The 115343-nt window shown below is 33.3% G+C and carries 91 protein-coding genes and 2 tRNA genes (2 of these 93 cut by a window edge); 35 read left to right on the forward strand and 58 right to left on the reverse strand.

The annotated features are described in order from the left end of the window. Window positions 1-688, forward strand: the 3' end of a protein-coding gene (locus HYN56_RS24240) for a GAF domain-containing protein (protein WP_109194556.1). 1682 nt of this gene lie to the left of the window's left edge; only the last 688 of its 2370 coding nucleotides appear in the window; the start codon falls outside the window, past its left edge; it ends in the stop codon at window positions 686-688. A gap of 245 nt (window positions 689-933) precedes the next feature. On the opposite strand, the gene HYN56_RS24245 is transcribed toward HYN56_RS24240, so the two are convergent. Then, entirely contained in the window at window positions 934-2112 is a 1179-nt protein-coding gene (locus tag HYN56_RS24245) for a Pycsar system effector family protein (RefSeq protein ID WP_109194557.1), read from the reverse strand. Between the two features lie 26 nt (window positions 2113-2138). Here HYN56_RS24245 and HYN56_RS24250 point away from each other — a divergent pair, with 26 nt between their 5' ends. Further along, window positions 2139-5870 (forward strand): metallophosphoesterase, encoded by a 3732-nt coding sequence (locus HYN56_RS24250; protein WP_109194558.1) that lies wholly within the window; start codon window positions 2139-2141, stop codon window positions 5868-5870. 152 nt (window positions 5871-6022) lie between these two features. Here HYN56_RS24250 and HYN56_RS24255 read toward each other — a convergent pair whose 3' ends face one another. Beyond that, window positions 6023-6880 carry an SdiA-regulated domain-containing protein gene (locus tag HYN56_RS24255; protein WP_109194559.1) on the reverse strand — a complete coding sequence of 286 codons (858 nt, stop codon included), beginning with the start codon at window positions 6878-6880 and terminating at the stop codon, window positions 6023-6025. Between the two features lie 97 nt (window positions 6881-6977). Further along, window positions 6978-8030, reverse strand: a complete 1053-nt coding sequence (locus HYN56_RS24260) for a hypothetical protein (RefSeq protein WP_109194560.1) — start codon at window positions 8028-8030, stop codon at window positions 6978-6980. A 106-nt stretch (window positions 8031-8136) separates the two neighbouring features. On the opposite strand from HYN56_RS24260, the gene HYN56_RS24265 reads away from it, so the two are divergent. The 4 genes from HYN56_RS24265 (at window position 8137) to HYN56_RS24280 (ending at window position 16928) form a co-directional block, all read left to right on the forward strand. Continuing rightward, the gene (locus tag HYN56_RS24265; RefSeq protein ID WP_109194561.1) at window positions 8137-9045 is read left to right on the forward strand and encodes an ABC transporter ATP-binding protein; all 909 of its coding nucleotides are present in this window, start codon (window positions 8137-8139) and stop codon (window positions 9043-9045) included. 7 nt (window positions 9046-9052) lie between these two features. Further along, the gene (locus HYN56_RS24270; RefSeq protein ID WP_109194562.1) at window positions 9053-9889 is read left to right on the forward strand and encodes an ABC transporter permease; all 837 of its coding nucleotides are present in this window, start codon (window positions 9053-9055) and stop codon (window positions 9887-9889) included. Window positions 9890-9904: 15 nt separating this feature from the next. Beyond that, on the forward strand, window positions 9905-12244 hold the full coding sequence (locus HYN56_RS24275) for a T9SS type B sorting domain-containing protein (protein WP_109194563.1): 2340 nt from the start codon (window positions 9905-9907) through the stop codon (window positions 12242-12244). A gap of 280 nt (window positions 12245-12524) precedes the next feature. Further along, window positions 12525-16928: a T9SS type B sorting domain-containing protein gene (locus tag HYN56_RS24280; protein WP_240622628.1), complete on the forward strand. Its 4404-nt coding sequence runs from the start codon at window positions 12525-12527 to the stop codon at window positions 16926-16928. 113 nt (window positions 16929-17041) lie between these two features. On the opposite strand, the gene typA is transcribed toward HYN56_RS24280, so the two are convergent. Then, window positions 17042-18838 (reverse strand): translational GTPase TypA, encoded by a 1797-nt coding sequence (gene typA / locus HYN56_RS24285; RefSeq protein ID WP_091492101.1) that lies wholly within the window; start codon window positions 18836-18838, stop codon window positions 17042-17044. A 168-nt stretch (window positions 18839-19006) separates the two neighbouring features. Here typA and HYN56_RS24290 point away from each other — a divergent pair, with 168 nt between their 5' ends. Both HYN56_RS24290 and HYN56_RS24295 read left to right on the forward strand, forming a co-directional pair. Next, a complete protein-coding gene (locus HYN56_RS24290) occupies window positions 19007-20716 on the forward strand; it encodes a PAS domain-containing sensor histidine kinase (protein ID WP_109194565.1) in 1710 nt (569 codons plus the stop codon). 5 nt (window positions 20717-20721) lie between these two features. Continuing rightward, entirely contained in the window at window positions 20722-21129 is a 408-nt protein-coding gene (locus HYN56_RS24295) for a response regulator (protein WP_109194566.1), read from the forward strand. A 216-nt stretch (window positions 21130-21345) separates the two neighbouring features. On the opposite strand, the gene rpsT is transcribed toward HYN56_RS24295, so the two are convergent. The 4 genes from rpsT to proS form a co-directional block, all read right to left on the reverse strand. Next, window positions 21346-21597, reverse strand: coding sequence for a 30S ribosomal protein S20 (gene rpsT / locus HYN56_RS24300; RefSeq protein ID WP_091492106.1), 252 nt, complete (start codon window positions 21595-21597; stop codon window positions 21346-21348). Window positions 21598-21750: 153 nt separating this feature from the next. Continuing rightward, window positions 21751-21822 (reverse strand) — tRNA-Glu (locus HYN56_RS24305). 45 nt (window positions 21823-21867) lie between these two features. After that, window positions 21868-21939, reverse strand: a tRNA-Glu gene (locus HYN56_RS24310). A gap of 78 nt (window positions 21940-22017) precedes the next feature. Next, complete coding sequence (gene proS, locus HYN56_RS24315) at window positions 22018-23496, reverse strand: proline--tRNA ligase (RefSeq protein ID WP_109194567.1); 1479 nt, start codon at window positions 23494-23496, stop codon at window positions 22018-22020. A 102-nt stretch (window positions 23497-23598) separates the two neighbouring features. Between proS and HYN56_RS24320 the strand changes: the two genes are divergently transcribed. The 5 genes from HYN56_RS24320 (at window position 23599) to HYN56_RS24340 (ending at window position 29265) form a co-directional block, all read left to right on the forward strand. Beyond that, entirely contained in the window at window positions 23599-24633 is a 1035-nt protein-coding gene (locus HYN56_RS24320; protein ID WP_109194568.1) for a hypothetical protein, read from the forward strand. A gap of 40 nt (window positions 24634-24673) precedes the next feature. Next, window positions 24674-26248, forward strand: coding sequence for an OmpP1/FadL family transporter (locus tag HYN56_RS24325; protein ID WP_109194569.1), 1575 nt, complete (start codon window positions 24674-24676; stop codon window positions 26246-26248). A gap of 177 nt (window positions 26249-26425) precedes the next feature. Then, a complete protein-coding gene (rimO, locus tag HYN56_RS24330; protein ID WP_109194570.1) occupies window positions 26426-27739 on the forward strand; it encodes a 30S ribosomal protein S12 methylthiotransferase RimO in 1314 nt (437 codons plus the stop codon). A gap of 42 nt (window positions 27740-27781) precedes the next feature. Continuing rightward, on the forward strand, window positions 27782-28336 hold the full coding sequence (locus tag HYN56_RS24335; RefSeq protein ID WP_109194571.1) for a hypothetical protein: 555 nt from the start codon (window positions 27782-27784) through the stop codon (window positions 28334-28336). Window positions 28337-28362: 26 nt separating this feature from the next. Then, complete coding sequence (locus tag HYN56_RS24340) at window positions 28363-29265, forward strand: N-acetylmuramoyl-L-alanine amidase (protein ID WP_109194572.1); 903 nt, start codon at window positions 28363-28365, stop codon at window positions 29263-29265. Window positions 29266-29610: 345 nt separating this feature from the next. Here HYN56_RS24340 and HYN56_RS24345 read toward each other — a convergent pair whose 3' ends face one another. The 8 genes from HYN56_RS24345 to HYN56_RS24380 all read right to left on the reverse strand — a co-directional run bounded on the left by HYN56_RS24345 (window position 29611) and on the right by HYN56_RS24380 (window position 42023). Beyond that, on the reverse strand, window positions 29611-30699 hold the full coding sequence (locus HYN56_RS24345) for an outer membrane beta-barrel protein (protein ID WP_109194573.1): 1089 nt from the start codon (window positions 30697-30699) through the stop codon (window positions 29611-29613). 619 nt (window positions 30700-31318) lie between these two features. Beyond that, on the reverse strand, window positions 31319-32332 hold the full coding sequence (locus HYN56_RS24350; protein ID WP_109194574.1) for a glycoside hydrolase family 5 protein: 1014 nt from the start codon (window positions 32330-32332) through the stop codon (window positions 31319-31321). A gap of 14 nt (window positions 32333-32346) precedes the next feature. Next, window positions 32347-33579, reverse strand: a complete 1233-nt coding sequence (locus tag HYN56_RS24355; RefSeq protein WP_109194575.1) for a glycoside hydrolase family 27 protein — start codon at window positions 33577-33579, stop codon at window positions 32347-32349. An 88-nt stretch (window positions 33580-33667) separates the two neighbouring features. After that, on the reverse strand, window positions 33668-34927 hold the full coding sequence (locus HYN56_RS25175) for a fasciclin domain-containing protein (protein WP_205727642.1): 1260 nt from the start codon (window positions 34925-34927) through the stop codon (window positions 33668-33670). A gap of 67 nt (window positions 34928-34994) precedes the next feature. Further along, window positions 34995-36065: an IPT/TIG domain-containing protein gene (locus tag HYN56_RS24365; protein ID WP_109194576.1), complete on the reverse strand. Its 1071-nt coding sequence runs from the start codon at window positions 36063-36065 to the stop codon at window positions 34995-34997. 20 nt (window positions 36066-36085) lie between these two features. After that, window positions 36086-37648: a RagB/SusD family nutrient uptake outer membrane protein gene (locus HYN56_RS24370; RefSeq protein WP_109194577.1), complete on the reverse strand. Its 1563-nt coding sequence runs from the start codon at window positions 37646-37648 to the stop codon at window positions 36086-36088. An 11-nt stretch (window positions 37649-37659) separates the two neighbouring features. After that, a complete protein-coding gene (locus HYN56_RS24375; RefSeq protein WP_109194578.1) occupies window positions 37660-40827 on the reverse strand; it encodes a SusC/RagA family TonB-linked outer membrane protein in 3168 nt (1055 codons plus the stop codon). Window positions 40828-41144: 317 nt separating this feature from the next. Then, on the reverse strand, window positions 41145-42023 hold the full coding sequence (locus HYN56_RS24380) for an AraC family transcriptional regulator (RefSeq protein WP_091492127.1): 879 nt from the start codon (window positions 42021-42023) through the stop codon (window positions 41145-41147). Window positions 42024-42330: 307 nt separating this feature from the next. On the opposite strand from HYN56_RS24380, the gene HYN56_RS24385 reads away from it, so the two are divergent. The 8 genes from HYN56_RS24385 to HYN56_RS24420 all read left to right on the forward strand — a co-directional run bounded on the left by HYN56_RS24385 (window position 42331) and on the right by HYN56_RS24420 (window position 52692). Then, window positions 42331-43467 carry a glycoside hydrolase family 26 protein gene (locus HYN56_RS24385; protein ID WP_240622629.1) on the forward strand — a complete coding sequence of 379 codons (1137 nt, stop codon included), beginning with the start codon at window positions 42331-42333 and terminating at the stop codon, window positions 43465-43467. A gap of 38 nt (window positions 43468-43505) precedes the next feature. Next, window positions 43506-44894 carry an MFS transporter gene (locus HYN56_RS24390; RefSeq protein ID WP_109194579.1) on the forward strand — a complete coding sequence of 463 codons (1389 nt, stop codon included), beginning with the start codon at window positions 43506-43508 and terminating at the stop codon, window positions 44892-44894. Between the two features lie 29 nt (window positions 44895-44923). Next, a complete protein-coding gene (locus HYN56_RS24395) occupies window positions 44924-46114 on the forward strand; it encodes a glycoside hydrolase family 130 protein (RefSeq protein ID WP_109194580.1) in 1191 nt (396 codons plus the stop codon). Between the two features lie 5 nt (window positions 46115-46119). Beyond that, on the forward strand, window positions 46120-47310 hold the full coding sequence (locus HYN56_RS24400; RefSeq protein WP_109194581.1) for an AGE family epimerase/isomerase: 1191 nt from the start codon (window positions 46120-46122) through the stop codon (window positions 47308-47310). A gap of 33 nt (window positions 47311-47343) precedes the next feature. Continuing rightward, window positions 47344-47892, forward strand: coding sequence for a carbohydrate binding domain-containing protein (locus HYN56_RS24405; RefSeq protein ID WP_109194582.1), 549 nt, complete (start codon window positions 47344-47346; stop codon window positions 47890-47892). Between the two features lie 8 nt (window positions 47893-47900). Beyond that, window positions 47901-49130, forward strand: a complete 1230-nt coding sequence (locus HYN56_RS24410; RefSeq protein ID WP_109194583.1) for a glycoside hydrolase family 26 protein — start codon at window positions 47901-47903, stop codon at window positions 49128-49130. A 166-nt stretch (window positions 49131-49296) separates the two neighbouring features. Next, the gene (locus HYN56_RS24415) at window positions 49297-50583 is read left to right on the forward strand and encodes a glycoside hydrolase 5 family protein (RefSeq protein ID WP_109194584.1); all 1287 of its coding nucleotides are present in this window, start codon (window positions 49297-49299) and stop codon (window positions 50581-50583) included. Between the two features lie 129 nt (window positions 50584-50712). Continuing rightward, complete coding sequence (locus HYN56_RS24420; protein WP_109194585.1) at window positions 50713-52692, forward strand: glycoside hydrolase family 97 protein; 1980 nt, start codon at window positions 50713-50715, stop codon at window positions 52690-52692. A 58-nt stretch (window positions 52693-52750) separates the two neighbouring features. Here HYN56_RS24420 and HYN56_RS24425 read toward each other — a convergent pair whose 3' ends face one another. The 4 genes from HYN56_RS24425 to HYN56_RS24440 all read right to left on the reverse strand — a co-directional run bounded on the left by HYN56_RS24425 (window position 52751) and on the right by HYN56_RS24440 (window position 59119). Continuing rightward, window positions 52751-53707: an aldo/keto reductase gene (locus HYN56_RS24425; RefSeq protein ID WP_109194586.1), complete on the reverse strand. Its 957-nt coding sequence runs from the start codon at window positions 53705-53707 to the stop codon at window positions 52751-52753. Window positions 53708-54055: 348 nt separating this feature from the next. Then, window positions 54056-56353, reverse strand: a complete 2298-nt coding sequence (gene bglX / locus HYN56_RS24430) for a beta-glucosidase BglX (RefSeq protein ID WP_109194587.1) — start codon at window positions 56351-56353, stop codon at window positions 54056-54058. A 293-nt stretch (window positions 56354-56646) separates the two neighbouring features. Continuing rightward, window positions 56647-58029, reverse strand: coding sequence for a sialate O-acetylesterase (locus HYN56_RS24435; RefSeq protein ID WP_109194588.1), 1383 nt, complete (start codon window positions 58027-58029; stop codon window positions 56647-56649). After that, window positions 58019-59119: an SGNH/GDSL hydrolase family protein gene (locus tag HYN56_RS24440; RefSeq protein ID WP_109194589.1), complete on the reverse strand. Its 1101-nt coding sequence runs from the start codon at window positions 59117-59119 to the stop codon at window positions 58019-58021. Before HYN56_RS24440 ends, HYN56_RS24435 begins: the two co-directional genes overlap by 11 nt. A gap of 215 nt (window positions 59120-59334) precedes the next feature. On the opposite strand from HYN56_RS24440, the gene HYN56_RS24445 reads away from it, so the two are divergent. Next, a complete protein-coding gene (locus tag HYN56_RS24445; protein WP_109194590.1) occupies window positions 59335-59844 on the forward strand; it encodes a C40 family peptidase in 510 nt (169 codons plus the stop codon). A gap of 112 nt (window positions 59845-59956) precedes the next feature. Here HYN56_RS24445 and HYN56_RS24450 read toward each other — a convergent pair whose 3' ends face one another. After that, window positions 59957-61534, reverse strand: coding sequence for a L,D-transpeptidase family protein (locus tag HYN56_RS24450; RefSeq protein WP_109194591.1), 1578 nt, complete (start codon window positions 61532-61534; stop codon window positions 59957-59959). Between the two features lie 124 nt (window positions 61535-61658). After that, a complete protein-coding gene (locus HYN56_RS24455; protein WP_109194592.1) occupies window positions 61659-62075 on the reverse strand; it encodes a DUF1573 domain-containing protein in 417 nt (138 codons plus the stop codon). A 164-nt stretch (window positions 62076-62239) separates the two neighbouring features. Here HYN56_RS24455 and HYN56_RS24460 point away from each other — a divergent pair, with 164 nt between their 5' ends. Together HYN56_RS24460 and HYN56_RS24465 are read left to right on the forward strand one after the other, a co-directional pair. After that, window positions 62240-63505: a sensor histidine kinase gene (locus HYN56_RS24460; protein WP_109194593.1), complete on the forward strand. Its 1266-nt coding sequence runs from the start codon at window positions 62240-62242 to the stop codon at window positions 63503-63505. Then, window positions 63502-64188, forward strand: coding sequence for a response regulator transcription factor (locus tag HYN56_RS24465; RefSeq protein ID WP_109194594.1), 687 nt, complete (start codon window positions 63502-63504; stop codon window positions 64186-64188). Before HYN56_RS24460 ends, HYN56_RS24465 begins: the two co-directional genes overlap by 4 nt. Window positions 64189-64519: 331 nt before the next feature. On the opposite strand, the gene HYN56_RS24470 is transcribed toward HYN56_RS24465, so the two are convergent. Continuing rightward, window positions 64520-64807 (reverse strand): GIY-YIG nuclease family protein, encoded by a 288-nt coding sequence (locus HYN56_RS24470; protein WP_109194595.1) that lies wholly within the window; start codon window positions 64805-64807, stop codon window positions 64520-64522. Window positions 64808-64902: 95 nt separating this feature from the next. Between HYN56_RS24470 and HYN56_RS24475 the strand changes: the two genes are divergently transcribed. Beyond that, complete coding sequence (locus tag HYN56_RS24475; protein WP_109194596.1) at window positions 64903-65667, forward strand: MBL fold metallo-hydrolase; 765 nt, start codon at window positions 64903-64905, stop codon at window positions 65665-65667. Here HYN56_RS24475 and HYN56_RS24480 read toward each other — a convergent pair whose 3' ends face one another. Beyond that, a complete protein-coding gene (locus tag HYN56_RS24480) occupies window positions 65668-67878 on the reverse strand; it encodes a B12-binding domain-containing radical SAM protein (RefSeq protein ID WP_109194597.1) in 2211 nt (736 codons plus the stop codon). Between the two features lie 113 nt (window positions 67879-67991). Between HYN56_RS24480 and HYN56_RS24485 the strand changes: the two genes are divergently transcribed. Together HYN56_RS24485 and HYN56_RS24490 are read left to right on the forward strand one after the other, a co-directional pair. Continuing rightward, window positions 67992-73289: an Ig-like domain-containing protein gene (locus HYN56_RS24485; RefSeq protein ID WP_109194598.1), complete on the forward strand. Its 5298-nt coding sequence runs from the start codon at window positions 67992-67994 to the stop codon at window positions 73287-73289. Between the two features lie 111 nt (window positions 73290-73400). Beyond that, entirely contained in the window at window positions 73401-73844 is a 444-nt protein-coding gene (locus tag HYN56_RS24490; protein ID WP_167398348.1) for a T9SS type B sorting domain-containing protein, read from the forward strand. 65 nt (window positions 73845-73909) lie between these two features. Here the strand turns inward: HYN56_RS24490 and HYN56_RS24495 are convergent, their stop codons facing one another. The 4 genes from HYN56_RS24495 to HYN56_RS24510 all read right to left on the reverse strand — a co-directional run bounded on the left by HYN56_RS24495 (window position 73910) and on the right by HYN56_RS24510 (window position 77602). Beyond that, window positions 73910-75283 carry an alpha/beta hydrolase family protein gene (locus HYN56_RS24495; RefSeq protein WP_109194600.1) on the reverse strand — a complete coding sequence of 458 codons (1374 nt, stop codon included), beginning with the start codon at window positions 75281-75283 and terminating at the stop codon, window positions 73910-73912. A gap of 20 nt (window positions 75284-75303) precedes the next feature. Then, window positions 75304-75966, reverse strand: a complete 663-nt coding sequence (locus HYN56_RS24500; protein ID WP_109194601.1) for an SdpI family protein — start codon at window positions 75964-75966, stop codon at window positions 75304-75306. Between the two features lie 3 nt (window positions 75967-75969). Beyond that, complete coding sequence (locus HYN56_RS24505) at window positions 75970-76224, reverse strand: autorepressor SdpR family transcription factor (RefSeq protein WP_109194602.1); 255 nt, start codon at window positions 76222-76224, stop codon at window positions 75970-75972. A gap of 100 nt (window positions 76225-76324) precedes the next feature. Then, window positions 76325-77602 carry an MFS transporter gene (locus HYN56_RS24510; RefSeq protein ID WP_109194603.1) on the reverse strand — a complete coding sequence of 426 codons (1278 nt, stop codon included), beginning with the start codon at window positions 77600-77602 and terminating at the stop codon, window positions 76325-76327. Between the two features lie 273 nt (window positions 77603-77875). Between HYN56_RS24510 and bshC the strand changes: the two genes are divergently transcribed. The 3 genes from bshC (at window position 77876) to HYN56_RS24525 (ending at window position 81501) form a co-directional block, all read left to right on the forward strand. Further along, window positions 77876-79465, forward strand: a complete 1590-nt coding sequence (bshC, locus tag HYN56_RS24515; protein ID WP_109194604.1) for a bacillithiol biosynthesis cysteine-adding enzyme BshC — start codon at window positions 77876-77878, stop codon at window positions 79463-79465. 123 nt (window positions 79466-79588) lie between these two features. After that, entirely contained in the window at window positions 79589-80860 is a 1272-nt protein-coding gene (locus tag HYN56_RS24520; protein ID WP_109194605.1) for an acyltransferase family protein, read from the forward strand. A gap of 221 nt (window positions 80861-81081) precedes the next feature. Continuing rightward, a complete protein-coding gene (locus HYN56_RS24525; protein WP_012026941.1) occupies window positions 81082-81501 on the forward strand; it encodes a nucleoside-diphosphate kinase in 420 nt (139 codons plus the stop codon). 114 nt (window positions 81502-81615) lie between these two features. Here the strand turns inward: HYN56_RS24525 and HYN56_RS24530 are convergent, their stop codons facing one another. Beyond that, on the reverse strand, window positions 81616-81912 hold the full coding sequence (locus HYN56_RS24530; protein ID WP_109194606.1) for a DUF721 domain-containing protein: 297 nt from the start codon (window positions 81910-81912) through the stop codon (window positions 81616-81618). Next, a complete protein-coding gene (locus tag HYN56_RS24535) occupies window positions 81893-82333 on the reverse strand; it encodes a lipocalin family protein (protein WP_109194607.1) in 441 nt (146 codons plus the stop codon). The genes HYN56_RS24530 and HYN56_RS24535 overlap by 20 nt, the downstream gene beginning before the upstream one ends. A 232-nt stretch (window positions 82334-82565) precedes the next feature. Between HYN56_RS24535 and HYN56_RS24540 the strand changes: the two genes are divergently transcribed. Continuing rightward, on the forward strand, window positions 82566-83630 hold the full coding sequence (locus tag HYN56_RS24540; protein ID WP_109194608.1) for a serine hydrolase domain-containing protein: 1065 nt from the start codon (window positions 82566-82568) through the stop codon (window positions 83628-83630). Window positions 83631-83708: 78 nt separating this feature from the next. On the opposite strand, the gene HYN56_RS25140 is transcribed toward HYN56_RS24540, so the two are convergent. The 12 genes from HYN56_RS25140 to HYN56_RS24595 form a co-directional block, all read right to left on the reverse strand. Further along, window positions 83709-83873, reverse strand: coding sequence for a hypothetical protein (locus HYN56_RS25140; RefSeq protein ID WP_167398349.1), 165 nt, complete (start codon window positions 83871-83873; stop codon window positions 83709-83711). A 6-nt stretch (window positions 83874-83879) separates the two neighbouring features. Continuing rightward, complete coding sequence (gene ftsY, locus HYN56_RS24545; protein WP_109194609.1) at window positions 83880-84833, reverse strand: signal recognition particle-docking protein FtsY; 954 nt, start codon at window positions 84831-84833, stop codon at window positions 83880-83882. Window positions 84834-85021: 188 nt separating this feature from the next. Continuing rightward, window positions 85022-85174 carry a DUF4295 domain-containing protein gene (locus tag HYN56_RS24550; protein WP_008468081.1) on the reverse strand — a complete coding sequence of 51 codons (153 nt, stop codon included), beginning with the start codon at window positions 85172-85174 and terminating at the stop codon, window positions 85022-85024. Between the two features lie 73 nt (window positions 85175-85247). Beyond that, window positions 85248-85430, reverse strand: a complete 183-nt coding sequence (rpmG, locus tag HYN56_RS24555; protein ID WP_008253902.1) for a 50S ribosomal protein L33 — start codon at window positions 85428-85430, stop codon at window positions 85248-85250. A gap of 27 nt (window positions 85431-85457) precedes the next feature. Next, the gene (gene rpmB / locus HYN56_RS24560; RefSeq protein WP_008468080.1) at window positions 85458-85694 is read right to left on the reverse strand and encodes a 50S ribosomal protein L28; all 237 of its coding nucleotides are present in this window, start codon (window positions 85692-85694) and stop codon (window positions 85458-85460) included. A gap of 71 nt (window positions 85695-85765) precedes the next feature. Beyond that, entirely contained in the window at window positions 85766-87019 is a 1254-nt protein-coding gene (locus HYN56_RS24565; protein ID WP_109194610.1) for a CinA family nicotinamide mononucleotide deamidase-related protein, read from the reverse strand. Between the two features lie 155 nt (window positions 87020-87174). Beyond that, window positions 87175-87519, reverse strand: a complete 345-nt coding sequence (locus HYN56_RS24570) for an Hpt domain-containing protein (protein ID WP_008468078.1) — start codon at window positions 87517-87519, stop codon at window positions 87175-87177. Then, entirely contained in the window at window positions 87519-88130 is a 612-nt protein-coding gene (locus HYN56_RS24575) for a fumarylacetoacetate hydrolase family protein (protein ID WP_109194611.1), read from the reverse strand. The genes HYN56_RS24570 and HYN56_RS24575 overlap by 1 nt, the downstream gene beginning before the upstream one ends. Window positions 88131-88220: 90 nt before the next feature. Beyond that, the gene (locus tag HYN56_RS24580; protein ID WP_091492174.1) at window positions 88221-88991 is read right to left on the reverse strand and encodes a 3'-5' exonuclease; all 771 of its coding nucleotides are present in this window, start codon (window positions 88989-88991) and stop codon (window positions 88221-88223) included. 221 nt (window positions 88992-89212) lie between these two features. Beyond that, the gene (locus HYN56_RS24585; protein ID WP_109194612.1) at window positions 89213-90565 is read right to left on the reverse strand and encodes a dihydrolipoamide acetyltransferase family protein; all 1353 of its coding nucleotides are present in this window, start codon (window positions 90563-90565) and stop codon (window positions 89213-89215) included. Between the two features lie 84 nt (window positions 90566-90649). After that, on the reverse strand, window positions 90650-91813 hold the full coding sequence (locus HYN56_RS24590) for a glycosyltransferase family 2 protein (RefSeq protein ID WP_109194613.1): 1164 nt from the start codon (window positions 91811-91813) through the stop codon (window positions 90650-90652). A gap of 32 nt (window positions 91814-91845) precedes the next feature. Further along, a complete protein-coding gene (locus tag HYN56_RS24595) occupies window positions 91846-93030 on the reverse strand; it encodes a BamA/TamA family outer membrane protein (RefSeq protein ID WP_240622630.1) in 1185 nt (394 codons plus the stop codon). A gap of 146 nt (window positions 93031-93176) precedes the next feature. Here HYN56_RS24595 and HYN56_RS24600 point away from each other — a divergent pair, with 146 nt between their 5' ends. Then, the gene (locus HYN56_RS24600) at window positions 93177-93728 is read left to right on the forward strand and encodes a hypothetical protein (protein ID WP_109194614.1); all 552 of its coding nucleotides are present in this window, start codon (window positions 93177-93179) and stop codon (window positions 93726-93728) included. A 194-nt stretch (window positions 93729-93922) separates the two neighbouring features. Here HYN56_RS24600 and HYN56_RS24605 read toward each other — a convergent pair whose 3' ends face one another. Beyond that, complete coding sequence (locus HYN56_RS24605) at window positions 93923-95113, reverse strand: DUF5009 domain-containing protein (RefSeq protein WP_109194615.1); 1191 nt, start codon at window positions 95111-95113, stop codon at window positions 93923-93925. A 112-nt stretch (window positions 95114-95225) separates the two neighbouring features. Between HYN56_RS24605 and HYN56_RS24610 the strand changes: the two genes are divergently transcribed. Next, on the forward strand, window positions 95226-95963 hold the full coding sequence (locus HYN56_RS24610) for a tyrosine-protein phosphatase (RefSeq protein ID WP_109194616.1): 738 nt from the start codon (window positions 95226-95228) through the stop codon (window positions 95961-95963). 10 nt (window positions 95964-95973) lie between these two features. Here HYN56_RS24610 and HYN56_RS24615 read toward each other — a convergent pair whose 3' ends face one another. The 15 genes from HYN56_RS24615 to HYN56_RS24685 all read right to left on the reverse strand — a co-directional run bounded on the left by HYN56_RS24615 (window position 95974) and on the right by HYN56_RS24685 (window position 113173). Further along, the gene (locus HYN56_RS24615; RefSeq protein ID WP_109194927.1) at window positions 95974-97392 is read right to left on the reverse strand and encodes an undecaprenyl-phosphate glucose phosphotransferase; all 1419 of its coding nucleotides are present in this window, start codon (window positions 97390-97392) and stop codon (window positions 95974-95976) included. A 187-nt stretch (window positions 97393-97579) separates the two neighbouring features. Continuing rightward, the gene (locus HYN56_RS24620; RefSeq protein ID WP_109194617.1) at window positions 97580-99949 is read right to left on the reverse strand and encodes a GumC family protein; all 2370 of its coding nucleotides are present in this window, start codon (window positions 99947-99949) and stop codon (window positions 97580-97582) included. 19 nt (window positions 99950-99968) lie between these two features. Further along, complete coding sequence (locus tag HYN56_RS24625) at window positions 99969-100757, reverse strand: polysaccharide biosynthesis/export family protein (protein ID WP_109194618.1); 789 nt, start codon at window positions 100755-100757, stop codon at window positions 99969-99971. Between the two features lie 78 nt (window positions 100758-100835). Beyond that, on the reverse strand, window positions 100836-102245 hold the full coding sequence (locus HYN56_RS24630) for an undecaprenyl-phosphate glucose phosphotransferase (protein WP_109194619.1): 1410 nt from the start codon (window positions 102243-102245) through the stop codon (window positions 100836-100838). 12 nt (window positions 102246-102257) lie between these two features. After that, on the reverse strand, window positions 102258-103355 hold the full coding sequence (locus HYN56_RS24635) for a DUF1972 domain-containing protein (protein WP_109194620.1): 1098 nt from the start codon (window positions 103353-103355) through the stop codon (window positions 102258-102260). A 10-nt stretch (window positions 103356-103365) separates the two neighbouring features. After that, a complete protein-coding gene (locus HYN56_RS24640; protein WP_205727643.1) occupies window positions 103366-104304 on the reverse strand; it encodes a glycosyltransferase family 2 protein in 939 nt (312 codons plus the stop codon). Between the two features lie 13 nt (window positions 104305-104317). Then, window positions 104318-105010, reverse strand: coding sequence for an acyltransferase (locus HYN56_RS24645; RefSeq protein WP_109194621.1), 693 nt, complete (start codon window positions 105008-105010; stop codon window positions 104318-104320). A 25-nt stretch (window positions 105011-105035) separates the two neighbouring features. Beyond that, window positions 105036-105953 carry a glycosyltransferase family 2 protein gene (locus HYN56_RS24650; protein ID WP_109194622.1) on the reverse strand — a complete coding sequence of 306 codons (918 nt, stop codon included), beginning with the start codon at window positions 105951-105953 and terminating at the stop codon, window positions 105036-105038. Between the two features lie 8 nt (window positions 105954-105961). Next, the gene (locus HYN56_RS24655) at window positions 105962-107005 is read right to left on the reverse strand and encodes a glycosyltransferase family 92 protein (RefSeq protein WP_109194623.1); all 1044 of its coding nucleotides are present in this window, start codon (window positions 107003-107005) and stop codon (window positions 105962-105964) included. A 13-nt stretch (window positions 107006-107018) separates the two neighbouring features. Then, complete coding sequence (locus tag HYN56_RS24660) at window positions 107019-108173, reverse strand: glycosyltransferase (protein ID WP_109194624.1); 1155 nt, start codon at window positions 108171-108173, stop codon at window positions 107019-107021. Window positions 108174-108185: 12 nt separating this feature from the next. Then, complete coding sequence (locus HYN56_RS24665) at window positions 108186-109382, reverse strand: O-antigen ligase family protein (RefSeq protein ID WP_109194625.1); 1197 nt, start codon at window positions 109380-109382, stop codon at window positions 108186-108188. 39 nt (window positions 109383-109421) lie between these two features. Continuing rightward, complete coding sequence (locus HYN56_RS24670) at window positions 109422-110228, reverse strand: acyltransferase (RefSeq protein WP_167398350.1); 807 nt, start codon at window positions 110226-110228, stop codon at window positions 109422-109424. 68 nt (window positions 110229-110296) lie between these two features. Further along, window positions 110297-111760: a lipopolysaccharide biosynthesis protein gene (locus HYN56_RS24675; RefSeq protein WP_146194637.1), complete on the reverse strand. Its 1464-nt coding sequence runs from the start codon at window positions 111758-111760 to the stop codon at window positions 110297-110299. Between the two features lie 225 nt (window positions 111761-111985). Continuing rightward, complete coding sequence (locus HYN56_RS24680; RefSeq protein WP_109194628.1) at window positions 111986-112729, reverse strand: SGNH/GDSL hydrolase family protein; 744 nt, start codon at window positions 112727-112729, stop codon at window positions 111986-111988. An 18-nt stretch (window positions 112730-112747) separates the two neighbouring features. Continuing rightward, window positions 112748-113173, reverse strand: a complete 426-nt coding sequence (locus tag HYN56_RS24685) for an adenylyltransferase/cytidyltransferase family protein (protein ID WP_109194629.1) — start codon at window positions 113171-113173, stop codon at window positions 112748-112750. Between the two features lie 277 nt (window positions 113174-113450). Here HYN56_RS24685 and HYN56_RS24690 point away from each other — a divergent pair, with 277 nt between their 5' ends. Both HYN56_RS24690 and HYN56_RS24695 read left to right on the forward strand, forming a co-directional pair. Further along, a complete protein-coding gene (locus HYN56_RS24690; protein WP_109194630.1) occupies window positions 113451-114416 on the forward strand; it encodes a hypothetical protein in 966 nt (321 codons plus the stop codon). Window positions 114417-114465: 49 nt separating this feature from the next. After that, on the forward strand, window positions 114466-115343 hold the beginning of the coding sequence (locus HYN56_RS24695) for an ABC-F family ATP-binding cassette domain-containing protein (RefSeq protein ID WP_109194631.1). It continues 985 nt past the right edge of the window; 878 of the gene's 1863 nt are visible here — the first part of the coding sequence; its start codon is at window positions 114466-114468; its stop codon lies off the right edge, out of view.

Genomic DNA, 115343 nt, shown 5'->3' on the forward strand with positions numbered 1-115343 from the left:
GTTTTATCAGGAAAGAAAGAAATTTGACAATGCCATGTCAATTATTAATAAAAGGCTGGCAACGGTTTTAGATAAAAAACAAGTTGAAGCACAGCAGATTTATCCGCATTATTACGAGCGTTTTAAAACAGATGGTGTAGAACATAATTTGTATATAGGAGCTTCAATTTCTCCAACAAAACCATTTGATATCATGTATCTGCACAATCTGCGTTTGTGGCAATTGCAGACTTTATGCGAAATGGAGCTGGAACATCACGAACTTAAAGAATCGCTTCCATATGAATTGGATGTAACTTCTTTGATTTTAGTTTTTAGTTCGCCACTTTCTATTCGTTTTAGAATGGATGAAAAACGTTTTGATGTTGACGGAACTTATAATGCGAGATACGAAGTCGTTAAAAAACGTATTGATAAATCTCATATTAAAGGAACTACTGAACGTATTACCGAAAAAGAGAAAATTACAATTGTTTATTCTCAAAACAGCGAAGAAGCAGAATATTTAAAATACATCAAATATTTACAGCATAAAAAAATTCTGGAACCGGCAATAGAGCAATTTGAAGTCGAAGATCTTCAGGGAGTTTCCGGTTTAAGGGCTATTCGTGTAAAAGTGATTAATAACACTTCAAACCCGGCTGTTAAAAAGATAACTTATCAGGATTTATTAGATGAGCTCAACTAAAAGTTGAGCTTTTTTTTATTTTTTAAACACATAGAGACATAGCTTTTAGAGCTTCAAAAAGGCGTTTCACTTGCATTAATTCACATAGATCAGCTATGTGTTAGAAACTAGTTTCTTTCTATATTCTTTGTAGATAAAGAAAAAAACTATGTTTCTATGTGTTTAAAACATTTTCGCATAAAAAAAGCTTTGTCAAGTTTCAAACTTTGACAAAGCTGTCAATCATAAAAATATGTTTTAAAATTTTAAATCGATTTAAAAGCAATTACAAACGAAATTACAGTTATAATCAACCCGAACATAAAGAAGTTATAAGCAATACGAAGCAAATTATACTTTCGCTGTAAAACTAATCCCAGATAATACAAATCTTTAATCATCGTCGAATACAAATAATCGCGGTCTTTCATCATTTCATTCATTGCCCAGTCGTAATCTTCAAGAGGCATTTTATAGAAATTTCCGAAGAACATTAAATTTACTTTTTTTGCTTCGACATCGCCGCGAGTAAAAAAACCTGACGTTACTTTTGGTCTTGTTGAAAGAATTGCAAAAATGATTGTTATCACGCTTGACATCAACATGATAAAAGTCGGTACAACTAAATGTGCATTTTTCGGACTATCCAGTTTCGGAATAATAGACGATAAAGCAATCGAAATTATAATAGCGTTTACAGATAATAGAATATTCGCTTTACTGTCTGCAATGCCACTTAATCTGGTGTGATTTCCAAGCGTCACACGAAATAAAGTATCAATACCTCGGTCCGGTTTTTCTACTTTTTCTTTCTTTCTATTTTCTTCTTCAATGGCAGCAGCGGCTTTCAATTCCTGTTTATTGATTTTCTTCTGAATCAAAAGCAGATTTTTTTCTTTCAAAGGTTGCCATTTTCTTAAAGCGTAGTCTGTATAAAATCGGTGTTTGTTTAGTAAGAAATTTAAATTTTCTCTTGTCCATTCAGCATTGGAGAAACTTACAATTCCGGTATTTTTTAGTTCTAAACGTAATAATTCACAAGTTGTAGCATATTCTTCTCCCATTAAGTGGGCATAATCCGCATCTCTGATTATTTTTTCTAAATGCGTTTTAGGTTCATATTCTTTAACCGTTGCGAGAATCAAACTGGAAACAAGTGCAATAAATTCTTCCGATTTTCCTTTTTCACGCAGAAAATCAGCGGCTATTTTAGTGCTGGCTTTTTCATGGTTTTCATAACCTTCAACATATCCTGCATCATGAAACCATGCGGCAACCAAAAGTGCTTCTTTATCATCGTCTTTAACGTCCTCTTTTTTACAGAGTTCCTTCACCGCAGTAACTACTGTGAAAGTATGGTTAAAATTATGATAAGAATATAAATTAGAAAGTTTATCTTTGAGTAAATTACCGACAAAATCCTCGGATTGTTCTATTAGATTCATAAAGAATATTTTTATACCACTAAATTATGAAATTGTTTTTGGATAATCATTTTATTGCAAAAATTAAAACCGGAATGGTTGCTTTACTTCTACTTTTCCTCGTTTATTCTTGTGCAACTCACAAGCCCCAATACGGAAAAAATGTAAGCTCGATCGAGAATGAAAACGCAACAGATACTATAAAAATTGCGCATACTTTCTTTCTTGTTGGCGATGCCGGAAATGCTGACGAAGAACAAGCACAGCAAACACTGGAACTTTTACATCAAAGGCTGAAAAAAGCCAGTAAAAAATCAACACTTCTGTTCTTAGGAGATAATATTTACCCTAAAGGTTTTCCGAGTAATAAGAAGTCCGGAGACAAAGCTTTAGCCGAAACAAAACTAAATAATCAATTAAAGCTTGCAAACGGTTACAGAGGAAAAACCATTTTTATTCCCGGTAATCACGATTGGTACAGCGGTATCAAAGGTTTGGAACTTCAAGCTGATTTTGTGACAAAACACTTAAATGACAAGAAAGCTTTTCTTCCCAGAAAGTCTTGTCCGATAGAAGATGTCAAAATTGATAGTATCACAACGTTAGTAACTATTGACAGCGAATGGTTTCTGGAAGACTGGGATGATCACCCAACTATCAACGATAATTGCGAAATTAAAACGAGAGAAGCTTTTTTTGAAGAACTGGAAGGTATTTTAAACAAAAACCAGGAGAAAACAGTGATTCTGGCTATTCATCACCCTTTACTGAGTAACGGAACTCACGGCGGACAATTTTCATTAGAAAAACAATTATTTCCACTTGAGCAAAAGATTCCGCTTCCTGTAATTGGTTCTTTTATTAATTTATTGAGAAAAACTTCCGGTGTTAGTCCGCAGGATATTCAGAACAAACAATATACGATTTATGCAAAGCGAATTAAAACACTTTTGCAAAAGCAGAAAAATGTAATTGTTGTTTCGGGACATGATCATAATTTACAATACATCAGCAACGAAAATATTCAACAAATTATTAGTGGTGCTGGTTCTAAATCTGAAGCGGCAAGAGCGGTAAACGAAAATGATTTTTCGTATGGAGGAAATGGTTACGCGACTTTAACTTTATTTAAAAGCGGTGATGCTAAAGTTTCATTCTATGGAAATGAAAACAATAAAGAAAAACTGCTTTTTGAACGTGAAATTATAAAGGCTAAAGAAATTAACTGGGCTTCGGATATTCCCAATAAATTTCCATCAAAAATTACCACTTCTATCTATTCACCAAAAATGACAGATAAAAGCTGGCTGCATAGTTTCTTATTCGGAAAACATTACAGAAAATATTACAGCATGCCAATTGAGGCTACTGTTGCAACCGTTGACACCTTAAAAGGCGGTCTGAAACCTATTCGCGAAGGCGGTGGACATCAATCTGTTTCTTTAAGAATGTCTGATCCAAAAGGTCGTGAATTTGTAATGCGTGGCATGAAAAAAAGTGCAACTGTATTTTTACAATCTGTTGCTTTTAAAGATCAATATGTTGTAAATGATTTTGAAGATACCTATGCAGAAAGTTTCTTATTTGACTTTTACACGACTTCTCATCCTTATGCTCCTTATGCAATTGATGGTATGTCGAACAAAATTGGACTTTTGCATACTAATCCGATTTTATATTATATTCCGAAACAAAATGGTTTAGGCGAATTTAATGCAGGTTTTGGAGATCAGTTGTATATGATTGAAGAAAGACCGGCTGACAATCATTTGGATGGCAAAAACTTTGGAAATCCAAGTAATATAATCGGCACTGATGATGTAATGCTGAATCTTCATAAAGATGAAAAATATTCGGTTGATGAAAAAGAATATATCAAGGCTCGATTATTTGATATTTTAATTGGCGACTGGGACAGACACAGTGATCAATGGCGTTGGGCGGAATTTAAAAAAGATGGAAAAGTAATTTACAAACCGATTCCGCGTGACCGAGATCAGGCTTTTGTAAAATATGATGGTGCTTTGCTTTCTATTTTAATGAATATTCCGGCATTGCGTCACATGCGAACTTTTAAAGATAAAATTGGCAACGTAAAATGGCTGAGCAGAGAACCTTATCCTCAAGATTTGGCTTTCTTAAAAACGGCAGACCAAAAAGACTGGATTGAACAGGCGAAATATATTCAGGAGAATTTATCGGATGCTGATATCGAAAAGTCTTTTAAAAATATGCCAAAAGAAGTTCAGGATGAAACCGTTGACGAAATCATTCGAAAATTAAAAAACAGAAAAAGGGAACTTGATAAATACGCTGCTATTTATGCTGATGTTTTAAGCAAAACGGTTATGATTGCCGGAACAGATAAAAAAGACAAATTTGTTTTGAATCATAATGCTAAAAAAAGTATCGAGATTCAGGTTTTCAGATCGAAAAAAGAAGGCGACGAATTACAATACACCAAAACGGTTACCGATGCTAAAACCAAAAATTTATGGATTTACGGTTTAGATGATAATGATACTTTTGAAATAAAAGGAACTCATAAATCAAAGATTAAAATCCGTTTAATTGGAGGTCAGAACAATGATACTTATAACATTGAAAACGGAAGAAAGGTTATTGTGTACGATTTCAAGTCAAAAGAAAACACCTATAATTTAGATTCTAAAACTCAAACACAGTTAACAGACGATTATGATGTTAATTTATACAATTATGAAAGACCTAAATACAATGTAGTTTCCGGTCTTCCAAATATTGGTTTCAATCCCGATGATGGTGTGAAAGTTGGAGTTAATTTGAATTATACAGTCAACAATTTCAAACAAAATCCATATACCCAAAGACATGTTTTAAATGCTTTTTATTATTTCGCGACTGGTGGTTTAGAATTCAATTATGCTGCACATTTTCCTGGATTACTAGGAAAATGGGTTATTGATGTGGAATCTCTTTACACTACTCCAAATTTTGCCATGAACTATTTTGGATACGGAAATGAATCGAAATATGATGACGACCTGAGTATGGATTACAACCGTGTCCGAATTAGAAAATTTAATGCTTCGGGAGCGATTAGACACGTTGGACGATATGGAAGTGAATTTAGCATTCAGCCAATTTTCCAGAGAATGACGGTTGAAGAAACTGAAAATCGTTTTATAGATCTTCCAAACATTATAAATCCGGATGTGTTTAACCACCAAAATTATGGAAGTTTGAAAGTAAAATATCTTTTCAAAAATTCTGATTTTGCTGCAAAACCAACTCTTGGAATGTATTTTATGATTGCCGGAACCTGGACAACAAATCTGGATCAAACCAATAAAAACTTCCCTACACTGGAAAGCGCTTTAGGATTTACACATAAAATTGACAAAACAGGTAAACTGGTTTTAGCAAGTTACCTTAAAGGAAAAGCAATTTTTAATAATAATTACGAATTCTATCAAGGAGCTGCTTTAGGAGGCGATACCGATTTAAGAGGTTTTAGAAACGAACGCTTTTTAGGAAACTCGTATTTCTCTCAAAGTTCTGATTTACGTTTAAGTATTGGTAGAATCAGAAAAACAATTGCTCCTTTTACATACGGAATTCTGGGAGGTTTTGACTACGGAAGGGTTTGGCTTGATGGCGAAGACTCTAAAAAATGGCACCACGATTACGGCGGCGGACTTTGGTTAAACGCAATCAATGTTCTAACTGCGAGAATCTCTTACTTTAAATCTCCTGACGAAATTGGAAGGGTGATTTTTGGAGCGGCATATAGCTTTTAAAAAAAGGGGCTAAGGCTCTAAGATTCTGAGACACTAAGTTTTTTAGCCACGAATTACACTAATTTACACTAATTTTTATTTCAAATATAATTCGTGGAAATTAGTGTAATTCGTGGCTGACTTTTTTCTTAGCAACTTAGCATCTCAAAACCTTAAAGCTTAAACTCATAAACATTCCCTCCTATTTTATCGGCTTTTTCATCGGCGATTAAGAGCGTGTTATTGTCTTTGAAAACGATTGCTTCTTTTTGAGAAAAATGATTTAGTTCTATTTGAGTGTGAGTTCCTTTGTGGAATAAATCTCCTTTAAAACCTTTAAACAAAAGAACTTTGTCGTGACTTAACAAAGCTACTTTTTTTCCGTCAGGACTTATTGTCGCACTCGTTAACACACAATGATTGTAATTACTGCAGGTTTTGAATTCCCCTATTTTTACCGCTTTTTGAGTTCCTGATGCATTTTTTATTTTATAGATAAAAGCCGTTCCGTCAAAACCTTTACTTCTGTTTTTAGTAAAAAGGTAGAAATAACCGTTGAATTCAAAGAAACCTTCTACATCGTAAAACAGTTCTTTTTTCTTTGGCGGAAATTCTTTTTGTTCCGGATACGAAAATGAGATTTTATATTCGGCGGAAGCCAAATCTTTATTCAATTGATTTTTGGCTAGTTTATAAATGCAGAGATCTTTTCTTTCGTTATCATTATTTCCGAAATCTCCAATATAAATATTTCCGGCTTTGTCTTTTGTAATGTCTTCCCAATCTACATTGGATGCATTAGAAACAGTTATAGTTTTCACTAATTTTCCTTTAGAATCCAAAGCATAAATAGCATTTTTATTGCCACTGTCTTCTAATGTATAAAGTAAATTAGTTTCAGGAAAATAAGTAATTCCCGAAACTTCTTTTAATTTCTTGGGAAGTGAATAAAGTACTTTCAAATCATTACCCGATTGCTGCTGACAAGCCAATAAAACTATTGAAACGACTATTAAAAAAGATTTTTTCATAAAATTGATATTTTTTTAGACACAGATTTCACAGATTAAAAGGATTCCAAAATTGTAAAAAAAATCTTTTTAATCCTTTTAATCTGTGGCCAAAACTTTAAACTAAGTTAGTGTTTTTAAAATTACGTGTAATAAACTCAAATGCCGCGTGCATGATATGTCCCATTGATTTGGCATTTTTAAATTTCATATCGTTGGTGTATCGATACAATTCCATTTTAAGCTGATTTAGGTGTTCTTCTGTAGAAATGGTATCGTGACACATTATATTCAGCAGCTTTTTAATTCTGTTCTCTGCTGAATGAATACGCTTTGCCAAAATTGCCCTTTCTTCATCTTTGTACTGAAAAATAGAACGTTCTTCCAGTTTTTCTTTTATGAGCTGAATCATTGGAAAATTCTCTTTGAAAAACTGAGGTCGATAGACTTTAAAATTTCCTTCATAACACTGCTGGTCAAAATCAATTGGACGAATTTTATAGACTACCTGATCAAAATCATGAATCGGGACAATTACATAATTATAAGCACGCATATCTCCCAAAAGCCGAATCATACAACGCTCGTTAAACTTTACAAATTCTTTTGCAATCTGCGCTTTCTCCATTTCAGAGCAGCTTTCTAACAAAGTATCCATAAAAACATCACCTGGAATTCCGATAATATGCTCTTCTATCAAAGTATCTTTATAAACCAGAAAGTTGATTTTATCCGGCGACAATATATCTTCCAGTTCTAAACCATAAATACGCGATGCATCGGCTTTTTTAATATAAAAATGAACGTAGTTATCGTTGAGAATGTTTCGAACTTTTATCCTGAAAGGCTTGGAATTCCCGAAAGTACAGTAATCAATTGCGTCAATATTCAGGTATTGAATAATTTCACTGTTACCATCAGAATGCAGCAGCGAATAAATTCTTTTAAGGTTTAAATCAATTTCATTGCGTTCAAATTCGCTATAATAAACCCGAATCCAAAGCGTATCATTATCATGTTTATCGTAAACATTAATTGAGCCCGAAAAACGAAGCAAATCATCGTAAAACACAGAAACTTTAGAAATACGCTCGTATCGCTCCAAATAACTTAAAAGTGGCTGTGTTAAAGGATAAGAAGGTTTTTTTAAAACCATTAAAGGCTCGCTCATTTTAAATATCTTTATTACAAATTTACATCAATACGATTTAATGTTAGAAATTAAAGTAACAAAAATCAACTTGGTTCGTCATACTAAAAACTAAAACCGGAAAAATTTGGAAACCATCTTAACCATTGAGAATCTAAATAAAAGATATGGCCGAATTCAGGCTTTAAAAAATGTATCTTTTACAATACAAAAAGGTCGTGTTTATGGCATTCTTGGCCCAAACGGCAGTGGAAAATCGACTACACTGGGAATTGTTCTAAATGTAGTTAATAAATCTTCAGGTAATTATCGATGGTTTGATGGTACAGTAGAAACTCACGAAGCGTTAAAAAAAGTTGGTGCCATTATAGAAAGACCTAATTTCTATCCTTATATGACAGCCGAGCAAAACCTTAAACTGGTTTGCAAAATCAAAAATATCAATTATTCCAAAGTCAATGAAAAATTAGAACTGGTTGGTTTGAGCGAAAGAAAAGACAGCAAATTCAGTACTTTTTCTTTAGGAATGAAACAACGTCTGGCCATTGCATCGGCGCTTTTAAATGATCCTGAAATTCTGATTTTAGACGAACCAACAAATGGATTAGATCCACAGGGAATTCATCAGATTCGGGATATTATTAAAAAAATTGCATCTCACGGAACTACGATTTTGCTCGCTTCTCATTTATTGGATGAAGTTGAAAAAGTCTGCTCTGAAGTAATTGTCTTGAGAAAAGGAGAAGTTTTATATTCCGGTTCTGTAGACGGAATGGCTGCAAATGAAGGTTTCTTCGAAATTTCTTCAAATAATAATGAGGAATTAAAATCGGTTCTAAGAAGTCATGATGCTGTGGGACAAATAAAAGATGAAGATGGAAAGGTTTTGATTTACCTGAAATCAGATCTGTCTGCCTCAGAACTGAATCAATTTTTATTTTCTAAAAATGTTGTTTTAAATCATTTGGTAAAACGTAAAAACAGCCTTGAAGCTCAATTTTTAGAATTAACCAAAAACACCAATCCAAAAATCTAACCCAGCCATGAAAAGACTTCTCTCTATAGAATTACAAAAAATCTGGATGAACAAAGCCAGTAAAATATTGACTTTAACTTATTTTATTCTACTTTCTTTCATTGCTTTAATTGCCTCAATTAAATTTGATGTCGGACCTTTTAAATTTCATTTAGCAGAAATGGGAATTTTTAATTTTCCGTTTATATGGCATTTTAATACTTATATTGCCGCTTGGCTGAAATTTTTTCTGGCTATTGTAATAGTTTCTATGATGGCTAATGAATATAGCTATGGAACCCTAAAACAAAACCTAATTGATGGTTTGAGTAAAAAAGAATTCATTTTATCTAAGTTTTTAACAGTAGTCTTGTTTGCTTTTTGTTCGACTATTTTCGTTTTTGTAATGAGTTTAATTCTTGGATTAGTTTTTTCATCTTACAATGAATTAGACGTCATCTTAATGGATTTAGATTATCTTTTAGCCTTTTTTGTAAAACTGACAGGGTTCTTTTCGTTCTGTTTATTCTTAGGAATTTTGGTAAAAAGATCTGCTTTTGCACTTGGTTTTTTATTAGTATGGAGTATTGCTGAAGGTATAATAAAAGGAATTTTAAAATTCAAAATATTCCCTGAAAGCAATACTGATGAATATATAATGCAGTTTCTTCCATTAGAATCCATGTCAAATTTAATTATAGAACCTTTCTCTAGATTATCTGTAGTAAAAAATATTGGAACACAAATTGGAATCGAAACTGATATTAATTATAGCGTGAATTATTCTGCAGTTTTAATCGTTTTAATCTGGACTTTTTTATTCATTTACTTTTCTTACAAACTATTAAAAAATAAAGATTTATAGTATATTTGTTATACTATGAATTATTTTAAAAGCCTTTTAGTCTTATTACTTATAAACTGTGCCCTTTTCAGCGTTAATGCACAAGTTATTACTATTGATGATGAACAAACACCAAAACAGCTTATTGAAGATGTTTTAGTTAATAGTGCCTGTGCTTCAGCATCTAATTCAACCGGAAAAGGAGACAGTTTTAGGACTGGAAGGCAGAGTTTTGCTTATTTTAACAGCAACGGAAGTAACTTTCCTTTTGCAGAAGGGATTGTTCTCGCAACATCCACAGCTCAAAGTGCAATTGGACCATTTGTGAGCGACTTAACAAGCAATGACAGTCCCGACTGGCTTGGTGATAGTGATCTTGACCAAATTTTAGGAACACATTCAGTAAATGCCACTGCACTGGAATTTGATTTTGTTGCTTCTGCAAATTCGTTGAGCTTCAATTATATTTTTGCTTCAAATGAATATCAATATGGATATCCTTGTCTATACTCTGACGGATTTGCCTTTTTAATTAAAGAAGCCGGAACTTCAGATCCTTACACCAATTTAGCTGTCATACCTAATACTAATACAACTGTTTCCTCCGTAAATATTCATCCTAAAATTGAAGCCGGACGAGTACCGGGAGGGCTTCCTTATTCAGCATGTGAAGCTTCAAATCCTAATTATTTTAACGGTTACAATGCTAATAACAGTCCGATAAATTATGCTGGTCAGACTATTCTGATGACGGCTCAATCAAATGTAATCGCAGGAAAAACATACCACATAAAATTAGTAATCGCAGACGATACCAATCGAAATCTTGAATCGGCAATATTTCTGGAAGCCGGAAGTTTTTCTTCTAAAATTACTCTGGGAGAAGATCGAACAATCGCTACAAATAATCCTGCCTGTTTTGGAGAAGAAATTGATCTGGATAGCAAACTAGATCCTTCTGGCTATACTTTCAGATGGTTTAAAAAAGATAATCCTCTTGTAACTTTGGGTACAAACTCAACTTATAAAGTTACCGAAGCTGGAAATTATGTTATTGAAGCTACCGTAATAGCCACAACATGTGTATTGTCCGGGGAAATAAAAATTGATTATACTCCTGAAATTCTTTCTAAAAATACTATTCTTTTACAATGTGATGATAACAACGATGGAATTTCGATTTTCAATTTAACTAAAGCGGACAATATTGTAAAAAATAATGTTTCCACTATTATAAATGAAGGTTATTACCTAACATTAGCCAATGCTCAGACAAAAAGTAATAAAATTACGACTCCAGCCAGTTATATAAATACAGCCAATAATCAAATTGTGTATGCTCGTCTGGAAAATCAATTTGGTTGCTTTACAACCGCTGAAGTAACATTACAAATTGCTGCCACAACTATAGCAGATCCAAATCCTATAAATACTTGTGATGGAGACGAGATCCAGGACGGTTTATACCAATTTGATCTGCAAAATGAGGTTACACCACAAATCACATCTGGTCTTCCCAGCGGATTAACAGCCAATTATTTTTTGACTGCTAATGATGCATTGACAGAAGTAAATCAACTGCCTAATATCTTTAAAAACACAATTGCGTACAATCAAACGATTTACGCCAGAGTGATAAACGGCCCTGATTGTTATGATATTGTTCCTGTCCCGCTTGTCGTAAATACTTTTGATCCGCCAAACTTTGAAGATGAATCAAAATATTTGTGTGCAAACAGTACCATAACATTAGACGTAGCTTCAGGTTTCAGCAGTTATATTTGGAGTAACGGAGAAACTTCAAACACTACAACAATTACTACTCCCGGGGATTATTCAGTAACCGTACAAGATTCTAACGGTTGTGAAAAAACGAAAAATTTTAAAGTCATTTTATCTGAACCGGCTATAATTACTGATGCTGTGATCAAAGATTTTTCCGGAATTGACAACTCCGTTTTACTTGAATATATGGGAACAGGTAATTACGAATTTTCATTAGACGGATTAACTTTTCAGGATAGTCCTATGTTTAACGGAGTTAATACAGGAACTTACAATGCTGTTGCCAGAGATAAAAATGGTTGTGGATTATCCAACGTGTTTTTAGTTTACGTTCTGGATTACCCAAGATTCTTTACACCAAATGGAGACGGTTACAATGATTTATGGGTTATAAAAGATTCAAATTTGCTACCGGACTATACTATAAATATTTTTGACCGTTATGGAAAATTATTACAACAAATGAATCAAAACAGTTTAGGCTGGACGGGAATTTTTAATGGTCAGCAATTACCATCAGACGATTATTGGTTTACTTTAACTTTTACTGATGGCAGAAAGGTAAAGGGACATTTTAGTTTAAAAAGATAAAATCTGATTGTAATAATCAATTATAACTTTATTATTTTTTAATTCGAAAGCTAAATTTCAAAGTATTAAAATCTCAAAACTCATAAATTTTTAAATATTTACAAAGAAAAAGGACTTGACTTTGAAAGAAAACTAAAATAAAACTTATTTTTGGTTTGGGCGATTTAAATCAGTAGCAGCCATTTACAAGCCAATGAAAAAAAAATTACTCTTTCTCTTTTTCCTGTTTTGCTCTTTGAATTGTTTTTCACAGTTTAGTAAGACGCATTATATACCACCCTTGATTTCTGTTACAGGATTTGCAAACGATCAATATTTATATATTTCAACCCCAAGTCTTACAAACGTAAATTTTAAAATCATAGCCAATGGCGGCAGTGTAGTTACCGGAACTGTAAACAGTACTACTCCATATCGCTATTATGTTGGAACAGGCCTGGACACCCAACTTTTTACGCCATTAAATAAAACCGGAATTGTATCCGGCAGAGGATACGTTATTGAGGCAGAAGATTTGGTTTATGTAAGTGCCAGGGTGAATGCAGGAATTACTCAAACCGGCGAATACAATCAAGCCGGCGGATTGGTCTCTAAAGGAAACAGTGGTCTGGGTACTACTTTTAGATTAGGCGCAATGTTAAATCCGTTGTATGATGAAACATTATTAAATTTTGCTTCTATCATGGCCACTGAAAACGGCACTAAAATTACGATTTCAAATATTCAAAACGGAACACAACTTATAGACGGAACAGTTGTCTCCGGTCCAATAACAGTAACACTTAACAAAAATGAAAGTTATGTACTGGCATTGAAAAATTACAACGACGCTCAACCTGTATCAAATAGTTCTAAAATGATTGGAGCGTTAGTTCAGTCGGATAAATCAGTTGTGGTTAATTCCGGTTCTTTTGGAGGTAGTAATAGTACTCTCATGACAACTCAGGGCAGAACCACATACCCTGCCGGAAGAGATGTTGGTTTTGATCAAATCGTTTCTCTTGAAAAAACAGGAAAGGAATATATCTTCATAAAAGGTCTTGGTACAGACGAATTGGAACGCGTTTTACTGGTTGCACATTACGATAATACGGAAGTTTTTCTAAATGGTTCTCTTACTCCGTATAAAACTCTTAAAAGCGGTGAATATCTTGTAATGGATGGAAGCCAGTTTGTTAATGATGCCATATATGTAAAAACATCCGAAAATGTATTCGCTTACCAAAGTATTGGTGGAACAACAAATCCGGCCAATCAAAATATGTTTTTTGTACCTCCAATAAATTGCGCTACACCAAATACAGTCGATAATATTCCACAGATTCAATCTATTGGTAATAACACTTTTAATGGGTTTCTAAATATTGTAACTGAAAAAGGAGCCTCTGTTTTATTAAACAACTCTCCAATTACAGTTCAACCTCTGGAAATTGAAGGAACAACTGAATTTGTACGTTATAATATACCAGATTTATCAGGAGATGTAGCTGTAAAATCAACGAAACAGATATATGTATCTTATTTTGGAACAAATGGCTTTGCAACTTATGGAGGTTACTATTCCGGCTTTGATTTAAAGCCTGAAATTGTAAGCGCCAAAATTGCACTGGAAAATTCCTCCTGCATTCCGAATGTATCTTTAAAAATAAACACGTTATCTTCTTATGATACTTTTCAGTGGTATAAGGATGATATCGCAATTGTTGGCGAAACCAAAAACAACTACGCTCCTACTCAGCCTGGTTTTTATCAGGTTAAAGGAGGTATTTCCGGTTGTGTTACTAACATTTTCTCTGATAAAATTCCGGTAAGTGAATGTCCTATTAATCAGGACAATGATTTGGCTAATGATAATATTGACATTGATTATGATAATGACGGAATAACAAATTGTACTGAATCTTATGGGGATCAACCTATAAATACTTCATACACAAATTCGGGATTTTTAACTGTGGGTACGTATTTCAATTCTTTTTCAGGTACATTTAGCAATTCAACTGCACTTATTGCTACTTCTTTTTCAGGAAATACAGACGGGAATTTTATTACCAGAATCGGTGTAGGAAAAGCTTCAGTAAGTTATAGTTTAAATTTCACAAAACCAATAAATCTTCGTTTAGAATATAGCACCACGGCCAATACAGATGAGTTATTAAACCCTAATGCTGAATACATTATAAACTCAGATGTAAATAAAACTTTTACAGTTTTAAATCCTGACAATCAACTATTAATTGATACCAATTATGATGGAATATATGAAAGCGGAGTTACAGAATTCTCTTCTTTTGAAATTCGATTTAGATTAAACGGTACTGCTCCGCTAGCCGCGGGAACTGGTACTTTCAAGTTTCAGTCGTATCAAACCCAATCGTTTAAAATCACACATAAAAATCTTTCCGATGAAACCGAAAGCAAATCAACTTTCAAGCTCGTTGCAACCTGTGTCCCAAAAGACACTGATGGAGACGGTATTCCGGATCAATTGGATTTAGATTCAGATAATGATGGTATTCCGGATTTAATCGAATCACAAATACAACCAAAACCATTGTCTAATGTTGACATTAATTTAGATGGATTGGATGATATGTTTATTTTATCTGCTAATCCTCCGGATACGGATAAAGATGGCATTCCCAATTATCTTGATTTAGACAGTGATAATGATGGAATCTACGATTTAGTAGAATCCGGAAGTAATGCTCCGGATGCAAACAGAGACGGAATAATTGATACAATGGATTTTGGAACTAATGGTTTATCTAATTCTTTAGAAACCAGTCCCGACAATGGTATTTTAAAATACACTGTTTTAGATTCTGATAATGATGGTATAAAAAATTATACTGAAATTGACAGTGACGATGATGGCTGTAACGATGTTATTGAAGCCGGTTTTACAGATCCTGATTTTGACGGTCAGTTAGGAAAGGCTCCATTAATTGTAAATTCTTTCGGAATTGTAACCAGCAGAACCGATGGTTATACCCCTCCAAATGGAAATTATATTATTGCAACCCCTATTATAATTACAAAACAACCCGAAAATCAAACAGTTTGTGAACTGGAGAAAGCATTTTTTTCTGTAGAATCTAATGCTGACAGTTTCCAATGGCAATTCTCAAGCGATGGCGGAACAATCTGGAATGCATTAGCTGAAAGTTCTGTTTATACCGGAACCAAAACAGCAACTCTGACAATTCAAAAAACAGGTAACACAATGAATGGATACCAATATCGTGTGTTTTTAAACAGAATCAACAATGCCTGTGGATTGACTTCTGCTAATTCGGTAACATTAAATATTCTGACTCTTCCTGTATTAAATTCTCCAATTACACTTGTACAGTGTGATGATGATACTGATGGTATTTCCAACTTTAATTTAACGGAAAAAAACAGTTTTGTTTCGGCCAATTCTGCAAATGAAACCTTCTCCTATTACACTACCTTAGCCGGAGCAAACGCAAAAGATCCCGCTACTTTAATTTCAAATCCTGTTTCTTTTAGAAGTAACAACAAGATTATTTGGACAAGAGTTGAAAATTCAAGTGGGTGCTTTTCTGTTGCCCAATTAAATCTTGTAGTATCTACAACTCAAATCGACCCAAATTTCAAAAGACTGCTTGCTGTATGTGATGATTCAGTTGAAACTTTAAGTACCGATATCGATGGAATTGCAAACTTTGACTTTAGCAGTGTAACAAATGAAATTAGAGCAATGCTACCTTCTTCCGGAACAAATTATTCTATAAAATATTATACAAATGAAATAGATGCTTTCGCTGAAACAAATGCAATTACAGATCCTGCAAATTATAGAAATACAACCCAGAATCAGGAGATTATCTGGGTAAGAGTAGACAACGATCTGGATAATGCTTGTTTCGGAATAGGACCATTTATCACATTAAAGGTAAATGCAAAACCTGACATTGATATTAATATTGACAAAAGTGCAGATGAATTAGTTTGTTCAAATTTACCTTCTTTCTTTGTTAAACTGGATGCCGGAATTATTGGAAACATAGCAGCCAATACATATACTTATATCTGGTCAAAAGATGGAAGTGTAATTCCGGGAGAAACGAATGAAACTTTAGATGTTAATGAAGAAGGAAAATATGCAGTAGAAGTTTTCACAAAAGACGAAACAAGCTGTAGTAGAATCAGAACTATAACAGTAACTGCTTCAGATATTGCACATCTTGATTCTGTTTCTATTTCAGACTTATCTGATTTTAATACAGTCGAAGTAAATGTTTCGGGTACCGGAAATTATGAATATAGTATTGATGATGCAAACGGATCTTTTCAGGATTCAAACTTATTTGAAAATGTACGCGCCGGAATACATGAACTGTACATAAATGACAAAAATAATTGTGGCAAAGTTTCCAAAACTATTGCTGTTCTTGGCATACCTAAATATTTCACCCCTAATAATGATGGTTATAATGACTATTGGAATATACAAGGAGCTAATGAGATTTTTAACTCAGGTGCCAAAATCCTGATTTTCGATCGATATGGTAAATTAATCAAACAGATTATTTCTACAGGAAATGGCTGGGACGGAACTTATTCCGGCAGCCCCATGCCGGCAGATGATTATTGGTATACCATAAAACTGGAAGACGGACGAGAAGTAAAAGGACATTTTAGTTTGAAAAGATAACTTTTTAATAAATTCCAATTTAAAAAATCCAAATTCCAAAAAACATATCTCAAAAAAGAAATCCCAAACTCCATAATGGAATTTGGGATTTTTTATTTGGAATTTAAAACCGATTAGATTTTATATCTTTTTCTATCTGTTTCGCTTAAGTAGATTTTTCTTAAACGTAAAGATTTTGGAGTAACTTCAACGTACTCATCTTTTTGAATGTATTCTAAAGCTTCCTCTAAAGAGAATTTGATAGCTGGAATAATTCTAGCTTTATCATCAGCTCCAGAAGAACGTACGTTAGAAAGTTTTTTCGTTTTAGTAACGTTAACAGTCATATCGTCGCTACGAGTGTTTTCACCAATAACTTGTCCCTCGTAGATATCCTCGTTTGGATCAACGAAGAATTTACCACGATCCTGTAATTTATCGATAGAGTAAGGAATAGCTTTTCCGTTCTCCATAGAGATTAATGAACCGTTGTTACGTCCAGGAATTTCTCCTTTGTATGGTTCGTACCCAATAAAACGGTGTGCCATGATAGCCTCACCAGCTGTAGCAGTAAGCAATTGATTTCTTAAACCGATAATTCCACGAGATGGAATGTTGAATTTAATAATCATACGCTCACCTTTACCTTCCATAGAAAGCATTTCTCCTTTACGGATAGTTACAAATTCAACCGCTCTACCTGAAAGATTTTCTGGTAAGTCAATCGTTAATTCCTCAATTGGCTCACATTTCACACCATCAACTTCTTTGATGATAACTTGTGGCTGACCAATTTGAAGCTCGTACCCTTCTCTTCTCATTGTTTCAATAAGAACAGATAAGTGCAATACACCACGGCCAAAAACCATGAATTTATCAGCAGAATCAGTTTCTCCAACTTTCATCGCTAAGTTTTTCTCCAACTCTTTTGTTAATCTTTCACGGATGTGACGAGAAGTAACGAATTTACCTTCTTTACCAAAGAAAGGAGAATCGTTAATTGTAAACAACATACTCATTGTTGGCTCATCAATAGCGATTGTTTGTAAAGCTTCAGGATTTTCGAAGTCAGCAATAGTATCACCAATTTCAAAACCTTCAATACCTACAACAGCACAAATATCTCCGGCAACAACTTCTTCTACTTTTCTACGGCCTAAACCTTCGAAAGTGTGTAATTCTTTAATTCTGGATTTGATGATTTTACCATCTCTTTTTACAAGAGAAATTGGCATTCCTTCTTTCAAAGTACCTCTTTCAAGACGTCCAATAGCAATACGACCTGTAAAAGAAGAGAAATCTAAAGAAGTAATCAACATTTGTGGAGTACCTTCAGATACTTTAGGAGCAGGAACATTAGCAATTACCATGTCTAATAAAGGCTCAATGTTTTGTGTTTGCACTTTCCAGTCATCAGACATCCAGTTGTTTTTTGCAGAACCGTAAACTGCCGGGAAATCCAGCTGCTCTTCAGTTGCACCTAATTCAAACATTAAGTCAAAAACTTTTTCGTGAACCTCTTCAGGAGTACAGTTTTCTTTGTCGACTTTGTTGATAACTACACAAGGCTTAAGACCTAAGTCAATCGCTTTTTGTAATACGAAACGCGTTTGTGGCATTGGTCCTTCAAAAGCATCCACTAGCAAACATACACCATCGGCCATGTTCAATACACGTTCAACTTCACCTCCAAAATCGGCGTGGCCTGGAGTATCGATAATATTGATTTTTGTTCCTTTATATTGAACAGAAACGTTCTTAGAAGTAATTGTAATACCTCTCTCACGCTCTAAATCATTATTATCTAAGATTAAATCACCTGTGTTTTCGTTCTCACGAAATAACTGACAGTGATACATAATTTTATCAACCAAAGTTGTTTTACCGTGATCGACGTGGGCAATAATTGCAATGTTTCTAATAGATTCCATCTGTGATTTTTAATGGGCGCAAAGGTACACTTTATTTTCTAAAAAAAAATGTTTCTTTCATAGTTTGCGTATATACAATCAATTAGTTAATATAAAACACCAAAATATCGCTCTCAAAATAGCATTAACATATGTTTAGTTATAGTTAATTTAACTATATTTGGAGTAATGAAAAGTAAAACTCTCCAAATTACTCTTATTTACATCATCATCTCGATACTTATGGCTGTTTTGTGTCATAAACTGCTCATAGGCTACTTTTCATCTTCAGAATACTTGTATTTATCCCTTTTAAAAGATATTGTATTCATCTTAATTACAGGATTGGTCTTTAGATTTATACTTTCAAAAAACGAAAAAAGAAGCATAACAATTTTTGAAAAACTAAACAAAACCAACGTAGAAATAAAAGAATCCAATGAAAAATATGACATTGTTGCAAAAGCGACCAGCGATACTATTTGGGATTGGAAAATACAAGAGGATAGCATAAATTGGAACAAAGGAATAGAAAGTGTTTTTGGGTACAACCCGGAAGAAGTAGGAAAAACTTCAAAATGGTGGTTCGACAAAATCCACCCGGAAGACAGTATCCGAATGTCAATAAAGTTATATTCGTTTATTGAACAAAAAACAGAAAAATGGCAGGATCAATATCGTTTCAGATGTGCTGACGGAACTTATAAATATGTCCTCGACAGAGGTTTTTTACTAAAAGACGAAAACGGAAGAGCCATCAGAATGATTGGAGCTATTCAGGATATTACAAAACAAAAAGAAGAAGAACAAAGATTAAAACTTCTGGAAACCGTAATTACCCAGTCTAAAGATTCAATTTTAATCACTGAAGCCAATTCTCCGGAAGGAAAAATCCCAAAAATAGTGTATGTAAACCCGGCATTCTCTCAAATGTCAGGTTATTTATCTAACGAAATAATCGGAAAATCACCAAACATTTTTAAAGGCCCAAACTCCGATTCTGATGAATTAAAAAAACTTTTAAGAGCCATCAAAAATGAAGAAGAGTGCTTAATCGAAACTATAACGTACACCAAAAATAAAGAAGAATATTGGGTGCGTTTTTCTATGATTCCGATTTTCAGTAACGAAGGAGTCATTTCGCACTGGATTTCAATACAAAGAGACATTACGGATGAAAAAAAACTGGAAACAGAAAAAGAGCATCTCATTCGCGAATTAACACAAAACAATAAAGATTTAAAACAGTTTTCCTATATTACTTCACATAATCTAAGAGCGCCATTATCTAATTTAATTGGTCTTTTAAACTTAATTGAAGATATTCCGGTAGAAAACGAAGAACTGGAAGAAATCTTAGCCGGCTTCACTAAATCGACACATTTACTAAACGAAACTATTAATGACTTAGTAAAAGTTATCATCATAAAAGACAACCCTTCCATGCAAAAAGAAGAAGTCTCTTTAAAAGAAGTTTTCGAAAATGTATTCAGTCAGCTTTCCTTTCAAATAGAATCACATAAGCCTATAATAAAACTTAAGTTTGACAAAGTTCCTGAACTTATTACAAACAAAGCTTATATCGAAAGCATCCTACTAAATCTACTTACTAATTCTATTAAATACAAATCAGAAAACAGAAAGTTAAAAATCTCAATAACGGCAGAAAAAATAGAAAACAAAACAATACTAACCTTCAAAGACAACGGAATTGGAATTGATTTGGAAAGAAATCGGGACAAAGTATTTGGATTATACCAAAGATTTCACAACTATCCGGACAGTAAAGGATTAGGTCTTTATCTTGTAAAATCGCAGGTAGAAACAATGGGAGGAATAATTTCTATCGAAAGCGAAGTCAACAAAGGAACAACATTTACAATAACTTTTAAAAATTAATTATTATGCTCGAGCAGATTTTATGCATTGACGATGACCCCATCACGCTGATGTTATGCAAAAAAGTAATTTCTAAATCTTCATTTTCTCACGAAGTTATTACAGCTCAAAACGGTGAAGAAGCACTCCATCATTTCAACACCTTAAAATACACTAATGATAAAAACAAAAGAAAACCGGAATTAATTTTTCTAGATTTAAATATGCCAATAATGGGCGGCTGGGAGTTTTTAGATCATTTTACTTCTTCAGACTACAAAGATTTCAACTCTGCTCCTGTCATTGTACTATCTTCTACTATTGATCCGGAAGATCTCGCGAAAGCAAAAAAATACCCTATAATAATCGATTTTTTATCAAAACCAATTACATTACCAATGCTGGAATACCTTAAGAAAAAAATAAACATTTGATATTAAATTTTCAATTATTTTAAATTCCAAATTCCAACAAACAACCCAAAAGCTTAAAGCTTTTAAAATAAGGTTTCGCAAATAAAAAAATTCCAAATTCCAATTATTACAAAAATTGGAATTTGGAATTTTTTATTATTGGAATTTCACAATTGGGATTAAAACAAAAAAAGTCCTCTAGAAGAGGACTTTTATATCTTTAGCAAATTGTTTTAATTACAATTTAGCAACGTGTTTAGTTAATTTAGACTTCAAGTTAGAAGCTTTATTATCATGAATGATGTTCTTTTTAGCTAATTTATCAATCATAGAGATTACAGTAGATAATTTAGCAGCAGCATCAGATTTATCAGTAGCTAATCTTAATGCTTTAATAGCATTACGAGTAGTTTTATGTTGATATCTGTTAAGAACTCTTTTCTTTTCGTTACTTCTGATTCTTTTTAATGCTGACTTATGATTTGCCATTTTCTTTAATTTTAGATGTAATAATTATTATAAATACTAGTTAAAAAAGAAAAACCTCCCACAATTGCAAAACAATCACTTTGGTTTTAACTAATAAAATAAAAACCGAGACACCAATTTTTATTTTACAAAACTTATTTACAACTAATTTTGTAGTCCGTAGGGGAATCGAACCCCTGTTACCAGGATGAAAACCTGGCGTCCTAACCCCTAGACGAACGGACCTAAATTCTCCTAAGTTGGAAACTTTTCAATATGTAATATAACTTGTAGTCCGTGGGGGAATCGAACCCCCCTTACCAGGATGAAAACCTGGCGTCCTAACCGATAGACGAACGGACCGTGCTTCTTTATTGCGGATGCAAAGATACATCTATTTTTTAGTTGCACAATAGCTGATGCTATTTTTTTTATTTTTTTTTAATACGCCTTCGCGAAAAGCACTCGCTTAGTAGAAGGATTCCCAGTAAACACACAGATTCCCGCCTCTTCAACAGCATCCAAAGGAATACAACGAATGGTTGCTTTTGTCAAATCTTTTATTTTTTCTTCGGTAGCCGCAGTTCCATCCCAATGTGCAGAAATAAAACCTCCTTTACCTTCTAAAACTTCTTTAAATTCCTCAAAACTATTCACTTCCGTAATATGAGTATTACGATAGTCAAAAGCTTTGTCAAATAAATCTTTTTGAATCTGCTCCAAAAGATCATTGATATGATCAACGATATTTTCACTGGCAACGACTTCTTTTGTCAAATTATCACGTCTTGCCACTTCAAAAGTTCCGTTTTCTAAATCTTTTGGACCAACTGCAATTCTAACAGGAACCCCTTTTAATTCCCATTCTGCAAATTTAAATCCTGGTTTTTGAGTTGTTCTGTCATCAAATTTAACAGAGATTCTTAATTTTCTAAGTTTCGCCGTCAATTCATTAACCGCAGCCGTAATCTGAGCCAATTGTTCATCTGTTTTATGAATTGGAACAATAACAACTTGAATTGGTGCCAAATTTGGAGGCAATACCAATCCCTGATCATCAGAATGCGTCATAATTAAAGCTCCCATCAAACGAGTTGAAACTCCCCATGATGTCCCCCATACATGTTCCTGTTTCCCTTCTGCATTAGCAAACTTAACATCAAAAGCCTTAGCAAAGTTCTGCCCCAAAAAGTGTGACGTTCCAGCTTGCAATGCTTTACCATCCTGCATCAACGCTTCGATACAATAAGTTTCATCAGCACCAGCAAAACGTTCTGTTTCTGTTTTTATTCCTTTTACTACCGGAATTGCCATGAAATTCTCGACAAAATCAGCATAAACATTCATCATTTTTTCAGACTCTTCAATAGCTTCTGTCTTTGTAGCATGAGCTGTATGCCCTTCCTGCCATAAAAACTCAGCAGTTCTTAAAAACAAACGGGTACGCATTTCCCAACGAACAACATTTGCCCATTGATTAATTAACAAAGGTAAATCTCTATACGACTGAACCCATCCTTTATAAGTAGACCAAATAATTGCCTCACTGGTTGGACGAACAATAAGCTCCTCTTCCAATTTAGCATTTGGATCAACCATTAATTTCCCAGGTCTCTCTTCATCATTTTTTAATCTGTAATGTGTGACTACAGCACATTCTTTTGCAAATCCTTCAGCATTTGTCTCTTCAGCCTCAAACATGCTCTTCGGCACGAATAAAGGAAAATAAGCATTTTGATGTCCTGTTTCTTTAAACATGCGATCTAATTCAGCCTGCATTTTTTCCCAAATAGCATATCCGTACGGTTTAATCACCATACATCCTCTAACTCCTGAATTTTCAGCCAGATCTGCCTTAACAACCAGCTCGTTATACCATTTCGAATAATCTTCTGATCTTGTAGTGAGGTTCTTACTCATATTATATAGTTTGGCACAAATTTTGTTTTCAATAATTTTAACTAAATAGTTTGACAAAACTAACTATTTTTGTAATGTGCAACAATAAAAATCACCACAGATATGAAAACTAACATTTCTCTTCGCCGAAACTCTAATCATTTTTACTTAATTGGATTAATGAGTTTATTACTAGCGTCGTGTGGTTCTTACCAAAACTCCTCCTATTATGGAAATGACGGAGTATATGGTAACTCATCATCAAACAGCTATGTGCAGCAATCTAACGGCACAAATAATCAATACAAAGACTACTTTAGATCTTTGCAAGATGACGATCAGCCAACGGAAATTTTTACTGACGTTGACAATTATACCAATTATTCAGAAAACGACAGCACTCAGACTGCCTCTGTAGGATATCCTGCATGGGGAAGCAGCAGTTCTGATGTTTCAGTAAACTTCTATACCAGCCCAACATGGTCGATGGGATTTGGATGGGGCTATCCTTATTACGGATGGGGTTACGGAGGTTACTGGGGAGCCGGTTGGGGATATCCAGGCTATTGGGGTGGCTGGGGTTATCCAGGCTACTGGGGACCAGGATGGGGATACCCAGGATATTGGGGTGGCGGATACTACGGCTACAACAACTACAGCTATAACTATGGAAGAAGAGGCTCTGCTGCTTATTACGGAAACAGCTACTATAACAGAAACTATACTTCTAACAGAGGCTACAGTTCAAACAGAGGAAGTTTCACAACAAACAGAAGCTATACCACTAACAGAAGTAACTATACGACAAACAGAAATTACACTACCAACAGATCATCTAACGGCTACACAGACTTTAGAAGAAACTCAAATTCCACTTATAACAGAGGAACAACAAGTCCAACATTTACAAACAGAAGAAGTTACAACAATAACAGCGTAGATTATAGCAACTCCAGCAACAGAAAATCTTACAACAATAGTGGGACTACAAACAGAAGCTATACCCCTAGCAACAACAGCAACTCTTCAAGAAGCTACTCTCCTAGCCCTTCCCGCTCTATGAACAATAGTGGTGGTGGCGGAAGCATGAGATCGTCTGGCGGAGGCGGTGGCGGAGGAATGAGATCTGGCGGAGGCGGCGGAGGAGGAAGAAGATAATTTCTCCTCAGTAAACTAATTCAAACTAAAACTTATCCAAATGAAAAAAATATTTTTCCTATTCATAACAGGACTAACTGCCTGCGCGTCATATTCTCAGGATGTATCAGATGCTGTGCGTTATGCACAAGACAATTTAACCGGAACGGCAAGATTTAGAGCCATGAGCGGTGCGTTTGGCGCAGTTGGAGGAGATCTGTCGGCACTAAGTGTCAATCCTGCCGGATCCGCAATCTTTAATACAAATCAGGTTGGAGTATCTTTTAGTAATCAGAATATAAAAAATGACTCTGATTATTATAACACCAAAACTTCAGACAAAAAAAACTCCTTTATTTTAAACCAGGCGGGAGGTGTTTTTGTTTTCAAAGACCGAAATCCTAATAACGGATGGAATAAAATTGCAATTGGAGCAACATACGAGAACACAAACAACTACAACAACAATATTTTTTCTGCCGGAACAAACCCAACCAAATCTATAGATGGTTATTTTTTAGACTATGCAAACTATGGCAATGGAGGCGCTCCTGTCCCTCATGAATTTGTTAACCTAGCCGACAACGAAACGTTAAAAGATTTATATAGCTATTTAGGCTCAAATTTCCCTAACGGACAATACCCAAATATGAGCGGCTTTTCTGCTCAACAAGCCTTATTAGGATATCAGGCATACTTAATAAATATTGACGATGTCAACAACCCAAACAGCACTTATTTTACTAACAACGCTCCTAATGGCCAAAATTACTATCAGGAAAACGAGGTTTACACAAGAGGCTACAACAGTAAAGTAAGTTTTAACATCGCCACTTCATACAAGGACCGATTATATTTTGGAGCAAACTTAAACGTTCACGTAACTGACTACAGAAGAACTTCAAGTTTTTACGAATCCAACAAGAACCCATTAGAATCATACGAAACAGTATCAAACGTGCGTTTTAACAACGAACTTTACACTTACGGAAATGGATTTTCTTTCCAACTTGGAGCCATCGGAAAAGTAACTGATGCTTTAAGATTTGGTATCGCATATGAATCTAATACATGGTACGAGCTTTATGATGAGCTTTCACAAAGCTTATTCACAACTACAGAAACAACTACAGAATCATTCACCAACAACGCAAACCCAAACACTGTAAATGTTTACCAATCTTACACCTTACAAACTCCTGACAAATGGACATTTAGTGGTGCTTACGTTTTTGGAAAATCCGGTTTAATTAGTGTTGATTATGCTATTAAAAACTACGGAAACACAAAATTCAAACCTACCAGTGATTTCAGAGGAACAAACGACGAAATCAATAACAGTTTAACAAGTACCGGCGAATTGAGAATTGGAGCAGAATACAAAATAAAACAATTAAGTTTACGAGGAGGATATCGCTTTGAAGGAAGTCCGTACAAAAATGGAAGCACAATTGGAGACCTGACAAGCTATTCCGGAGGTTTAGGATACAACTTTGGAGCTACTAAATTAGATTTGGCTTACTCTTATTTACAAAGAAAATCGAATCAGGATTTCTTCTCAAGAGGTTTTAATGACGGAGCCAATATCAATTCAAAACTTAACAATGTTACCCTTACCTTATTATTTGAATTGTAATTAAGAATTAAATAGATGAATGAAAATTTCCGTCAAAATCAATTTGGCGGATTTTTTTTTTATCCACAAATCAACAAGCTTTCTCCTCGAAAACCTTCATAAAAAACATCTAAATAAAACCGAAACAAGCGGTGTTTGAATAAAAAAGTGTAATTTTGCACTCCAATTTATAAAAGTATGAGAACCAAGTCTTTAAAAAAGAACAAAATTAACGTAATCACTCTTGGGTGTTCAAAAAATGTTTATGACAGCGAAGTCCTTATGGGACAGCTTCGTGCAAATGGAAAAGAAGTTGAACATGAAGCTCCGGCAGAAAAAGAAGGAAACATTATTGTAATTAATACTTGTGGTTTTATTGATAATGCAAAAGCAGAATCAGTAAACATGATTTTGGAATATGCTGATAAAAAAGACAGAGGACTTGTAGATAAAGTTTTCGTGACAGGATGTTTATCTGAACGTTACAGACCTGATTTAGAAAAAGAAATCCCAAATGTTGATCAATATTTTGGAACAACAGAATTACCACAGTTGCTAAAAGCTCTTGGAGCAGATTATAAACATGAATTACTTGGAGAGCGTTTAACGACCACTCCAAAAAATTACGCTTACTTAAAAATCGCTGAAGGATGCGACAGACCTTGTAGTTTTTGTGCTATTCCACTAATGAGAGGTTCTCACGTTTCTCAGCCAATTGAAAAATTAGTAAAAGAAGCTCAAGGTTTAGCTAAAAACGGAGTTAAAGAATTAATCTTAATTGCTCAGGACTTAACTTATTACGGTCTTGATCTTTATAAAAAAAGAAACCTTGCAGAGCTTCTGGAAGCTTTAGCTGCTGTTGAAGGTATCGAATGGATTCGTCTTCATTACGCTTACCCAACGGGATTCCCAATGGATGTTTTAGAATTAATGAAACGCGAGCCTAAAATCTGTAATTATATAGATATTCCGTTACAACATATTTCAGATTCAATTTTGAAATCAATGCGTCGTGGAACAACTCAGGCTAAAACGACTCAATTATTGAAAGATTTCCGTGCAGCCGTTCCGGGAATGGCAATCAGAACTACTTTAATTGTTGGATATCCAGGTGAGACTCAGGAAGATTTTGAAATTTTGAAAGATTTTGTTCAGGAAATGAAATTTGACAGAATGGGATGCTTTGCATACTCTCATGAAGAAAACACCCACGCTTACTTGTTAGAAGACAATGTCCCTGATGATGTAAAACAAGCAAGAGCAAATGAAATTATGGAATTACAGTCTCAAATTTCATGGGACTTAAATCAGGAAAAAGTAGGTAAAGTTTTCAGATGTATAATTGACAGAAAAGAAGGCGCGCATTTTGTTGGTCGTACCGAATTTGACAGTCCTGATGTTGATAATGAAGTTTTAATAGATGCTTCTAAGCATTATGTGAAAACAGGCGAATTTGTTAATATAAAAATAATTGAAGCCACAGAATTTGATTTATACGGAGAACCTGCTTAAATTTACGCTGAACAATTGTTAACACTAGACAAAAATACTTTTATGAAACTTACACAAAACTTAATTCTTTTTGTTTTTACTTTATTTTGTTTCAACTCTGTTTCAGCACAGTATGGAAATGGCTACTATAATAATGGTTATGGTAACGGTTACGGAAGAGGCGGCGGAATGGGAATGGATAGAAGTATGATGGCAGGACAAGGACAAGGCTCACAAAGCAAACCTAAAGAAATTCCCGCTGAAGAAACTGCGGGGAAAATTGTCGAACAAATGAAACCAGATGTAAATCTTGATGATTTGCAAGCGATTGCTATTACAAACGTTTTAGCAGACAGTTTAAGAGAGCAAGGGATTTTATTGAAAAATGAAAGCAGCAATCAGGAACAAAAAATTGAACAAATTAAAGCCTTAAGAGAAAGTACTGATAAAAAAATTAGCGCCTTTTTGAATCCAGATCAAGTTGAAAAATACAAGACTTTTATGGAAAAGTTAAAAGAAGGTAAAACAGGAAAATCTAAAAAGAAAAAAGATAAAGAATCTAAAAACAAAGATTCTAAAGAAACCCCAGAAAATACAGATACGAAAATTCAAGAATAATCGTTTAAACTTATAAACAACGAATTATGACAAAAAAGCATTTTTGCTATCTGATTTTGGCTGTTATTATTAGTGCTTGCTCTATTAATCCATATAAGAATACTGAAAAAGCATACGATCAGCAGCTTAAAACTTTAGAAAACCAGATTACCAGTAAAGAAGCGCAGCCAATTCCGGCAACAAATGTTGTTATTGACACAACTTATGCGCAGCAATTGAAAATTGTAAAAGATACATTATCTAAAACAAGCTCAACATATCTGCAAAATGGAATCAATACGGAATGGATTGGCACAGTGAACTTTAACTTAAGAAAACCAAGTTTCGTTATTATTCACCATACTGCTCAAGATTCTTTACAGCAAACGATAAATACTTTTACAAAAACCAAAACTCAGGTTAGTGCTCATTATGTAATTTCTGAAAACGGAAAAGTGGTTCAGATGCTTAATGATTATCTAAGAGCCTGGCATGCCGGAAATTCAACCTGGGGCAAAGTAACAGATTTAAACTCCTGCTCTATCGGAATTGAACTGGACAATAATGGTTTCAAGCCTTTTACAGAAGCACAAATCAGCAGTTTGGTTGCTTTGTTGACAAAACTGAAAAAAGATTACAATATTCCAACTCAAAACTTTATTGGACATGCAGATATTGCTCCGGGAAGAAAGCAAGACCCTAGTGCTTTATTTCCTTGGAAAACACTTGCCGAAAAAGGTTTTGGAATCTGGCCAGATGAAGTTTTAGAACCTGCTCCATTTGATTTTAAAATTGAACCGGCTCTCCGAATAATTGGATTTAATACCAAAAATTTAATGGCTGCAATTCAAGCTTTTAAGCTACATTATATCCAAACCGATGCAACCTCAACTTTGGACAGAAAAACAATCGATACGATTTATTCTATCTATAAGAAACAAGTTCAATAAGAAAACAACAATTCATTTCAAAATATACAACGCATTTCTAATAAGGAAATGCGTTTTTTTTTATTCATTATAACATGATACCTAAGAAAACTAATAAAAAATATGGTGCGCAAAAGATGCACTGCAATGCATCTCTACAGTCATAAATACAAGAAATAGTATTTTTCACAGGTACAATTTAGTAAGCAAAGAAGCAATAACTTTTACTTTTATAAGTCTACCCCATAACTCTTAACCCATAACTCGCAGCTCACAATTCATAATTCTTAAACAATAAAAAAGCTGCCAAAACATTAGTATGTTTCGACAGCTCCAAAAAAAAAAAAAAAATATCAATCTTTATCTCTAGAAAGAGTATGTTGTTGCAATTAAAGCATAGAAGCTTCCTCCTGTTGGCAATGCATCTTTATCTAAGAAAATATCTTCAGAAGCTGCATCGTATCTTAGCTCAGGAATAATTGTAAGTTTTCCAACTTTATAATTTAAAGAAACTGTGTTTGCAAATACACTAGATCCTGTTAATGTTCCCATGCTTGGCGCTGCATCTTTAGCATCAAAATACTCCATTCTGTAAGCCAGCAATAATGATGGGCTGAAAGAGTAATTAGCATATCCTACCAATGAAAACCATTCTCCGTCTAAAGTGCTGTCAAAATCATTTGTTGTTTTTGCATAAGTCGCATTTAACCCAAGAGAAAAACTATCACTAATTGTTTTAGAAGCAGTCAAATCAAACTGAGTTTTATTCTCATCTGATACTGGAATGATACTTCCTGGAATTGCGTTTGTACTTCCTGTTGTAAAGTTCAAATAAGCACTTCCTGTTTCACCTATATATCCTACTTGTCCAATGAACGTTTTTTGGTAAGATCCCGCATCCATAGCCGATTTAAAATCGGTTGGGTTTGTTAATCCTAACATAGCTGTGAATTTCCCTGATGTATATTGGGCTTTCACACCTGTATTAAAGAACGGTCCGTATGAGAATGCATACGACATACTGTAGTTTTTGTTATCTACGGCGTCCAAAACCTCATATCCGATATGAGTTCCAAAACTACCTGCCACTACTTTAAATTCATCAGTTAAATTATAGGTAAAAAATAACTGTTTAATTAAAAATTTGGCGCTCGCATCTTTATCCGGTGTCTCATTATAGGAAAACTCTGCTGCTCTTTTTCCGAAACCTAAATCGACAAAAACAGAAGCTTTTCCAAAGGTATGACCCGCTTCTATCGATGCCATCCCTAATTCGAATGAATTTTGTGAGTTGGTGAAGCTCGTTAATCCATTCATTTGTTTTGAAAAATCATATTTATAGTACGCATCTGCAGAACCTCCCCATGTGGTTGCTGGAGCGGCTGCCTCCTCTTCTTGGGCAAAGGCAAAAGAACTTGTTAACATCGCGGCTAAAATGTGAAATGCTTTTTTCATGTTTTAAATTGGTTTTTAGTTATTAAATTGATTCTGGTTAGTTAATCTTTTATATATCTATTAATAGTATAAGTCATTTCTAAAACCTTTCATGCGCCTTCAAATCATCATCATTTTCATTAGCGAATTTATTAACTTTTGTATCACCAGAATAATTCAAAAGCGCTTTTTTGATGTTTTAGGTGAAGAATTACGGATTACAAAAATTAAATCAACAATAATCGTTATTTGATATTAATCGCTAATTGTTTTTAAAAATTCAATAACGCATTTTTAGCAGCACACACCAAAAAACAAGGCGTCAACCACAAAAAACTAAATTAAAAAAGCACAAAAACACCGAAAAAACATCCAAAAAAGTCAATCACCCCAATTTTTAAAGGGGTATCAATAAAAATAAAAAACACGATCTAAATATCTCTTCATTAAAAACAGGAACAAAAACCATAAACCCTACGTTTAAAATTCTTACAAAAACCACATACATCTATTGCAACAAATCAAACTAATTCTATTGAAACGAATAATTCATTTATACATAAAAAAAGGATGCACTTTTCGGTACATCCTAAATGATAAATTTTCAGCAATTTGTAATACACTTTTTTCTTAATGCCTTTTAGTCCTCAAAACGATAGTTGCTTTCTTTCCAGTTGGAAGGTAAGTATCTTTCGTAATGCCATACATTATATTTTTTAAAATATTCACGAGCTTTTATTCCGGATTCTTTTAAATCTTCATTTTTCCATTTCCCTTCAGACTTCGCTGATTTATATAAAACAGAGCAAGTCTCATCTTTGTCTGAAACAGACCATACAATCCAGCTAAGTTTTCTGTCTTCCATCCAGTCTATATATTCCTGCCAAGCTTTGTAATTTAATGGTCCATCGCCAGAAGCTTCCATACCGGCAGATTCTGAAATAAATATTGGAAGTCCGTTTTTGATAGCAGCATCAGTTTTGTCTCTTAATTCTTTTCCATGCGTTGCAGCATAAAAATGCATAGTATACATTATATTATTATATCCTAAAATAGGATCTGCGGCTGGTAGATCTACATCCTGATCCCAATGTGGAGAACCCACCAAAATTATATTATCAGGATCGTTCTCTCTAATTACTTTGATTACTTCTTCAGAATAAGCTTTAACCTCGGCCCATGTTTCATAATCAGGTTCATTAAATATTTCATATATAATATTGGGGTATTTACCATACTTTTTTGATATCTCAGCAAAAAACTCTTTAGCTTCACTTAAATTAACATTATGGGTATGCCAATCTACGATTACATACATATCCTCTTTTATTGCTCCTTTAATGACAGCTTCTATTTTCTTTTTAGAAAATTTGGGATCTTTCATATAGGAATACTCTCCCAGCTCTACTCCTAGTGCGGCACGAACAACATTACAGTTAAAATCTTTCTTTAACCAACTTACCGCTTTTTGATTATAAAACCTTGGCCACATACTATGCCAGCCAAAACTCATTCCTCTTAATACAACTGGCTTTTTATCCTTATTTACCAATTGAGTACCATTAACACTAAGATTTTTATGAGTTTGCACTTGAGCATTTAAAGGCGAAAACATTAAAATAAAAGCAAATAATAAGACTTTATTAATCTTCATGACAAGTTTTAGATTTAGGGTATTAATTTTAAAGTAACTACATCATGTGAAGCTATTGCAGTACTAAATATTTTTTTTGTACTTCCTGCTTCTTTATTCTTCCAAAGATCTTTTATTTTGAATATCGTTTTTGTAAAATCGGCTTCATATCCAAAATCAGCATCTTTGAAATTATTTTTACTCCAATCGAAAGTAACTTTTTTTGTTGTTTCTGTCCTATTCACAAAACTAACTGCCCAGGCTCCATCTGAAAGTGGTTTTACCCAAACTTCTACCCCATCTAAAATTGTGTATTTAAATCCCTGAATACCTAACTTATCCTGATTTACAGAAAGCAACTCTTTATTAGTTAAAATTGCTAAAGTTTCTTTAGACATTTTTCTGTAATCATTTCCGGTAAATAAAGGAGAAGATAACATACACCACATAGCAAAATGCGTTTTATCTTCGGTGTCATTCATTTCGTTTCCTACTTCCATCATATCAAAATCATTCCAATGATCTGGACCTGAATATTTACGAATGTCTTTTCGCATATCCGCAATTTTCATAAATCCCCAGGAAGACCAGTTTTCAGGATGTCTGAATTCGCAGTCAAAGCAAGGATAGATGTCGCCGGAAATTCTCCACAGATTTCCAATTGGTTTTCCCCATTCCCAAGGCTGATTGTCTCCCCATTCGCAAAGACTAAAAACAATTGGTCTTCCGGCAGTTTTTAAGGCATTACTCATCGTTGTGTAAGCTTCTTTGGCAGTAATTCCTTCTGTGTTACACCAATCGTATTTTAGAAAATCAATTCCAAGTTTCGCATAAAATCTGGCATCCTGATACTCATAACCTCTTGTTCCGGGATAACCCGCGCAAGTTTTTGTTCCTGCACAATTATACAAACCGAATTTTAAACCTTTATTATGTACATAATCAATTAATGCTTTCATTCCGTTTGGGAATTTTTCAGGATCTGGGACTAAATCACCATTTGCATCTCTTTCATGTGTCATCCAGCCATCATCTAATACAATATAATTATATCCTGCGGCAACTAAACCGGAAGAAACCATAATATCTGCTGTTTCCTTTACTAACTTTTCATCAATATTGGTTGCAAAAGTATTCCATGAATTCCAGCCCATTGGTGGTGTCAAGGCAAGTCCTTCAAATTTTCCACCCTGCTGTTTATGAGTATTACCCTGACCGAAACCTAGAATGGTTACACTAAAAGCAAGAAGTAAGGTTACTATTTTCATTTTTTTTCAATTTAAAATATCTTAAAAAAATGTTCCCTAATTTTTCAATAAGGGAACATTTTTAAACTAACTCAAAATAAACTAACTATTATAAAAACCCAATATCGTCTATATAAAGAATACTTGCAGGACTAATTGTTATTCCTGAAAATTCCTGAATAAATACACTATCAAAATTTCCTCCACTCAAGAGTTCAGGATGCAATGCCGAAATAGGAATTGAAATATTGTTCCATTGACCTGGTACTAAAGTAACTGTAGTACCTTTACTAGAGTCACCTGTATCACTATTTATAGTAACCATGATTTTAGTACTTTCGGTTGGGAATATAGACATTTTTACAAATTGGTAATCTGCTGCATTCAAAGCCAAATCTGAGTGCATGAAAAGTCCGCTCCAGGCTTCTGCAACTTTTTTGATTGCGTTTGTTCCTCTGCTTACTTTTTCGGTGCTTTCCCAGGTAATGTCTCCTCCCCAGCCCCAGCCCCATCCTTTCAATGAGTCTTCGTATAATAAATATTTAAGACCTATACTGCTTGGAGCAGACACTCCAAATTCAGTTTCTACAACAACAAGCGCATACGAATCAAAATCAGCCGGAACCGTTGCTTTTATTTCCGTTTTAGAAACTGCAGTAAATGTAGCTGTAGTTGACCCGAATTTTACATTTTTAACCTTTACAAAATTTTGTCCTGTAATGGTTATAACATCTCCCGGAGAAGCCAACACTTGTGACAAACTAGTAATTACAGGAGCAGGCGGAGTTAACTCAATTACATTACTCAATACATTTACAAAACCATTTGTAGCATAATAATCTAATCCTGGCGCCTCTTTATCAGATCCGTTTACTTTTAAAACACCATTGGTTACATTGATACTCAATAAATACAAATCAGAGTTTAGCGCATTTGCCATTGTACTGTAATCTCCTGTTTCCAGATAATCAGCCTGAACACCTTCAAGTTTACCAACTCTTTTTTTGACACCTTTAATAACATGACTCAAAACTAGCTGTTTCAAATCTTCAACCGGAACCAAATTAATATCCGGATATCCTAAATCATTCACATAACCATTCGCTACCAAATAAGCATCAAAAGTAGCATCGTTTGGAACAAAATAAGTATAGTCATCTGCTGTATTTAATGTCGATTCCAGTCCAGCTAATTTTATTGCTTTTGTAAACGTAGTTAAATTACTATTTGCCAGAAGCAATCCGTAAGCCGTATTGTAATTTTGCTTTGCTCCTCCAATATCTTCAATTTCGTTGTCACAGGAAGAAACTGTGGCAACTAAAAATGCGCATAAGGCAAGATGCTTTACTTTATTATATATATTTTTCATAAATTATCTTTTAGTTTTTAATAATGGATTCTAACAAATCAAGACTTATTCTTCGAATCCGTCACAATTATTTTAATACCAATCCAATATCATCGATAAACAAATTGTTTCCTCCAAAACCTCCTGTTTCCTGAAAAGTAATTTCAGTTAACTCTCCCGGACTGCCAACACCAGAAAACGGAACCTCTAAATATGTCCATCCTGTACCGAATTTAAGCGGATAAGTAGCACCATAATTACCATTAACAATTACAGAAACAGATCCTGCTTTTTCTCCTTTAATACTTACACGGATTCCTTTGTATTTAGTCATATCCACTTTAGATTTATCTACACCAATGTATAAACCATCCCAATCCGGACCTGAAGTCCAATTGATACATTTTGTACCTTGTGATGCATCTTTATCGTAAGCAATATCATAATGATTTGTTGCTGGTCTCCAAAGACCATTGTAACTACTCAAACTAGTGTAAGCATCATCATAAAAAGCAGAACCTAAAGACTGACCGGCAACTGTTGTTCCTGAAACATTGGTTACAGACAAGTTTTTATACTGAATATTATTAGGTACCTGAACTTTAATTTCTGTCAATGTAGATGATATAGGCTGAACCGCAGTTTCTCCAAAATTCACAACAGGACGCAAAAAATATTCTCCTGTAATTGTAATGATATCTCCTGGATTAGGGTTAATTGGAAATCCTTTAATATTAGGATTTGGAGGTCTAATAGCCACTTTATAATTCAACGTCCCTTTAGCCGTAACGATTTTCATTTCATCCATTTCGTTATAGTAAGGAGTTTTTTGATCGACTAAAATAACGATTGCATTATCTGTCACAAATGTTGGATTGAAATACGACTCTAATCCATTAAATGAAATTGATTTTAAGGTACCAAACCCGGATCCTCTAATGATATAATAATTCCCTGCATTAATAACATCTGTAGGTACATCCACCTCTCTGTCTCCTTCAACCAAAGGATCATCAACAACAGATCTGCTAATTCCTGTTACTTCAAGCTTTCCGGAAGAACCTTCCGAATCATCATTCGAACAAGAAGCAAACAGCAAAATTGAAATCGAAGCCAAGAAATACAACTTCAATAACATTTTATTTTTTATATTTTTCATAGTGATTTACTTTTAAAAAATTATTTGAAATTGTAAGGAACCGGTGCCTCTTTCAACTTTGGATTTTTTCTGACTTCGATATCCGGCTTCGGATAAATAAAATCAGTTGGCGTTGGCGTATAATGCATTACTCCCTGAGAATCAAAACCTCTGTCTTGCTGAGAGATTATATTGATTGCCTCCTGACGTGGTAATCTTCCTAAATCAAACCAAAATTCTCCTTCAAAAGCAAATTCAACTCTGCGCTCATGAAATAAAGCTGCTTTTGTTAAAGGCACATTTGTTCCTAATGCAGCCAGACCAGCTCTAAGTCTCACTTTATTATACGATTCTTTTGCTGCAGCATTAGTAGTTTCATCTGCTCCAGCCATAGTTGCCTCAGCATGTATTAATAAAAGATCAGCATAACGCATAATGTAATTGCAGTTATTCATTCCTCCCCATCCGTCAGCAGGGCCAGTTTCGCTTGTAACTTGTCCTACAACATACTTCTTAACAGCGGCTCCTGTATTAGCTAATACATCCGGATACTTGGTTTTATCCATAACAAAACCTACAACACCATCTCCTTTAAGGTTAGGATAAGAATCTCCATAAATCATAAAAGATTCTTTTCTTCTTAAATCTCCAAGTTCAAACGCATCCTGAACATCATTACTTGGAACATAAGTAGCTCCATAAGACGCATTATCATTCAAAATATCTAAACCATATTGGATATTAGAGAAATTTCCACCTCCATAAGTATTTATAGCTCCTGACCACTGCCATGAATAAATAGATTCTTCGTTATTATTTTTACTGGTCAGAAACAAATCAGCAAAATTTGGAAGTAATCCAAACTCCCCTGAGTTAATCACTTTTTCAGCCATTAATTTAGAATCCGAATATTTTTTCTCATATAGATATACTTTGGCTAAAAATGCTTCGGCAGAGCCCTGAGTTACAAAAATATTATCTCCACCGGGAGTTCTGGATCTCATTTTTACTTTCAGATTTGCTGCTGCGAACTTTAAATCATTTTCGATAAACGTATAAACATCTTCAATTCTATTGGTATTCACCAATGGATCTTTTGCCAAAGCCAGATTATCTTCAATAATAGGCACCGGACCATACAAACGAACCAAATAAAAATAGGCTATCGCTCTAAAAAAATGTGCTTCTGCAATCGTGTTTTTAATTACAGCCCTGCTTACATCTGCAGTAGCATTTTTTTCAATATTATTAATTAAATTATTCGATTGTGCAATAATTGCGAAACAAGCTCTCCAAGGATCCAACAATATAGGACTATCAGAAGTCAGCTTAAACTGAATTAACTCTGGTCCGTCAGCATACGCTAAACAATTTCCTGACGATAACTCAGACAAAGCGTAAAAATTCTTAGTATAATAAGGTGCCCACATTGCTCCATACATCCCATAAGTAGTTCTCGCTACCTGCTCGTCAGTATTATAGAACTGATCACTGCTGTAACTATCTTCAGATGGGCGATCCAAGAAATCTTCGCTGCAAGAAGTAGTTACCAAACCTAGTGTTAAAAATAAAACTAAGGTCTTTATATTGATATATTTTTTCATAAGAGTAGTAATTAAAATTCTAAATTCATTCCAAAAGTAAAACTACGATTGGTTGGGTAACGTCCTGAATCAATTCCTGATAATAACGGATCCTGATTGTAAGATCCTACCTCTGGGTCATATCCTGTATATTTAGTAAATGTGTAAAGATTTTGAATACCAAAATAGAATCTTAATTTACTAATACTTGCTTTTGAAATCACATCCGAAGGCATGTTATAACCTAAAGTTACCTGTTGAATTCTTAAGAATGAACCATCTTCTACATAACGATCAGAAATTGCTATATTAGGATGTCCATCTCCACCGTCAGGTCTTGGATATTTCGCATCCGTATTTTCCGGCGTCCAAAAATCTGCTGCTTCAGCTAACTGATTTTCATACAAACGTTGGTTTTTAGTACCGGCACGTCTTGTTAAGTTCATTACTTTGTTTCCATAAGATCCTTGCAAGAAGACTCCTAAATCAACATTTTTGTACGTGAACGTATTATTGAAACCATAAGTAAATTTCGGTTGTGGATTTCCGATATAAGTTAAATCCTTCTCATCAATCAAACCGTCTTTGTTTTGATCTACGTATTCAACGTCACCTAGCTGACTTTTTACTGCTTTATTTCCCGTAAAAGGAATTGGCGCATTGGCTAATTGTTCATTAGTTCTGATAATTCCAACCGCCTGATATCCGTAAAACTGACCAACCGGCTGACCCACTACTGTTTTAGTAACTGCTTTAGTAGTATAATCATTAAGCATTACATCTTTTGTTAAGTCAAAATTATCCTGTAAGCTCATCAATTTATTTTTGTTTGTAGAGAAAATCACTTTTGAATTCCATGAAAAATCTTTCCCAAACTTATTATTGTAATCCAAAGTCATTTCAAAACCTTGATTTCTTAAGCTTCCTAAATTTACACTTGGAGCTCCTAAACCTCCCTGATAAGCATCTGTACCTGTAACATAATAAGGCAATGGCAAGACAAATAAAAATCCTGCTGACTGTTTTCTATACACATCAAATGTTGCCTGAAGTTTTGAATTAAAAAGTGTAAAATCTAAACCTAAGTTAGTTTGTTCAGAAGTTTCCCAGGTTAAATCAGGATTCGCAATATTATTAACGGTAAAGAAATTACCCATTGCCGATTTTATGGCACGAACTGTACTCATATAACCTCCACCACCAATGTTTTGATTTCCGGTCTCACCGTAACCTCCTCTAATTTTGATGTTATCAATATATTCTTTAGTTCCTTCCATAAAATTTTCGTTTGAAAGTTTCCAATAACCTGAAACGGAAGGAAAATAACCCCATTTTTGACCTGGCCCAAAATTAGAACTTCCATCTGCTCTCATCGTTGCCTGTAATCCATAACGATTATTATAATCATAATTAAAAGTTCCAAAGAAAGAATAAAAAGCAGAACTTCCTTTGTATTCTGAAGCCACAATTGTGTCAGGATCACCCAAACTAATAGAATGAATATCATTACTCAACAACCCGGAAACGGTTTGCGAGTTTCCGAACCAATGACTATCGTTAGCCTCCTGAGCTCCTAAAATGTTAAAATGGTGATTACCTGCATCAACCTTATATGTTATAACATTTTTAATGTTAAGTTGATACCAATTGTTCGCTCTCTCTGTCAACTGATTGGTTTCTCTAACTGCTGCCCCCCACTTGTAAGTAGGCTGAAAGCCTTCAAAATTATCAATATTAGTAGAGCCTCCAAGGTCAAATCTATATTCAAGTCCTTTTGCAAGTCTAAAACTAGCATAAAAATTCCCTATAAAACTCTTCTTAATCAATTTATTAGTATTCATCAAAGCCGAAGCCACAGGATTAATCCAAACTCCTATAGAACCGTCAGCAGGTGGACCAGCATAATTTCCGTTGGTATCTTTTACTGCCACATCAGGAGTAGACAATATAGAAGTACTAATGATACCGTTACTTGCACCATTAATTGTAATATCTTCATTTGTTATACCAGTCCCAAGAGAAACACCAACCGTAAGCCAATCTTTTATCTTGCTGTCAACGTTCGTTTTAAAACTATATCTTTTAAAACCAGAACCAATAACTATACCTTCCTGATTGGTATAACCACCTGAAATATAATAGTTAGTACCCTCTTTTGCGCCTGAAAATGAAATCTGATGATTATTCATTATCGCCGTTTTATAAATCTCATCCTGCCAATTCGTCCCTTTACCCAAAACAGACGGAACAGCAAATTCATCTCTTGGAGCCACACCATAAACAGCGGCTAAAGCATTTTGTTGCGCTGCATACTGACTTAGAGTCATTGTATCTAATAAACGAGTTACATTTTGAACAGAGAAATAAGAATCATACGCGATTTTTCCTGTTCCTTTTTTACCTCTTTTTGTAGTAATAATTACAACCCCATTCGACGCTCTGGAACCATAAATAGCAGTTGCAGAAGCATCTTTCAAAATATCCAGTGTTTCGATATCGTTAGGATTTAAGAAAGAAATAGGACTAGAAGTTACATTTCCTGTATTCGTTCCTAAATACCCTGTAACAATTGAACCTCCCGTAGCAGTATTAGCAGCATCTCCGGAAATAGGAATACCATCTACAATATATAATGGTTCATTAGTTCCTGAAATAGAAGTAGTTCCACGTATCTTAACTGACACACTACCTCCCGGTTGTCCAGAATTATTCGTCACTGTCACCCCTGCAGCACGCCCTTGTAATAATTGATCTACAGACACTTGTGGAGAATCTGCAAAATCTTTTGAAGTAACCGTAGAAATAGCTCCTGTTAAATCCTTTCTCTTAACACTTCTATATCCAACGTTTACCAAAACTTCACGTAAATCTTCTGCGCTAAGTTTTAAAGTTACGTTGATAGTTCCTCCGTTTTTTACGTTAACTGTTTGTGTAACGTAGCCAATAAATGATACAGAAATTGTAGAATTTGCCGGTGCTTCTATAGAATATTTCCCATCAAAATCTGTTGAAGCTGTCTTTTTTGTACCCGTAATTACAATGTTAGCACCAGGAATAGATAATCCTTTGTCATCCGACACTGTTCCGGAAACCTTTACCTGAGCCGTAATAAAATTACTTGTCAGTAGCAAAAATAATATCAAAGGAGCAGCTCTGTGGTTAGCCTTCCAATGAATGAGGTTAGTCATTAATTTTTTCATAATAAATGTTTGGTTAGTTTAAATTTGTTGATTGCCAATTTAAGAGATAAAAAGCAGGGTGTATTTTTTTCTCCTAAAATTATTTAACAAATCTATAACAGACTGAATTATCAAATCGATAATATTATATCATTTAATGATAATATTTTTACTTTAAGCGTTTAAAAAAACACATATCAAAATAAAACACATTAAAAATTACATTATTCTCAATAACAATCCTTTAAAAATCCCAAACAATACATAAAAAACAACAAAAACTCAAAAATCAAACGTTTTCGTTAAAAATAATATTTATTGTTGACAAAAAAGTATCACTATAAGATACGTTTCAAGCCGGAAAAATCTTCTCTATACTGACTAGGTGTACAATTTTTTGTTGCCTTAAAACTGCGATTGAAGTTCGCAATATTATTAAAACCTGATTTAAATGCCACTTCAGAAACACTCATGTCTTTTTCTACCAGCCAGCGTGCAGCATAACCAATCCGGATATCATTTATATAATTGACAAAAGTTTTTCCGGTGCGTTTTTTAATAAATCGGTTAAAAGAAATAATAGACATGCTAGCTACATTTGCTACATCTTCCAAAGTTATTTTTTCCGCAAAATGTTTCTGCACATATTCGTAAACCAATTTCATTTTATCATAATCATCAAAAGTATCATAGTCTACAGTATAAGTAGATAACAAACGCTGATTTCTGGAATTAGCAAGATCATACAATAAAGAAGTAATTTCCAGAAAATAATCCATCCCATCAAGTTTTGAGAGCCTCACAAGCCTTGGTGTTAATTCTTCTGCTGTTTTTTTTGAAAAAAGAATACCATGAATAGACCGATTAAACATATCCCGAATCGGATTCATAATACGTCTGGACAATAAAGATTCATGAAATAAATCGTTATGAAACTGAATTGTTATTTCGTGAATTTTTTTGCTGGTACATTTATTCAGTTCCCAGCCGTGGTATAAATTTGGACCAATTAAAACCAACTCGACATTATCTATTTCTTCAATATTATCTCCCACAACTCTCTTCACTCCTTTTCCGTTTAAGATAAAATTAATCTCAAATTCAGGATGGTAATGCACAGGAAAATCAAAGCTATCTTTTACACGATCGAAAACCAAAAAACTATCACCAGCTGAAAGGGGTGCAATTTCTCTATAAAAATTTTTTGTAGTACTCATCTTAAAAACTATTTTCAGGAAAGCAATATTTGACTTTTTTGACTGCAATAATATGATATATAATTGATAAAATAATATTAATTAGACGATATTCATCCAATTATCTTTGAAAAAACAAATTATCGATTCTTTAAAAAGAGCTTTAATAATAAACATTAATCATTTTTAATTGAATATCTTTTTATAGTTTTAATAATTTTTGAGATAGATCGCTAAAGATTTTTTCAACAAAATACTTATTGTATTTGGCAAACATAAATCATTGTATCTTTAGCATTTAACTCCGTTAACAATCAACAATCCGACAATGAAAAAACATTTTATCATGCTTCTGACTGCTGTTTTAATTGGCACTTCTTGCGAATCGCAAAAAAACAGCAGTAATACAATTTTGTCACTTTCAGATAAAAAAGCTTCTTCGGAAACTAAAACACTTTATCAAAACCTAAATACATTATCTCAAAAAGGTTTTCTGTTTGGACATCAGGATGATCTTGCTTATGGTGTAAAATGGAAATATGAAGATGGACGAAGTGATATAAAAGATGTTGTTGGAGACTATCCTGCTGTTTACGGCTGGGATATCGCAGGTTTAGAAAAAGACAATCCAAATAATATAGATGGTGTTCCATTTGCTAAAATGAAACAATATATTGTCGAAGCAAATGCAAGAGGCGGAATTTCAACTATAAGTTGGCATTTTGATAATCCTGCAACAGGGAAAGATGCCTGGAACAATGTTCCTAATTCCCTAAAAACAATCCTTCCCGGCGAGAAAAATCATAAAAAATTTACTTCCTGGCTAGACAAAGCAGCCGTTTTCTTTTTGTCTTTAAAAGATAAAAATGGAAAAAATATTCCTATTCTCTTCAGACCTTTTCATGAACTTACAGGTGGATGGTTTTGGTGGGGAAAAGGAAACTGTACTCCCGAAGAATTCAAAACAGCCTGGAAATTTACCTTTGATTATTTAAAAAATAAAGGAGTTCACAATCTGATTTATGTTTACAACACAGGAGGTTTTGCCAGTGAAGCCGATTTCTTAGCGAACTATCCCGGAGATGATTATGCCGACATTTTAAGTTTTGACAGTTATCAAAATGGTAACGATAAAAATGGAGAACGGTTTATAAATGAAGTTCAAAAACAATTTAAAATCCTCAATGAAATCTCCATTCAAAAAAACAAACCTATGGCATTGGCCGAAGCTGGTTATGAAGCAGTTCCGGATCCTAAATGGTGGACAGGAACTCTCCTAAAAGCAATTGGAGATTATAAAATTTCTTATGTCCTGTTATGGAGAAATCATGGCTGGCAGGAAAAAGAACAAAAAATGCATTATTATGCTCCATTTTCCGGACAAGTAAGCGAGAAAGATTTTGTCGATTTTTATAACCTTGATCAGACTATCTTTGAAAAAGACATTCCAAAAAAATTAAAATAACTGCCCTAAAAACAAATTAAAACCTTAAAAAATAACCAATGCACGACAAAATTAGTTTAAAAGAAAAAATCGGTTACGGTCTTGGAGACGCTGCTTCATCTATGTTCTGGAAAATTTTCAGCATGTATTTATTGTTTTTCTATACCGATGTTTTCGGATTGGCACCTGCTGTAGTTGGAACGATGTTTCTAATTACCCGAATATGGGATTCCTGTTTTGATCCAATTGTTGGAATTCTGGCTGACAGAACCAAAAGCAAGTGGGGAAAATTCAGACCGTATCTTCTTTGGGTTGCCATACCTTTTGCCGTGATTGGAGTTTTAACTTTTTACACACCGGATTTTGACGAAAAAGGTAAAATCATTTATGCCTACGTTACCTATTCATTAATGATGATGATTTATTCTTTAATCAATGTACCTTACGCATCGCTTTTGGGCGTAATGTCTTCTGATCGAAAAGAAAGAAATACACTTTCATCCTATCGAATGGTTTTTGCCTTTGGAGGAAGTCTTTTGGCACTTTGGCTAATTGAACCTTTAGTAAATTATTTTGGAGGAAACCTTAACTCTAAATCAGGCTGGCTGGCAACAATTGCTGTTTTCGGACTAATCACAACGATATTTTTCTGGGCTTGTTTTTTATTCACTAAAGAAAGAATCAAACCAATCGCAGACGAACAAAACAATCTAAAAGAAGACTTAAAAGATCTTTGGAAAAACAGACCCTGGTGGATTTTACTTGGTGCCGGAATTGGCGCATTGGTTTTCAATTCTATCCGTGATGGAGCTGCGGTTTATTATTTTAAATATTATGTAAGCAGTGCTGTCAATTTTGATTTTTCACTTTTCGGAAGTGATTTTCATATGACACCAACATCCATTTATCTGGTTTTAGGGCAAGCAGCAAATATTATAGGAGTTATTATCGCTACACCAATTGCGAACAAAATCGGTAAAAAGAAAACCTTTTTTGGAGCTATGGCTGTAGCGGCAATTCTAAGTCTTGTTTTCTATTTATTCGGAAAAGAAGATGTTTTCTTAATCATGAGTTTTCAGGTTTTAATCAGTATTTGTGCTGGTTGTATTTTCCCATTAATCTGGTCCATGTACGCTGACAGTGCCGATTATTCAGAATGGAAACAAGGTCGAAGAGCAACCGGATTGGTGTTTTCAGCTTCTTCAATGTCACAAAAGTTCGGCTGGACCATTGGCGGTGCCGGAGCGGGATGGCTTTTAGGTTATTTTGGTTTTCAGGCTAATGTAGAACAAACTGCAACAGCTCAAAACGGAATTCAGTTAATGTTAAGCATACTGCCGGCAATAGCAGCAGCAATATCAGTAGCTTTTATAGCATTTTACCCTTTATCAGAAGAAAAATTACAAATTATAGAACAGGATTTAAACGAAAAGAGAGATCAAAATTAAAAAAAATACAGATACAGAAATCAATTTATATGACAACAATAACATCTTCGGCGACTTTTCAGGATAGAAAGTCGGCATTAGAAAAAGAACATAAAGCGCTGATTGAGCTTAAGAACACACCCGCACAAACAGCCGGAAACGGCATTTACGAACGTTATAAAAATCCTGTTGTAACTGCTGCACATGCTCCGTTAAACTGGCGTTTTGATTTTAACGAAAAAACAAATCCGTTTTTACAGGAAAGAATCGGAATCAACGCCGCTTTTAATGCCGGCGCAATGAAATGGAATGGCAAATATCTTTTGGCTGTTCGTGTAGAAGGAATTGACAGAAAATCGTTTTTTGCGATTGCCGAAAGTCCAAATGGAATTGATAATTTCAAATTTTGGGATAAACCTTGTGTAATTCCACAAACAGAAGATCCGGACACCAATGTGTACGATATGCGTTTAATTAATCACGAAGACGGTTATGTATACGGAATTTTCTGCACTGAAAGAAAAGATCCAAAAGCTCCAAAAGGCGATACAAGTTCGGCTGTTGCTAACGCGGGAATTGTACGTTCTAAAGATTTAGTAAACTGGGAAAGATTACCGGATTTAATTTCAAATACGGGACAACAACGAAATGTAGTATTACATCCCGAATTTGTAAACGGAAAATATGCTTTATACACACGTCCGCAGGATGGTTTTATAGATGTTGGATCGGGAGGTGGAATTGGTTTAGGTTATGTTGAAGATATGAAAAATCCAGTTGTCAAAGACGAAAAAATCATTTTCAGCAAAAAATATCATACTATTTACGAATTAAAAAATGGTTTAGGTCCGGCACCAATTAAAACATCAAAAGGCTGGTTACATATGGCGCATGGAGTTCGTAATACCGCAGCCGGATTACGTTATACCTTATACATGTTCATGACCGATTTGAACGACATTACGAAAGTAACTCATGTTCCGGCTGGACATTTCATGGGCCCTGAAGGAATTGAAAGAGTCGGTGACGTATCTAACGTTTTGTTTTCTAACGGATGGATTGAAGACGAAGACGGAACTGTTTATGTATACTACGCTTCTTCAGATACCAGAATGCATGTAGCGGTTTCAACTGTAGAAAAACTAGTTGATTACGTAATCAATGCGCCGGAAGACACCTTTGTGTCATCAGGCTCCGTACAAACTATTATTGATTTAATCGAAAGAAATAACGCAATTTAAATATCGTGTCATTACAATTAAAGCTTTTAAAATCGGAACTAACAGCAGAACTCGATGCCATTCTAAACTATTGGTCAGAACGAACTGTAGATGAAAAAAATGGTGGTTTTGTTGGACAAATCGATTTTAACGATCATCTGATTGCTAATGCAGAAAAAGGTTCGGTCTTAAATGCCCGAATTCTCTGGACGTTTTCTGCCAGTTACAAAACCACAAAAAACGAAAACCACAAAAAACTGGCAAAGAGAGCATTTGATTTTCTTTCAGCATATTTTTATGACACACAATTTGGAGGTCTTTTTTGGAGTATAAATGAGGATAAAACTCCAAAAGACACCAAAAATCAGATTTATGCTTTAGCCTTTGCGATTTATGGTTTATCTGAATATTATGCGATTTCAGGAGAAGAAAAAGCATTGGAAATAGCTAAAAATTTATATCAAAAAATTCAGGAACACAGTTACGATTCTGTCAATAAAGGCTATTTTGAAGCTTTTACGAGAGATTGGCAGCCAATCGAAGATTTACGTCTGAGTGCAAAAGATGCCAATGAAAAGAAAACCATGAATACGCATCTTCATATTATTGAAGGTTACGTAAATTTATATAAAGTTTGGAAAGACGAAAAACTGCTTGAAGTTATTATCGAATTGCTGGAAACTATTGAAAAGTATTTCATTAATACAGAAACAGGTCACTTACGCTTGTTCTTTGATGAAAACTGGAAAGAAAAACCAGATGTTATTTCATACGGACATGATATTGAAGCGGCCTGGCTTTTACAACAATGCGCCGAAATTTCAGAAAACGAAACTTTAATTGCAAACTATAAAAAACATGCCGTTCAGATTGCCGAAGTCACAAAAGAAGGTTTGGATACTGATGGCGGTTTATGGTACGAATTTGATCCTGAGAAAAACGAATTAATAGCCGAAAAACACTGGTGGCCACAAGCCGAAGCTTTAATTGGCTTTTACAATGCCTATCAGTTAACCGGAAAAGAAGATTATCTGGATCTTGTTTTCAAAAACTGGAAATTCATAAAGAAACATATAATCGACCAGCAAAACGGAGAATGGGTCTGGGGAGTTTACCACGACTATGCTGTAATGCAAAAAGACAAAGCCGGATTCTGGAAATGCCCCTATCACAACGGACGCGCTTGTATCGAACTGATACAGCGAATTCAAGATTAATTTATTCCTTTCTAATTCTAATTTAAAGTCGTTATGAAACATTTTTTCCTTTTTAGTTTATTGTTGACATCTTTATTAATTGATGCACAAACCAATCTCTTAAAAAATGGAGGTTTTGAATACGACTTAACCAATTGGAACGGACAAGAAAATGGTGCGCTTTCTCCCTATGATAAAAAATCAGGAAAAAACAGTGCCTTAATTAATCAGTTTACCGGCGCAGAATGGAGAGCTTTTGATCAAACTGTTCCACTTGCCAGAAATACCTTTGCGGTAGAATGCAGTGCCTGGATGAAAGCAGAAGGCATAGAAAATCAAAAAGAAGATTATAAAGCAGCGATTGTAGTCGTAGACTTTCTTAATGGTGCAGACAAATCAATTGGCTCAGAAACCATTGCCCGTGCGAAAGGAACTACTGATTGGGTTAATTATAAAAAGGCGGTAAAGGTACCAACTGACGCTAAGAAAATTAAAGTTATGCTGGCTCTGGCACAAACAAATGGCACTGTATTTTTTGATGATATAAAAATAACAACACTTACTGAAGAAGAATATTCCAAACTAAATCCGGAAGCCAAATAATCTAAAAAATGAAGAAATCACTTTTGAAAGTTTTATTCCTGAGTTTCTCTATTTTAGTTTTAGTATCGTGTTCTTCAGACAACGATTCAAATAACGAAGTTATAGTAGATCCGCCTATGCAAGATGATCCGTTAACGACATCAAACGTTGCCAATTATATGGTAGATCCAAATGCTACAAAAGAAACCAAAGCTTTATTTTATAATTTAAAAAGACTGGCGCAAACCAAAACAGCTATTGGTCAGCAAGATGCTTTTAATAGCTTTTATCAGGACGCTGGCGGCGATTCAGATATTAAAAAAAATACAGGTTTTGACCCTGCAGTTTTAGGATCTGATTTTATGTTTATAACCGATAAAAGCAATAATGAGCAATCTAACAATTGGTTTTATCAACAGGAACAAAAAATTAGTGCCGATGTTAAAACCGCCTACGCGAAAGGAATAATCAATACCTTCTCCTGGCATTTGAGAGAACCTAATAAAGAAGAATCTTTTTATGCTTCAGATATGACTTCTGAACAAAAATCGACTGCTTTTAGAAGTATTCTTCCTGGTGGAGCAAACAACGAATGGTATAAGAAGAAATTAGACAAAGTTGCCAAAGTTATTCTGAACCTAAAAGGCTCAAATGGCGAATTGATTCCTGTAATTTTCAGGCCTTTTCATGAATTTGACGGAAGCTGGTTTTGGTGGGGAGCCGATTTTTGTACAGCAGATGAATACAAAAAAGCGTATCAGTTTACAGTCAATTATTTGAAAAATACAAAAGGAGTTCACAATATTCTTTATGCTTTTTCTCCTGACAATTCATACACAACCGAAACCAATTATTTAAGCCGTTATCCCGGCGATAAATATGTAGATGTTATTGGTATGGATAATTATGGCGACTTTAATAACCAAGGTCAGACAGGTTCTGAGAGAGCCAATTCTAAATTAAAAATTCTTTCGGATTACGCTAAAGCGAAAGTAAAAATCGCTGCTTTAACCGAAACAGGTTATCGCGTTACCAGTACAACGCCAGCCATTACAGATTGGTTTTCGACTTTATTATACAGTGCTTTAACAAAAAATGACATTCAGATAAGTTATGTCATGTTTTGGAATAATAATGCAGATGGCTACTATGTCCCAAACGGAACGGTTGCTAATACAAATGATTTTAAAACTTATACCCTAAAAACTAAATCTGCATTGGTAAATTCATTGCCAAAAATGTATGAAATGCAAAAATAGCTTTTGTTTCAGGTTTAAAGTTTCAGGTTCACAATAAAACGTGTAAAATAACGGATTGTCCTAGCCCCGATAGAAGTGGAAATCCTTTTTGTGGTCTCGTTTTTTTCTAACGAGACCGCAAAAAGATTGTAACGGATAGCGGGATTAGCTCCTTAAAATATTAATTATGAAAAACAGATTTTTAAAAACACTTTCTTTAGCCTTAATTTTCTCGACAATAGCTTGCCAGGCACAAGAAAGAATAACCGTAAAAGGAAACCAGTTTTATAAAGGCGACAAACCTTACTCTTATATTGGAACCAATTATTGGTATGGAAGCATGTTGGCTTCGAAAAAAATCGGCGATCGTGAAAGATTACTTCGTGAATTGGATGTAATGAAGAAAAACGGAATCGATAATTTACGTATTCTGGTTGGTGCTGATGGAGGAAAATACGATTTCACTGTTCGTCCGGCATTGCAATACGAACAGGGGAAATACGATGAAGATTTACTGGACGGACTGGATTTCCTGATTAACGAAATGAGCAAACGAAATATGTATGCTGTTTTGTATCTGACAAATAACTGGGAATGGTCTGGCGGTATGTCGCAATATTTAGAATGGAACGGTAAAGGTCCTGTTCCCGTTCCTGCAATTCCGCCAAATACCTGGCCTCAGTTTATGTCCTATACAGAACAATTTCACAGTTGCGAACCTTGTATGGAAGCTTTAAACAATCACGTTAAGTTTATTATTGGAAGAACAAACGCTTATTCTAAAAAGAAATACAATGAAGACAACACGATTATGTCCTGGCAGGTTGGAAATGAGCCTAGGCTTTTTACAGTAGAAAACGAAGTAAAATTCACAAAATGGCTCAATAACATTGTAGATCTGATTGACAGTTTAGACAAAAATCATTTGGTTTCTACAGGTTCTGAAGGAAAAAACAGTTCAAACGACAGTATGAAAATCTTCGAAAGAACACACCAAAATCCGAATATCGATTATTTAACGATGCATATCTGGCCTAAAAACTGGAACTGGTTTAAAGCAGATAATGCCGAAGCGACATTTCCAAAAACCATCGAAAATGCAGGTAAATATATTGATGATCATATCAAAGTCGCCAATAATTTAAAACGCCCAATAATTATCGAAGAATTTGGTCTTCCAAGAGAAAACGAAAACCTGAATGCCGGAGCATCTTCTGTTTACAGAGATAAATTTTACAGCTACATTTTTGGAAGAGTTGTGGAAAGTGTTAAAAATGGCGGACCATTGCAAGCAGCCAATTTCTGGGGTTATGGCGGTGAAGGAAAAGCCATTAACGAAACAGGAAAATGGAATCCCGGAGATCCTTTAACAACAGATCCTCCACAAGAACCACAAGGTTTAAATTCTGTTTTTAATGGAGATCAATCGACATTGAAAATTGTGAAAGATTATAATTTGAAATTGAAAAAATAGAATAGAATTCATACCTATTTTTCGTAGAGACGCACTGCAGTGCGTCTTATGCGTAACGAATATGTGCGACGTAAACTGACGTAGACGCACTGCGGTGCGTCTCTACAGAATAACCAAAATCAAAACTTCATGAAAAATATATTTATTCTTTTTTGTTTCATACTCACAAATTTTTCTTTCGCACAGAAGAAACAGGGTTTTAATGTAATTTCTCCAAACGGAAAAATCGAAGTTAAAATTGCTGTAAATGATAAAATCTCATGGTCTATTTCACATGAAAAAGATTTGATTTTAGCTCCATCAGAAATGGCTCTGACTTTGGATGGAAATCTTATTTTAGGAAAAAATCCTGTCGTTTTAAATTCAAAAAAAGAAAGCGTCGATACTTCTTTTGAAACACCTCTATATAAAAAGAAAACCGTAAAAGATCAGTACAATAAACTGACGATTGATTTCAAAAATGATTTCGCAATTGAATTTCGTATTTATGATGATGGCGCGGCGTACAGATTCCTTACCAAAAAGAAAAAAGATATTACAGTTCAATCCGAAGAAGTAGTTTTAAATTTTGATCAGGATTACAATACTTTAATGCCGTATGTTCGTGATTTAAGAAACCCGAAAGATCAGTTTATTTCTTCATTTGAATCGCATTATGAAAACAAGAAAATAAGCGAATTTTCAAAAGACACTTTAGCGTTTTTACCTTTTTTAATTGATTATAAAAACCATAAAAAAGCCATTTTTCTTGAAGCTGATTTGGAAAATTATCCGGGTTTATTTGTCACTAACAACAAAAACAAAACAGGTTTTGAGTCTCGTTTTTCAAAATATCCAACTCAGGAAACCAACGGCGGATTTAATTTTCTAAATAAATTAATTACCGAAAGAGCTGATTTTTTGGTTAAAACCAAAGGAACCCGAACTTTTCCCTGGAGAGCGATTGTGATTTCAGAAAATGATGCCGATTTAGCAAATAATGACATGGTTCAGAAATTAGCAGAACCATCCAAAATAAAAGACATTTCGTGGATAAAACCTGGAAAAGTAGCCTGGGATTGGTGGAACGACTGGAATATTTACAATGTCGATTTCAAAGCAGGAATCAACACTCAGACTTATAAATATTATATTGATTTTGCTTCTAAAAACAAAATTGAATATGTAGTTTTAGACGAAGGCTGGAGTGTTGAAACTGACATTATGAAACACAATCCAAATGTAAATCTGGAAGAATTGATTGCTTACGCAAAAGAACGAAACGTTGGCATTATTCTATGGGCTTCGTGGATGGCAATCAATAATAAAACTGAAGCCGTTTTTGACAATTATGCAAAATTGGGTGTAAAAGGTTTTAAAGTAGATTTTATTGATCGTGATGATGCAAAAATGGTCAATTCGGTTTATGATATTGCACAAAAAGCGGCAAATCATAAATTGATTATTGATTTTCACGGAATGTACAAACCAACCGGAATTCAGCGAACGTATCCAAATATTTTAAATTTTGAAGGCGTAAAAGGTCTGGAAAATAATAAATGGACACCAAATGATGATGTTCCGCTTTACGATACCACAATTCCGTTTATTAGAATGATGGCTGGTCCAATGGATTATACACCGGGCGCGATGCGTAACGCAACGAAAAGCGAATTCAAACCAAGTCATTCGACACCAATGAGTCAGGGAACACGATGCCACCAATTGGCACTTTATACGATTTTTGAAGCGCCTTTGCAAATGATGGCGGATAGTCCGACAGCTTTTATGGCAGCACAGGAAAGCACTGATTTTATTGCTAAAATCCCAACTACTTTTGATGAAACCGTTTCTCTTGATGGCGAAGTTGGAAAATACGTTTCAATTGCCAGAAGAAAAGGAAATACCTGGTATTTGGGTGCCATTACAAATTGGGATTCCCGAGATATTACAACTGATTTTTCTTTCCTTGAAAAAGGCAAAAAATTCCAAGCCGAAATTTTCTCCGACGGTCTAAACGCAGACAAAGCAGCAACTGATTATAAAAAAGAAATCATAACGGTTGATTCAACCTCTAAACTAAAATATCGTTTAGCAAATGGTGGTGGACTAGCGATGATTATAAAATAACTGAAGTGTTAGAAACCTAACAGGTTTTAAAAACCTGTTAGGTTTAGTTTATAGGTAATTAAGCCAATATCTTTTCAATGGCACTCAATTCATCATGCGTAAATTCCGTATTCTGCAAACAATCAATATTATTACACAATTGTTTTACAGAACTCGCTCCAATTAAAACCGATGTAATTCGTTTGTCTTTTTGCAGCCAAGCTAGAGCCATTTGCGCCAAAGACTGATTTCTGTTTTGAGCAATTTCATTCAGCTGAATTAATTTTTGAATTCTTTCCTGAGTAACCTCATCTTCTTTCAAATGTCCGTTTGGATTATGCGCTCTGGAATTTTCTGGAATTCCGTTTAGATATTTATCCGTCAAAAGTCCTTGTGCCAAAGGAGAAAAAGCAATGCAACCTACTCCCTTTTCTTCCAAAACATCTAATAAACCATCTTCAACCCAACGTTGTAACATAGAATATTTTGCTTGGTGAATCAAACATGGCGTTCCCAATTGTTTTAAAACATCAACAGCAACTCTAGTTTGTTCCGCAGAATAATTACTGATTCCAACGTATAAAGCTTTTCCGCTTCTTACGGCATAATCCAAAGCCATCATAGTTTCCTCAATTGGTGTTTCAGGATCTGGACGATGTGAATAAAAAATATCCACGTAATCAACTTTCATTCGTTTCAAACTCTGATCTAAACTTGAAAGCAAATATTTTCTTGAACCCCAATCTCCATATGGCCCATCCCACATGGTGTAACCGGCTTTGGTAGAAATAATAATTTCATCACGTAAATTTCCCTGAAAATTATGCCAAAGAATTTTCCCAAAATTAGTCTCCGCAGAACCTGGAACCGGCCCATAATTATTAGCTAAATCATAATGAGTAATGCCTTTATCAAAAGCTTCTACCGCAATACTTTCGGCATTTTCAAAATTATCTACCGAACCGAAATTATGCCATAATCCTAAAGAAATTTCCGGAAGCAGCAAACCGCTTTTCCCACATCTGTTATATTTCATTATTTTATTTTAAAGTTGGAGTTTTAATAGGTTTTAAAAATACAAAAAACTCCCGCAGATTTTGCTGATTTAGAAGATAAAAAATCTGCTGAATCTGCTAAATCTGCGAGAGAAAAAAGTTTGCACAATTAATCTCGCAAAGACGCAGAGTCGCAACGTTTTTTTTGAATAGCCCCTAGCTTAAGCTAGGGGAATAAGAATTGAATAAGAAAAGGCTTTAGCCAAACTTGTAGTTCGGCTAAAGCCTATCGATTGCGTTTATATTTTCATCCAGCTAAAGCTGGACGCTATTGAAACTTATTTTTAAAAAAAACTTAGCGCCTTCGCGCCTTCGCGGCAAAACCCCTTTTAGTCTTTAATTTCAAAGCCACCCAGCAAACCTTTATCAGAGCTTCCTCCAACCATGATTTTAAAAGTTCCCGGCTCTACTAAATAATTTCCTTCGTTATCATAAAAACCTAATTCTTTATCCGTTAAAGTAAAGTTTACTTTTTTAGTTTCTCCTTTTTTCAGATTAACCAATTCAAAACCTTTCAATTCTTTTATCGGACGAATGATGCTTGCATATTCATCATGAATGTATAATTGTACTACTTCTTTTCCGTCATAATTCCCTGTATTAGTAACCTCAACACTAACCTGAACTTTTTCTCCTTTTGCAAAAGAAGTCTTATTTACTTTCAGGTTTTTATAATCAAAAGAGGTGTAACTCAAACCAAAACCAAACGGAAACTGAGGCGTTTTCTCCACATCCATATAATGTGACCAGAAAACATTTTTATCGCTGTCAATTGGTCTTCCTGTACTGTATTTATTGTAATAAATTGGCACCTGACCTACATTTCTCGGAAACGACATTGGCAATTTCCCGCTCGGATTATAATCTCCGTATAAAACCTGCGCAATCGCATTTCCTGCCTGAGTTCCCAAATGCCAAGCCTCTACAATTGCTGGAACATTTTCTGCCGCCCAAGGAATACTCAACGGACGGCCATTATTTAAAACCAAAACTACATTTGGATTTACTTTATAAATTTCTTCTAATAATTCCTGCTGTAATCCTGGTAAATTCAAATCCGTACGGCTTCTTCCCTCACCGCTTTGGAAACCATATTCACCTAAAACCATAACGACAACATCGGCATTTTTAGCAGCTGTTTTTGCAGCTTCAAATCCGCTTTTGTCTGTGGTATTGAAAACCGTTTCCGTTAAAAAAGTTGCTTTTTGTTTTAATAAATCTGCTCCTTTTTCAAAAGTCAATTGATTGTCTTTATACTGTTGCATTCCTTCTAAAACCGAAACCGCAGTATCATCAGAAGCCGCAATTCTCCAGCTTCCCAACGGACTGTTTTTATCATTTGCCAGTGCTCCAATCAAAGCGATTTTCTGCCCGGATTTCTTCAGAGGAAGTACATTCTTTTCATTTTTTAATAAGACAATAGATTTCTTCGCCATATCTAAAACGCCTTCGTTATTAGCTTTACTTCCAACAACTTCTTTTTCGCGTTTTTCATCACAATATCTGTAAGGATCATCAAATAATCCTAACTCAAATTTCACTCTTAAAATTCTGCGAACAGCATCATCAACCAAAGATTCTTTTACTTTTCCAGTTTTTACCAAATCAACCAATTTTGCCACATATAAATACGATTCCATATCCATATCAGAACCTGCAATAACCGCTTTTGCAGTTGCATCTGCTTCGTCTTTTGCATAACCGTGAGCAATCATTTCGCGAATCGAAGCATAATCAGAAATCACAAATCCGTCAAACTTCCATTTTCCTTTCAAAATATCTCTTTGCAAAAAGGCATTTCCGGTTGCAGGAACACCATTCAAAGTATTAAACGAATTCATAAACGTACGAACTCCAGCATCAACCGTAGCTTTAAAAGGAGGCAAAACCGAATTGTACAATTTAGAATTACTGATATCCACAATATTATATTCCAATCCAGCTTCAACATAACCATACGCCGCAAAATGTTTCGCACAAGCGGCAATCGTATTTACTTTAGCCAAATCGGCAACCGTTTCTCCCTGAAAACCTTTAACTCTGGCATAACCCACTTTACTTCCCAAATACGGATCTTCTCCCGCGCCTTCCATCACTCGTCCCCAACGGGCATCATTTGCTACATCGACATTTGGACCAAAAGTCCAGTTAATTCCGGATGCAGAAGCTTCATCTGCAGCAATCGCCGCCGATTTCTTAATCGCTTCCAAATCCCAACTCGCCGCTTCAGCCAGCGGAATCGGACTTAACGTTTTATAACCATGTATTACGTCAAAACCAATAATTAACGGAATTCCCAAACGCGTTTCTTCCACCGCAATTTTCTGTACGGCACGAACTTCTTTCACTCCGCGAACCGTCAGCATTGAGCCAACTAAGCCTTTTCTTAAATGTTCGTATTTTAATTCGGCTGATCCGCCTTTTGGTGCTGGTCCCGTAACATCCCAAAAACCGTTATATTGGTTCATCTGCCCTACTTTTTCCTCCAATGTCATTAACGGCAAAAGCAAATCGATACGCTGCTCAACAGTTTTATTCTTATCCAGATACGGCTTTTTTTGTGCATTCATATTTCCAATCGTAAAAAGGGAAAAGACCCCAATAAATATTATTTTTTTATTTTTCATATGTGTGGTTTAGTTAGTTCTTTTTAAGTTACTAAGGTTCTAAGATGCTGAGATCCTCAGTTTCTTTTTTTGGGCGTGGTTTCGCCGCGGCGAATCGGGCTATGCGCTTCAAGTCATCGCACTTCCCTCGTCAGGCTGTGGGCTTTCCACTTCTATCCCTCACGCAAATCGTTTTCAAAAGACACAATCTTGTCATTTCGACTGAACGGAGAAATGACAAACTTAACTTTGCATGACTTCGACTTCGCTCCGTCTGTCAAAAAATCTAAAATCTACATTCTAAAATCTAAATTTTAAAATTCCGTCGTAAAACAAGAAGCGGGCAAATTCGCTTTATTAAACAAATCCGATTGCGTTGTGTTTCCCCATGCAAATCTCACTTTTGCCGGAGAAGCCACTTTTTTACTTGTCAAAATCACTTCGTTATTTTTAATTGAAGCTTTAGCAGGATAGAAAATTCCATCTGCTCCCGCAACTTCAAACTGATTCGATTTTTTGTCTTTAAAATACAATCCGTCTCCGTAGTCAAAAGAAACGGTTACTTTGTTTTTATCTGTTTTAATGGATTTGAAGAGCGGTCCATTAACTAAATTAGAATTTATTTTATAGGTTTCAGCCAAAGCTAAATTCGCCAAACGAATTCCAACCGATTTCTTATTCTTTGGATGAATATCAATCGTATCCGAAATATCACTGATAACGACCATTCCCGTTTTCGAAACTTCTTTCAATAACTTTCTCTGCGAATCTCTAACCGTGACATTGGAAAAATTATTACTTCCTGTTTTAAAAGGTGCAATCTGAACATAATAAAACGGAAAATCGTCTTTCCATTCTTTTCTCCACGAAGTAATTAGTGCTCCTAAAGTTTTATCATAAACCAAAGAACCTACATTTGATTCTCCCTGATACCAAAGCGTTCCCGCGATTTTAAATCCGATAAGTGGATAAATCATCGCATTGTAAGCACGCCCGGGTTGTCTTGGTCCGTATTCTTGTTCGTTGAGTTTTTTAGCGTTTTCTAATAAAACAGGATCGTTATTAACAACTTCTGATGACATCCAGATTTCTGCAGGAGTTCCGCCCCAGTTGGAAGAAATTAATCCGATGGGAACATTCTTTAAATCCTCGCGAAGACGTTTCGCAAAAAAGTAACCAACTGCACTAAAATATTTCATGGTTTCAGGAGTCGATTCCACCCAATTTCCCAGTAAATTATGCTGCGGATTTTCGGCTGTTAATTTCGGAACAGTAAAAAATCGGATATTTGGATTTGTGGCATTTTTAGCTTCTTCTTCTCCATTATCGATTCCCCAACTTGCTGACATTTCCATATTCGATTGTCCGGAACAAAGCCAAACTTCTCCAATCAAAATGTTTTTTAAAACCACTTCATTGTAGCCTTTTATAGAAATCGTAAAAGGTCCTCCCGCTTCAGGCGTTTTAATCGTTAATTCCCATTTTGCCTGATTATTGGCAACCGTTTTATATTCCTGATTATTCCAGCTCGAAACCAGTTTGATTTCTTCTTTTGGATTTGCCCAACCCCAAATTTTCACTTCAGAGTTGCGCTGTAAAACCATATTATCACTAAAAATATTCGGAAGCGAAACATTTGCCATCATACTACTGGAAATCAATAAAAAGAAAACAAACTTATAGATATTATTTTTCATTTAGCAGTTTCTTTAAAAATGGTGCATATTCATTTGCCAAAACCTTATGATCTGCCACATCCGGATGTCCAGAACATCCGTTTGGTGTCATCGGTTTAAATTTGAAAATCTGAATTGGTTTATGTGCTATATCATTCGCGAAAGCATTTTTAACTTTATCCAGACAATCTTCAAAAACTAGCGCTCTGTCTCCGCCAACCATCGGGCTGTTTGTAATCACAATCTGCACATTTGGATTGTGTTTATAAAGCATTTTTATAAAATCAATATAATTGGAAACATATTTTTCCGGATTAAAAGTAAGACGTTCTTTTTTACCATCTCCGCCAGAAAAATCATTTGTTCCCAATGCAATGCTGATAATATTCGGCTGAAAAGCAAAATCGTATTTAGGTTTCGAATTGTCTTTTGTTAAATATAAATTTGGATAAACATCTGGCATTATGGCTTCATCTTTATGTTCATCATTCCAATTTCTATACATTCCGATTCCGGAAACACAGCTCATCAAATAATCAACACCTATTGCTCTTGAAAGTGTTGGCCCATAAGCATAATAACTGTTATGATGATCCATATATTCGCCTTTATCACAAGGAACGTCTGACGGATCACTCGCGGCACCACAAGTAATAGAATCGCCTATGAATTCAATTTTCTTTTTCTTTTTAAATGCAATCGGAATCAGTTTTGCAGTTGTTCCCGCAAATAAAACATTTCCGCTTTGGGCTTCTGTATTTTTATAGATTTCTAATTGATGTTCTTTTTTGTTGGAAGTCACTTTTACTGGAAAAGATTGTACAGCTCCTTTTTCAACTTTAATCTTTCCAATATATTTTCCATCCAAAACCAGTTGAACATAATTATGATGTTCATAAGCATCAACGCTTTGAAGTGAAATTGAACATTCATTTCCCGTAAAATTAAAAGCAACCGAAGAAGCTGTTCCGATTAAAATGACCTGATCATTCTGAAGTTTATCAACCCTGCCTTGGTATAAGAAAATTTTAGTAGCATTTTGAGTTTGAGCATTCGAAAAGGCTGAAATCAGCAAAAACAAAATTAAAACGGCTATTTTTTTTGGAAACATAATTTATTTGTTAAATCTAAATACGATTCACAAATATATTTGAAATGAATTACACCGAAAGATACTAAAATGTCAAAATGCAATAAAAAAACACCACATAAACACATCATTTGAGGGCTAAATGGTGCACATTCGTACTTTTTAGGGTGTTGTTGTTCTTTTTAAGATAAAATAACGGTTTATCTTTAGCGTTTCAATTTATATAAAACTAAAAAATGAGATCGCACTTATTATTATTTCTTCTGCCTGTTATTTTACTTTCTTCTTTCTCACCAAAAAAGAAAAAACCTCACCAATTAATTCAAAACACTAAAATTCAGAGTGAAATAAATCGCGATTCTATTATTGCTTATGCCAAACAATATTTAGGAACTCCTTATCTATATGCGAGCAGTAATCCGAAAAAAGGATTTGATTGCTCCGGATTTGTGAGTTATGTTTTCAGTAATTTTGGAGTAACTCTTCCAAGAAGTTCCGGCGGTTATAAAAATTTAGGCACAGCTTTAAAACCGGAAGAATTTAAAGTCGGCGATGTTTTAGTTTTTTATGGATATAAAAACAGAAATATTGTGGGTCATGTCGGCATCATCTGCGAAGCCAACGGGATGCAGTCCAAATTTATTCATGCTTCTTCAGGAAAAGCACAGCAAGTTACTATAACAGCACTTGATACAGAACATTATACCAAACGTTTTTATAAATGTGTTGATGTTTTGTCTAAATAGTTTTTTTTGTTAGCCACAAATTACACGAATTTCCACGAATTATTTTTTATAGACAATACTTGTAAAAATTTAATTCGTGGAAATTCGTGTAATTTGTGGCAACCTTAAACTTTTATTCTTCAGTCAATAATTTCAAAAGACTTTCATCTCTTTGGTAAATATCTTTATAGAAATTTAGATTGCCTTCACGATCTACCCAAGCCGTAAAATAGCCAATATAAACAGGAACTTTTTTTTTCAACGTATACCAGCTTTCTTTTCCGGCATGCATGGCTTTGTCAATTCTGGCAGAATTCCAAGCCGGATCTGGTTTTAATAATTCGATTGCCAATTCTCTTGGTTTTGCTACACGTACGCAACCATGGCTGAATGCCCTGCTTTCTCTTTCGAATAAACTTTTTGAAGGCGTATCATGCAGATAAATATTACTTGAATTTGGAAATAAAAACTTAACCAATCCCAATGAATTATTTTTCCCAGGAAGCTGACGAACTGAACCGTTATTCCATTCTAAGTTTTTCTTTTGCAAATAATTTTTATCTCTGGCCATTCCCGGCTTTATTTCCGATTTTATAATGCTCGGCGGAACATTCCAATACGGACTAAAAACGATATTACTCATCATCCCACTGAAAACAACTGTTTTTGTCATGGCTTTTCCCACCACAACTGCAGATGTAAAAGCAATTTTTCCGTCTTCAATGATATAGAGTTTAAACTCAGGAATATTTACTTCAATGTATTTCTGCCCTTTTTCCAATTCAGGATCAATCCAGCGGCAGCGTTCCATATTGGCAATAATCGTTTTGATTCTTTCCGAAACCGGAATATTTAAGTCTGTAATATGTTCTTTTAAAATACTATTTTTCGGTGCATAGCCATGACGCAATTCATAGTTTTTCATGGCTTTCATTAAAACTGTATCGCAAACCGCACTTTTAGTATCTTCCTCAAGATCTTTAGTTACAAAAAGCCTTTCCCTGATTTGAGCAATCACATTGGATGAATCACCTACTTTCAGACTTTTATAATCTTCTCCGGTTTCAATTGTTTTCCAACCTCCTTTTTTCTCTATTTCACGATATTCTTTCAGCGCATCACGAAGTTTGTAATACTGGCTGAACATCTTTTTTTTCTTATCGTCCTGAATGGTTGATTTTTTAAAGATAGAATCGGAAAGCACTTGGTAATTTAGTTTTTTACGAGGCAAAAGCCATTCTAAAGAAACGACTGTTTTTTCGTCAAAACCACCCACTTTTTCGCCGTAATAGTAATACAAATTAGAAAGCAGTAAATCGGTATCTTCTTTTGAAAGTTTGGTGCTGGCATTATTCTCAAAAACGGAACTCAGCTGTTCATTATAAGGAAAATTAGCTTTTAAACCTTCCTGATCCAGATTTTTGTATTGATTGAATAAGGTGTTACCAAATTCAACAACACCTTTATTATCCTGCCACAATTGAGTGGATTTATTTTTTTGATACAAGGAAGTCACATCTGTTTTAAATTTTGCCAGTTTTGGATAACTTTCATAAAACTTTGCAATACGGAGAGCATCAATTGTAAGCTTTAATTCCGGGATCTTTTCAACTTTATTTATTGCATTTTCTTCTTTCTTATCTGCTTTCGAATTACACGAAAAAACAATTAGAAAAACAACTGCTATTAAAGGCGTATACCAAATTTTCATAAGTAGGAATTTTTATTAAAAGTAAAAAAAATTCTATTAAATCAAAATCTCATTTTTAGAAACAAAAAAAGCTCCGGACAAATTACTTGCCCGGAGCTTATCCATATAACCAACCTAATAAAAATTAAATAACAGTACCTTTTAAAGTAAGGATTTTTGGAGTCGTTTCAGCACTTGTCGTAACTGTAACAGTTTTGGAAAAAGTTCCTTTGTTTGCTGCATTATAGGTAGCAGTAATTTTTCCGGATTTACCAGCCTGAATTGGTTCTTTTGTGTAATCTGTTGCAGTACAACCGCAAGATCCCTGAACATTTGTAATTACTACAGCTGTTTTTCCAGTATTTTTAAATTCGTAAACAATCGCTTTTGGAGTTCCTTGTGGAATTTGTCCAACATCAATTGTTTCTGCTTTCCAAACAATTGTAGAAGCTGTAGTTTCTGAAATTGCAGTTTCTGAAACTAAAGATTTTACCGGAGCAATTGCCGAAAAAGACATTAGGCCTAAAGCCAAAGCTAACATCGAAATTTTGATCATTTTCATAACGGATATATTTAAAATGGTTTATAGTTCATTTTGATATTACAAAGTTAATTCAGACAAAACCGAATCGCTGTTAACCGCTTTCAAATGTTTGTTAATGACTTGTTAATCGCCTATTTTCAGGCTAAAATTCATTAATATTACACTCTCAAAATCCCATATTCTTGAAAATTAATAAACTCAACAGCATCATTCTCTTAGGTTTGGTAGCCATCATTAGTATTTTGGTGGCACAATTGCTTTGGACAAAAGAGGCTTTTACGATTGAACAGAAAAAACTGAGTCAAAAGGCACATATTGCTTTACTGGAGGTGGCTAAAAAATTGTACGAAGGAACCAATCATGAATTACCTGCTCAGAATCCGGTTCAGAAAATTTCGAATGACTATTATATCGTAAATGTTGATAATGAATTTGAACCCGAAATTTTAGAGTTTTACCTGAAAACGGAATTCAAAAAAATGAACATCACGACCGATTTCGAATATGCCATGTACAATTGTCAAAGCGATGAAATGATTTATGGCGATTATATTTCGCTTTCGAAGAAAAAAGCAGAATGCAAAAAGACCGTTTATTTCCCGAAACACAAAAATCTTGTTTATTATTTTGCCGTTCGTTTCCCCAATGAAACTACTTATTTGTTTAGTTCCATGCGATTCTGGTTTATTCTCTCTACGGCATTAATCTTAATCTTGCTTATTTATGTTTATTCTATTTTTAAACTTTTACAGCAAAAAAAATATTCCGAATTACAGCGTGATTTTATCAATAATATGACGCATGAATTTAAAACGCCTTTGGCTTCCATTCTTATTGCTTCAAAGTATCTGATCGAACAAAAACCAATTAAAGAAGACAAAAAACTTTTTACCTATACTGATATTATCATCAATCAGGGAAATAAACTGAATAGTCATATCGAAAAGATTTTAAATATTGCCAAATCAGATTATACACCTTTGGAACTTAAAAAAGAAAGTATTCTCATTGTTCCAATAATTGAAGAAGCTATCGAAAATATCAAGCTGAAATATCCTGAAGCTTCTCTTTCTATTGAAACGGAATCAACACAATATTTAATCGAAACAGATGCTTTTCATTTTGGCAATCTGGTCTATAATTTACTGGACAATGCGGTGAAATATTGCAATGAAAAACCTGAAATCAAAATTAAAATCACAGAAGAAAACAATTGTTTAAAACTAGAGTTTAATGATAATGGAATTGGGATTAATCCTAAAAAAATATCTTTTATCTTTGATAAGTTTTACCGGGTTCAGAACGAAAAAAGCAATGAAGTAAACGGATTTGGTCTTGGTTTGTATTATGTAAAAGAGATCTGCAGTCTTCAGAGCTGGAAAATAAAAGCCGAAAATAATCCTGAGAAGGGTGTTACCATAACTTTATCTATTCCTTATAAAAAATGAGAAACTTCAAAATACTTTATGCCGAAGACGATGAAACTCTTGCGTTTTTAACCAAAGATAATTTGGAGCAAAACAATTATGATGTAACACATTGTTCTGACGGAAAATCAGCTTTGAAAATTTTTGAAGAGGAAGAATTTGATATTTGCATTTTTGATATTATGATGCCGAAAATGGACGGTTTTGATTTGGCTGAAGCGGTTCGAAAAATTGATGTTGACGTTCCTATTATTTTCCTTTCGGCAAAAACTCTGAAAGAAGACCGAATTAAAGGTTTACGTCTTGGAGCCGATGATTATTTGGTAAAACCTTTTAGTATTGAAGAATTATTATTGAAAATTGAAATTTTCTTAAAGCGCTCTCAGAAAAATATTCCAGCTGTAAAAACCATCTATGAAGTTGGAAAATATCAGTTTGACACCAAAAATTTTATTCTTTTTAATGAGGAAGAAAAAGTCGGACTTACACAACGTGAAGCCGAATTATTGAAGTTATTTTTAGATCATAAAAATTCTGTTTTAAAACGCGAACAAATCTTAACCTCTTTATGGGGAACAGATGATTATTTTATGGGAAGAAGTCTGGACGTTTTTATTTCGCGTCTACGTAAAATCCTGGCAAATGAAGATGGAATTTCGATAGAAAACCTGCACGGAATTGGGTTTAGGTTTTCTATTGGGTAAAACATTACAATTAATTCCAGACAAAGTAAGCACAAAGATCTGTCATTCCGACGAACGAGGAATCTCCGCGACAATATTCCAAAGGTATTCCAATCTTTAGCGAGCTACTTATGAAGATTCCTCGTTCCTCGGAATGACATACTAGACTTGAGAGACTGTAAATAAACATACAGTAACCACAAAGATTTGTCATTCCGACGAAGGAGGAATCTCCGCGACAATATTCCGCAAAGGTATTCCAATCTTTGGCGAGTTACTTGCGGAGATTCCTCGTTCCTCGAAATGACATACTAGATTTTTAACGGTTTGTCTTCAATTAATAATCCAAAAATTAATCAGGATTCATGGTTTTAATTAAAGCTATTTTCTTTTCTCTTCTCCAACCTTTAATTTCCTTTTCTTTTGCAATTGCTTCCTGAATCCAGGTAAATTTTTCATAATATAATAGAAACTCTACATTATATTTTGAAGCAAAAGTTTTATTTCCACCCAAAATATTCTCTTTATGTTTCAATAATCTATTTTTTAAATTATTAGTAACTCCAACATAAAAAACAGATTTTGCTTTATTTGTCAAAATATAAATGAAATAAGTATGAAAACCTTCTTGTAAATACATAAATTTAAATAATAACAATTCTGCTAAAAATAAAGAAAAATCTGTAAATACATTTTCGAAAAACTTTGTATTTTTAATATCTAATTTTCTTGGATATGAAATTACATCATTTGCGAAATGCCACTTTGGTGATTGAAACAGAAAAGCATGTCATTTTAGTTGACCCAATGTTAGGCAAAAGAAAAACAATTCCTCCTTTTACAATTTTCAGATACAAACCCAAACGAAATCCGCTCGTGGCACTGCCTAAAAACAGTCGCGATATTTTAAGTCGAGTAACACATTGTTTAATTACGCATTTACATCCCGATCATATTGATAAAGCAGGTGAAGTATTTTTGAGAAGAAAAAGTGTTCCGGTAATTTGTAGCGCAAAAGATGAAAAAGCACTTGTCCAGCGTGGACTGAGTGTAATTCAAACTCTAGAATATTGGGAACCACAACTATTTTTGGATGGAAAAATCACTGGAGTTCCCGCCATTCATGGTTATGGTTTTGTGGCAAAACTTATGGGTAATGTAATAGGTTTTCATATAGAACTTGCAAATGAAAAATCTATTTATATCAGTTCTGATACCATTTTTACAGAACATGTAGAAAAAGTTTTGACAGAGTTAAAACCCGATATTGCTATTGTAGCTTGTGGAACTGCAAGATTAGATTTTGGACAGCCTTTATTAATGCGAATGGATGATATTTTAAAATTCACCAAATTAGCTCCTGGAAAAGTCTTTGCTAATCATTTAGAGGCTTTAAATCATTGTCCAACAACTCGTTTACAATTAAAAAACGCCCTTTCGGATAATGGCCTTTTAGGAAAAACTGTTGTTCCAAATGATGGTGAATGTGTTGAATATTAATTAAAGTACTAATAATCCAAACTCCCGTAAAGTATTTACAGGTTTTGAATACCAAAATAATTCAAAATCTTCTAAAGAGTCTTGCGCTTCAAAATCATTTTTTACTTCCTGAAAAGTAAAGTTTTTAGCATTTGAAATCGAAATTTTAGAAAGAATCGAAATTAGCCATTCTCCTTCTGCTTTACTGGTCTGAACATCGAAACTTTCTTTTTTATCATGAAAAGTAAGCGACATCATTTCCCAACTTCTTCCTTTTTTTGATTTTGTGAAAATTTCTGCAGAAGGTTTTCCGCCAAGCCAGACTACTTTTGCATTTGGTTTTGTATTGAAATCGTTTTGTTCTTCTAAAGCATTAAAGATAAAATCAGGATGAATTTTGGTTTTCGGAATTTTAAAATCGAACCATTCCTGCAATTCATAATCGAAACAGATTCCGTGCATGAAATTAAAAAGTGATTTTTTTAAACCAAAGCTAAATTTATCATGATTGATTCCTGTTGCATCGGTATATTCAATGTCATTATTGGCAAAGGCTCCAATAGCTTCTGTTTTCTTAGTTACACCAAATTGTTCCGGATACAATCCAACCGGACTATGTGCAGTCAAAGCAAACTGATGCCAGAATCCAGACTGTAAAACTCCAGCTTCAAACAACTGACGAACCATTTCCAGACTATCAACCGTTTCCTGAATGGTTTGCGTAGGATATCCGTACATTAAATAGGCATGAACCATGATTCCGGCTTCGGTGAAATTTCGGGTCACTTTTGCGACTTGTTCTACCGTAACTCCTTTATCAATTAATTTCAACAATCGATCTGAAGCTACTTCTAAACCGCCTGAAACGGCAATACAGCCAGAAGCTTTTAATAACAAACATAAATCTTTAGAAAAACTTTTTTCGAAGCGAATATTTGTCCACCAGGTTACAGCCAGTTTTCTTTTTAGAATTTCTAGCGCCAGAGCACGCATTAAAGCCGGTGGAGCCGCTTCGTCAACAAAATGGAATCCGTTTTGACCTGTTTTTTCAATTAATTCTTCTATTCGATCGCAAAGCAGACTTGCCACAACGGGTTCGTAAACTTTTATATAATCTAAAGAAATATCACAAAAAGTACATTTTCCCCAATAACAACCGTGTGCCATAGTGAGTTTGTTCCAACGACCATCGCTCCACATTCTGTGCATTGGATTTACAATTTCTATAACCGAAATATATTTATCCAAAGGTAAATCTGAGTAATCCGGAGTACCTACATAAGCTTGTTTATAATCGTGTTTTAAGGAATTATTTTTATAAACTACTTCTCCATTTTCCAACAGAAAAGTTCTTTTATAAGATTTGTAATCTGTATTTTCTAAATTGGCTATTAATTCCTCGATTGGAACTTCGCCATCGTCTAAAGTAATAAAATCAAAAAACTCAAAAACGCGTTTGTCCGAAAGCGAACGTAATTCTGTATTCGGGAAACCGCCACCCATTGAAATCTTAATTTCGGGATGATTTTGTTTTACCCATTGCGCAGAACGAAATGCACTATATAAATTTCCTGGAAACGGAACAGAAATTAAAAACAAAGTTGGTTTTACAGTTTCAATTTTTGCTTTTAAAAGTGAAATTAAAATCGAATCGATATAAGTTGGTTCTTGTTGAAGTGCTTGATATAACTCATCAAAAGAATTAGCGCTTCGACCTAAACGTTCTGCATAACGGCTGAAACCAAAATTCTCATCAACACATTCTACAATAAAATCTGAAATATCTTCGAGATATAAAGTTGCCAAATGTTTGGCTTTATCCTGAGTTCCCATTGTTCCAAAAGCCCAATCCAATTCTTCTAACTGTGCAAAACGAGAAGCTTCCGGAAGAAAATCTTCCTGACAAATCTGGAGAGCCAAAGTTGGATTTTTCCCCTGAAGAAATTGAATTACAGAATCAATTGTTTTAATATATTCGTCCTGTAAAGCAAAAATACGTTTAGAATTATCCGAGATATCGTTTCCAACAACTTCAAACCTGAAACCTGAAACCTGAAACAAATTTTGAAGCCCATTCTTCGAAAACAATTCCAAAATGACATCAATACCCAAATCGGCCTGAACCGATTCGATATTTTTGGTATTCAGAAAACCTTTTATATACGCCGTTGCCGGATACGGTGTATTCAGTTGGGTAAATGGCGGTGTAATTACAAAAAGTTTCGTTTTCAAAAGAGAATTATTTTTTTGCAAAAATACGGGTTATTGGGGACTTTTTCGCATTTCATTTTTTGATTTGAAATTGTAAACATTTAATTACATTTGTCACTATACAAAACAACTCTATGAAGCACAAATTACTTTTTATTTTTTTGTTTTTTTCAATATTTTGCTATTCTCAGGAAAATTGTAATAACGGAGTTGATGATGATGGCGACGGCAAAATAGACTTAAATGATGAAGATTGTATTTGTAATAATACTACTTCCATTTTACAAAATCATTCTTTTGAAGAAAAAACAAATTGCCCTCAAGGTTTTGATGACATTCCAACTACTACTTATTGGACAAAAGGAACGATCCCATCCCCTGATTATTTAAATAAAGACTGCTATCTTCTTAATACCATTTATAACAAGAATCTTCAAAATTTTCCCGATGGTAAAGGAATTTTCAGAGCAGTATACAAAAACAATAAAAAAGAATATATTGCTACAAAATTATCAAGTCCATTAAGTACCGGCATAAAATATCAGTTAACGCTGAATATTGCTACATTGATGAGTATCGAAACAAATAACCTAAGTAAACGTTTTGATTTTAATTTCTTAGAGCCTACTTATGTAACACTTTACGGTTGTACCAATAAAGATAATTTACCATTATATACTACCTCAGATCCAAATTCATTTGACTCATCTTGGATTGAAATTGGAAAAGTTTTATACCAACCTCAGACTACCTGGGGAGAAATAACAATTAATTTTACTACAAACATTGCTATTAACGCAATAATGTTAGGACCAGAAAAGGTATTACCTCCATCCTTTAACACGGATTATGAACCTTCTTTTTTGTATGATAATCTAAGATTAAATACTGCTGAAAATTTTGGTGTTACTATTGTTCAAAGTGGCAGTTTCTGCAATAATGATTTAATATTGACTGCTAACCTGAATAAAACCATGAATCCAGCAACAACTTTTCAATGGTATAAAAATGGAATAGCAATAATTGGAGCAACGAATAAAACTTATTCAATTCCTTCAATTAAAACAAATTTAGGAGAATATGTCGTAAAAGTTACAGATCAAAATGATTGCTTTATAAGTCCAAAATTAACGATAAACAATTCAATTCTTAATCCTTCTGTCACAGTAGTTCAGCCTACTTGTCAAGATATAAACGGTTACATCAAAGTTAACGAACCTGGAATAGAATACAGTTTTGATAAAGGTTTGCCTTTTCTTTCAGATGACAATTATGTTACAAAAGATTTAGTATGGAAAACAGATCCCAACTTTGCTACAAAAGAATATGGTAAATATTATGTTCAGACAAGAACCGCTTCGGGTTGTATTTCTACACCTACAATTGTAACAATTAATCCCCCAATATTACTAGACCGTCCTACATTTTCGATTATTCAACCAACTTGCAGTTCTGGTGGAACTATTACTATCACAACTCCGGGATCACAATTTAGTTTTGATGATGGTTTGACTTGGGAAAACAGTGCTGTCAAAGCAAATTTACCTACTGGAACTTATTTAATTAAAATAAAAAACAGTAGCGGATGTGAATCCTATTCTCAAAGCGTCTTGCTTTTTACATCATACATTAATTCTCCTAACTATACTTTAAGTCAACCTACCTGCAATCAGGGCGGCAGTATTACTATTACCAGCCCCGCATCTGAATACAGTTTTGATAACGGAGAAACATGGACAACTAATTCAACAGCAACTAATCTGCCTTCCGGCTATTACAATGTTAGAATTAAAGATGAATTTGGATGTGTGTCGAAACCTTATTTTAATCAAATTTATTTAAATAAATTTTCTAAACCATATCCGGAAGCCAAAGTTACTCAACCAAATACTTGTAGCAATACCGGAAGTATTATCTTTTCAAAGCTTTCATCTAAATATAGTATTGACAACGGGCAAACATGGCAGGAAACACCTGCTTTTAATAATTTACGACCTGGTAATTATGTACTAAAAACTCAAAATGAACTAGGTTGCGAATCCGAAGTTTTTCAGGTTAAAATAAATTTTTATTTACCTAAACCAACTTATACCACTATAAATCCCGGATGTACGACAAATGGCAGTATTACTATTACCAGCCCGGCATCTGAATATAGTTTTGATAATGGAGAAACATGGACAACAAATCCAACGGCAGCTAATTTACCTGCGGGTTCTTATAATATTAGAATTAAAAATGAATTAGGCTGTGAATCTGATCTTGTATATGCCTATTTACCTGCTTTCTATCTTGATGCACCCACATTCAAAATAATAAATCCGAATTGTGAAACGGAATCCAAATGGAGTATATCAATTACAACCCCGGCATCTGAATATAGTTTTGATGGTGGTTTTAGTTGGAGTACAAACTCAAGCATTTCTAATTTAGATTATGGAACTTACTTCCTGAAAATAAAAAATGCTTTAGGCTGTGAATCAAGTTATGCAATTGCCACTATAAATAATGCCTATTATTTGGGACGTCCTGAATTTTCAGTTTCACAACCTACATGTACTACCCCTGGACGTGTTACCATAACCACTCCTGCGGCATTTTATAGTTTTGATGATGGAGCAACATGGAGTACAGATCCAAATCTTACTAAATATCCTCATGGTAACGTAAGTGGTTATCTTAGGATTAAAAATAAATCAGGCTGTGTAAGTGAACCTAATTGGTTTAGTCTTAACCATAATTATCTTAATCCTCCAACTTATACAATAGTGCAACCAACGATTTGTGACAGTAATGCTACCGGAAGTATTACTATTACGACAGCAGCCGACTTATATAGCTTTGATGGAGGTTTAAGCTGGAGTACTAACCGTACAGCTTCAAATCTTCCCATAGGATTTAAATATCAATTAAAAATAAAAAATAAAGAAGGATGTGAATCAGGAAACCTTGTAGTTGAATTCACACCTCTTAAAATAAAGGAGGTCGATTACAAAGCCACTTATCCTAGCTGCGGTAAAGGAGGTTCTATTACAATTACTACACCGGCACCATTTTACAGTTTTGATGGTGGTGAAACTTGGGGCACAAATCCAACTGCTTCAAATTTACCACTTGGTTTTTATTATCCTAAAATAAAAAATGAAGCCGGATGTGTCTCACAAACAAATTATTCTGTGAATTTCACTGAAGAATATTTATCTAATTTTAATATTCAGGTAACTCAACCTACTTGTGAATCAAAGAATAAAGGGAGTATTACAATAGATCCAATATTTGATCAATATAGCTTTGATGACGGTAGAACCTGGAGTCAATACAACTCTGCCATAAATCTATCTCCTGGTAATTATTACATAGTAGTTAAAAACAATTTAGGCTGTCAGTCCTGGTGGAGAACTGTAACACTTTATGATTTTTATCTACCCAGACCAAATTATACCGCAACTCCTCCTGTATGTGGAACTGGAGGAAGTATTACAATAACTACTCCGGCTGCCTTATACAGTTTTGATGATGGAATAAGTTGGACAACTAACCCAACAGCTGTAAATTTAGATGAAGGGTATTACGGAATAAAGATAAAAAATGAGTTAGGGTGTGAATCCTATCCTCAAAATATTTATGTTCCAAAATTTTACCTTAATACGCCATCATACTCAATAATACAACCTAATTGCGAATCTTTAGGCAGTATAACTTTCACTACAGTTGCTTCAGAATATAGTATAGACAATGGTTTAACCTGGCAAGCTAACGCTACTTTTCCTAATTTAACTGCTGATAATTATTATTTAAAAATAAAAAACGAATTAGGATGTGAATCGAGTCCAAAATACATTTCTTTATATAATTCGAATCCATCACCTCAACAGCCAAATGTTAATGCTCAACAGCCAAGTAGTTGTACAGCTGCTAAAGGGACTATTACAGTGTCAACAAATGCTTATCAATACAGTTTTGATAATGGACTTACCTGGACTACAAATTCTAAGGCAGTTAATTTAGATCCTGGCACCTATTTTGTTAAAATCAAAAACAGCAGTACAGGCTGTCCTTCACTTGCAACAAAAGCAATTATCAACACACCGTTAGATGCCATAGTAGCTCCAAATTATACAGTTTCTCATCCTGTAAGCTGTAACAATCCCTTTGGGACAATTACTATTACAACCATAGCCTCAAAGTATAGTTTTGACAATGGATTAACATGGAAAACAAATTCAGATTCTGGAAATTTAGCTATAGGGAATTATATGATTAAGATTCAAAATGCTGCCGGATGTGAATCTGAAGCTGTTTCGATTAGCATAAATGCACCTACAGATTACCCAACTACCCCAACAAACAATATAACCCAACCTAATTGTAATAATAGTCAAGGAAAAATAACCATTCTTACTACAGCATCCGAATATAGTTTTGATAACGGTTTAAACTGGTCTAATAATGCAACATCGACATTTTTAAATCCAGGTGAATATTATTTAAAAATTAAAAATGCCAATGGATGTGTTTCTGAACCAGTAAAAGCCACTATAATAGCTTTTGTGAATTCAATACCATTGCCTGAAAATGCAAATCCTAAAATCTTCTGCATTCAGGAAAATGCTACTTTAGATAATATTCAAATGACCGGAAACAACATAAAATGGTATAACGCTCAAACTGGCGGAACACCTTTGGTCAATACAACATTACTCCAAAATAATGGAGCTTATTTTGCATCACAAACAATAGATGGGTGTGAGAGTTTAAGAGTTCCTATATCCGTTACGATTCAGAATACATTAACACCAACCGGAAATGCCAATCAGCAATTTTGTACCGGACAAAACCCAACAATTACAAATCTAGAAATAACTGGTACTTCAATAAAATGGTACGATGCACTAACCAATGGAAATTTATTAGCTGAAACAACTACTCTAATTGATGGAAAGACCTACTATGCATCACAAACAGAAAACAGTTGCGAAAGTCCAAGATTTGGAGTTAAAGTTTCTATTGTAAATACTCCGTCTGCCCCATCAGGAAATGGAACTCAGGAATTTTGTAAAAATGAAAACCCAACGTTGGAAGACATTCAAATGACTGAACAAAATTTAAAATGGTACGATACCAATTTTTCAGCAGCTCCTCTGCCTAATACAACTTTATTAGAAAATGACCGAACATATTATGCTTCACAAACAATTGGATGTGAAAGCGACAGAACTCCAATTTTGGTAAAAGTCTATAATACACCTTTACCAACTGGAAATAACAATCAACAATTTTGTATTAATGAAATTGCCACTTTAGAAAGTTTAAACATCGCTGGAACCGATCTTAAATGGTATGATGCTAAAACCAGCGGAAATATTTTACCGGAAACCACTTTACTGCAAACCACAGCTTATTATGTCACACAGACTTTAAACGGCTGCTAAAGTAAAAGATTTGCTTTAAGTGTTAAAATCCAGGATACTCAAATCCCTATTGCAGATTCACCACAAGTTTTCTGCATTCAGAAAAATGCAAAAATTAGTGATATTGGAGTTTTGGGACAGAATATCAAATGGTATGAAAACATTTCTTCAACTATTTCCATTTCAGAATCAACATCTCTTGAAAATGGAATTACTTATTATGCCACTCAAACTATCAGCAATTGCGAAAGTGATAGAATTCCAGTTACTATAAATATTCAGGAAGCAACAACTGGTGATTGTATCCATTTTGTTGAAGAACTTCCTTTTCCTAAATTCTTTACTCCTAACGGTGACGGATTTAACGATCTTTGGACAATTGACTCTGCTTATTTAGCTCCAAATAGCAGAATTAAAATCTATGATCGTTACGGAAAACTAATTAAAGAATTGGCACCAAATACTTCCTGGAACGGAACTTATCTTGGTAATCTAGAACCTGCATCCGATTATTGGTTTTCAGCCACACGTTTTAATGGTACAGAATTTAGAGGCCATTTTAGTTTGAAACGATAACATAAAAGAAAAGTCCGCGTCTTAATAAAGATTGCGGACTTTTTATTAAAATTTCAAGCCTAATTTTATTTCGTTTGTACTAAAAGCCAGTTCGATATTTCTTCTAATGCAATTGGAGAAAAGGTTTGTTCTATTGTTTCATATTCACTTGGAGAACCTGTTTGACATTCTTGAAATAAATGATTCAAATCAGGCAAAATTTTAGCTGTAACGTTTTTATTTCCTGCTTTCACCAAAGTCTTTTTTATAATTTCCAAATTAGCTTCGGCCGCAACTTGTAAATCTTTGTTTCCATTTAACGCCAAGACTGGACATTTTACTTTTTCTAGATAAGTAGCAGGATTAATCTTTAAAAAATCGTAACCCCAATTATCTGTAACAAAGGCTGTATATTGTTTAGTTGTATCAACATTTTCAGCACCTAACTTAGATTCAAAATAAGTTTCAATGCTTTTTTTAAATTTCTCATCATTTACAGAAGAAGCGATAACTAAGTCGTAAGCACCTTTTAAAATCTCAAAATCTTTTCGAATTTCCTTTTCAGAAACACCACTTTGTCTTTGTAAATCTTCATTTTGCCTTAACAGTAATTTATCACCGCGAAGTCCCGGTCCGGCTAATAGTAGAATAAAAGCCACATCTTTAGAGTCTGCAGCAATCATTGGTGCGATTAAACCACCTTCGCTATGACCAATTAAACCAATTTTCTTTTTATTTATTTCATTTCTAGTTTTTAAATAAGCAACTCCAGCTCGAATATCATTAACAAAATCTAAGGTAATAGCATCTTTAAATTTACCAGTAGATTCACCAAAACCACGATCATCCATTCGTAATACTGCGAATCCTTTTTTTACTAAATAATCAGACAATACTAGAAAAGATTTATGACCAAGTATTTCCTCATCTCTATTTTGAGCCCCACTTCCCGTAATTAAAATGACTGCAGGAAAACTGCCTTCTTTTTTAGGAAGAGATAAAGTTCCAGCCAACGTAATTTTGTCTTTTTTATTTTCAACCTTTACCTCTTCAGTATAATACGAAAATGGTGTCTGTGGCTCTTGAGGTCTTGCGTGAACTTCCTTATTAACAATTTCTCTCGAAAAATTCAATTCAAAAGATTGTCCATTCTGTGTAAGCTTACCTCTGATAGTGTTGTTACTATTTAATGTTCCTTCATAAGAGCCTTTGACAGCTTCAATTTCTAGTTTCAAAACACCATCTATAAAAGTAGTTTTTGCAACAGGAATCCCTGTCGCTTTCTGATCTGGACTATCCATCGTTGCAGTATATCCATTTTCAGTTTTTACTATATGAATAACTACTCTTAATTGAGCACCTGGGACTTTTAAAAGACCATTCCAATCTCCTAGAATTTCATTTCCAAATATTGCAGAAGAAGTCAGAACAAAAGTTAGAATAAGTATTATTTTTTTCATTTTTAGCAGAATTGGTTTGATTACAGATTATTTTCTTTTTTAGTATGGCTTTTAAATTTTAAATAGGAATAAGCAATAGGAGCAATTGCAATGGCAAAAACAATTATCATAAATACTTTAGAAAAACCAGCACTTTCAAAAATCAAACTTCCTAAAATGATAATTAGACCTGCAACAAACCAAAGTTTCCCAGCAAAAACATGTGTTGTTTTCCAAATTTCTGGATTTTCTAAAGTCCACGGTGTTCTGATTCCTATAAAATAGTTTGGTTGCATTACTTTAAAATAATTGCCTAAAATCATAAATAAAGCACCAAGCAATACAAAAACAAAACTTGGACTCGAAATAGTTTGGCTTTTTGTGCTGTAAATAATAAACAAGGCTAAAATTGACATAAATAGAACTAAAATAAATTTGAGCTGATACAATTTCCCTCCCATTAAAGACATTCTCTTTTTAGGATCAATCTTTGAAATCACAGACAGGATTACATAAGTTAAAACAGGAAGCATGAAAAGCATTCCAATTAAGCTAAGTTTATTTCCCCAATTATCAATCTCTCCTTTAGAGTTCCAATGAATGGGAACGGTTTCAGGAAGCTCATTCCAGATTGTTGCTAAATAAACAAAAGGCACCAAAATAATTCCAATAATTGGAAGCTCTTTTTTAAATTCTAAATTCATTTTTTATTTTTTAAAGGTTAGTATCCATTGCAAAACATCTTCCATTATGGTGGTATTGATAGAATATATGATGAATTGCCCTCTTTTCTCGGATGTAATTAAATCTGCACGCTTTAAAATATCCAAATGATGTGAAATGCTTGGTTTCGAAATATTAAATGCATCAGCAATTTCGCCGGCAGACATATCTTTCTGTCTTAAAAGCTCCAAAATTTCTCTTCTGGTTGCATCATTTAATGCTTTAAAAATATCATTCATTTCATTTATATATTTAGACAAATATCTAAATACTTTTTAAACTAACAAAAAAAAGCAGTAATTTTTTACATTACTGCTTTCAAATATTTTCATGAACCTGTTAAAACTTATGTTCGTCTTTACTAATTACCAAAAATGAAATTAAGGATATCAGTGCTGCAATAACTAAATAAAAGCCTACATAACTCACATCATATGTCTTAGCTAGCCAAATTGCAATCATCGGCGCAAAAGCAGCTCCAAGAATTCCTGCCATATTAAATGTTAATGACGCTCCGGAATAACGAACATTGGTTGGAAATAACTCTGATAAAAAAGTTCCTAACGGACCATAAGTAAATCCCATTAAAGACATTCCGATACAAGCAAAAGTAGTAACTAAAACAATGTTTCCGGAACTTAAGAAATAAGCAAAGAAAAATCCGAAAACAGCAATCGCTGCCGTAGCTAAAATAAGCATCTTACGGCGACCAATTTTGTCTGCCACTACAGCAGAAATTGGAATAAAAAGAGCAAAAAACAACACAGAAAACAATTGAATTAATAATCCGTCTCTTTTTACAATCCCTAAGTCTGATGTTGCCCAGCTCAGGGTAAAAACTGTCATTAAATAAAAAACCAGGAATGTTGTAATAGCTGCAAACGTTCCAAAAATCAATTGGTTTTTATATGATTTCACTAATTCTAAAAACGGTACTTTAACTTCTTCCTGCTCTTTTTTAGAATTTTCGAAAGAAGGTGTTTCAGTAATTTTTGTTCTAATATAAAAACCAACAATTACCAGAAGTGCACTGGCAATAAATGGAATTCTCCATCCATAATCCATAAAATCTTCATTGCTCATAGAGTCGGTTAATAACAGGAAAGTTCCTCCTGAAAGTAATAATCCGATTGGAGCTCCCAATTGTGGAAACATTCCGTACCAGGCACGTTTATTTGGTGGTGCGTTTTCGATAGCCAACAAAACAGCTCCTCCCCACTCGCCTCCTAAACCTACACCTTGTCCAAAACGGCAAAGCATCAGTAATAACGGAGCAGCAACACCAATACTGGCATAACTTGGCAAAAATCCAATTGTAACTGTCGAAATACCCATTGTTAATAAAGCAGCAACCAAAGTAAATTTACGTCCAATCTTATCTCCGTAATGTCCGAAAAATGCAGATCCTAATGGCCTGGATAAAAAGGCTATCGAAAAAGTGGCTAAAGATTCCAATGTCGCCATTGTCGAATCTGAACCAGGGAAAAATAACTGAGGAAAAACCAATACTGCGGCATTGGCATAAATATAAAAATCAAAAAATTCGATTGTCGTGCCAATAAGGCTTCCAAAAAGAACATGTTTTAAAGAGTTCTTTTGAGTTGGGTTCGTTTTCATGTAAAATTGATATAACTTTTTCTTTGATTACAAAAATATAGTTTCATTATTAATAATTCAGCTTTAAGAGAATTAGTTTTAAAACACTTTTAGTTTTTTAACAAAAACCATGAGTTTTATATTTTAAAAAATCATTCTTTTATCAATTCTCAAAAACCTGATTATGGGAATTTTAAAACAAAATTGAAAAATCAAATCTTAAGCAATCGTTAAAAACGTTTTTAACTGTATATTTTCATTAAATTTACAGCTGTCAAAAATAAATTTTCAATTATGCCTACCGACTGTATCAGCTTTCAATCTTCTGGTTATTTTTCTAAACTAATGCAGGATTACTTAGATCAAAAAGCAGAATTAAAAACGCTGTACAATAATTTTCCAACCCTAGAAAATTTTGAAAAACAGATTACTGAAAAAGCAGCTAATTTTGATCAGAATAACCGAATCCCATTGGTTGAGACTTTACAAAAACAATATCAAAATATTGAGATTTCGGAGTCAACCCAGCATAATATTACGCTTTTAAAACTGGAAAATACATTTACGATTACAACAGGACATCAGTTAAATTTGTTTAGCGGACCTTTGTATTTCTTATATAAAATCATTTCCACGATTAATCTGACCAAAGAATTAAAATCGAAATATCCTTCTTATAATTTTGTCCCTGTTTACTGGATGGCAACAGAAGACCATGATTTTGAAGAAATTAATTATTTTAATTTTAAAGGAAAAAAAATACGCTGGAATGCCGAAAGCACAGGACCTGTCGGCAGATTATCCACTGACGGATTAGAAGATTTATTTGAAATCTATTCTAAAGAATTAGGTTCAAGCACAAATGCAAACACACTGAAAAAACTATTTGAAGATGCGTATTTAAAACATGAAAATCTGGCTGATGCGACACGTTTTCTTGCCAACGCTCTTTTTTCAACTTATGGTTTAGTGATTATTGATGCTGATGATACTAAACTGAAACGAGCCTTTATTCCTTTTGTAAAAGAAGAATTAGAAAATCAAACTTCGTTTAAAACGGTACAAAAATCAATTGAAAAACTTTCAGATTATACTGTTCAGGTAAATCCGAGAGAAATCAATTTATTTTATATTGAAGACAAACTTCGTGAAAGAATCATTTTTGAAAATGATAAGTACATTGTCAACAATACCAAAATCTCATTCTCTAAAGAAGAAATTCTGAAATTACTGGAAAATAATCCGGAAAAATTTAGCCCGAATGTAATTATGCGTCCCTTATATCAGGAAATTATCCTGCCTAATCTTTGTTATATTGGCGGAGGCGGAGAAATTGCTTATTGGCTGGAATTAAAATCGTTTTTCGAAGCTGTAAATATTACTTTCCCAATTTTACTGGTTCGAAATTCAGTTCTTTTGGCTACTGAAAAACAAGCTAAAAAAGCAGACAATTTAAACTTAACCTGGAAAGATTTATTTAGTAAATCTGAAATTCTGATCAATACAATTACACATAAACTTTCTCCTTTTCCAATTGATTTGACAGAGCAAAAACAAGCTCTTGAAAAACAATTCGCTTATCTATTTGAATTAGCAGAAAAGACCGATAAATCTTTTTCAGGTGCCGTAAAAGCACAAGAAGTAAAACAGAAAAAAGGTTTAGAAAATCTGGAAAAACGTTTATTAAAAGCGCAAAAAAGAAAATTACAGGATGAATTGCAACGTGTAACAGATTTACAATGCGAATTGTTTCCAAATTATAGTCTTCAGGAACGTCAGGCTAACTTTTCCGAATTTTATTTAGAAAACGGCGAACAGTTGATTCCGCTTTTAATTCAAAAATTAAAACCCTTAGAACATAATTTTAATATCATAATCACCTAAAATAATTATCTTTAAAAATTCAAAGTAATTATTTCGGAAACAAATAACCAGCTCATCTCCGAAATTATTGCTCTCTCAAACCAAATAGAATTATATTTTATAACCTATTAACGAACTAACCAAATGGTAAGAGAACGCCTAATTTCGCTTGATGTCTTTCGCGGACTGACTATTTTATTGATGACAATTGTAAACAATCCGGGAGACTGGGGTAATGTTTATCCGCCACTTTTACACGCACACTGGAACGGTTGCACGCCAACCGATCTTGTTTTTCCTTTTTTTGTTTATATAATGGGAGTTGCGGTTCCGCTGGCAATGCCGGACAAAGTTTACGATGAGACAACATTCAATAAAATCCTGATTCGTTCGTTAAGAATGCTCTGTCTTGGAATATTCTTTAATTTCTTTGGAAAAATTCAGTTGTTTGGCCTGGAAGGTATTCCGCTACTTATTGCCCGATTAGCTGTAACTATTGCCGTTGGATATGCTTTAATGGGAAACTTTAGCACTAAATTAAAAAACATTTTTGCTTTTGGTATATTGGCAATATATCTCATTTTAGCTTATGGAGGTTTTGAAAATTATCAGGACGTAAGACTACCGGGGGTTTTACAACGTATTGCCGTAGTTTATTTTGTTGTTTCTCTTTTGTATTTAAAAACATCCCGAAAAATACAATTAATTACAGGAATCGTTTTGCTTTTAGGCTACTGGGCAGTTATGACCTTAATCCCTGTTCCCGGAGTTGGGGAAGCTAATCTGGAAAGAGGAACCAATTTAGCCGCCTGGGTTGACAGCGTTATTCTAAAAGGACATATGTACCACGAAACCAAAACCTGGGATCCGGAAGGAATATTAAGCACTTTACCATCAATTGTAAACGGAATAATTGGTTTATTCATCGGGCAGATTTTACTTCTAAGCGTAACTAAAATCCAGAAGGCACAAAGAATGGGAATGATTGGTACTGGACTTATTTTCTTCGGATTAATTTGGGATTTGGTTTTTCCAATAAATAAATCAATTTGGACAAGCAGTTACGTTTTATACACAACCGGATTAGCAACTGTATGTCTAACAGCATTGTATTATATTATTGACATAGCAGAATATAAAAAGGGATTCAAACTGTTTGTAATTTGGGGAGTAAACCCTATGATTGTATTTTTTGCTTCGCAGATTATTCCGCAGGCATTAACCATGATCCGATTCCAAAATCCGCACAATCCTGAAGAACAAACCAATCTTTTAAATTATTTATATCATTTCGGAATTGCACCCTTTTTCAGCAATCCAATGTCCGCTTCTTTAGCGGGCGCGTTGACCTATGTAGCGATCTGGACATTTATTCTTTGGATTTTCTATAGAAACAAATTAATATTCAAAGTTTAATTTTTTTCACCATATAAGTGATATAAGTTCATTTAAAAGCTTCGCGAAGAAACACCAAATAAATTTTAACGCGTTCTAAAATGAACTTATATTCCTTATATGGTTTCCATGAAAAACATTTCTTGCCCAAAACATCGTTTCTAATGACTTTTAATTATGAATTTATTAAAATCAATTGATAAAAAAAGTATACTTTTGCACAAAATTTAATAAAATACAAAATGGCAACAAATAGAACTTTTACAATGATTAAACCAGATGCTGTTGCAAACGGACACATCGGGAACATCTTAGCAATGATTACTAATGGTGGTTTCAAAATCGTTTCATTAAAATTAACTCAATTAACTGTAGCTGATGCTAAAGCATTCTACGCAGTTCACGCAGAAAGACCTTTCTACGGAGAATTAGTTGAATTTATGTCTCGCGGACCAATTGTTGCTGCTATTTTAGAAAAAGATAACGCAGTAGAAGATTTCAGAACTTTAATTGGAGCTACAAACCCGGCTGAAGCTGCTGAAGGAACTATTCGTAAAGCATACGCTACTTCAATTGGAGAAAATGCAGTTCACGGATCTGACAGCGACGAAAACGCTGCTATCGAAAGTGCATTCCACTTTGCAGGAAGAGAGCAATTCTAGTATTCAGTGTTCAGTTTTTTAGCTGGCAGATAAAATAAAAAATCCCGATTTTCAAAAATCGGGATTTTTTATCTTAACCATAACTGAACACTAAAAAAAACTGAACACTGAACACTATCTCAGAACTACATCCTTCACGACATCACGTCTCAATTCTTCATTGATCATTTTAACGATTTTGGATTTTCCGTGGCTTAATTCTTCACGCAAAACTGCAGAGCCTAATTCTACATACAAAGTACTGCCTTTTAGAATAACATTCTTTGTATAAGTATTTACTCCGCTTCCCATAAGATTTTTCCATGCCTCGCGAACATCAATTTGATCCATTCCTGCCTGTAACTTATTCACTTCAATAATCTGCTGCAAAACAGCACTAATTGTAGATTCGCTATTTAGTCTTTTCGCCATCGTTTAAGAGATTTATTGGTGCTGCTTTTTTATAATGATATTCTATTTTTTGTGGATTTTTAACCACTAATTCTTTATCCGAAAGCGAAATGATTTCTTCACTCCATTTCGTATAATCTGTTTTATAATCCAGGAAAACATGTTCTCCCGCAAAACGAACCGACACATTCTCAAAAGTATCTGTCGTTAAAAATGTGCCATCAAACTGAGGCATCACTTTAGTTCGAACTCCTTTATTATCTTTAATTTGAAAAAAATCAAAAGTTTCATTCATCTTATAGTCTTTCTCTTCTCCTTTGTCAAAAACTACTTTTTCAATTTCCCAATAACCGTTTAATTTAGCAATATCTTCAGGCTTTACTTCTTGTTTGCAGCTTACAAACAAAAGCGATAAAACCAAAATCATAAAAGTGTTTTTCATAAGTACTTGAATTTTTATAAGGAGCTGAAACCTGCTGTCCACTATATCTTTTGTGCCGAACCCCGGCACAAAAGGATGCCGCTTCCATCAGGGCTAGGGCATCAGTTTTCAAAAGATTTTTCTCGAACTACAAAGGTAAGCTTATAATCATCAAAAGAAACAAAAAATCACAAAACCCATTAAACTATTTTGCATATTTTTGGTCAAACCCCAAAACCAAAAACAAAAAGACATGACCAAAACTATTTACGGATTATTGACAGCCTTATTATTTATAAGCTGCAGTAAAGATTCAACAGAACCTGATACAACTCCTTCAGAAAACATGTATTTCCCTCCTCTTACAGGAACAACCTGGGAAACAAAATCAATTGCAGATCTAAAATGGAATCAAAGTGCCGTACAGCCACTTTTAGATTATCTCGAACTCAAACATTCAAAATCCTTTATCATTTTAGTAAACGGAAGAATAGTTCTCGAAAATTACTTTAATAACCATACCGCTACTACAAATTGGTACTGGGCTAGCGCAGGAAAAACGTTAACCTCAACCGTTACAGGAATTGCACAACAAGAAGGCCTTTTAAACATCAACAACAAAGTTTCTGATTATATTGGAACAGGATGGACAAGCGAAACAGCTGCAAAAGAAAATCTCATAACCTGTAAACATCTTTTAACCATGACATCAGGACTTGATGATTCTACAGATGATGTCGATCCGGAAGATTTAATCTACAAAGCCGATGCCGGAGCACGATGGGCTTACCATAACGTTTATGTAAAACTGCAAGATGTAGTTGCCAAAGCCAGCGGACAAACCTGGGAAAACTATTTCAACACTAAATTAAGAGACAAAATCGGAATGAACGGAACATGGGTTCAGCTTGGCGTAAATAGTGTTTATACAAGCACAACAAGAAGCATGGCGCGTTTTGGACTTTTAATGCTCAATAAAGGAAAATGGGAAAACAATGTAATTCTTAACGAAGCTTTTTTTAACGAAGCAACAAACACTTCTCAAAATATTAATTTAGGCTACGGTTATTTATGGTGGCTAAATGGAAAAAGTTCTTACCACTTACCACAATCTCAGTTAACATTTCAGGGAAGTGTAATTCCAACCGGGCCAACTGATATGTTTATGGCTTTAGGAAAGAATGACCAAAAAATTTACGTGATTCCAAGCAAAAATATGGTAGTTATCAGAATGGGAGATGCAGCAGACAATGTAAATCTCGCTTTATCTGATTTTGACAAAACGTTGTGGGAGAAAATTAATGCTTTATATCAATAAAAAAAGTTTTGAAAAACTAAAGCTTACACTATCGCTTTAGTTTTTCAAAACTCTCGTTTTTTTAAAACTGATACTTATTTACTTATTAGCTTTTATTCTTTTAAGCACTCCCAGAAAGAACAAAACAATCCCTAAAACCAGTAAAACATAGTATACAGAAAGATTTTTATCTTTTAAAACATTTGCCAGAACAAAAGATAATACACTAGCAAAATAGAATGTTAAAGCCGATATATTTTTCATTATAAATTATTTAAAGAAACTGTCAACGAATTCATATTTATTAAAGACTTGTAAATCTTCAATTCCTTCACCAACACCAATATATTTTACCGGAATTTGAAACTGGTCCGAAATACCAATTACAACACCACCTTTTGCTGTTCCGTCCAATTTAGTAACAGCCAATGAAGTTACTTCTGTTGCAGCTGTAAATTGTTTCGCCTGTTCAAAAGCATTCTGCCCTGTAGAACCGTCTAAAACCAAAAGTACATCGTGAGGTGCATCTTCAACAACTTTCTGCATTACACGCTTAACTTTTGAAAGCTCATTCATCAAATTGATTTTATTATGAAGACGCCCGGCAGTATCAATAATAACAACATCTGCATTTTGAGCTACAGCTGACTGTAAGGTATCAAAAGCGACAGAAGCCGGATCGCTTCCCATATTTTGTCTTACGATGGATACTCCAACACGATCTGCCCAAACTTGTAACTGATCGATTGCTGCAGCACGAAAAGTATCTGCCGCACCCAAAACTACTTTGTGTCCTGCTTTTTTAAACTGATAAGCCAATTTTCCAATTGTGGTTGTCTTACCTACTCCATTCACTCCAACAACCATTAAAACGTAAGGTTTTTTATCTTTTGGAACTTCAAATTCTGTTGCTTCTCCCGTATTTGTTTCAGACAATAAAGCACCAATTTCATCTCTTAGAATTTGGTTTAACTCTTCTGTTCCTAAATATTTATCTTCAGCAACGCGTTTTTCAATTCTTTCAATGATTTTTAATGTGGTATTTACTCCCACATCAGAACCTACCAAAACTTCCTCAAGATTATCCAAAACATCGTCATCGACTTTAGATTTTCCTGCAACAGCTTTGCTTAACTTCGAGAAAAAAGTAGTTTTTGTTTTTTCAAGACCTTTGTCTAAAGTCTCTTTTTTTTCGGTAGAGAATAATTTTTTAAAAAAACTCATTTTTTTGTAGATTATTAGATTTACTAGATTTCTCGATTATCAGACAAGAAATCCAAATCTTTAAAGAAAGTGCAATTGTTTTTCAAAAAGAGGCCAATTGTTACGATTCTTTAAATTTTTAGACAAATATAGGTAATAAAAAAGCTACTTCCGAAAGAAAGTAGCTTTTCTATATAATGTAAATGTAATTATTTCTTTTTCAAGAATTCATCAACTTCTTCAGGAGCCATAATAGATTCTACGAATGTATATGCACCAGTTTTAGGAGATTTTACCATTTTGATGGCTTTTGATAATCTCTTAGAAGATGTTTGTAACGATGCTACGGTTTTCTTTGCCATGATTCAAATGTTTTGGAATTCAATAAATCTTCAAATGAAAAACCATTTGAGATTTTATCAAAATCTCTAATTATTACTTAATTTCTTTGTGAACAGTTACTCTTTTTAAGATTGGATTAAATTTTTTAATCTCTAATCTGTCCGGAGTATTTTTTTTGTTCTTAGTTGTAATATATCTAGAAGTTCCTGGAACACCAGAAGTCTTGTGCTCAGTACATTCTAAAATTACTTGGATTCTATTACCTTTCTTTGCCATCTTGCTATATATTTATTTAGGAAAAGATTATTTGATAAATCCTTCTGACTGTGCTTTTTTCAAAACAGCAGTGATTCCATTTTTATTAATTGTTTTTATCGTAGATGCTGCTACTCTAAGAGTAATCCATCTATCTTCTTCTGGAAGATAAAAACGCTTTTTAACTAAGTTTACAGAAAACTTTCTCTTAGTTTTGTTCATAGCGTGAGAAACGTTATTTCCTACCATCGCTCTTTTACCTGTAAGGTCACAAACTCTTGACATTATACTTATCTTTTATCGTTATTCAAAATCAGGGTGCAAAGAAAAGAAAAATAAACCATTGTAGCAAAAAATTATTGCACAATTTTTAAAATTTCTTTCTGCAATATTTCTAAACTCTTAACTGTTGCCCTATCTACCACTTTTTCACGAGGTTGTCCGAAGTTAAATTCTTCCACAATTACCTCTGTTGGGGTTGCCAAAGCGATAAAAACAGTGCCAATTTCTGCATCAGAATCACCTTTCGATGGACCTGCATTGCCCGTCGTTGCTATTCCATAATCTGTTTGCAGTAACTTTTTCACATTCAAAGCCATAGACGACGCTACTTCAGCACTTACAACTGAAAATTTATCTACTAATTCCTCCGGAACTCCGAGCACATTTATTTTTGCTTCGGTTGCATAAGAAACAACACTTCCTTTAAAACAGCCTGATGCGCCAGGAACAGAAGATAATAACGAAGCTACTCTCCCACCTGTAAAACTTTCTGCTGTTGAAACTGTCTTACCATGTTTGGTCAACATTTTACTAACCACAGATTCTAATGTTTCGTTTTCTTCATACCCCACAATAATGTCATGAATTATCAAATCCAACGAACGTACCTTTTCTTCAATAGCCGCTTCCAGAACTTCTTTATCCGTTCCTCTTGCCGTTAATCTTAAACGAACACGGCCCGGATTTGGCAGATAAGCCAATTTTATAAAGTTCGGCAGGTTATTTTCCCATTGTTCAATGCGTTCCGCCACTAAACTTTCTCCCTGACCATAAGTCAGAATGGTTTTATGAATAATGTACGGACGTTTATATTCTTTTACTATTTTGGGAATAATTTCTTCTTCAACCAAATATTTCATTTCATAAGGAACTCCCGGAAGCGAAATAAAAACCGTATTTTCTTTCTTCATCCACATTCCCGGCGCTGTTCCAACTTTATTTGGAAGCACTGTACAAGTTGATGGCACCAAAGCCTGATCTTTATTAAGTTGTGAAATGGGTCTTTTGTAAAAACCTTCAATTAGTTCCGTAACATGCGCCAAAACTTCCGGATTTACAACCAATTCATCATCAAAGTATTTGCAGAACGTTTTTTTAGTCACATCATCTTTAGTTGGACCAAGTCCGCCTGTAACTATTACAACATCTACTTTGTTTTGTAACTGAGTAAAAGTATCTAAAATATGTTTTTTATCATCGCTTATAGACAGCATTTCTGCTACCTCAACTCCAATTCTATCTAATGATTTAGCAATAAAAGCTGAATTTGTATCGACGATTTGACCAATTAGAATTTCATCTCCAATTGTTATGATTGCTGCTTTCATATTTATTTAAGGAAAGTTTTACCTGATTCAAACAGGTTTATTATAAGGAAGAAAATTCAGCACTTGAATCTCATTTACAGAAACAGTAGTTTTTCAAAATTAGAAAACAAAACCCAATTCTTTTTCAATACAAGAATTGGGTTCTGATTATATTTTTACAAATCAAAATCTTTTTTAATCTCTTTGATTGCTTCTTTAACCTGCACTTTAATACTTTTAAAAGTTTCAATAATATCTTTTTTCTTGCCTTCCGCTTTTGTCCAGGCTTCCACTTGAAGAATCTCTTCAAAGGCTACATTCAATCCCATTAGATCCAAAGTAGGCTTTATTTTGTGCGCATAGGAATAGGCATATTTATGATCCTTTTTCTTAATTCCTTCTTTTATTTGTTTTAAATCTTCCGGAACTTCTGTAACAAACAAAGTTAAAATCTGATTTACAAATTCAGGATCGTTATCTGAAAGCGCATACACTTTCGAAAGGTTGTACTTTAAAGCCATTATTTTACTTGTATTCTGAATAATTTTTTATCTTCTAAAAAGCCTTCTAAAACATCATTTGGTTTTACAGCCGAAACACCAGCAGGCGTTCCCGTAAAAATAATATCTCCAATTTTTAATGTGAAAAATTGAGACACATGCGAAATTAATTCATCAATCTTCCAAAGCATCATGCCTGAATTTCCTTTTTGAACCGTTTCTCCATTTGTTTTCAATTCAAAATTAAGGTTTTCCATAGAAACAAAATCAGTTTTTGGCAAAAAATCACCAATAACTGCCGAGCCGTCAAATGCTTTGGCTTTTTCCCACGGAAGTCCTTTTTCTTTTAATTTACTCTGTAAATCTCTTGCTGTAAAATCGATTCCGACACTAATATCATCATAATATTTATGAGCAAATTTAGGCTCAATATATTTCCCCACTTTATTAATCTTTACAATGATTTCTACTTCATGATGAACATCTTCGGAAAACTCCGGAATCACAAACGGATGTTGTTTCAGCAAAACCGCAGAGTCGGGTTTCATAAAAACAACCGGTTCACTCGGACGTTCGTTCTTTAATTCTTCTATATGATTGGCATAATTCCTGCCGACACAGATAATCTTCATTATTATTTAGTGTTCAGTTTTCAGTTTTTAGTATTCAGCAAGACCTATAGCATTCAGAGACTGAACACTAAAAACTGAACACTGCATACTTTACTTTGTGTTTAATTTTCTCAATTTAATTGCTGTCAAAACTTTTTTGGTATATAAAGGAAAATCAGCATTTTGAATCCAGCTGAAATATCCAGGCTCTGACTCTAAAACTTTCTCCACTTTTGCTCCTTTATGTTTTCCAAAAGTAAAAATTTCTTCGTCATCTTTATCAAAAGCAATCATTCCGGCAAAATCAGCTATTTTTTTACGAGTTGTAAATTCAGATAAAGCTTTCATATCATTCTCCAATTCAGGATAACGGTCTAACTGGGCTTTCAGAATTTCATAGGTCGCCATCGTATCAGCCTCAGCTGAATGGGCATTATCTAAACTTTTTCCACAATAAAATTTCAAGGCAGCACTTAAAGTACGCTCTTCCATTTTATGAAAAATAGTCTGCACATCAACAGAAACCTTATTCTTCATATCAAAATCTACTCCTGCGCGAAGCAATTCTTCTGCTAAAAGCGGAATATCAAAACGATCTGAGTTAAATCCGCCCAAATCACTGTCTTTAATCATATTGTGGATATGCGGAGCCAATTCTGCAAACGTAGGTTCGTTAGCTACTTTTTCATCTGTAATACCGTGAACAGCGGTAGTTTGTGGAGGGATTGGAATTGTTGGATTAACCAACCAGGTTTTACTTTCTTTGTTTCCGTTAGGAAAAACTTTGAATATTGAAATTTCTACGATTCTATCTTTACCGATATCAATTCCCGTTGTTTCGAGATCAAAAAAGCAAATTGGCTTGTTAAGTTTTAATTCCATTTCTAATTTTTATAAGTTTACAAATGTAATTTTTAAAGCCGAATATCCTCCTTTATTCTCGTTTTTTTTGTCGAAAAAAGCTTTCATTTAACGATTTTAACTTTTAAAAAATACATCAATAACAAGTTAAAGCATTACCCCCTAACGCTTTTCTTACAAAATACAAAAAAAATCCGATTAGTCATAAACTAATCGGATTTGAAATATTTTTCTAATTGACTTTAGAAATCTCTATCCACATCAAAAGCTTCTAAATATTCTGCTACTCTTTTCACAAAACTTCCTCCCAATGCTCCATCTACCACTCTATGATCATAAGAATGAGACAAGAACATTTTCTGACGAATTCCAATAAAATCTCCTTCCGGAGTTTCAATAACTGCAGGAACTTTACGAATTGCTCCAAGAGCTAAAATCCCAACCTGAGGCTGATTGATAATTGGCGTTCCGAAAACACTTCCAAAAGTTCCAACGTTCGTCACCGTGTAAGTTCCGCCTTGTGTATCGTCTGGTTTTAGTTTTCCAGCTTTTGCACGGTTTCCTAAATCGTTAACCGCTTTTGCCATTCCAACCAAATTCAACTGATCTGCATTTTTAATTACAGGAACAATTAAATTTCCGTTTGGCAATGCCGCCGCCATTCCTAAATTGATATTTTTCTTTTTGATGATATAATCGCCATCAACAGAAATATTCATTCCAGGGAAATCTTTCAACGCTTTTGCAACTGCTTCCATCATAATCGGCGTAAAAGTCAATTTTTCGCCTTCTCTTTTTTCGAAAGCTGTTTTCACTTTATCTCTCCATTTTACAATGTTTGTCACATCAACTTCAATAAAAGACTGGACATGAGCAGAAGTCTGAACTGAAGCTGTCATGTAACCTGAAATCAGTTTACGCATTCTGTCCATCTCTACAATTTCGTCGCCTCCGTTTACAGAAACAGGAACTACCTGCTGGCTTTTCTGTACAACCGGTTCCGGAGCCTGAACTGCCTTTGGAGTTTCAACAACCACTTTCGGAGCTTCTTCAACCACTTTTGGCGCCTGTACAATTCCCGATTTACGATCTTCTATATACTTTAAAATATCTTCTTTTGTTACTCTGCCGTCCTTTCCTGAACCTGGCATATTTTCAAGCTCATTTAGAGAAATACCTTCTTCTTTTGCAATATTTTTTACTAATGGAGAAAAGAATTTTTCTGAACCTGAAAAATCTTCTGCAGTTGTTACAGTTTCTTTAACTGCTTCAATTGTTTTTTCAATTTCTGCAGCTGCTTCAGGAACAACGGTCTCTTCTACCGTAGTTGCTTCTGTAATCACCGCTTCACCGCCTTCAGTTTCAATAATGGCAATCGTCTGCCCTACTTGTACTAAATCATCTTTTCCAAACAACTGCTCAACTAAAATCCCTGATACTTCACTAGGCACTTCACTATCAACTTTATCGGTTGCAATTTCGAGCACAGCTTCATCAGCTTCAATTTTGTCTCCAACTTCTTTCAACCAGTTTGTAATGGTTGCTTCAGCGACACTTTCTCCCATTTTCGGAAGCTTTAATTCAAATCTTGCCATATTGTTAATCTAAAAGATGTTTTTGATTTTCAGATTGCGAAATTAACGAATATTTTAAACATAAATTACACTTAATATAATTTTTTACTCAATTTTTATAATTTGCCCTCTGTCATTTCTGGAGTTACTTCCAATAATAAAACCCGTTTTTTTAGGAAATATTTTAAAAGTAACCTTCTTATCTTTAAGAGTTTCTATGATTTCGATACATTTTTTGAATGAAACATAGTGATTATCCAAAATGATCTCAGCTCTTTTACCCTTTAAAATCAGGCACGAATTTACCATTTTTTCCTCTTTGAAATCTAAAAAACCAACTTTATTTTGCAAAATCGAAGCCAGTTTTTCAGTGAAATTCTCATTTTCGGAGCATAAAAAATAACTTTCCGGCAATGGGTTCTCTTTTTGTTTTCCCTGAAACATTTTAGCTATTGAAAATAAAAAAGCACCAATTTTAATAAAGATACTAAAGAACCACGATTTCCTGAAATGTTTTTGATAAAAGAAATTCATCGATTCCTGAAATCGTTTCATGTACTTTTCATCTTTTACTGTGCTTTCTCCTTTATAATGCAGAACTGCTGTTTCATGAAAATAAAAATTAGTCTTTTCCAACAGCAAAGCGCGATATGACAAATCGATATCATCTGCATACATAAAACAATTTTCGTCGAAACCTTTTAACTCTTCGTACAGTTTTTTTTCTAAAAACATAAAAGCTCCAACGAGAATATCAACTTTTCCTGTCTCGTTCTCATTCAAATGCTGGGCATAGTATTGATTAAAAAGTTTGGTTCCAGGAAAGATTTTATAAAGACTAAAAATCTTCGTAAAGGCAACCCAGGGTGTCGGAATTCCTCTTTTACTTTCAGGCAAAAACGCTCCTGTTCCATCAATCAGTTTACAACCGATAATTCCTAGATTATTTTGCTTTTCGGCGAAAGCCAGAATCTTCAAGAATGTATCTTCTCCCACAACGGTATCTGGATTCAAAATACAGATGTACTTTCCTTTCGCCTGACGAAAACCAATATTATTTCCCTTCGGAAAACCAAAATTTTCCTTGTTTTCAATCAATTTTACTTCTGGAAATTTTTCTTTCATCATCAAAACACTTTCGTCTGATGAATTATTATCTACAACAATAATTTCAGCATCGATTGCCGTGATTGCCTCCTGAACACTTAAAACGCATTGTTCCAGAAAGTAACGCACATTATAATTGAGAATAATAACCGATAACTGCATGCAAAATTGATCTTGTAGATTTTGGCCGAAAGTTAGAAATTTTCTGATAACCCCAAACGAAGCGACCAGTCGTTTTTACTAATTCCGTAATCTAAAGCCAAATTACTTCCGTTTCGTTTGTTCCATTTGATGCGGATTCCTGTTCCAACAGCGGGATTCCACTTTTTAAATTCGTAAGTATCCAATTTGGAAACAGAAGAAATATTGGTAAAAAATACCGCACCAAAAAAACCATTTCGGCTGATGTCTGTTCGATATTCGGTTTCAAAGTAAATTAAGGCATTGCTTCGATATCTGTTTTTGGTAAAACCTCTTCCCGTTTTTCCATCCCGATCCCAGCCAATACTTGGCAAATCCAGATAATGAGGCTTTCCGCCAAATGTTGACCAGTAAAAAGCTCTTGAAGCCCAGACTCTGTGTTTGGTTTTGCTGAAAGAATGGTATTTACGGGCATCAATATATAAGGATTGCCATTTATCTCCGTCAACTCCGCTGGTATTGATACGTAAATCGGCTTCAACATATAATCCTTGCTTTGGATTAATGATGTTTTCCCGAGAATCATATAAACCCTGAATCGCAAATCCAAACGAAGTCTCGTCTGAGAAATCGCCATTCATATATTGGTAATAATCGGTTTCACCATCTATATAAGATTCTTCAGAAATATTCTGATAATTATCAAAAAGAAAACCGGTACCTAAACGATAATTTCCCACGATCTTTCGGGTAATGAATTGATAAAATCGCCATTGCTGATAATCGAGTGTTGACATTTTATCCTTTGAATCGTGTTCGCCCAAACCGTAAGTATCCTGAGGATAAATCATATACCGGTAATCACCGATAAAATTCCATTTATTTTCACTAGTGTAAACGTAAGACTGAACCGGAAAAACATATTGTTTGGTAAAACTAAAATAAGGCGAAAAAGTAACCTGCGACATTTTGGTTTTTTCATGGTCTTCGCCCAAATAAAAAGTAGTTAAAAAAGAAACAACAAGACCTGTACTGGAATTTACATCGACAGGAACAGGAAGTAAAGAGAAAGCCAGTTTTTTTTGATGGTCCGTTTTAATGGAATCATTTTTATCAAAAATTTTATGAATAACATCCAATATATCCCGATTTCCCACACTCAAGCTGTCGTTTTGTGCATTACAAAACAAACTTATCCAGCAGAAACAGAAGACATATACAATTTTTAAATTATTCATTTACAATATTTTAAAAACCACTTCTTACAAATTTATAATTTTATTAAGAATAATAACCAATATTTATATTGGAATAAAAAAGATTTTTAAGTGACTCAAAAAAAGCTACATTTGAGTTTCTGATTATCTGATTTTTAAAAAGTCTTATGCGTCAATTATTAATCTGTCTTTTAGTTTTTGGTTTTTCTGCGAAAGCACAAGAAAAAAGAAAAAATCTTATAAAATCTAACAAATGGTTTATTGCCGGGCCTTCTAAAGAAAGTGAAGAAAAGATAAACGATCTTCGACTGAAAAAAGGAATAATTGTGGTAACCGCAAAAGAAAATCCGAAAGGAGAAATTGAACTGAATGTCATGATTAATCCATCTGAAACAAATGATGGAATTCCGATCAATCTTTCAAGCGAATCAAAATATGTAGAAATTACATACCAATCTTCCCAAATTATAAAATTGCAGGCAAGAGAAGGAAATTCAGAAGGAACTGGTTGTGTACATGGAGGTTCTCATCCAAGAGTTAGTATGCCGGCTTCTCCCAATCGATTTAAAACTATAAAAATTCTCTGGTCCGATTTTAAACAGGACGAACTTTCTGACGGAAAACTCTTGAATATTCACAACTTATGCAAATTCAACTTTGTGAATTATAATCCTGTTTCCGGATCGGTTTTGAAAATAAAGTCGGTTGTTATAAATTAGTTTCGAATACGACCAAATTATTTACCGCGAAAGAGTGCTACGTTTTTTAAGCAAATAACACTTTATATAAAAGTAAAAGGTTCGCAAAACTTTGCGAACCTTTTTATATTTTTGAAACATTCATCGCAAAAATTCTTTGCAAACTTTGCGAAAATCCTTAGTGCACTTCGCGCTAAAAAACCGCTTTGATAAAACTACAAATGCAATTGAATTTTATATTTATTCAGTATTTTCATTACGAAAAGCATAATTGTAGAAAATACTAAAGACCAGATAATTCCCGGAACACCTTCTCTGAAATATCCCGGAATAATATGAATGTTAAATGCTTTACAGAAATAATAAATCACTCCCGGAAGTATATAAATTAAAAGCGGATTTGCTGCTGCGGGCATAAAAAAAGCACTCCATTTGGTTTGTTTTTTAATTTCCATCAACCAATATAAAAAGTAAAACAATACAGTACAGATTCCCGCTGAGATCATTGTCCAGGATGGAGTTCCTTTTATTTTTGAGATTCCGAATAAAGGTCTTAAAGCAAATCCAACTGAAAAAAACAAAATGATAAAAGCAACTACAGGCCAATTGATTTTATTTTCAATTTTTCGATCAAAAAATAGTAATGAGATTACGACTCCAGCAGAGACGAGTGCACCATGCGTAAGATGTCCCGCTATAAAACTCAACCAGAAAGTATTGTGAACAAATGAATTTTCGGTAAGATTTAGAGAGTTCATCACTACACTAAAAATCAGAAATCCGATCATGGCCCACAAATTTCCTGAAACCAGCCAGTAATAGACAACGGTTAAAAGGTATGCCCAACCAATTAAACCGAGAATTCCCCACCATTTTGGAGTCATTCCACGTTCGCCGGTATCCTGAATGTATAAAAAGTATAGTGTAATAAGAACTAAAATACCTCCATATTGCAATACATTTTTGAGCCAAAGCGGAAAATCTTTCGGATATTTATTCCAAATCGGAATTGGCATTATGTAGGCTAAAAGTCCCCAAAAGACTGGCGAAATAATCATTTTAGAAGCATCGTAACCATATTCGGCATTTACCATAAAAACTCCAATAATAATAAGTGCCAAAGCTCTCTTAAGAGTATGTGTCCAAATTGTTTTGGCACTGTCTCCTTTTATTATTCTGGTGTTAAAAGCAAAAGGAACAGACATTCCGACAATAAATAAAAAAGCGGGAAAAACTAAATCAACAAAAGTCATGGCATCTGCATCTGCAGGCATATGTTTCATCCATTGTGGCACATTTTGAACACTAGCCAGTTCATTTACAAAAATCATTACAAAAATGGTAATTCCACGTAAAGCATCAATAGAAATAATTCTTTGATTGAATAAATTCTCTTTTATTTTCATAAATTTTTACTTTTTTACTAAAAATCAAATATAGTGTAATTCTAAAATGCGTTATTAGAAATTCTACATTAATTTTACAATTTATAAATTTTGAGTTACACGTTTTTACCCCATGTTTACATTCTTTAAATCGAGACCTTTTTTGAAAGACCTTTTAGGAGGCGATTATGTCGATATCCATTCGCATCTCCTGCCTGGAATAGATGATGGCGCAAAAGACATTGAAAAAACAAAAAAACTTACAAAAGGATTTCAGGAACTGGGAATCTCCCAGTTTATTACGACTCCACATATAAGTCATTATATCTGGAATAACTCCGAACAGAAGATTATCGAAAAATATGATGAAACCCAATCTTTATTAAAAGGAGAAAACCTCAATCCTTCGTTTAAAACTGCTGCTGAATATTTTATGGATGACTGGTTTGGAAATCATCTCAAAACAGAAAAACTCCTTACTCTAAAAGATAATTATGTACTGGTAGAAATGTCGTATATAAATGCTCCTGTACAGTTGTACAAAATAATATTCGACCTACAAGTTGCAGGATATATTCCCGTTTTAGCACATCCGGAAAGATATCTGTTTTATAGTAAAAATTTAAAGGAATACGATAAAATTAAAAATGCTGGTTGTAAATTTCAACTTAACTTATTGTCAATGGTAGGATACTATGGAAAAGACATCACTCAGACAGCAGAACATCTCTTAAAAAAAGGACTTTATGATTTTGTTGGGACAGATGTTCATCATGGTAAACATATTGCATGTTTTGAACAAAAAGTAAAAACGGACCAAATATCTAATTTAAAGGAAATTATAAAAAACAATCAATTCTTTAGGTTTTAAAAAAGATTTGCTAATAGGCATTTTCTTCCCCCTTAACAATATTCATAATTGTTCTAATAATAATTTTTATATCCAGCAAAAGACTCCAATTTTCGATATACCAAATATCACAATCGACCCTGTTTTCCATATCTTCAAGTTTTTTGGTCTCGCCACGATAACCGTTAACTTGTGCCCAACCTGTAATTCCTGGTTTAGCATAATGACGGACTGAATAATTATCGATTAATTCACCATATTCTTTTGCAAGATTGATCATGTGAGGTCTAGGCCCAACAACAGACATATTACCAAAAAGTACATTAAAAAACTGAGGTAGCTCATCTATACTCGTTTTACGCATAAAAGCCCCAAATTTAGTTATACGACTATCTCCTTTTCCAGCCTGTTTGTCATGGGCCAGATCATTAACAAACATGCTTCTAAATTTCAGACAAGTAAAAGGCCTGTTATCACGTCCTGAACGTTTTTGTTTAAAAAAAACAGGGCCTGGTGATTCTATTTTGATCACTAAAGTCACTAATGGAAAAAGCCATGGAAAAATCGTTAAAATGACTAATGAAGAAAAACAAACATCAAATATTTTTTTCAGCAATCTATTGATTGCCAACTCCAAAGGCTCTTGTCGAAGCATTAATACTGGAGTGTTTTCATAGAATGAAACCTCAACTTTGTTCGATTTTGTATACAATTGGAAATCAGGAATAAATTTTATCCTAACCATATTTTGCTCACATATTTTTATTAATTTATTTATTGTTTCAACATTGTCAATATGAAGGGCGACATAAAGTTCATCTACTTTTTCTTTGACAAGAAACTCCTGAACCTTGTCAAAACCTCCTAAAAATGGACTATACGTTTCTTTTAGACTGTCGTTCTTTTCATCAAAAAAACCTAAAAATTTATATCCGTAAGTCAAATTTTTGGCCAATATCTTACGCATTTTTTCGCCTGTTTCATTAGCGCCAACAACAACAAACTTTTTAAAATTATATCCTTTTGCCCTTATTTCTTTTAAAAGCTTCATGGAGATATAACGAGAAATAAGTAAGATTCCAAAAAAGAATAAATAAAAGTACAGTAATCGAACTCTTGAAATATCTGAAAAGTTTAAAAAGACAACAAAGACAGCTATTAGAGAGGCATGAATGAGAAGTTTTCGAATTGTACGACTAATAATAGATTCAATACGTTCAATACGGACCATTCTGTAGGAATCTTTATTAAGAAGTAATCCAATCCATATTAAATTAGCAACTAAAGAAACCGTTTTTTCTTCTTTTAGAAATATTTCCTCAACCCTGCCATATCTTGCTAAAGCAGAAAGAAGTATTGATGCATTTAATAAAATTATATCCCAGCAGACAAACAAAAGTTTGAAATAACGAGACATTCGGATATGTGATAATTCTTCTAAAATTTTCATCATTAACTTTTCAAAGCAAAAGCTTAGCAAAATATTTACAACGAAAATAGTCTTTTAATTATTCTTAAGTAACACTTTTAAATCAATTATTCTTTATTTTTTAAAACAAGGCAATAGTAACATAAACCTACCACATAAAAAAAGGCTCAAAATCTTGAGCCTTATAGAAAAATTATAAGTTTAAATATCAAAAAAATCGTTTGTACCAAGGTTTATTCAAAACTGTTCCATAACCATATCCATAACCATAACCTTTTGTAGAATCTGTGTCGTTAAGTACAATACACATATTTGGAAGTTTATTTTCTTTATAAAGTGTATTTGCAATTGACAGCATATGTTTCTCTAATACATTTGCTCTCATAACATAAACGAAAGTATCAGCATTTTTAGCTATCAATAAAGTATCTGTAACCAAACTAACTGGCGCTGTATCAACAATTATATAATCATATTCTTTTTTTAGCTGTTCAAACAGTTCATCTACTTTTTTTCCCATTAGTAATTCAGCGGGATTGGGAGGAATTATACCAGAAGGAAGAATATAAAAATTTTCAAACTTCTTATGTTTTATGATATAGTCCTGAATATTCTTATCTGAAGATGACAAATAGTTTGTTAGACCCAAATTAGGAACATCAATATATTCTGAAAACTTAGGATTTCTAATATCCATACCTGCAAGCAAAACTTTTTTTCCTGATAATGCAAAAGTCCCTGCAAGATTTGCAGAAATAAATGTTTTTCCTTCTGAAGAAAAAGTAGAGGTTACGAAAATAGTTTTAGCAACTCCATTTGGTACTTTGTTGAGCATAAACTCCAAATTGGTTCGCACAATTCGTATTGCTTCAGCAGAACTTGACCGGCTTTCTGTTTTTATCAATTCCTTTGTATCATGAGAAGTGGGAACATCACCAATAAAAGGAATTGGCGTTTTTCCTTCCAAATCTAGCTTACTCTTAATTTTTGTATCTAATAAATTATTGGTATAAATAATGCCAAAAGGAACACATATGCCCAGCAGTAAACCAGCCAGATATATAATTTTCTTCTTAGGACTTATTGGTTTTTTATCAGCTCTAGCGGCATCAATTACACGAGCATTTGGCTCTGTAGCTGCCAAAGAAATTGCAGTTTCTTCTCTTTTCTGTAATAAGTACAGATACAATTCTTCTTTGACCTTTTGCTGTCTGGCAATAACTCTGAATTGACGTTCCTGAACTGGAATCTTGCCAATTTTACTTTTCAAAATTCCTTCCTGCCCCTTAAAATCTCTATTTTGAATTTGAAGATTAGATTGTAAACGTTTGATGCTTTCCACAACACTTACTTTTAAAGAACTGATCTGCTGATCAAGTTTTATTACTGATGGATTTTCAGTAGTAGCCGACTTTAAAATTCGATTTCTATCGAGAACTAGTTGATTATAGGAATTAATTAATGCACCTGCATCCCCTTTATCAGAGATCATATTTGTTGGTAATAAATCTGAATTATTGCTTTTTTTAATAAAATCTAATAATGAAGAGGCAACGTTCAACTGAATTTCTGTTTCGATCCCTTTTTTATCATATTCTGCTGCATCTTCAATAAAAAGTTTTGCTTCAGAATCAATATCTGTCAGTCTATTTGTTTTTTTAAAAGATTCTACATCCTGCTCAACTCCATCCAACTCTTTGGCAATTAAACTTAAACGACCAGCAATAAATTTAGACGTGTTCTCTGAAATATAATTTTTATCCTCGGCCGCATCATTATTATAAATCTGAATCATATTATCTAAAAAATCTTCTGCTTTTTTCCCAACTGGATCTGAAATAGAAATATTTACTACACTGCTGGTTTTGCTTACAGACTCGACTTTTAATTTTTCCCTAAAGTTTTCTGTTACTTCATCAAGCGGGCTTATCACTATATTAATAGATTTAAGATCGTCCGTTTCTTTCATTGAAAAAAAAGAAGTTTTGTCAATAATCAGTGTACCGATTTTTGTTTGGATTTTTTCTCCGAATTTAAATTCCTTTTTATTTTTTATAATAAAAGTTTCCTGGTTTTCTGTTTCATTTTCTAATGAAAAAGTATTCAGGTCCAACAAATCACATTTCAAAATAGCCTCCGCTTCATTAAATGCAACTGATTTATTTATAAAATTGATCCTGATTGGTGCTTGTGCATAAATATCACGGTCAATAACTTTTCCCTCAACAAATAATCCTGTAGTAAGATTTAGTTTTTTTATGGTATTTTCAACTAATGTCCTGGATTTTAAAACTTCTATTTCATTATCAACATTATTCTTCATATTACCACCTAATCCTAAATCCGAAAAAGCAGATAATTCAGAAAGCATACCTCCTTTCTTTTCATCTTTTACCAAAATACTGGTTACGGCTTCATAATTGGGTGTTGTATATCGCAGGTATAAAAAAGCCAATATTATACAAACTATAATACTCCCTAAAAACCAACGCCAATGAACTAAATATTTATATAACTGTTCCTTAACATCAACATCTTCAGCCTCATTGTCAATTATATCATTATAAAAATCTTTCATTTATTTATATTTTGTTTACTTATTTAAAAATTAATACGGCGAGCGATACTAAAATAGAGACGGCCGATATTATTACCGAAGTATTTGGCCCCACTGCCGAAGAATTTACTCTTGTTCTATTAGGTTCAACATACACTACATCATTTTGGTTTAAATAATAAAAAGGAGAATTTATAAAATCTGATTTCGTAATATCTACTCGATTATATGACTTTACCCCATTATTTTCCCTAATAATGAGAATATTATTTCTTTTACCATAAATAGTCAAATCCTTCGCCATGCTTAAAGCTTCAATAAGCGTGATTCGTTCTGAATTTATTGGATATGTTCCTGGTAAATTAACTTCTCCCTGCAATGAAATTTTGAAATTCGTGATGCGGACATTCACAATTGGATTTTTAATATAATTCTCAATTTTATTCTGCAAAAATTGCAATACTTCAGTACGACTTAAACCTCCTACGTGAATTTTACCTAATACAGGAAATTCAATGTTTCCGTTATTATCAACCAAATAAAGCTGAACAGTTTCCTGACTACGTGCTAAATCCTGCCTATTATTTCCAGACACACTGACTGTTTTTAAATTAAATGGTATTGCCGCTTCAGGATCATCTGCAGACACAATAATCATTAATAAATCATCTGGCTGGATTTTAACTTCATAAGAAGATGTATGCTCTGTTTTCAAAGAATCAACATCCTGATAATAGAGAATGTTTTTTTTTGAAGCACAAGAAAAAAACAGAAATAAGAGAGATAAAAAACTAATCGTTTTTACCTGAAGAAGAAATTGAGATTTCATTAAATTGAATTTAAAATAAAGGGAATAAAGCAAAAGAGAATCTGCTTTAAAGGATTTTTTTATAAAATTGGAGATTAATTAGTAGGCATTTTTTTCTCCTTGAAAAATATTCAAGACCGTTTTTACGATAATTTTTAAATCTAAGAGTAAACTCCAGTTTTCTATATACCAGATATCAAATTCTACTCTATTTTCCATGTCAATAAGTTTTTTAGTCTCACCACGGTAACCATTAATCTGCGCCCAGCCAGTAATTCCAGGTTTTGCGTATTGACGCACCAGATAATTATTGATTAACTCGCTATATTCCTGTGTATGGAACAACATGTGTGGCCTAGGCCCAACAACAGACATATTACCTATAAAAACATTAAAAAATTGTGGCAGTTCATCAATACTTGTTTTTCTCATAAAAGCACCGAATTTAGTGATACGGCTGTCACCTTTTTGAGCCTGCACATTATCCGAAATCTTATTGAGACGCATGCTTCGAAATTTTAAGCATGAAAATGATTTATTATCTCTTCCTGATCTATCTTGTTTAAAAAAAACTGGCCCAGGAGATTCAATTTTAATCATTATCATTACTATTGGAAATAACCAGGGAAATATTAAAATGATAACCAAAAAAGAAAAACAAACATCAAATACTTTTTTGATCAGTCTATTAATAGTACTCTCCAAAGGTTCAGGACGTGACATTAAAACGGGCATGTTTTCATAAAAAGAAATCTCAACCCGGCTTGATTTAGTATACAATTGAAAATCTGGAATAAACTTAATTCGCACCATGTGATGTTCACAAATCTGAATAAGTTTATTTATAACATCAATGTCATCTATATGAAGAGCGACATACATTTCATCCACTTGTTCTTTTGTTATAAAACTTTCAATTTCATCAAATCCGCCTAAAATATTGGATATCGTTTCATTTTGACTTTGATCAAAAAAACCTAAAAAACGGTAACCATATGTTAAGTTTTTTGACAATATTTTTAGCACTCTTTTACCGGTATCGTTTGCTCCTACAATAATTATATTTCTAAAATTATAACCTTTGTATCGAATGTATTTTAAAGTCTTCATGGAGAAAACTCTTGATAACATTAAAAAAGAAAAGAAAAAAACGTAAAAATAAAGAAGTTGAAATCTGCTTATACCATCATAATCCAATGACACCACAAAAATGGATACTATTGCGGCATGAATGATAATTTTTTTTATAGTTCTTGATAAGATCGATTCTATTGTTTCTACTCTAATGATTCGATAAGAATCTTTATACAACAAAAGACCAATCCAGATTAAATTAGCTAATAAAGATATCGTTTGGGTTTCTTTCAGATATAATTGATCAATATTTTCCAGTTTGACAATTCCAGAGATGAGTATTGCTAAATTTAACAGTACAATATCCCAAGAAATAAAAAGCAATTGAAAATATCTGGAAAAACGATATTTCGCTAGTTTTTGTAAAAAATTCATTTCAAACAACTTCTATCTATTATAAATCTCAATAAAATGGTTCATATATTGATTGATGATAATTTCCCAGTCATACATATACCTGATCTTCATCTTATTATTGGCTAACATTGTTTGAAATTTTTCATCTTCATATTTTACATTATCCAAATATTGAGAAACATCTAAAGAATTTTTAAAATAAACAGCATCTTCTCGTAAAATATAGCGATTGAATTCGTTATCATTTGCACAAATCAAACTATTAGAAGCCATTGCTTCTAATAATGAAGGATTTGTGCCTCCAACAGTATGACCATGAAAATAAATATTTGAATAATACCTTAAATTATTTAAAATTTCAATATCGTATATACCATCTAAAAATTTAATTTGACTGCATTGAGAATATTTTTCTTTTAAATAGTTTCCATAAGATGTATTATGGTTTCCTATTACTAAAAATGATCTATTTAACTTCGCGCCAATTACACCATCTAAAATTATCTCAATACTATTTTCTGGCTCCAATCTGGCAATGAGCATATCATATTCATAAGGACACAAATTATAACGTTCTAAAGCTATCACATCATTATTAAAAAAGGTTTTCGCTCCATAAGCTATATAAGTTGATGAAACTTTATATTTTTCAAGAAGATAATTTTGAATACCTATGGAATCCGAAATAAGATAATCACTATACTTTACTCCCAGTGATTCAGCATACTGAAGAAATCTTTTGATCACCCTTTTATACTTCGTTCTTTTCCATTCTAAACCATCCATATTAGTAGTTATGATGGCTTTTTTAGGTAATAGCCATCCCCAAACTGAACTACTTGTATAGCCTAATTGTAGAATTATATCGCAATCTCGTTTTCTTACATCTCGTATACAATTAAAATCATAGATAAATTGTCCGACAGTTCCTAATTTGTCCTCTGGATCATAACAATGAACAATTTGAACACCGTTCCACTCGTTTTGTTGATAAGGATGATTATGAGAATTGTACACAATAACTTCAAAACCCCTCTTTACTAATCCTAAAGCAAGGTATTCTGCGCATTGTTCAAAACCTCCATAGTGATTAGGAATACCTCTTGTTCCTATTATTGAGATTTTCATTAATAATCAATTATTTAGACTTGATGAAATAATTTATTTTTATTTTTCTCAAAATGATCTTAATAGGAATAAATAAACTTAAACTACATACTATCCAATAAGATCTTTTTGAAAAATAAACTTGTATATTCTTTTTAAACGCATCTGAAGAAAAAGTTTCTCGCCTTGCAATCTTCACATTAAAATAAAGTAATGGTAAATAATTATATAAAACATCTTTAAAAATCTTTTTTTTGGTTTCTAAACTAATTTGTTTATTATCATAAGAACTTTGAATTAATGATGGATATTCTATACTAAATGCCTGAAACTTATTATGTCCCCCTCTTTTTTTAACAAACTGTGTTTTAAACAAAGGCTCATCATTTATGACAAATGCTTTCTTGTTATATTGTGTCAAAAATAGAGACGTATGGGGAAACAAAGTATTCATTTTAGTTTTTCCTTTAATCATATCAAAATCTTCTCTCCAAATTCCAAAACCATTGCTCCACGAAGACCAATAAGATAAATTGCTCATAAAATCATCAAATCGATCATAATTTATTATTCTGCCATTGCCTAAAAATCCACTTGTAAAAAATATGCTAGGTCTTGATTTATTAAATGTCTTTATAAATCCTATCATATTTAATAATGACCCTTTCTGAAATATTTCCTGACTATTATGCAATTTTAAAAATTCTCCTTTGCCATAGGCCAAAACAAAATATGAATTTAAAAAGCCGTCACATTGAGTATTAAAATAAAAAAAATTTTCAAATGGAAATTCAATTAACAGGCATTCTATCTCTCGATTTGGGTCATTATCTGATAAAATTACTTCAAAGTCATCTAAGGAAACTTTAGAATAATTCGCGTCACTATAAATGCTTTCCAAGGTTTTTCTTACATAATCAATTCTACCATTGACAGGAATACATAATGATATAAGAGGATAATCTTGCAAATTTTTTTACAATTTATAATGCAGTTCTATATTTTAAAATTTTGGCTGGAACACCTCCTATAATAACATTATCAGGAAATTTATCTTTTACTACCGCGCCAGCTGCCACGACACAGCCATTACCAATTTCTGCACCATCTAGAAAAGTAGCTTTGGTTCCAATCCAACAATTTTCGCCTATAATTATTCCTTTGCCAGAAACACCTTGTAATCTTATTGGCACTGTTAAATCTGAAAAATTATGGTTTTCGGGATGAAAACTAACATAATTACCAATAATTGTATCATCACCAATCTCTAAACCTCCAACTCCACTTCCATAGTGACCATGAGATCCTAGACCAACATTATTTCCAATTTTAATACCTTTTGCAAGATTTTTAAGGCTTCCTGTTAAATCTATATGAGTATGAAATCCCATAGATACATTATCTCCACAAATCAAACCCTCTTCCGAAAGTGCATTAACATAACAATTCCTACCCACTAAAAAATTTTCTCCAAATTTGATCTTAGAGCTACAAACGACTGTGGAGGAAGGGTGTATAAAAACTTTTTTAAATTTTCTAGTTACACCAACACCATATAGCAAAGAAAAAAACTTGATTGTGAAAAAGTGAAACAAATAAGAAAGTGGTATTTTAGGATCTAACTGAAATTCCTCACCTTTTAAATTTGATACAACTTTATTAATAATCTTTCGCATACATGTATTAATTTAAAAAAAGCTTTTAACGTCTTATGGTTTTTATACCAATAAATAAGAGAACTAATTGCATTTTTTGAGTTATTGTACCCATAGTGGAAAAAGTTGTAGGGAGATAACCTAAATTCAGTAAACGCCAAACAAAGTATTTCAAAAACGAGTCTCTCTTTTTAAAATATAAAAACATACCCTCAAAAAATATATATCGATGAATTGTCGTATACCTCTTTTTTTTTCTTTCTTTTAAACTTGGTTCTAGATGAATTATTTCTGGGCCAGGCACAAGTTGCGACTTGTATCGCGATTTGTTGTAACGTAATTGCAATTCTGTTTCCTCAAAATACATAAAAAAATCTGGGCAAAATAAACCACATTCATCAATAACATTTCTCCTGATAAATAAATCTGCACCTGTTATATAATCTACATCAATTGGTGATGCTACTTTTTGAGTTCCTGGTTCAATAATTGATTTATTTAGTAATTTTCCAATATAAAGATTAAATAATGCTTTAAAAATATCCTTAAACTCTGGGAATTTTCCATAAGAAGTTGTAATTGTTTTTTTGTCTGCAGCTACTAATGGTGCACCAATACAGGCAACATTTTTAGGCAGACATTCCATAGTTTCATAAAATATTTTCACAGCATTGTTAAGTAAAACAGTATCTGAATTTAATAAGAAAACGTACTTCCCACTTGATACTTCATAACCTAAATTATTCGCCTTGCCAAAACCTAGATTTTTACCAGATTTAATGAAAATTATTCCATTATAATTTTCAAAATATTCTGCACTGCCGTCTGTAGAACCATTGTCTACTAATACTATCTCATATTTAACATCCTGAGTGACCTTAAAAATAGATTGTATGCAATCATTTGTTAATTTCTTTGTATTGTAGTTTACAATTATTATTGAAACATTTGTAGAATTACTCATCTATTTTTTTATTTGGATGTATATCCCATACTTATTTTAAGTTCATTGATAAAACGATAAATCTTGTAGTCTACAGAAGTACATTGATTTTGGAAATAAAAAAACACTTCATCAGATTTCAAATTTTTAGCATCATCACCAACAAGAGCGACATCTCCACGAGCCTTTTTTTTGTCCATATATTCGATATAAGATTTCGAATAATAATGATTTAATTGAATTGAAAAGTTTTTATTAAATAATCCACTTCTATTAATCTCAAATAAAACAAATTTCTTAAACTCATTTATTGGCGGCATAGGAATTCTGTAATTAAAAATCTTAACCGATCCAAACATTGTGTGTGTGTATTTTTTATCAAATTCAAGTACCTCAAATTGTGTATTAATAATCGACTTACCAATATCGTAATATTTGTCCCAACACGAAATATATTGTTCGATTATAAGCTTCTCTTTATTATGCTCGATAATTCCAGATGTACCAAACATTTTCCAATAAATATAAACAGATGGATAATTACTGAATTTTCCGATCCATTTTTTAATATCTGTTTCGTAAAAAGGGCAAATGAATTCATCTAAATCAATATACGCCAGCCATTTTGTCTCATTTTTAAACCTATCAAAACAATCGCTATAGGCAGGCATTTGTTGCTCTTGAGCGAGAGGCCAACTTATCAAAGTGACAATATCATTTTTAACATACGGCTCTAATATTAATTCAAAGCTATCAGTAGAATTATTATTATATAAATAAAAATGCTCAACCCCAATATTAAGGTGATACTCAATCCACTCTTTTAATGATAAATCTTCATTTTTAAAAATAGCACATACCGAAAATGTATATTTTGGCTCTGATAATCTAACTCTCTTTTTGCCAACACGTAACAAAATGTATAGTAAAGGGCTTAAAAACTGAACAAGAACATTGAATAAAAATCTGACTAAATTTGGCATATAATAATCATAGAAAAATAGACCACTAGCCTGCACTTGTCTCTTTCTATTTGATTTTTCAATTTTTAATATTTTCTTTATTCTATTCATTCTAACATTAATTTTATTGTATAAAAAAGATTCTTTCAAGTTCACTTTTTAATTTCAGTACCTCACTGGAAGGGCTTAAATTCTCCTTAACTACTTTGTAGTCTATTTCCTCAATATTTAAATTTTCAAGATTATTTAGAAATTCTACAATCTCTTTCACATTATGAAAAAGAGTTCCAAACTTAGTTCTATGCATTAGCGAATCAAAACAATCATTATGTAAAGCTAAAACATATTTTTCGGCATTAATCGCATCAAAAATTGCTCCGCTAGCAGTCATTTTAAAACTTTCTTCTGGATAAAGAAATACAACAAAATCAAGTTTCGAAAGCTCAAACTTTATCATTTCAGAAGAAATGAATTCTTTTTCAGCTTCCTTTATAAATCGAATATTGTTCTTATTCAATAATTCAGGGTTACAGAAAACACGGCCAATTGCAGTAATATCAAATTTACTCAATGGCAAATTATTCCGTAAATAAAAAATACTGTCCAGCCACTTTTCTTCACTTATTGATCCTACAAAACCAACCTGAATTTTTTCCTTGTTCAAATCTTTATTCTCAACTTGTCTATCAAAAATCCATGTATGCTCAAAAGAAATCAATTTATTCCACGCTAAATTGCTTAATACATTTTTAGCATTTTTTTTGACATGCTCTCCTAAACAAGAGAAGTATAAGGAATTAGACCATTTATAATCTGAAGATTTAAATAATTTTAAAGTCTTGATCGAAAACCTATTTAAATTTCTAAAATTATTGTCAGCTAAAAAATCCAGCTCACAATGACATGTAATCAATATTTTGCGATGCAATAATTTTGATAATTTATTAACAACAGGTATTGCAATTAAAGGAGCATAATTAAAATAAATTACCTTCTTTTTACTGCCCAACAAAACTATACTTATTGAAAAAAACAACTGTAATAAATGATGCAGCATTTTTTCAAATTTATTTTTAGGCTCATTTACCCAAATTCTTCGATATGTTACATTCTTAGGAAATTTGCCACCAAGATTATGTTTAACAATATTTACTGAACTTGGAGTCGCATAATAAATTACATGATCATAAATCTCAGCAAACATGCTAAGTGAACTGGTGTTAAATCCTAAATGAAAAACACCGTAAGAATTAGTATCTGCATAAATTAGTGTTTTCATATCAATTTCCTATCAACATGCATTTTTTTTATGAAAGAGAATCAGATATGCCACGACACTAATTGAAATTCCACAGATTGACATAGTTTGTGACGCAATATTTGTAAACAATATATAAACTAAATAAAACTTGCACCAGAGATAATTATCGAAGACAGGGTATTTTAACAATTTATAAAATACTAGCAAAAAAAGAAGTAAGCCCATAATACCGCTATATAAAAAAATATGCACGTAACCAACATCGTTAGAATATAGCGCCTTGTTTTCTGATTGATATATCATTTTTTTTCCATATTCGCTGTAAGCATGAGGTAACCCGTTACCAAAAATCATGGGAGTGACTGTTTCATTAAAATCTTTTACAAAATATTCAGCTGCTACTAAGCGTATATCTTTTTCACTGTCATTATTATTTTCGTATTGATCTTGAGAAATCGCTACCAAATCTTTTACAACGGGTAATTGAGTTTTTAAAATCAGATCAGGCAAAATGTATAAAAAAACACCTGTAATAAGTATTAAAATAAATTTATATCGTGAAGATTTAAAGACAAATATAACGCCTAAAATGGCGGAGTAAAAAATATATTGACGTGTTAATGTCAATAAAATAGCTAGATAAGCTAAAACAATAAATATTAAATCTTTCCATTTTTTTTTTATAACAAATCCATTTAAATGCATGAAAAATGCCAAAACAGCAAATTCTACTCCTTCAATTCTTGGACGAATAAATCCACGGTTATCATCTTCAATAATATTCGAAAATCCAAAATAACCTACCAACGAAAATTTAATATATGCAATTTTAAGCAGTAAATGGATTATAAAATAAAAATCAATAAATTTTACAATTTTCTTCTCAGATATTGCAATTTTCAGCAACAAAAACAAAAAAATGTATCTATATAATTCTACTGATATTCTAAAATTTAAAAATATATTTTGGCCCCAAAAAAGCAAAGGGCAAAATAGAGTACATATAAAAATCCAAATGGTTAAATTCTTATACTTTTTTAAAGTTTTATTTTTAAATTCAGCAAAAAACAATTCTTCTTTGCAATATAAAATGCTAAAAATTAAAAATAGAATAACGACAACGAGACCAATTTCCTTTTCAAAACCAGTATATTGAAAAAATTGATACCCTATCAGAGGGAATAACCAAAATAAATAATTCCCAATCGTGTTCCGTGTTTGGTACATCTATGTATTCTTTTTTAATAAAATAAAGAAGTGAATATACTATAAATGATTTGGCGAACAAAAATCCTCAAAACTACTTTCAGTTTTTAAAACAAACGTTTCTTGGGTCATTGAAAAATGTTTATCTAAAATTTGCTCAGATTTGTCATTATTTATACGTCTAAGCCCTTCAGCAATTAGTTTCGCCGGAGAACCACCTATGCATGAATATTCAGATATAATCTTTGTGTAATCTTTTGAAAGCATTGAAAATGGACCTGCTACAATTGTATAATTAGGAGTTTTTGTATTCTTTTTAATTATCGAGTGTGCTCCAATCCAGTTTCCTATCCCAATCTCAATTGCTCCTGTGTTGGTTTCAATTTTGTGCGTTGATTTGTTAATCATATAATGAAAATCAGTATCTAAGAAATCTACATTATTTCCTACCCTGGTTTTTTCTCCAATTTCAATTTTACATTTTGAAGTAATTGAACAATTGTCGCTTATAAATACGTCATTTCTTAGTATTAAAGATCCATTTTTTTCAATATTTAAATGGATACCTCTTCTTAAAACAACATTATCCCCTATTGTGAGTTTGCCACTTAAACTGATATATGATTTTGAAAATGCACTGCGAGATGGATCTGAAGTTCCAATTTTTAACATACCCTTTTTTATAGGTGCAGACAATTCGACACTGCCATCTAATACTCGAAATCTACATTTTCCATATATAAAAATTGGAAAATGTATTGCCTTACTAATTGGAAAAAGCATAAAATTAATTAACAATGTTTTAAATAAATTTATTCTATTTCTGAAACTAATTACAAAAATTTTATTTATCATTTTTTTTTTCAATTTTCCATTATTTATATAAAGAACAATATTGATATCGTTAAATGACTCAAAAACTTTTTTTAAATATTTTAACTTTTACTTCTTTTCAAAAGCTTGCTTGCTACAATCGTATTTAAAAAGCCTCTATCTCTTTTTGACAGACCTGTAAAATATATAATGACAAGAGAAAATATAGAGCTTACAAAAACAATAGATATTAAATTAATAATAGTTCGATCTAAAACAAATTGCAGGTATAGTGCGAGACTATATGCCAGCAAAGATGATAGCAAAATTCTTAGTAATACATCGCAAACATATTTCATTACATCAAAATACAACATTTTTTTCAACAACGATAATCTTATGAATAAACTAAAAAAAGACATGACTATTGCAACATACATTGTTGTTTGCGGAGGATAACCTATAGACAACAAAAAGAAACAAATTGGCAAATTCAATAGTTTAAAACCTCCAATAATTATTTGATAATATTTAATTTCACCTGTTGCCAAAGCTGAAGTTATGAGTGGCCCTGACAAAGAATCTATTAATACCATAATTATTACCAATCGTGTAAATAAAACAACATATTCTGGTATAACTTTTAACCAAAGAGACAAAATTAGATCTGTTTCAAGTAAGACCGGCATAGTTAATACAAATAATAGAAAGTACGAAAATTTAGAACTTTGAAAAACCAAAATTTGCATTTTCTCTCTTTCATTTTGTGCATAGTATTTTATAATCTGTGGGTTTACTGCCGTTGAAAAATTAGATACGAAAAGATTTATTGTGTTACTAATTTGAAAAGCAATACCTCTAGCAGCATTTATCACGGGATTAAAGAAAACATTTAACAACATATTAATCCCTTGATCATTAAAAACTCCTGCAAGTGATCCGAATAGATTCCATCCTGAATATCCAGCTATTTCCTTAAATAATTTTTTATCCCAAAAAAAAGAATAGTGACACTCATCAAATTTTTTCTGACAATAGGTTCTATAAATTAGAGTAATTATAGTGGTAACTCCAAAAATCAATATTGCATACAATTTCAATTTATCCATTGGAACAATCAACAACAAATAAACAATAAGGAGCTTCAACGACACTTCAATCATACTAACATAAGCATAGACGTTCATGCGTTCATATGCAATAATCACTGCATCATAAGGAATGGTGAACATTGTCATCATAAACGATAGAATTGAAAACTGATAAATCCAGTTTGCTGTGTCTATACGTCCAGATGGTATTGTCATTTTTGTATTTAAAAACCATAATCCCAAAGTTTCAGCAAGTAACAAGATTATTATTGCAACCATGATATAAATTGTCATGGTCATACTAAATGTCTTTTTTAACTGTTCATAATTTTGCCTGCCTAATTCAAACGAAAAAAAACGTTGGGTCGCGGTTGCTAAAGTTACGCTTAAAAAAGAAAATGTAGTAACAATGCCAGCAACTACATTAAAAATACCATAATCAATTACACCTAATGTATTTAATACAACTCTTACTGTATATAAAGATACTGTCATTGTCAATATCATTCTAAAATAAAGTAATAATGTGTTTTTTGCTATGCGTTTACTGTTGTCAGAATCAGTTATCAAGTTATTTGCGGGGTTATTGTGTTTCAAGTAAAAAATTTCGGATTTAGACTATCTATCTGTTACCTCTTCAATAAAATCAAAACCATAAAAGATATTTAAATTGATACTTTTTGACCACCAATCAGAAGTTAATTATTTTTTACACTTATATCAATTTTCCAATATTTTACTTTTTACTTTTAGATAAACCGGTAAAAAATCATTAAAAATTACTTTGTGTCCGGCATCATTGGGATGTAAAGCATCTCCGGCATCATAAATACTTTTAATTTTATAAGTTTCAGGATCAGTCAATTCATTATAATAATTAACGAATCTATCTCCATATGCTGCCTCAAGCATAGTATTGACTTCAATCAGAGCTTTATTTTTTTTCATATCAAGCAATCTAGGACTAGTTGATCCAATCAAAAATGACACATTATTATTTTCACATAAATCAGTCATTATTTTCATATTTGATATGTATTGATCAACAGTATAGCCGTTTGCTATATCGTTTGTTGTAAGCGAAAAAATAATCAAATTAGGATTCAACTTTAAGCTAGCAGTAATGTTTCTTTTTTCATCAGTCTCTATCCCGAGCTTATTTGGAATTGTTTCTGGTAAAAAATGCAATGTAAGATATCCACCTTTCGCATTATTAATAATACTATCATTTGACTCAGCTTCTAAAAGACCAGCCCATGAATTTGAATAATTACTGGCTCCTTGACCACTTGCAATTGAAGATCCTATAATTACAACTGTTATTTTTTCTTTTTTTTTGAAATGTTGAAACTGTGAAGAATCATCAGACTCTGTACAACTAACAAATAATGATGATAAAAGTAAAAACAAGAAACATTTATTTCTATTTTTCCTATTCCTAAATGCACTTCTTTTTTTTAGCATATTACTTAGAATAAATTATCACTGCACCTTAGCCAACTCCCTAACCGCAACTTCCTTCCTAAGTCCACTACTAGAAAAACGATGATCACGTGTATTAAAATAAAGTTCGATTCCTTTTTCTTCACAGTAAGATCTTCCTGTAAAATTTTGATCTTTGTATTCATCACCTAGTATACGAATATCTATTTTAAAGGATCGAAGAATATCATCAAGGTCTTGTTCTGTTGAGTAGGGAACAATTTCATCTACAAACTTGCATCCTTTAAGCTGAATATATCTCTCCACTACAGTTTGAGTTGGGCTATTTTTCTCCGGACGGTCTAACGTTGGATCAATTTGCAGGCCTGCAATTAAATAATCACATTGACTTTTAGCTTCTTCTAACATTTTTATATGACCGGCATGCAGTAAATCAAAGGTGCTAAATGTTATTCCTATTTTCATATTATAAATTATTATCTTGCAAGAAGTAGGACATTAAGTCCTGATATAGCTTCGCTTCTCCAAGTCACATATTAGAGCTTAGAGAATGCTATTAAAAAACTAAAAATCAAACCAATACAAAACAAAAGCTGTGATTTGCTTTTTTAATTATTGCGCAAAAGTAAATCATCGAATTACCTAAAAAAAGCTAAAAAGAAAGAAATGTCTTATTTTATTACAAAAAAAACTTATAGGTTTTACTACAATTATGAGGTTGTAATTTTAAATTTGTGAAATAATGAAGGTGTTTAGAATTATTTTTATATTGATAATCAATCAACTACACAGTCAAGTTTCTGGCTGTACAGATGCCTTAGCCAAAAATTACAATCCAAAAGCGATCAAAAATGACGGAAGTTGTTTTTATCAAAACCTAAAAATAAAATCTCAATATTCTAAAAAATTGAGTGATTCTATTAAAGAAACTTCAGGATTAATTGATTTTAGTAATCTAATTTGGACGCACAATGATGATCATGATAAAACTGTTTATGGCCTAGATTCTTTAGGCATAATTAAAAAGAAAATTATACTTAAGAACGTTATTAATCATGACTGGGAAGAAATTTCACAAGACAGTTCGTATCTTTATATTGGAGATTTTGGAAATAACTATTCCGGAAACCGAACAGATCTGCAAATTCTCAAAATAGAAAAGAAATCATTTTTAGAAGAAAAACCTAAAATAGAAATTATCTCTTTTAGCTATTCCGATCAAACTGATTTTGCTCCTGCCAAACCAAACAAAACCAATTTTGACTGCGAGGCTTTTATAGTTTCCAAAGACAGCATTTTTTTGTTTACCAAACAATGGAATACTTCTAAAACTTCTATTTATTCATTACCAAATCAGGCAGGAACACAAGTCGCAAAATACAAATCAACTCTTGATACAAAAGGTTTAGTAACGGGAGCAACTTATCTGGAAAATAAAAATTTGATTGTTTTATGTGGTTACACTAAACTTGGAAAACCTTTTTTATACCTCCTTTACGATTTCAAAAATCAGGAATTCCTGTCTGGGAATAAAAGACGAATCGCTTTAAAACTACCTTTCCATCAAATTGAAGGTATTGCGACAAAAGATGGTTTACATTATTTTTTGACTAATGAAGCTCTCGTACGCAAACCTCTCATAAATGTCAAACAGCAGATTCATTATTTTGATCTAAGTGCCGTACTGGCTTTGTATCTCCATAAATAATTCGCAAATCGTAAGATAATAGTTTACTTTTGCAAAAAATTTTATTCTTGTGAATTACTTATCTGTAGAAAATATATCAAAGTCATTTGGCGAAAGAGTCCTTTTTGACAACATTTCTTTTGGAATTAATAAAGACCAAAAAATCGCTTTTATTGCAAAAAATGGTTCCGGAAAAACAACCATTATGAGCATCATCAATGGCCTGGATGAACCTGACACTGGACAAGTCGTATTAAGAAAAGGCATTAGAATGGCATTTCTTTCACAAGAAAACAATCTTCAGGATGAACTTACAATTGAGGAAAGTATTTTTGCCTCAGACAATGAAACACTTAAGATAATTGAAGCTTACGAAAAGGCTTTAGAGAATCCTTCTGACGAAGAGGCTTACCAAAAAGCTTTTGATGGAATGGACCAACATAATGCCTGGGATTTTGAAACGCAGTACAAACAGATTCTATTCAAATTAAAACTGGAAGATTTCAAACTTAAAGTAAAAAATCTTTCCGGAGGACAAAAAAAACGTCTTTCACTGGCAATAATATTAATCAACCGTCCAGATTTATTGATTTTAGATGAGCCAACCAACCACTTAGATCTCGAAATGATTGAATGGCTGGAAAGTTATTTCGCCAAAGAAAACATTACATTGTTTATGGTAACACACGACCGTTTCTTTTTGGAGCGTGTTTGTAACGAGATTATTGAATTAGACAACGGAAAATTATATCAATACAAAGGAAATTATTCTTATTACTTAGAGAAAAAAGAAGAAAGAATTACTTCTGAAAATGCCAGTATTGACAAAGCAAAAAATCTTTTTGTAAAAGAATTAGAATGGATGCGTCGTCAGCCAAAAGCGAGAACAACCAAATCTAAATCCCGTCAGGACGATTTTTATATTATTAAAGAAAAAGCACAGAGCCG

Origin of the sequence: Flavobacterium crocinum (assembly GCF_003122385.1) — a bacterium.
In the GTDB taxonomy this organism is placed as follows: domain Bacteria; phylum Bacteroidota; class Bacteroidia; order Flavobacteriales; family Flavobacteriaceae; genus Flavobacterium; species Flavobacterium crocinum.

What these genes read in the sequence shown, in the direction of transcription:
- HYN56_RS24245 (WP_109194557.1), bottom strand. Translation starts at nt 2,112, where the DNA reads ATGAATCTAATAGAACAATCCGAGGATTTTGTCGGTAATTTACTCAAA.
- HYN56_RS24250 (WP_109194558.1), top strand. Translation starts at nt 2,139, where the DNA reads ATGAAATTGTTTTTGGATAATCATTTTATTGCAAAAATTAAAACCGGA.
- HYN56_RS24255 (WP_109194559.1), bottom strand. Translation starts at nt 6,880, where the DNA reads ATGAAAAAATCTTTTTTAATAGTCGTTTCAATAGTTTTATTGGCTTGT.
- HYN56_RS24260 (WP_109194560.1), bottom strand. Translation starts at nt 8,030, where the DNA reads ATGAGCGAGCCTTTAATGGTTTTAAAAAAACCTTCTTATCCTTTAACA.
- HYN56_RS24270 (WP_109194562.1), top strand. Translation starts at nt 9,053, where the DNA reads ATGAAAAGACTTCTCTCTATAGAATTACAAAAAATCTGGATGAACAAA.
- HYN56_RS24275 (WP_109194563.1), top strand. Translation starts at nt 9,905, where the DNA reads ATGAATTATTTTAAAAGCCTTTTAGTCTTATTACTTATAAACTGTGCC.
- typA (WP_091492101.1), bottom strand. Translation starts at nt 18,838, where the DNA reads ATGGAATCTATTAGAAACATTGCAATTATTGCCCACGTCGATCACGGT.
- HYN56_RS24290 (WP_109194565.1), top strand. Translation starts at nt 19,007, where the DNA reads ATGAAAAGTAAAACTCTCCAAATTACTCTTATTTACATCATCATCTCG.
- HYN56_RS24295 (WP_109194566.1), top strand. Translation starts at nt 20,722, where the DNA reads ATGCTCGAGCAGATTTTATGCATTGACGATGACCCCATCACGCTGATG.
- rpsT (WP_091492106.1), bottom strand. Translation starts at nt 21,597, where the DNA reads ATGGCAAATCATAAGTCAGCATTAAAAAGAATCAGAAGTAACGAAAAG.
- proS (WP_109194567.1), bottom strand. Translation starts at nt 23,496, where the DNA reads ATGAGTAAGAACCTCACTACAAGATCAGAAGATTATTCGAAATGGTAT.
- HYN56_RS24320 (WP_109194568.1), top strand. Translation starts at nt 23,599, where the DNA reads ATGAAAACTAACATTTCTCTTCGCCGAAACTCTAATCATTTTTACTTA.
- HYN56_RS24325 (WP_109194569.1), top strand. Translation starts at nt 24,674, where the DNA reads ATGAAAAAAATATTTTTCCTATTCATAACAGGACTAACTGCCTGCGCG.
- rimO (WP_109194570.1), top strand. Translation starts at nt 26,426, where the DNA reads ATGAGAACCAAGTCTTTAAAAAAGAACAAAATTAACGTAATCACTCTT.
- HYN56_RS24335 (WP_109194571.1), top strand. Translation starts at nt 27,782, where the DNA reads ATGAAACTTACACAAAACTTAATTCTTTTTGTTTTTACTTTATTTTGT.
- HYN56_RS24340 (WP_109194572.1), top strand. Translation starts at nt 28,363, where the DNA reads ATGACAAAAAAGCATTTTTGCTATCTGATTTTGGCTGTTATTATTAGT.
- HYN56_RS24345 (WP_109194573.1), bottom strand. Translation starts at nt 30,699, where the DNA reads ATGAAAAAAGCATTTCACATTTTAGCCGCGATGTTAACAAGTTCTTTT.
- HYN56_RS24350 (WP_109194574.1), bottom strand. Translation starts at nt 32,332, where the DNA reads ATGAAGATTAATAAAGTCTTATTATTTGCTTTTATTTTAATGTTTTCG.
- HYN56_RS24355 (WP_109194575.1), bottom strand. Translation starts at nt 33,579, where the DNA reads ATGAAAATAGTAACCTTACTTCTTGCTTTTAGTGTAACCATTCTAGGT.
- HYN56_RS25175 (WP_205727642.1), bottom strand. Translation starts at nt 34,927, where the DNA reads ATGAAAAATATATATAATAAAGTAAAGCATCTTGCCTTATGCGCATTT.
- HYN56_RS24365 (WP_109194576.1), bottom strand. Translation starts at nt 36,065, where the DNA reads ATGAAAAATATAAAAAATAAAATGTTATTGAAGTTGTATTTCTTGGCT.
- HYN56_RS24370 (WP_109194577.1), bottom strand. Translation starts at nt 37,648, where the DNA reads ATGAAAAAATATATCAATATAAAGACCTTAGTTTTATTTTTAACACTA.
- HYN56_RS24375 (WP_109194578.1), bottom strand. Translation starts at nt 40,827, where the DNA reads ATGAAAAAATTAATGACTAACCTCATTCATTGGAAGGCTAACCACAGA.
- HYN56_RS24380 (WP_091492127.1), bottom strand. Translation starts at nt 42,023, where the DNA reads ATGAGTACTACAAAAAATTTTTATAGAGAAATTGCACCCCTTTCAGCT.
- HYN56_RS24385 (WP_240622629.1), top strand. Translation starts at nt 42,331, where the DNA reads ATGAAAAAACATTTTATCATGCTTCTGACTGCTGTTTTAATTGGCACT.
- HYN56_RS24390 (WP_109194579.1), top strand. Translation starts at nt 43,506, where the DNA reads ATGCACGACAAAATTAGTTTAAAAGAAAAAATCGGTTACGGTCTTGGA.
- HYN56_RS24395 (WP_109194580.1), top strand. Translation starts at nt 44,924, where the DNA reads ATGACAACAATAACATCTTCGGCGACTTTTCAGGATAGAAAGTCGGCA.
- HYN56_RS24405 (WP_109194582.1), top strand. Translation starts at nt 47,344, where the DNA reads ATGAAACATTTTTTCCTTTTTAGTTTATTGTTGACATCTTTATTAATT.
- HYN56_RS24410 (WP_109194583.1), top strand. Translation starts at nt 47,901, where the DNA reads ATGAAGAAATCACTTTTGAAAGTTTTATTCCTGAGTTTCTCTATTTTA.
- HYN56_RS24415 (WP_109194584.1), top strand. Translation starts at nt 49,297, where the DNA reads ATGAAAAACAGATTTTTAAAAACACTTTCTTTAGCCTTAATTTTCTCG.
- HYN56_RS24420 (WP_109194585.1), top strand. Translation starts at nt 50,713, where the DNA reads ATGAAAAATATATTTATTCTTTTTTGTTTCATACTCACAAATTTTTCT.
- HYN56_RS24425 (WP_109194586.1), bottom strand. Translation starts at nt 53,707, where the DNA reads ATGAAATATAACAGATGTGGGAAAAGCGGTTTGCTGCTTCCGGAAATT.
- bglX (WP_109194587.1), bottom strand. Translation starts at nt 56,353, where the DNA reads ATGAAAAATAAAAAAATAATATTTATTGGGGTCTTTTCCCTTTTTACG.
- HYN56_RS24435 (WP_109194588.1), bottom strand. Translation starts at nt 58,029, where the DNA reads ATGAAAAATAATATCTATAAGTTTGTTTTCTTTTTATTGATTTCCAGT.
- HYN56_RS24440 (WP_109194589.1), bottom strand. Translation starts at nt 59,119, where the DNA reads ATGTTTCCAAAAAAAATAGCCGTTTTAATTTTGTTTTTGCTGATTTCA.
- HYN56_RS24445 (WP_109194590.1), top strand. Translation starts at nt 59,335, where the DNA reads ATGAGATCGCACTTATTATTATTTCTTCTGCCTGTTATTTTACTTTCT.
- HYN56_RS24450 (WP_109194591.1), bottom strand. Translation starts at nt 61,534, where the DNA reads ATGAAAATTTGGTATACGCCTTTAATAGCAGTTGTTTTTCTAATTGTT.
- HYN56_RS24455 (WP_109194592.1), bottom strand. Translation starts at nt 62,075, where the DNA reads ATGAAAATGATCAAAATTTCGATGTTAGCTTTGGCTTTAGGCCTAATG.
- HYN56_RS24465 (WP_109194594.1), top strand. Translation starts at nt 63,502, where the DNA reads ATGAGAAACTTCAAAATACTTTATGCCGAAGACGATGAAACTCTTGCG.
- HYN56_RS24470 (WP_109194595.1), bottom strand. Translation starts at nt 64,807, where the DNA reads ATGTATTTACAAGAAGGTTTTCATACTTATTTCATTTATATTTTGACA.
- HYN56_RS24475 (WP_109194596.1), top strand. Translation starts at nt 64,903, where the DNA reads ATGAAATTACATCATTTGCGAAATGCCACTTTGGTGATTGAAACAGAA.
- HYN56_RS24485 (WP_109194598.1), top strand. Translation starts at nt 67,992, where the DNA reads ATGAAGCACAAATTACTTTTTATTTTTTTGTTTTTTTCAATATTTTGC.
- HYN56_RS24495 (WP_109194600.1), bottom strand. Translation starts at nt 75,283, where the DNA reads ATGAAAAAAATAATACTTATTCTAACTTTTGTTCTGACTTCTTCTGCA.
- HYN56_RS24500 (WP_109194601.1), bottom strand. Translation starts at nt 75,966, where the DNA reads ATGAATTTAGAATTTAAAAAAGAGCTTCCAATTATTGGAATTATTTTG.
- HYN56_RS24505 (WP_109194602.1), bottom strand. Translation starts at nt 76,224, where the DNA reads ATGAATGATATTTTTAAAGCATTAAATGATGCAACCAGAAGAGAAATT.
- HYN56_RS24510 (WP_109194603.1), bottom strand. Translation starts at nt 77,602, where the DNA reads ATGAAAACGAACCCAACTCAAAAGAACTCTTTAAAACATGTTCTTTTT.
- bshC (WP_109194604.1), top strand. Translation starts at nt 77,876, where the DNA reads ATGCCTACCGACTGTATCAGCTTTCAATCTTCTGGTTATTTTTCTAAA.
- HYN56_RS24520 (WP_109194605.1), top strand. Translation starts at nt 79,589, where the DNA reads ATGGTAAGAGAACGCCTAATTTCGCTTGATGTCTTTCGCGGACTGACT.
- HYN56_RS24525 (WP_012026941.1), top strand. Translation starts at nt 81,082, where the DNA reads ATGGCAACAAATAGAACTTTTACAATGATTAAACCAGATGCTGTTGCA.
- HYN56_RS24530 (WP_109194606.1), bottom strand. Translation starts at nt 81,912, where the DNA reads ATGGCGAAAAGACTAAATAGCGAATCTACAATTAGTGCTGTTTTGCAG.
- HYN56_RS24535 (WP_109194607.1), bottom strand. Translation starts at nt 82,333, where the DNA reads ATGAAAAACACTTTTATGATTTTGGTTTTATCGCTTTTGTTTGTAAGC.
- HYN56_RS24540 (WP_109194608.1), top strand. Translation starts at nt 82,566, where the DNA reads ATGACCAAAACTATTTACGGATTATTGACAGCCTTATTATTTATAAGC.
- HYN56_RS25140 (WP_167398349.1), bottom strand. Translation starts at nt 83,873, where the DNA reads ATGAAAAATATATCGGCTTTAACATTCTATTTTGCTAGTGTATTATCT.
- ftsY (WP_109194609.1), bottom strand. Translation starts at nt 84,833, where the DNA reads ATGAGTTTTTTTAAAAAATTATTCTCTACCGAAAAAAAAGAGACTTTA.
- HYN56_RS24550 (WP_008468081.1), bottom strand. Translation starts at nt 85,174, where the DNA reads ATGGCAAAGAAAACCGTAGCATCGTTACAAACATCTTCTAAGAGATTA.
- rpmG (WP_008253902.1), bottom strand. Translation starts at nt 85,430, where the DNA reads ATGGCAAAGAAAGGTAATAGAATCCAAGTAATTTTAGAATGTACTGAG.
- rpmB (WP_008468080.1), bottom strand. Translation starts at nt 85,694, where the DNA reads ATGTCAAGAGTTTGTGACCTTACAGGTAAAAGAGCGATGGTAGGAAAT.
- HYN56_RS24565 (WP_109194610.1), bottom strand. Translation starts at nt 87,019, where the DNA reads ATGAAAGCAGCAATCATAACAATTGGAGATGAAATTCTAATTGGTCAA.
- HYN56_RS24570 (WP_008468078.1), bottom strand. Translation starts at nt 87,519, where the DNA reads ATGGCTTTAAAGTACAACCTTTCGAAAGTGTATGCGCTTTCAGATAAC.
- HYN56_RS24575 (WP_109194611.1), bottom strand. Translation starts at nt 88,130, where the DNA reads ATGAAGATTATCTGTGTCGGCAGGAATTATGCCAATCATATAGAAGAA.
- HYN56_RS24580 (WP_091492174.1), bottom strand. Translation starts at nt 88,991, where the DNA reads ATGGAATTAAAACTTAACAAGCCAATTTGCTTTTTTGATCTCGAAACA.
- HYN56_RS24585 (WP_109194612.1), bottom strand. Translation starts at nt 90,565, where the DNA reads ATGGCAAGATTTGAATTAAAGCTTCCGAAAATGGGAGAAAGTGTCGCT.
- HYN56_RS24590 (WP_109194613.1), bottom strand. Translation starts at nt 91,813, where the DNA reads ATGCAGTTATCGGTTATTATTCTCAATTATAATGTGCGTTACTTTCTG.
- HYN56_RS24595 (WP_240622630.1), bottom strand. Translation starts at nt 93,030, where the DNA reads ATGAATAATTTAAAAATTGTATATGTCTTCTGTTTCTGCTGGATAAGT.
- HYN56_RS24600 (WP_109194614.1), top strand. Translation starts at nt 93,177, where the DNA reads ATGCGTCAATTATTAATCTGTCTTTTAGTTTTTGGTTTTTCTGCGAAA.
- HYN56_RS24605 (WP_109194615.1), bottom strand. Translation starts at nt 95,113, where the DNA reads ATGAAAATAAAAGAGAATTTATTCAATCAAAGAATTATTTCTATTGAT.
- HYN56_RS24610 (WP_109194616.1), top strand. Translation starts at nt 95,226, where the DNA reads ATGTTTACATTCTTTAAATCGAGACCTTTTTTGAAAGACCTTTTAGGA.
- HYN56_RS24615 (WP_109194927.1), bottom strand. Translation starts at nt 97,392, where the DNA reads ATGAAAATTTTAGAAGAATTATCACATATCCGAATGTCTCGTTATTTC.
- HYN56_RS24620 (WP_109194617.1), bottom strand. Translation starts at nt 99,949, where the DNA reads ATGAAAGATTTTTATAATGATATAATTGACAATGAGGCTGAAGATGTT.
- HYN56_RS24625 (WP_109194618.1), bottom strand. Translation starts at nt 100,757, where the DNA reads ATGAAATCTCAATTTCTTCTTCAGGTAAAAACGATTAGTTTTTTATCT.
- HYN56_RS24630 (WP_109194619.1), bottom strand. Translation starts at nt 102,245, where the DNA reads ATGAATTTTTTACAAAAACTAGCGAAATATCGTTTTTCCAGATATTTT.
- HYN56_RS24635 (WP_109194620.1), bottom strand. Translation starts at nt 103,355, where the DNA reads ATGAAAATCTCAATAATAGGAACAAGAGGTATTCCTAATCACTATGGA.
- HYN56_RS24645 (WP_109194621.1), bottom strand. Translation starts at nt 105,010, where the DNA reads ATGCGAAAGATTATTAATAAAGTTGTATCAAATTTAAAAGGTGAGGAA.
- HYN56_RS24650 (WP_109194622.1), bottom strand. Translation starts at nt 105,953, where the DNA reads ATGAGTAATTCTACAAATGTTTCAATAATAATTGTAAACTACAATACA.
- HYN56_RS24655 (WP_109194623.1), bottom strand. Translation starts at nt 107,005, where the DNA reads ATGAATAGAATAAAGAAAATATTAAAAATTGAAAAATCAAATAGAAAG.
- HYN56_RS24660 (WP_109194624.1), bottom strand. Translation starts at nt 108,173, where the DNA reads ATGAAAACACTAATTTATGCAGATACTAATTCTTACGGTGTTTTTCAT.
- HYN56_RS24665 (WP_109194625.1), bottom strand. Translation starts at nt 109,382, where the DNA reads ATGTACCAAACACGGAACACGATTGGGAATTATTTATTTTGGTTATTC.
- HYN56_RS24675 (WP_146194637.1), bottom strand. Translation starts at nt 111,760, where the DNA reads ATGACAGTATCTTTATATACAGTAAGAGTTGTATTAAATACATTAGGT.
- HYN56_RS24680 (WP_109194628.1), bottom strand. Translation starts at nt 112,729, where the DNA reads ATGCTAAAAAAAAGAAGTGCATTTAGGAATAGGAAAAATAGAAATAAA.
- HYN56_RS24685 (WP_109194629.1), bottom strand. Translation starts at nt 113,173, where the DNA reads ATGAAAATAGGAATAACATTTAGCACCTTTGATTTACTGCATGCCGGT.
- HYN56_RS24690 (WP_109194630.1), top strand. Translation starts at nt 113,451, where the DNA reads ATGAAGGTGTTTAGAATTATTTTTATATTGATAATCAATCAACTACAC.